This window comes from Streptomyces sp. NPDC002676 (assembly GCF_053592455.1).
The window spans coordinates 332,794-447,234 of record NZ_JBSFVT010000007.1 but is presented as its reverse complement, the minus strand read 5'-3'; the positions used below and the strand labels follow the sequence as shown (position 1 = coordinate 447,234).

At 72.2% G+C, this 114,441-nt stretch carries 96 protein-coding genes and 1 riboswitch (1 of these 97 only partly in view); of the genes, 35 read left to right on the top strand and 61 right to left on the bottom strand.

Annotated features, from left to right (window positions below; translation table 11 throughout):
* Window positions 1-68 precede the first annotated feature (68 nt).
* Window positions 69-2,429, top strand: a complete 2,361-nt coding sequence (locus ACWD3E_RS22760; RefSeq protein WP_451389353.1) for a glycoside hydrolase family 31 protein — start codon at window positions 69-71, stop codon at window positions 2,427-2,429.
* Between the two features lie 10 nt (window positions 2,430-2,439).
* Here the strand turns inward: ACWD3E_RS22760 and ACWD3E_RS22755 are convergent, their stop codons facing one another.
* Window positions 2,440-2,973, bottom strand: a complete 534-nt coding sequence (locus ACWD3E_RS22755) for an NUDIX domain-containing protein (RefSeq protein ID WP_451389352.1) — start codon at window positions 2,971-2,973, stop codon at window positions 2,440-2,442.
* A gap of 165 nt (window positions 2,974-3,138) precedes the next feature.
* Between ACWD3E_RS22755 and ACWD3E_RS22750 the strand changes: the two genes are divergently transcribed.
* The 5 genes from ACWD3E_RS22750 (at window position 3,139) to glpK (ending at window position 9,298) form a co-directional block, all read left to right on the top strand.
* Window positions 3,139-3,585: a Zn-ribbon domain-containing OB-fold protein gene (locus ACWD3E_RS22750; RefSeq protein WP_451389351.1), complete on the top strand. Its 447-nt coding sequence runs from the start codon at window positions 3,139-3,141 to the stop codon at window positions 3,583-3,585.
* Complete coding sequence (locus ACWD3E_RS22745) at window positions 3,582-4,772, top strand: lipid-transfer protein (RefSeq protein WP_451389350.1); 1,191 nt, start codon at window positions 3,582-3,584, stop codon at window positions 4,770-4,772. Before ACWD3E_RS22750 ends, ACWD3E_RS22745 begins: the two co-directional genes overlap by 4 nt.
* 132 nt (window positions 4,773-4,904) lie before the next feature.
* Complete coding sequence (locus ACWD3E_RS22740) at window positions 4,905-6,554, top strand: EAL domain-containing protein (protein WP_451389349.1); 1,650 nt, start codon at window positions 4,905-4,907, stop codon at window positions 6,552-6,554.
* A 349-nt stretch (window positions 6,555-6,903) separates the two neighbouring features.
* Window positions 6,904-7,653: an MIP/aquaporin family protein gene (locus ACWD3E_RS22735; RefSeq protein WP_451389348.1), complete on the top strand. Its 750-nt coding sequence runs from the start codon at window positions 6,904-6,906 to the stop codon at window positions 7,651-7,653.
* Window positions 7,654-7,777: 124 nt separating this feature from the next.
* Complete coding sequence (glpK, locus tag ACWD3E_RS22730) at window positions 7,778-9,298, top strand: glycerol kinase GlpK (protein ID WP_451389347.1); 1,521 nt, start codon at window positions 7,778-7,780, stop codon at window positions 9,296-9,298.
* Window positions 9,299-9,396: 98 nt separating this feature from the next.
* Here glpK and ACWD3E_RS22725 read toward each other — a convergent pair whose 3' ends face one another.
* Genes ACWD3E_RS22725 through ACWD3E_RS22705 form a run of 5 tightly spaced genes read right to left on the bottom strand, consistent with a single transcriptional unit; the run spans window position 9,397 to window position 17,280 of the window.
* Window positions 9,397-10,002, bottom strand: coding sequence for a GTP-binding protein (locus ACWD3E_RS22725; RefSeq protein WP_451389346.1), 606 nt, complete (start codon window positions 10,000-10,002; stop codon window positions 9,397-9,399).
* On the bottom strand, window positions 9,983-13,621 hold the full coding sequence (locus ACWD3E_RS22720; protein WP_451389345.1) for a hydantoinase B/oxoprolinase family protein: 3,639 nt from the start codon (window positions 13,619-13,621) through the stop codon (window positions 9,983-9,985). The genes ACWD3E_RS22725 and ACWD3E_RS22720 overlap by 20 nt, the downstream gene beginning before the upstream one ends.
* A gap of 24 nt (window positions 13,622-13,645) precedes the next feature.
* Window positions 13,646-14,041, bottom strand: a complete 396-nt coding sequence (locus ACWD3E_RS22715) for a DUF742 domain-containing protein (RefSeq protein WP_451389344.1) — start codon at window positions 14,039-14,041, stop codon at window positions 13,646-13,648.
* A 9-nt stretch (window positions 14,042-14,050) separates the two neighbouring features.
* A complete protein-coding gene (locus ACWD3E_RS22710; protein ID WP_451389343.1) occupies window positions 14,051-14,485 on the bottom strand; it encodes a roadblock/LC7 domain-containing protein in 435 nt (144 codons plus the stop codon).
* Entirely contained in the window at window positions 14,482-17,280 is a 2,799-nt protein-coding gene (locus tag ACWD3E_RS22705) for a nitrate- and nitrite sensing domain-containing protein (protein WP_451389342.1), read from the bottom strand. Before ACWD3E_RS22705 ends, ACWD3E_RS22710 begins: the two co-directional genes overlap by 4 nt.
* 420 nt (window positions 17,281-17,700) lie before the next feature.
* On the opposite strand from ACWD3E_RS22705, the gene ACWD3E_RS22700 reads away from it, so the two are divergent.
* Complete coding sequence (locus ACWD3E_RS22700; protein ID WP_451389380.1) at window positions 17,701-18,234, top strand: hypothetical protein; 534 nt, start codon at window positions 17,701-17,703, stop codon at window positions 18,232-18,234.
* 75 nt (window positions 18,235-18,309) lie between these two features.
* Here ACWD3E_RS22700 and ACWD3E_RS22695 read toward each other — a convergent pair whose 3' ends face one another.
* Both ACWD3E_RS22695 and ACWD3E_RS22690 read right to left on the bottom strand, forming a co-directional pair.
* The gene (locus ACWD3E_RS22695; protein ID WP_451389341.1) at window positions 18,310-19,494 is read right to left on the bottom strand and encodes an NAD(P)/FAD-dependent oxidoreductase; all 1,185 of its coding nucleotides are present in this window, start codon (window positions 19,492-19,494) and stop codon (window positions 18,310-18,312) included.
* Entirely contained in the window at window positions 19,491-19,814 is a 324-nt protein-coding gene (locus tag ACWD3E_RS22690) for a bifunctional 3-phenylpropionate/cinnamic acid dioxygenase ferredoxin subunit (protein WP_451389340.1), read from the bottom strand. The genes ACWD3E_RS22695 and ACWD3E_RS22690 overlap by 4 nt, the downstream gene beginning before the upstream one ends.
* 299 nt (window positions 19,815-20,113) lie before the next feature.
* On the opposite strand from ACWD3E_RS22690, the gene ACWD3E_RS22685 reads away from it, so the two are divergent.
* The 8 genes from ACWD3E_RS22685 to ACWD3E_RS22650 all read left to right on the top strand — a co-directional run bounded on the left by ACWD3E_RS22685 (window position 20,114) and on the right by ACWD3E_RS22650 (window position 31,944).
* The gene (locus tag ACWD3E_RS22685) at window positions 20,114-20,953 is read left to right on the top strand and encodes an IclR family transcriptional regulator (protein WP_451389339.1); all 840 of its coding nucleotides are present in this window, start codon (window positions 20,114-20,116) and stop codon (window positions 20,951-20,953) included.
* 300 nt (window positions 20,954-21,253) lie between these two features.
* Window positions 21,254-22,339: an S-(hydroxymethyl)mycothiol dehydrogenase gene (locus ACWD3E_RS22680; protein ID WP_451389338.1), complete on the top strand. Its 1,086-nt coding sequence runs from the start codon at window positions 21,254-21,256 to the stop codon at window positions 22,337-22,339.
* A 97-nt stretch (window positions 22,340-22,436) separates the two neighbouring features.
* Window positions 22,437-24,974, top strand: coding sequence for a GcvT family protein (locus tag ACWD3E_RS22675; protein ID WP_451389337.1), 2,538 nt, complete (start codon window positions 22,437-22,439; stop codon window positions 24,972-24,974).
* 9 nt (window positions 24,975-24,983) lie between these two features.
* Window positions 24,984-26,138 carry an N-methyl-L-tryptophan oxidase gene (gene solA / locus ACWD3E_RS22670; protein WP_451389336.1) on the top strand — a complete coding sequence of 385 codons (1,155 nt, stop codon included), beginning with the start codon at window positions 24,984-24,986 and terminating at the stop codon, window positions 26,136-26,138.
* Window positions 26,139-26,149: 11 nt separating this feature from the next.
* Window positions 26,150-27,280 (top strand): aromatic ring-hydroxylating oxygenase subunit alpha, encoded by a 1,131-nt coding sequence (locus ACWD3E_RS22665; RefSeq protein ID WP_451389335.1) that lies wholly within the window; start codon window positions 26,150-26,152, stop codon window positions 27,278-27,280.
* Window positions 27,273-28,742 (top strand): aldehyde dehydrogenase family protein, encoded by a 1,470-nt coding sequence (locus ACWD3E_RS22660; RefSeq protein ID WP_451389334.1) that lies wholly within the window; start codon window positions 27,273-27,275, stop codon window positions 28,740-28,742. Before ACWD3E_RS22665 ends, ACWD3E_RS22660 begins: the two co-directional genes overlap by 8 nt.
* 27 nt (window positions 28,743-28,769) lie before the next feature.
* A complete protein-coding gene (locus ACWD3E_RS22655) occupies window positions 28,770-30,341 on the top strand; it encodes an APC family permease (protein WP_451389333.1) in 1,572 nt (523 codons plus the stop codon).
* Window positions 30,342-30,393: 52 nt separating this feature from the next.
* Window positions 30,394-31,944: a GMC family oxidoreductase gene (locus ACWD3E_RS22650; protein ID WP_451389332.1), complete on the top strand. Its 1,551-nt coding sequence runs from the start codon at window positions 30,394-30,396 to the stop codon at window positions 31,942-31,944.
* A gap of 3 nt (window positions 31,945-31,947) precedes the next feature.
* On the opposite strand, the gene ACWD3E_RS22645 is transcribed toward ACWD3E_RS22650, so the two are convergent.
* The 4 genes from ACWD3E_RS22645 to ACWD3E_RS22630 form a co-directional block, all read right to left on the bottom strand.
* Window positions 31,948-36,594, bottom strand: coding sequence for a hypothetical protein (locus tag ACWD3E_RS22645; RefSeq protein WP_451389331.1), 4,647 nt, complete (start codon window positions 36,592-36,594; stop codon window positions 31,948-31,950).
* Window positions 36,595-36,632: 38 nt separating this feature from the next.
* Window positions 36,633-37,511 carry a hypothetical protein gene (locus ACWD3E_RS22640; protein ID WP_451389330.1) on the bottom strand — a complete coding sequence of 293 codons (879 nt, stop codon included), beginning with the start codon at window positions 37,509-37,511 and terminating at the stop codon, window positions 36,633-36,635.
* Window positions 37,512-37,553: 42 nt separating this feature from the next.
* Window positions 37,554-39,083, bottom strand: a complete 1,530-nt coding sequence (locus ACWD3E_RS22635; RefSeq protein ID WP_451389329.1) for a hypothetical protein — start codon at window positions 39,081-39,083, stop codon at window positions 37,554-37,556.
* Window positions 39,084-39,208: 125 nt separating this feature from the next.
* Entirely contained in the window at window positions 39,209-39,916 is a 708-nt protein-coding gene (locus tag ACWD3E_RS22630) for a GntR family transcriptional regulator (protein WP_451389328.1), read from the bottom strand.
* Window positions 39,917-40,074: 158 nt separating this feature from the next.
* On the opposite strand from ACWD3E_RS22630, the gene ACWD3E_RS22625 reads away from it, so the two are divergent.
* The 5 genes from ACWD3E_RS22625 to ACWD3E_RS22605 are packed head-to-tail and all read left to right on the top strand — an operon-like array spanning window position 40,075 to window position 44,498.
* Window positions 40,075-41,394, top strand: a complete 1,320-nt coding sequence (locus ACWD3E_RS22625) for an MFS transporter (RefSeq protein ID WP_451389327.1) — start codon at window positions 40,075-40,077, stop codon at window positions 41,392-41,394.
* Window positions 41,391-42,212 carry a putative hydro-lyase gene (locus ACWD3E_RS22620; protein ID WP_451389326.1) on the top strand — a complete coding sequence of 274 codons (822 nt, stop codon included), beginning with the start codon at window positions 41,391-41,393 and terminating at the stop codon, window positions 42,210-42,212. The genes ACWD3E_RS22625 and ACWD3E_RS22620 overlap by 4 nt, the downstream gene beginning before the upstream one ends.
* Before the next feature lie 21 nt (window positions 42,213-42,233).
* On the top strand, window positions 42,234-42,992 hold the full coding sequence (locus tag ACWD3E_RS22615; RefSeq protein WP_451389325.1) for a LamB/YcsF family protein: 759 nt from the start codon (window positions 42,234-42,236) through the stop codon (window positions 42,990-42,992).
* The gene (locus ACWD3E_RS22610) at window positions 42,989-43,606 is read left to right on the top strand and encodes a 5-oxoprolinase subunit B family protein (RefSeq protein ID WP_451389324.1); all 618 of its coding nucleotides are present in this window, start codon (window positions 42,989-42,991) and stop codon (window positions 43,604-43,606) included. Before ACWD3E_RS22615 ends, ACWD3E_RS22610 begins: the two co-directional genes overlap by 4 nt.
* A gap of 22 nt (window positions 43,607-43,628) precedes the next feature.
* Window positions 43,629-44,498: a 5-oxoprolinase subunit C family protein gene (locus ACWD3E_RS22605; protein ID WP_451389323.1), complete on the top strand. Its 870-nt coding sequence runs from the start codon at window positions 43,629-43,631 to the stop codon at window positions 44,496-44,498.
* A 16-nt stretch (window positions 44,499-44,514) separates the two neighbouring features.
* Here ACWD3E_RS22605 and ACWD3E_RS22600 read toward each other — a convergent pair whose 3' ends face one another.
* From ACWD3E_RS22600 to ACWD3E_RS22580, 5 genes are all read right to left on the bottom strand, one after another.
* Entirely contained in the window at window positions 44,515-45,360 is an 846-nt protein-coding gene (locus ACWD3E_RS22600; protein ID WP_451389322.1) for an SGNH/GDSL hydrolase family protein, read from the bottom strand.
* Window positions 45,357-46,595, bottom strand: a complete 1,239-nt coding sequence (locus ACWD3E_RS22595) for a glycosyltransferase (protein WP_451389321.1) — start codon at window positions 46,593-46,595, stop codon at window positions 45,357-45,359. Before ACWD3E_RS22595 ends, ACWD3E_RS22600 begins: the two co-directional genes overlap by 4 nt.
* Window positions 46,592-47,722, bottom strand: coding sequence for a glycosyltransferase family 4 protein (locus ACWD3E_RS22590; RefSeq protein ID WP_451389320.1), 1,131 nt, complete (start codon window positions 47,720-47,722; stop codon window positions 46,592-46,594). Before ACWD3E_RS22590 ends, ACWD3E_RS22595 begins: the two co-directional genes overlap by 4 nt.
* A gap of 233 nt (window positions 47,723-47,955) precedes the next feature.
* Window positions 47,956-49,374: a HEAT repeat domain-containing protein gene (locus ACWD3E_RS22585; RefSeq protein WP_451389319.1), complete on the bottom strand. Its 1,419-nt coding sequence runs from the start codon at window positions 49,372-49,374 to the stop codon at window positions 47,956-47,958.
* A 311-nt stretch (window positions 49,375-49,685) separates the two neighbouring features.
* Window positions 49,686-50,078 carry an ankyrin repeat domain-containing protein gene (locus tag ACWD3E_RS22580; protein WP_451389318.1) on the bottom strand — a complete coding sequence of 131 codons (393 nt, stop codon included), beginning with the start codon at window positions 50,076-50,078 and terminating at the stop codon, window positions 49,686-49,688.
* 329 nt (window positions 50,079-50,407) lie between these two features.
* Here ACWD3E_RS22580 and ACWD3E_RS22575 point away from each other — a divergent pair, with 329 nt between their 5' ends.
* Both ACWD3E_RS22575 and ACWD3E_RS22570 read left to right on the top strand, forming a co-directional pair.
* Window positions 50,408-50,602: a hypothetical protein gene (locus ACWD3E_RS22575; RefSeq protein WP_039656925.1), complete on the top strand. Its 195-nt coding sequence runs from the start codon at window positions 50,408-50,410 to the stop codon at window positions 50,600-50,602.
* 40 nt (window positions 50,603-50,642) lie between these two features.
* Window positions 50,643-52,265 carry a hypothetical protein gene (locus ACWD3E_RS22570; protein WP_451389317.1) on the top strand — a complete coding sequence of 541 codons (1,623 nt, stop codon included), beginning with the start codon at window positions 50,643-50,645 and terminating at the stop codon, window positions 52,263-52,265.
* A 13-nt stretch (window positions 52,266-52,278) separates the two neighbouring features.
* Here ACWD3E_RS22570 and ACWD3E_RS22565 read toward each other — a convergent pair whose 3' ends face one another.
* Window positions 52,279-53,787, bottom strand: a complete 1,509-nt coding sequence (locus ACWD3E_RS22565) for an SCO1417 family MocR-like transcription factor (protein WP_451389316.1) — start codon at window positions 53,785-53,787, stop codon at window positions 52,279-52,281.
* A gap of 102 nt (window positions 53,788-53,889) precedes the next feature.
* Here ACWD3E_RS22565 and yczE point away from each other — a divergent pair, with 102 nt between their 5' ends.
* The 4 genes from yczE (at window position 53,890) to ACWD3E_RS22545 (ending at window position 57,364) form a co-directional block, all read left to right on the top strand.
* A complete protein-coding gene (yczE, locus tag ACWD3E_RS22560; protein WP_451389315.1) occupies window positions 53,890-54,543 on the top strand; it encodes a membrane protein YczE in 654 nt (217 codons plus the stop codon).
* Window positions 54,540-55,313, top strand: a complete 774-nt coding sequence (locus tag ACWD3E_RS22555; RefSeq protein WP_451389314.1) for a glycerophosphodiester phosphodiesterase — start codon at window positions 54,540-54,542, stop codon at window positions 55,311-55,313. Before yczE ends, ACWD3E_RS22555 begins: the two co-directional genes overlap by 4 nt.
* 62 nt (window positions 55,314-55,375) lie before the next feature.
* Window positions 55,376-56,722, top strand: a complete 1,347-nt coding sequence (locus ACWD3E_RS22550) for an MFS transporter (protein WP_451389313.1) — start codon at window positions 55,376-55,378, stop codon at window positions 56,720-56,722.
* 267 nt (window positions 56,723-56,989) lie between these two features.
* On the top strand, window positions 56,990-57,364 hold the full coding sequence (locus tag ACWD3E_RS22545; protein WP_009187548.1) for an RNA polymerase-binding protein RbpA: 375 nt from the start codon (window positions 56,990-56,992) through the stop codon (window positions 57,362-57,364).
* A 96-nt stretch (window positions 57,365-57,460) separates the two neighbouring features.
* Here ACWD3E_RS22545 and fxsA read toward each other — a convergent pair whose 3' ends face one another.
* The 4 genes from fxsA to ACWD3E_RS22525 all read right to left on the bottom strand — a co-directional run bounded on the left by fxsA (window position 57,461) and on the right by ACWD3E_RS22525 (window position 61,537).
* The gene (fxsA, locus tag ACWD3E_RS22540) at window positions 57,461-58,003 is read right to left on the bottom strand and encodes an FxsA family membrane protein (protein ID WP_451389312.1); all 543 of its coding nucleotides are present in this window, start codon (window positions 58,001-58,003) and stop codon (window positions 57,461-57,463) included.
* 84 nt (window positions 58,004-58,087) lie between these two features.
* Window positions 58,088-58,882 carry a polyprenol monophosphomannose synthase gene (locus ACWD3E_RS22535; protein ID WP_451389311.1) on the bottom strand — a complete coding sequence of 265 codons (795 nt, stop codon included), beginning with the start codon at window positions 58,880-58,882 and terminating at the stop codon, window positions 58,088-58,090.
* A gap of 534 nt (window positions 58,883-59,416) precedes the next feature.
* Entirely contained in the window at window positions 59,417-61,018 is a 1,602-nt protein-coding gene (locus ACWD3E_RS22530; RefSeq protein WP_451389310.1) for an amidohydrolase, read from the bottom strand.
* 78 nt (window positions 61,019-61,096) lie between these two features.
* Entirely contained in the window at window positions 61,097-61,537 is a 441-nt protein-coding gene (locus ACWD3E_RS22525; protein ID WP_031174425.1) for an Lrp/AsnC family transcriptional regulator, read from the bottom strand.
* A gap of 243 nt (window positions 61,538-61,780) precedes the next feature.
* Between ACWD3E_RS22525 and ACWD3E_RS22520 the strand changes: the two genes are divergently transcribed.
* Window positions 61,781-62,218 carry a hypothetical protein gene (locus ACWD3E_RS22520; protein WP_451389309.1) on the top strand — a complete coding sequence of 146 codons (438 nt, stop codon included), beginning with the start codon at window positions 61,781-61,783 and terminating at the stop codon, window positions 62,216-62,218.
* Between the two features lie 64 nt (window positions 62,219-62,282).
* Here ACWD3E_RS22520 and ACWD3E_RS22515 read toward each other — a convergent pair whose 3' ends face one another.
* The 8 genes from ACWD3E_RS22515 to ACWD3E_RS22480 all read right to left on the bottom strand — a co-directional run bounded on the left by ACWD3E_RS22515 (window position 62,283) and on the right by ACWD3E_RS22480 (window position 71,405).
* The gene (locus ACWD3E_RS22515) at window positions 62,283-63,377 is read right to left on the bottom strand and encodes a phosphotransferase family protein (protein ID WP_451389308.1); all 1,095 of its coding nucleotides are present in this window, start codon (window positions 63,375-63,377) and stop codon (window positions 62,283-62,285) included.
* Window positions 63,378-63,390: 13 nt separating this feature from the next.
* Window positions 63,391-64,497: a hypothetical protein gene (locus tag ACWD3E_RS22510; RefSeq protein WP_451389307.1), complete on the bottom strand. Its 1,107-nt coding sequence runs from the start codon at window positions 64,495-64,497 to the stop codon at window positions 63,391-63,393.
* A gap of 345 nt (window positions 64,498-64,842) precedes the next feature.
* Window positions 64,843-66,015: an acyl-CoA dehydrogenase family protein gene (locus tag ACWD3E_RS22505; protein ID WP_451389306.1), complete on the bottom strand. Its 1,173-nt coding sequence runs from the start codon at window positions 66,013-66,015 to the stop codon at window positions 64,843-64,845.
* Between the two features lie 224 nt (window positions 66,016-66,239).
* Entirely contained in the window at window positions 66,240-66,899 is a 660-nt protein-coding gene (locus ACWD3E_RS22500; protein ID WP_451389305.1) for a TetR/AcrR family transcriptional regulator, read from the bottom strand.
* A 113-nt stretch (window positions 66,900-67,012) separates the two neighbouring features.
* Window positions 67,013-67,153, bottom strand: a complete 141-nt coding sequence (locus ACWD3E_RS22495; RefSeq protein WP_451389304.1) for an SCO1431 family membrane protein — start codon at window positions 67,151-67,153, stop codon at window positions 67,013-67,015.
* A gap of 100 nt (window positions 67,154-67,253) precedes the next feature.
* Complete coding sequence (locus ACWD3E_RS22490) at window positions 67,254-68,624, bottom strand: peptidase C39 family protein (RefSeq protein ID WP_451389303.1); 1,371 nt, start codon at window positions 68,622-68,624, stop codon at window positions 67,254-67,256.
* 231 nt (window positions 68,625-68,855) lie between these two features.
* A complete protein-coding gene (locus tag ACWD3E_RS22485; protein WP_451389302.1) occupies window positions 68,856-70,394 on the bottom strand; it encodes an amino acid permease in 1,539 nt (512 codons plus the stop codon).
* Window positions 70,395-70,448: 54 nt separating this feature from the next.
* On the bottom strand, window positions 70,449-71,405 hold the full coding sequence (locus tag ACWD3E_RS22480; RefSeq protein ID WP_451389301.1) for a hypothetical protein: 957 nt from the start codon (window positions 71,403-71,405) through the stop codon (window positions 70,449-70,451).
* A gap of 253 nt (window positions 71,406-71,658) precedes the next feature.
* On the opposite strand from ACWD3E_RS22480, the gene ACWD3E_RS22475 reads away from it, so the two are divergent.
* Together ACWD3E_RS22475 and ACWD3E_RS22470 are read left to right on the top strand one after the other, a co-directional pair.
* Window positions 71,659-72,279 carry a uridine kinase family protein gene (locus tag ACWD3E_RS22475; RefSeq protein ID WP_451389379.1) on the top strand — a complete coding sequence of 207 codons (621 nt, stop codon included), beginning with the start codon at window positions 71,659-71,661 and terminating at the stop codon, window positions 72,277-72,279.
* Window positions 72,280-72,729: 450 nt separating this feature from the next.
* Window positions 72,730-74,601 (top strand): AAA family ATPase, encoded by a 1,872-nt coding sequence (locus tag ACWD3E_RS22470; protein ID WP_451389378.1) that lies wholly within the window; start codon window positions 72,730-72,732, stop codon window positions 74,599-74,601.
* An 84-nt stretch (window positions 74,602-74,685) separates the two neighbouring features.
* Here ACWD3E_RS22470 and ACWD3E_RS22465 read toward each other — a convergent pair whose 3' ends face one another.
* The 10 genes from ACWD3E_RS22465 to ACWD3E_RS22420 form a co-directional block, all read right to left on the bottom strand.
* A complete protein-coding gene (locus ACWD3E_RS22465; protein WP_451389300.1) occupies window positions 74,686-75,771 on the bottom strand; it encodes a hemolysin family protein in 1,086 nt (361 codons plus the stop codon).
* Entirely contained in the window at window positions 75,768-77,102 is a 1,335-nt protein-coding gene (locus tag ACWD3E_RS22460) for a hemolysin family protein (protein ID WP_451389299.1), read from the bottom strand. Before ACWD3E_RS22460 ends, ACWD3E_RS22465 begins: the two co-directional genes overlap by 4 nt.
* 246 nt (window positions 77,103-77,348) lie before the next feature.
* Entirely contained in the window at window positions 77,349-77,801 is a 453-nt protein-coding gene (locus ACWD3E_RS22455; protein ID WP_451389298.1) for a PH domain-containing protein, read from the bottom strand.
* Window positions 77,802-77,847: 46 nt separating this feature from the next.
* Window positions 77,848-78,696 (bottom strand): ATP phosphoribosyltransferase, encoded by an 849-nt coding sequence (hisG, locus tag ACWD3E_RS22450; RefSeq protein WP_451349379.1) that lies wholly within the window; start codon window positions 78,694-78,696, stop codon window positions 77,848-77,850.
* 49 nt (window positions 78,697-78,745) lie between these two features.
* On the bottom strand, window positions 78,746-79,018 hold the full coding sequence (locus tag ACWD3E_RS22445) for a phosphoribosyl-ATP diphosphatase (protein WP_158919248.1): 273 nt from the start codon (window positions 79,016-79,018) through the stop codon (window positions 78,746-78,748).
* Between the two features lie 33 nt (window positions 79,019-79,051).
* Entirely contained in the window at window positions 79,052-79,537 is a 486-nt protein-coding gene (ribH, locus tag ACWD3E_RS22440; RefSeq protein WP_451389297.1) for a 6,7-dimethyl-8-ribityllumazine synthase, read from the bottom strand.
* Window positions 79,538-79,585: 48 nt separating this feature from the next.
* Window positions 79,586-80,878 carry a bifunctional 3,4-dihydroxy-2-butanone-4-phosphate synthase/GTP cyclohydrolase II gene (locus tag ACWD3E_RS22435; RefSeq protein WP_451389296.1) on the bottom strand — a complete coding sequence of 431 codons (1,293 nt, stop codon included), beginning with the start codon at window positions 80,876-80,878 and terminating at the stop codon, window positions 79,586-79,588.
* Window positions 80,875-81,516, bottom strand: a complete 642-nt coding sequence (locus ACWD3E_RS22430; protein ID WP_451389295.1) for a nicotinamide mononucleotide transporter family protein — start codon at window positions 81,514-81,516, stop codon at window positions 80,875-80,877. Before ACWD3E_RS22430 ends, ACWD3E_RS22435 begins: the two co-directional genes overlap by 4 nt.
* The gene (locus ACWD3E_RS22425; protein WP_451389294.1) at window positions 81,513-82,118 is read right to left on the bottom strand and encodes a riboflavin synthase; all 606 of its coding nucleotides are present in this window, start codon (window positions 82,116-82,118) and stop codon (window positions 81,513-81,515) included. Before ACWD3E_RS22425 ends, ACWD3E_RS22430 begins: the two co-directional genes overlap by 4 nt.
* Window positions 82,119-82,273: 155 nt before the next feature.
* A riboswitch (FMN riboswitch) is annotated at window positions 82,274-82,404 on the bottom strand.
* Between the two features lie 455 nt (window positions 82,405-82,859).
* Complete coding sequence (locus ACWD3E_RS22420; protein ID WP_451389293.1) at window positions 82,860-84,098, bottom strand: ROK family transcriptional regulator; 1,239 nt, start codon at window positions 84,096-84,098, stop codon at window positions 82,860-82,862.
* A gap of 121 nt (window positions 84,099-84,219) precedes the next feature.
* On the opposite strand from ACWD3E_RS22420, the gene ACWD3E_RS22415 reads away from it, so the two are divergent.
* Entirely contained in the window at window positions 84,220-85,434 is a 1,215-nt protein-coding gene (locus ACWD3E_RS22415) for an MFS transporter (RefSeq protein WP_451389292.1), read from the top strand.
* On the opposite strand, the gene ACWD3E_RS22410 is transcribed toward ACWD3E_RS22415, so the two are convergent.
* Window positions 85,394-85,852, bottom strand: a complete 459-nt coding sequence (locus ACWD3E_RS22410; RefSeq protein WP_451389291.1) for an acyl-CoA thioesterase — start codon at window positions 85,850-85,852, stop codon at window positions 85,394-85,396. The genes ACWD3E_RS22415 and ACWD3E_RS22410 overlap by 41 nt on opposite strands.
* 168 nt (window positions 85,853-86,020) lie before the next feature.
* Here ACWD3E_RS22410 and ACWD3E_RS22405 point away from each other — a divergent pair, with 168 nt between their 5' ends.
* The 3 genes from ACWD3E_RS22405 (at window position 86,021) to ACWD3E_RS22395 (ending at window position 89,238) form a co-directional block, all read left to right on the top strand.
* Window positions 86,021-87,427: a uracil-xanthine permease family protein gene (locus ACWD3E_RS22405; protein ID WP_451389377.1), complete on the top strand. Its 1,407-nt coding sequence runs from the start codon at window positions 86,021-86,023 to the stop codon at window positions 87,425-87,427.
* Window positions 87,428-87,512: 85 nt separating this feature from the next.
* The gene (locus ACWD3E_RS22400) at window positions 87,513-88,199 is read left to right on the top strand and encodes a DUF5995 family protein (protein ID WP_451389290.1); all 687 of its coding nucleotides are present in this window, start codon (window positions 87,513-87,515) and stop codon (window positions 88,197-88,199) included.
* A 109-nt stretch (window positions 88,200-88,308) separates the two neighbouring features.
* Complete coding sequence (locus ACWD3E_RS22395) at window positions 88,309-89,238, top strand: LLM class F420-dependent oxidoreductase (RefSeq protein WP_451389289.1); 930 nt, start codon at window positions 88,309-88,311, stop codon at window positions 89,236-89,238.
* Between the two features lie 47 nt (window positions 89,239-89,285).
* Here the strand turns inward: ACWD3E_RS22395 and ACWD3E_RS22390 are convergent, their stop codons facing one another.
* The 10 genes from ACWD3E_RS22390 to ACWD3E_RS22345 all read right to left on the bottom strand — a co-directional run bounded on the left by ACWD3E_RS22390 (window position 89,286) and on the right by ACWD3E_RS22345 (window position 100,931).
* Window positions 89,286-90,983, bottom strand: coding sequence for a flavin monoamine oxidase family protein (locus ACWD3E_RS22390; RefSeq protein WP_451389288.1), 1,698 nt, complete (start codon window positions 90,981-90,983; stop codon window positions 89,286-89,288).
* 53 nt (window positions 90,984-91,036) lie between these two features.
* On the bottom strand, window positions 91,037-91,825 hold the full coding sequence (locus ACWD3E_RS22385; RefSeq protein WP_451389287.1) for a carbon-nitrogen hydrolase family protein: 789 nt from the start codon (window positions 91,823-91,825) through the stop codon (window positions 91,037-91,039).
* A gap of 294 nt (window positions 91,826-92,119) precedes the next feature.
* A complete protein-coding gene (locus ACWD3E_RS22380) occupies window positions 92,120-92,500 on the bottom strand; it encodes a DUF742 domain-containing protein (RefSeq protein WP_451389286.1) in 381 nt (126 codons plus the stop codon).
* Window positions 92,501-92,507: 7 nt separating this feature from the next.
* Entirely contained in the window at window positions 92,508-92,945 is a 438-nt protein-coding gene (locus ACWD3E_RS22375) for a roadblock/LC7 domain-containing protein (RefSeq protein WP_451389285.1), read from the bottom strand.
* Window positions 92,935-95,406, bottom strand: a complete 2,472-nt coding sequence (locus tag ACWD3E_RS22370; RefSeq protein ID WP_451389284.1) for a nitrate- and nitrite sensing domain-containing protein — start codon at window positions 95,404-95,406, stop codon at window positions 92,935-92,937. Before ACWD3E_RS22370 ends, ACWD3E_RS22375 begins: the two co-directional genes overlap by 11 nt.
* 102 nt (window positions 95,407-95,508) lie before the next feature.
* Window positions 95,509-96,978, bottom strand: a complete 1,470-nt coding sequence (locus ACWD3E_RS22365; protein ID WP_451389283.1) for an HAD-IA family hydrolase — start codon at window positions 96,976-96,978, stop codon at window positions 95,509-95,511.
* A 14-nt stretch (window positions 96,979-96,992) separates the two neighbouring features.
* Window positions 96,993-98,069: an ABC transporter ATP-binding protein gene (locus tag ACWD3E_RS22360; protein WP_451389282.1), complete on the bottom strand. Its 1,077-nt coding sequence runs from the start codon at window positions 98,067-98,069 to the stop codon at window positions 96,993-96,995.
* A 5-nt stretch (window positions 98,070-98,074) separates the two neighbouring features.
* The gene (locus tag ACWD3E_RS22355; protein ID WP_451389281.1) at window positions 98,075-98,893 is read right to left on the bottom strand and encodes an ABC transporter permease; all 819 of its coding nucleotides are present in this window, start codon (window positions 98,891-98,893) and stop codon (window positions 98,075-98,077) included.
* Window positions 98,878-99,777 carry an ABC transporter permease gene (locus tag ACWD3E_RS22350; protein ID WP_451349398.1) on the bottom strand — a complete coding sequence of 300 codons (900 nt, stop codon included), beginning with the start codon at window positions 99,775-99,777 and terminating at the stop codon, window positions 98,878-98,880. Before ACWD3E_RS22350 ends, ACWD3E_RS22355 begins: the two co-directional genes overlap by 16 nt.
* Window positions 99,774-100,931 carry an ABC transporter substrate-binding protein gene (locus ACWD3E_RS22345; RefSeq protein ID WP_451389280.1) on the bottom strand — a complete coding sequence of 386 codons (1,158 nt, stop codon included), beginning with the start codon at window positions 100,929-100,931 and terminating at the stop codon, window positions 99,774-99,776. Before ACWD3E_RS22345 ends, ACWD3E_RS22350 begins: the two co-directional genes overlap by 4 nt.
* A gap of 236 nt (window positions 100,932-101,167) precedes the next feature.
* Here ACWD3E_RS22345 and ACWD3E_RS22340 point away from each other — a divergent pair, with 236 nt between their 5' ends.
* Window positions 101,168-101,908 carry a GntR family transcriptional regulator gene (locus ACWD3E_RS22340; protein ID WP_451349400.1) on the top strand — a complete coding sequence of 247 codons (741 nt, stop codon included), beginning with the start codon at window positions 101,168-101,170 and terminating at the stop codon, window positions 101,906-101,908.
* A 28-nt stretch (window positions 101,909-101,936) separates the two neighbouring features.
* Here the strand turns inward: ACWD3E_RS22340 and ACWD3E_RS22335 are convergent, their stop codons facing one another.
* From ACWD3E_RS22335 to fmt, 9 genes are all read right to left on the bottom strand, one after another.
* The gene (locus tag ACWD3E_RS22335) at window positions 101,937-102,389 is read right to left on the bottom strand and encodes an Lrp/AsnC family transcriptional regulator (RefSeq protein ID WP_067129751.1); all 453 of its coding nucleotides are present in this window, start codon (window positions 102,387-102,389) and stop codon (window positions 101,937-101,939) included.
* 27 nt (window positions 102,390-102,416) lie between these two features.
* Entirely contained in the window at window positions 102,417-103,907 is a 1,491-nt protein-coding gene (locus tag ACWD3E_RS22330) for an amino acid permease (protein ID WP_451389279.1), read from the bottom strand.
* A 309-nt stretch (window positions 103,908-104,216) separates the two neighbouring features.
* Complete coding sequence (locus ACWD3E_RS22325; RefSeq protein WP_451389278.1) at window positions 104,217-105,659, bottom strand: GuaB1 family IMP dehydrogenase-related protein; 1,443 nt, start codon at window positions 105,657-105,659, stop codon at window positions 104,217-104,219.
* Between the two features lie 131 nt (window positions 105,660-105,790).
* Window positions 105,791-106,132, bottom strand: coding sequence for a barstar family protein (locus ACWD3E_RS22320; RefSeq protein ID WP_451389277.1), 342 nt, complete (start codon window positions 106,130-106,132; stop codon window positions 105,791-105,793).
* A complete protein-coding gene (locus ACWD3E_RS22315; RefSeq protein ID WP_451389276.1) occupies window positions 106,129-106,569 on the bottom strand; it encodes a ribonuclease domain-containing protein in 441 nt (146 codons plus the stop codon). Before ACWD3E_RS22315 ends, ACWD3E_RS22320 begins: the two co-directional genes overlap by 4 nt.
* A gap of 51 nt (window positions 106,570-106,620) precedes the next feature.
* Window positions 106,621-107,664 carry a sugar-binding transcriptional regulator gene (locus tag ACWD3E_RS22310; RefSeq protein ID WP_451389275.1) on the bottom strand — a complete coding sequence of 348 codons (1,044 nt, stop codon included), beginning with the start codon at window positions 107,662-107,664 and terminating at the stop codon, window positions 106,621-106,623.
* 90 nt (window positions 107,665-107,754) lie between these two features.
* Entirely contained in the window at window positions 107,755-108,441 is a 687-nt protein-coding gene (gene rpe / locus ACWD3E_RS22305; RefSeq protein WP_451389274.1) for a ribulose-phosphate 3-epimerase, read from the bottom strand.
* A 114-nt stretch (window positions 108,442-108,555) separates the two neighbouring features.
* A complete protein-coding gene (locus ACWD3E_RS22300; RefSeq protein ID WP_451389273.1) occupies window positions 108,556-109,974 on the bottom strand; it encodes an RsmB/NOP family class I SAM-dependent RNA methyltransferase in 1,419 nt (472 codons plus the stop codon).
* A 57-nt stretch (window positions 109,975-110,031) separates the two neighbouring features.
* Window positions 110,032-110,964 carry a methionyl-tRNA formyltransferase gene (gene fmt, locus ACWD3E_RS22295; protein ID WP_451389272.1) on the bottom strand — a complete coding sequence of 311 codons (933 nt, stop codon included), beginning with the start codon at window positions 110,962-110,964 and terminating at the stop codon, window positions 110,032-110,034.
* Between the two features lie 256 nt (window positions 110,965-111,220).
* On the opposite strand from fmt, the gene ACWD3E_RS22290 reads away from it, so the two are divergent.
* Window positions 111,221-111,763, top strand: a complete 543-nt coding sequence (locus tag ACWD3E_RS22290) for a hypothetical protein (protein WP_451389271.1) — start codon at window positions 111,221-111,223, stop codon at window positions 111,761-111,763.
* Between the two features lie 584 nt (window positions 111,764-112,347).
* Here ACWD3E_RS22290 and ACWD3E_RS22285 read toward each other — a convergent pair.
* A protein-coding gene (locus tag ACWD3E_RS22285) for a primosomal protein N' (RefSeq protein ID WP_451389270.1) crosses the window boundary here: on the bottom strand, window positions 112,348-114,441 show its 3' portion. Its footprint extends 60 nt past the window's final position; the window shows 2,094 of its 2,154 coding nt (coding positions 61-2,154); the start codon falls outside the window, past its right edge — the gene reads right to left on this strand; it ends in the stop codon at window positions 112,348-112,350.

The window sequence follows — 114,441 nt, the reverse complement described above, 5'->3', positions numbered from 1 at the left end:
ACCCAGCACGGGTGAACGGCAGTTGAACGACACGCGCGCGTGGGGCGGTCAGTGGCAGGGTGAGCAGCATGGACGGTCGTGACCTGGTGCGTTCGGTGAGTGTGGTCGGTTCGGGAAAGGCGGCTGGGGGGTTGCGCACCGTAAGGGCAGCGTGGCGCAGGAGGCGTATCGACGCGGCCGGGCTGCCGCCGCGAGGGGCCGAGCGGGCGCGGGTGCCGGGGCAGGTGCGGGAGGTGGAGCCTGGGCCCGGGGGCGGTCTGATCCGCTTCGGCCGGTCGGAGCTGCGGATCACCGTGGCGGTCAACGGTGCCGTCTTCTGGGGCTGGGACGGGGCGGGTCCGGAGCCGTCGTACGCGCTCGCCGGGAGCTGTCCCGAGCCGGATCCGCGGACGGTGCTGGAGCCGGACAAGGACGGCGGCTGGCGGGTCGTCGCCGAGCGGGTGACGGTCGTCGTCTCGCGGCACGGCGCGGTGCAGGTGTGCACGCCCGGTGGGGTGACCCTGCGCCGGGACATGCCGCCGCGCTGGTGGGAGCCGGTCGGCGGGGGTGAGGCGCGGTGGATGCAGCGCTCGGAAGTGGCGGCGGACGCCCGGTTCTTCGGCCTGGGCGGGCGCGCCGGCGGGCCCCGGCTGCGGGACGGCATGTACCGGCTGTGGAACACCGATCCGGGCCGGGCGTTCGGGCCGGGCGACGATCCGCTGTATCTGACCATGCCGGTGCAGCTGGTGGTGGCCGACGCCGCCGCGCATCTGGTGTTCCACGACACCTCGTGGGACGGCACGGTGACCCTGCGCGAGGGCGAGGAGGGAGCCGGGTCCGGGCACGACCGGGCGGGGCGCTGCGAGGTGCGGATGGACGGCGGTCCGCTGCGCTGCTGGGTGGTGGTGGGCACTCCCGCGCGCGTGCTGCACACGTGGGCGTCGCTGACCGGGGCACCCGCGGTGCCGCCCGCGTGGGCGCTCGGCCATCATCACGCGCGGTGGGGTTTCGGCAGCGAGCAGGAGGTGCGCCGGATCGTTTCGGGCTACCGGGAGCGCGGTCTGCCGCTCGACGCCGTCCACCTGGACATCGACCACTACGAGGACCATCAGGTGTTCACGGTCGACCAGGAGCACTACCCGAAGCTGCCCGCGCTCGCGGAGGAGCTGCGCCGGGACGGGATCCGGCTGGTGTCCATCGTCGACCCCGCGGTGAAGGCCGAGCCCGGCAATGCGGTCTACGACAGCGGTTCGGCCGTGGACGCGTTCGCGCGGGACGCCTCGGGACGGACGGTGCGGGGTGTGGTGTGGGCCGGGGAGTCGGTGTACCCGGACTTCACGCACGCGCGGGTGCGCAAGTGGTGGGGCGGGCTCTACGAGGAGCGGCTGGGGCAGGGTTTCGCGGGCTTCTGGCATGACATGAACGAACCGGTGTCGTTCAACGCGTTCGGTGAGCCGACGTTGCCGCGTTCGACGCGGCACGCCCTGGAGGGCCGCGGCGGCGACCACCGGGAGGCGCACAACGTGTATGCGCTGTGCATGGCGAGGGCGGGCTACGAGGGGCTGCGCGAGCTGTCTCCGCACGAGCGGCCGTTCCTGTTCTCCCGCTCCGGCTGGGCGGGGATGCAGCGCTACGGAGGCACGTGGTCGGGGGACGTGGCGACGGGCTGGCCGGGGCTACGCGCGTCACTGTCGCTCGTCCTGGGGCTCGGGCTGTGCGGGGTGCCGTACTCGGGGCCGGACGTGGGCGGATTCGACGGCAGTCCGTCGCCGGAGCTGTACCTGCGGTGGTTCCAGCTGGGTGCCTATCTGCCGTTGTTCCGGACGCATGCGAGTCTGCGGGCGGGGCGCAGGGAGCCGTGGGAGTTCGGTGCCGAGGTGCTGGAGCACGCGCGCGTGGCGCTGCTCGGACGCCGGCGGCTGCTGCCGTACTTCATGACGCTGGCGCAGCTGGCCCGGCGGACCGGTGCGCCCTATGTGCGGCCCCTGTGGTGGAGGGCTCCGGAGGATCGCGCGCTGCGCGACTGCGAGGACGCTTTCCTGCTGGGTGACGGCCTTCTGGTGGCTCCGGTGCTGGATCCGGGTGCCGACCGGCGTGCCGTGCAGCTGCCGCGGGGCCGCTGGTACGACACGGTGACGGAGGAGGCGTACGAGGGTCCGGGGCAGGTGCTGCTCGACGCGCCGCTGTCCCGGATACCGGTGCTGGCGCGGGCGGGTGCCGTGGTGCCCGTGCGCGGGGCGGACGGCGGGCTGGAGCTCGAGGTGTGGGCGCCCGCGCGGGGGCGTACGGGCGGCGGGCTGGTCGTGCCGGACGCGGGCGACGGGTGGGACGAGCCGGAGATCGAGCGCTACGTCGCCCGCTGGCAGGGCCGGCGGGTGGTGGTCACGCGGGAGCGGGAGGACGGCGCGACGGAACCGTCCTACCCGGTGCGTGTGCGAGGGCTCGGCTGAGCGGTGGGGCTCAGTACCGGCCTTCGAACCATGCCTTGACGGCCACGGTGTGCAGCGGGAAGGCGAGTTCCTCGGGCCTGCGCAGCAGCTGCCAGCCCTCGGTCTCGTCGGTGGGGCCGGACGGCGGGAGGGCATCGGCCGGACGTTCAGGGAGGAGTCCGAACAGCAGCAGATGCCCGTCGGGCGAACTCATGGCGTCCACGAGCCGTACATCGCGGGGGGCGGCGTCGATGCCCGTCTCCTCCTTGAGTTCGCGGACGACGGCCTGCTTCCAGTCCTCCCGGTCGTCGATGTAACCGCCGGGCAGAGCCGTGCCCCCGCGCACGGGGGCGATGGTTCGGGTGATGACGACCAGGGCGGTGCCCTTGGTGTCGTACACGGGCTGGAGCGCGATCGCGACCGGCAGCGGGTTGCGGTAGGCGATGGTGCCGCAGGAGGGGCAGGTGCGCGGCCAGCCGGAGACGCCCTCTCCATAGGGCGCTCCGCAGCTCGAACAGTGGGAGTCGGGCGCGGAGTTGGCAGTTGAGTGCTGAGTTTCGGACACGCGCGGACTGTATCCGATCACAGGAAGGACTTCTTCCGGAAGCAAGATGACAGGGATTGACGGGTCCGGGCGCGCCCCCGTTCGGTTCGCCGGGACGGCCTGCCCTTTTCCGCTCGCCCGTGGCACACTTCTGACACATCGTCAGATCGCTTGCGGGGAGGCAATGTGTCGCGCAAACGAACGCCCGCGGTCGCCGGCTGGTTCACCGGCGACGGGGACGACTTCCGGCTCCTGGGCACCCGCTGCTCCTCCTGCGCCACGGTGTTCTTCCCGCGCGAGGACGCCCACTGCCGCAACCCGCACTGTCCGGGCGGCGCCCTGGAGGAGATCGCGCTGTCCCGCACGGGACGGATCTGGTCGTACACCGACAGCCGGTACCGCCCTCCGTCACCCTATGTGAGCGATCCGGAACTTCCGTGGGAGCCGTACGCGTTGATCGCTGTGGAGCTGGCAGCCGAGCGGATCGTGGTGCTGGGACAGGCGGCTCCCGGGGTCACCGTCGCCGAACTGACAGTGGGCAGGGAGGTGGAGGTCGTCCCCGGTGTGTTGCACGAGGACGCGGGGACGGCCTGGACGACCTGGAACTGGCGGCCGAAGGGGGTGACGGCATGACGGCGGACGTGGCGGTGCTCGGGGTGGGCATGCACCCCTGGGGCAAATGGGGGCGCGACTTCGTGGAGTACGGGGCGACGGCGGCCCGCGCGGCCCTCGCGGACGCCGGCCTCGACTGGCGGGACATCCGCTCGATCGTGGGCGCGGACACGGTGCGTGGCGGGTATCCCGGGTATGTGGCGGGGGCGACGTTCGCGAAGGCCCTGGGCTGGCAGGGCGCGCGGGTCGCCAGCGTGTACGCGGCCTGTGCGTCCGGGGCGCAGGCGATCGCCACCGCGCGGGCGCAGATCCTCGCCGGGCTCGCGGACGTGGTGCTGGTGGTGGGGGCCGACGCCGCACCCAAGGGGTTCTTCCGGCCCGCGGGCGGAGACCGTCCCGAGGATCCGGACTGGCTGCGCTTCCGGCTGCTGGGCGCAACGAATCCGGCGTACTTCGGGCTGTACGCGCGGCGACGGATGGCCGTGCACGGGGACACCCTCGAGGACTTCGCGCTGGTCAAGGTGAAGAACGCCGCCCTGGGGGCGCTCAATCCGCGTGCGCGCTACCGCAAGCGGGTGAGCGCCGAGGAGGTCGCCGCTTCCGCGGTGGTCGCCGATCCGCTGCGGCTGCTCGACATCTGCGCGACCTCCGACGGCGGTGCCGCCCTGGTGCTGTCGAGCATGGACTTCGCGCACCGGCACGGGGCGGCCCGGCCGGTGCGGATACGGGCGGTGTCGACGGTGACCCCGTGCTTCCCGAACACGGTGCTGGACCTGCCGGACATCGCCACGGATTCCGCCGTCGCGGTTCCGCCGCCGGACGAGACCTTCCGGGCGTCCATCGCCCGGGCCGCGTACGAGGAGGCGGGCATCGGCCCCGAGGAACTGTCCCTGGCGGAGGTGTACGACCTGACCACCGCCCTGGAGTTGCAGTGGTACGAGGATCTCGGTCTGTGCGGTGAGGGCGAGGGGGCCAAGCTCCTGCGGGAGGGCGCGACGGGCGTCACGGGCCGTATACCGGTGAACGCCAGTGGCGGGCTCGCCTCCTTCGGGGAGGCCGTCCCGGCTCAGGCCATCGCCCAGGTCTGCGAGGTGACCTGGCAGTTGAGGGAGGCGGCAGGCGCACGTCAGGTCGCCGGGGCCCGCGTGGGGATCACCGCCAACCAGGGACTGTTCGGGCATGGATCGGCGGTTGTCGCGTTGCGCTGACCGGAGTCGGCGAGGAGGCGTGCGGCAGGTGGGGCTCATGAGGTTTTCGACGCTGTGTGACCAGCCCGGAATCCTGCGTGAACGTCTCATGAACTGCGCCTGGGCGTACGCGGGCAGCGCAATCATGCTCCCGTGCACTCCTGGACGGATACTCTCCGCTTCGCCTTCCAACCCGTCGTCAACCTGAGGACGGGCGCGGTCGCCGCACTGGAGACACTTGCCCGCCCGGAATCCGGCGACATACTGGCCGAAGCCCGTCGGGACCCCGAACTCGACGCCAGACTGACCGTGTTGGCGCTCCGCGCGGCGACACGCAAGGAGACGCTACTGCCGCTGCACCTCAACGTGTTCGCGGCCACGCTCGCCGACCTGGGCGGACTCACCCCGCTGCACGACGCCGTACGCGCGGCGGGGCGCCTGCCCTGGGAGGTGACGCTCGACATCGTGCCGCCCTACACCCATGTGCCCCAGCGGGCGCTGCTGGAGGCGGTGGCCGCACTGCGCGACCAGGGCTTCCGGATCAGCGCGGACGGAATCGGGGAGGGGGATGTGCCCCTGAGGCTGCTCACCGACCTCTCCCCCGAGGTGGTCAAGCTCGACGCCTCGCTGCTGACGCGGCCGGCCGCGGTCCGGGCCATGCGCACGCTGTGCGAACAGCTGGGGGCGTTGGTGGCGGTGGAGGGTGTGGAGTCCGAACTGCAGTGCGCGACGGCAGTGTCGGCGGGCGCCCAGCTGGCTCAGGGCGAGCTGTTCGCGCCGCCGGCCCGGATTCCCGCCACGGACGTGTACGTTCCGCCCGGCTCCGCCGGCTCCATGGCCATGCCCCGCTCCGGGCCCTCGGTGCGGGAGTTCGTGCGCCCCGCCGCCGTCCTGCCGGTCACCGCCTCGGCCGGGCAGGTACGGGCGCTGCTGACCGGCTCGCCGGACGTCTCCGGGGTGCTGCTGGTGGACCAGTTCGGGGTGCCCGTCCGGTCGGTCCACCGCTCCCGCTTCCTGCTGTCCATGTCCGGGCGCTACGGGCACGCCCTGTACGCGGACCGCCCGGCGTTCAAACTGGGCGACGCGCCGCGCACGGTCGGCGTCGACGCGACCGCCTGGGAGGTGCTGGACGTCGTCGCGATCGGCGGCCGGGAGCGTACGTCGGACGACGTGGCGGTGGTCGACCGCCATGGCCGGTGCGTGGGCGTCGTACGGCTCGCGGACCTCGTGCGGGCGCTGGCCGAGAGCCGGGTGGAGGAGGCCGCGGGGCTCAATCCGCTGACCCGGCTGCCCGGTTCGGACGCGATCACCAACGAGGTGGACCGGCGGATCGCGGACGGCCGGCCGTTCGCGCTCAGCTGGCTGGACATCGACCACTTCAAACAGGTCAACGACGGCGCCGGGTTCGCGGCGGGCGACGAGCTGATCCGCTCGGTCGGGCGGGTGCTGCAGCAGGCCGTCCCGGAGCACGCGCGCGTGGGCCACATCGGCGGCGACGACTTCCTGGTGCTGGCCGACGAGGAAGCGCTCGACGCGCTGGTCGCAGCGGTACTCGACGCCTCCTGGTCGGCCGACGGCCGGCCGGTCACGCTGTCCCTGGCGACCGTCGTGTGCGGACCGGGCAGCGTGGCCGACCACCGCCAGGCCGCCTCCCATCTCGCCCCCCTGAAGAAGGTGGCGAAGGCACTGGACGGCGCCAGCTGGGTGTTCGGGCGCGCGGGGGTCCCGGGGCACGAGGTGCGGCGCGGTTCCGGCACGGCGCCCGCCCAGGCGGGCTACGCCGCGGCCGAGCCGGGTTGGTGAACGGGCCCTCCCGTATACGTTCGTCGTGGCGCCTCCTGGGTAACAGGGCGTCAGGTGAGTCGCTGTCACCGTTGCCGTCGACGACCTTGACGCCCCCCGGACGCCGGTGAACACTTCCCGGTGTCAGCCGACATCGCCGTACATTCTCGGCGTTATCAGGCACTACGCCATGGATCTGCCCTGCTCCACGTCCCGTTCTCCTCAGGCGATTCCGGCTGCGACGGCACGCTCGTCATCGACGCCGGGCGGGGCGCGGACCCTCCCTGCCTTCGGCTGAAGTCGCCAAGGGAACCGTTCCTGCACGCAGGGCCGGGGCCGACCGCCCCGAGCCGACGCCTAGGGAGCCGCCATGAGCAACGGAGACATATTCGTCGGCGAAGTCATCGGCACCGCGATCCTGATCCTCTTCGGTGCCGGTGTCTGCGCCGCCGTCACCCTCAGGCACTCGAAGGCGCGAGCCTCGGGCTGGATCGTGATCGCGTTCGGCTGGGGCTTCGGGGTGCTCGCGGGCGCGTACACCGCCGCTCCCCTCTCCGGCGGGCAGCTGAACCCCGCGGTCACCATCGGCATCGCCGTGGACACCGGCAAGTGGGGCAAGGTCTGGGTGTACCTGCTGGGCCAGATCATCGGCGCCATGCTCGGCGCCGTTCTCGCCTACCTGGTCTACCTCGCCCAGTTCCAGGCCAACGTCCGCACGGAGGGCACGACCGAGGGCAGCGACGACGAACCCGTGCCCACGCTCGGCATCTTCTCCACCATTCCGGAGATCCGGAACCCGGTCGCCAACCTGATCACGGAGATCATCGCGACGGTCGCGCTCGTGCTGCCGATCCTCGCCTTCGGGCTGGTCAAGGGGCTCGGCGAGTCCGGCACCACCGTACTGATCGTCTCGCTGCTCGTCACCGGCATCGGGCTCTCCCTCGGCGGGCCCACCGGCTACGCCATCAACCCTGCCCGTGACCTCGGCCCGCGCGTCGTGCACCACTTCCTGCCGATCCCGAACAAGGGCACGTCCGACTGGGGTTACGCCTGGATCCCCGTCGTCGGCCCGCTGATCGGCGCAGTGCTCGCGGGCCTCGTCTACAACGCGGCCTTCTGACAGCGCTACGCGGACGGCGCGGCTCAGACTGCGCGGCTCGGTGCGGCACGGTGCAATGCCCCCGTGGTCCGCCCGTCCCGCACCCCGACCCACAGCGACCCGACCCAGCGACCCAGGGACAGCCATGACGGACACAGCCGAGAAGTACGTCGCCGCCATCGACCAGGGCACCACGTCCAGCCGCTGCATCATCTTCGACCACGGCGGCGCGATCGTCGCCGTCGACCAGCGCGAGCACCGCCAGATCTTCCCGAAGCCGGGCTGGGTGGAGCACGACGCCACCGAGATCTGGTCCAAGGTGCAGGCCGTGGTGGCCGGTGCGCTCGCCAAGGCCCGGCTGCGCGCGGACCAGCTGAGCGCGCTCGGCATCACCAACCAGCGGGAGACGACGGTCCTGTGGGACCGCGCCACGGGCAAGCCCGTGCACAACGCCATCGTCTGGCAGGACACCCGCACCGCGGCCCTGTGCCACGAACTGGGCGGCACGGACGGCCAGGACCGCTTCCGCGAGCAGACCGGGCTGCCGCTGGCCAGTTACTTCTCCGGGCCCAAGGCGGCCTGGCTGCTGGACCACGTGCCTGGCCTCAGGGAGCGGGCCGAACGCGGCGAGATCGCCTTCGGAACCATCGACTCCTGGCTGATCTGGAACCTCACCGGCGGCACGGACGACGGCCGGCACGTCACCGACGTCACGAACGCCGGCCGCACCATGCTGATGAACCTCGAAACCCTCCAGTGGGACACCTCCATCCTCTCCGCCATGAACGTCCCCGAGGCGGTCCTGCCCGAGATCAGGTCCTCTGCCGAGGTGTACGGCACCGCCGTCGGGCAGCTCGCCGGGGTGCCCGTGGCCTCGGCGCTGGGCGACCAGCAGGCCGCTGTGTTCGGGCAGGCCTGCTACGACGTCGGCAACGCGAAGAACACCTACGGCACCGGGAGTTTCCTGCTGCTCAACACCGGCGACCGGCCGGTGCCGTCCAAGAACGGGCTGCTGACGACGATGGGCTACAAGATCGGCACCGAGGCGCCGGTGTACTGCCTGGAGGGGTCCATAGCGATAACGGGCGCGCTGGTGCAGTGGTTCCGCGACCAGCTCGGGATCATCCGCAGCGCCGACGAGATCGAGCCGCTCGCGGCGAGCGTCGAGGACAACGGCGGCGCCTACATCGTGCCCGCCTTCTCCGGTCTGTTCGCGCCCTACTGGCGCTCCGACGCGCGCGGGGTCGTCACCGGGCTGACGCGGTACGTCACGAAGGCGCATCTCGCGCGCGCGGTGCTGGAGGCGACGAGCTGGCAGACCCGGGAGGTCGTGGACGCCATGTACCAGGACTCCGGGGTCCGGATCACCACCCTGAAGGTGGACGGCGGCATGACCAGGAACAACCTGCTCATGCAGCACCAGGCGGACGTCCTCGGCGTACCTGTGATCCGCCCCCGGGTGTCCGAGACCACCTGCCTGGGCGCCGCGTACGCGGCCGGTCTGGCGACGGGCGTGTGGAACGACCTCGACGAACTGAAGTCGCACTGGCAGAAGGACGTGGAGTGGACACCGGCGATGGAGGCGTCCGTGCGCGACCGTGAGTACGGCAACTGGCGCAAGGCCGTGGAGAAGAGCTTCGGCTGGCTCGACGAGGGCGAGGCGTAGGCGCCGCGCGCCGAACGTCGCGCCCACGCGCGCGTGGGCGCCCTCACAGGACCACGGCCCGTACCCCGGTCGGCGGGGGTACGGGCCGTGCGCGCCGGTCAGCTCATGGCGGCCTGGCGGCGGTCGGCCACGTAATTCATCGCATGCTGGACGACGCCGATGAGCACTTCCTTGACGGACTCCCGGTCGCGGGCGTCGCACAGCACGACGGGCACGTCGGCGTCCAGGTCTAGGGCCTGGCGGACCGAGGCGGCCGGGTAACGGTCGGCTCCCTCGAAGCAGTTGACGCCCACGACGAAGGGTATGGAGCGCCTCTCGAAGTAGTCGACGGCGGCGAAGCAGTCCTCCAGGCGGCGCGTGTCGGCGAGCACGACGGCACCGAGCGCGCCCTCGGACAGCTCGTCCCACATGAACCAGAACCGTTGCTGCCCGGGCGTGCCGAACAGGTACAGCACCAGGTCCTCGCGCAGGGTGATGCGCCCGAAGTCCATGGCCACGGTGGTGGTGCTCTTGCCCTCCACACCGCTGGTGTCGTCGACCGGCCGCCCGGCCTCGGTGAGCGACTCCTCGGTGCGCAGCGGCCTGATCTCGCTGACCGCGCCGACGAGGGTCGTCTTGCCCACACCGAAGCCGCCGGCCACCAGGATCTTGAGGGTGACGGGCTCGACCGGAGGCGTGGCTCGCTCAGAACGCCCGCAGATCATCGATCTCTTCTCCTGCTTCATGGGGGTCGGTCGACGGTCGGCCGTAGCCGCCGCCACCTGGGGTTTCGATGACGAGTACGTCGTCGGGGCCGACGTCCGCCGAACCGCTCGCGCCGAGGTCGGTGACCGTGCCGTCGGCTCGCTCCACCCGGTTGGCGCCGAGCCCGCCGGGGCTGCCGCCCGCCATGCCGTACGGCGGGACGCGGCGGTGCTGGGAGAGGGTGGAGACGGTCATGGGTTCGAGGAAGCGGATGCGCCTGAGGGCGCCGTTCCCGCCGCGCCAGCGTCCGGTGCCGCCGCTGCCCCGCCGGACGGTGAACTCCTCCAGCCTGACGGGCAGGCGCCACTCCAGGACTTCGGGGTCGGTGAGCCGGGAGTTGGTCATGTGGGTCTGGACGACGTCGGCGCCGGGGAAACCGTCGCCTGCGCCCGATCCGGAGGCGACGGTCTCGTAGTACTGGTGGCGCTCGTTGCCGAAGCTGACATTGTTCATGGTTCCGGAGCCCTCGGCCTGGACTCCGAGCGCGGCGTACAGGGCGCCGGTGATGGCCTGGGACGTCTCGACGTTGCCGGCGACGACGGCGGCGGGAGGCTCGGGTGCGAGCATGGACCCGGGCGGCACGACGATGTCCAGGGGGCGCAGACAGCCGTCGTTGAGCGGGATGTCGTCGGCGACCAAGGTACGGAAGACGTACAGCACGGCCGCGTTGACCACCGCGAAGGGGGCGTTGAAGTTGGTGGCGAGCTGTGGGGAGGTGCCCGTGAAGTCGATGGTCGCGCGGCGCTCGGTGCGGTCGACGCGCACGCGGACGCGGATGACGGCGCCCGCGTCGGTCTCGTAGGCGTACTCCCCGTCCTCCAGCGCGTCGATGACGCGGCGGACCGCCTCCTCCGCGTTGTCCTGGACGTGCCGCATGTAGGCCTGGACGACGTCGAGGCCGAACTCCTCGATCATGCGGGCGACTTCGTCCACGCCCTTCTGGTTGGCGGCGATCTGCGCCCGCAGGTCGGCGAGGTTGGTGGGCACGTTGCGGGAGGGGTAGGGCGCCTCGGCGAGCAGGCGGCGGGTCTCCTCCTCGCGGAGCCGGCCGTTCTGCGCGAGCAGCCAGTTGTCGAAGAGGACGCCCTCCTCCTCGATGGTGCCGCTGTGGGCGGGCATGGAGCCCGGGGCGATGCCGCCGATCTCGGCGTGATGGCCGCGCGAGGCCACGTAGAAGAGGATCTTCGGCTCACTCTCCGTGCCGGTCGCGGAGTCGGCGTCGAAGACGGGGGTGATCACGGTGACGTCCGGCAGGTGCGTGCCGCCGTGGTACGGGTCGTTGACGGCGTAGGTGTCGCCGGGCCGCATCGAGGCGCCGCGGCGGCGGATGACCTCCTTGACGCTGGTGCCCATGGAGCCCAGGTGGACGGGGATGTGGGGGGCATTGGCCACCAGGTTTCCGTCCGGGTCGAACAGGGCGCAGGAGAAGTCCAGCCGTTCCTTGATGTTGACGGACTGGGCCGTGGACTCCAGCCGGGCGCCCATCTGTTCGGCGATCGACATGAAGAGGTTGTTGAAGACCTCCAGCAGAACCGGGTCGGCTCTTGTGCCGATATCGGAACTCTCCGTAATCGCCGCGCGTTCCATGACCAGATGCCCGTCGTCGGTCGCCGCGGCCCGCCAGCCGTCGTCGACGACGGTCGTCGCGCCGGCCTCCGTGATGATCGCGGGGCCGGTGACGGTCTCGCCGGGAGGAAGGGCCTCGCGGCGGTGGAGGGGTACGTCGCGCCAGGCGCCACCGGTGTGGAGACGGACGGTGCCGGGGGCGGCCGGGTGGCCCTCGTAAGGGGCGAGGGCGGAGAGATCGGGGGGTGCGGTGATGCCGGTGGCTTCGACGGAGAGGGCTTCGACGACGATCGGGCGGTCGAGGGTGAAGGAGTACGTGGCGCGATGACGTTCTTCGAAGGCGTGCCTCATGGTGCCGGGCTCGGCCAGCTCGGTGGTGAGGGTGGTGTCGGTGCCGTCGTAGCGCAGCTGAGCACGGCGGGTGACCTGGATGCGGTCCTCCGGGACGTCCTCGGCGAGGAGTTCGTCACGCGCGGCGGCCTCCAGGTCGTCGGCCGTCTCGCGGACGCCCGGCATCGAGGCGGCGTCCAGGGGTGCCTCGACGGACTGTTCGCGCATGGCGGTGGTGTCGGCGAGGCCGATGCCGAGCGCGGAGAGGACACCGGCCATCGGGGGCACGAGGACGGTGCGGATGCCGAGCGAGTCGGCGACCCTGCACGCGTGCTGGCCACCCGCCCCGCCGAAGGTGGTGAGGGCGTAGCGGGTGACGTCGTGGCCCTTCTGGACGGAGATCCGCTTCACGGCGTTGGCGATGTTGGCGACGGCGATCTGCAGGTAGCCCTCGGCCACCTGCTCCGGGGTGCGGTCGTCGCCGGTGCGCTCGCGGATCTCGCGCGCGAGGGCGCCGAAGCGGTCGCGGACCAGAGCGGAGTCGAGGGGCTGGTCGCCGTCCGGCCCGAACACCGCGGGGAAGTGCTCGGGCTGGATGCGGCCGAGCATCACGTTGGCGTCGGTGACGGTGAGCGGGCCGCCCGCGCGGTAGCAGGCGGGGCCGGGGTCGGCGCCCGCCGAGTCGGGGCCGACGCGGTAGCGGGAGCCGTCGAAGTGCAGGACGGAGCCGCCGCCGGCCGCGACGGTGTGGATGTCCAGCATGGGGGCGCGCAGCCGGACCCCCGCGATCTGGGTGGTGAAGACCCGCTCGTACTCGCCGGCGAAGTGCGAGACGTCGGTGGAGGTGCCTCCCATGTCGAAGCCGATGACGCGGCCGAAGCCCGCGCGCTGCGACATGCGGGCCATGCCGACGATGCCGCCGGCCGGCCCGGAGAGGATGGCGTCCTTTCCGCGGAACTGTCCGGCCTCCGCCAGCCCGCCGTTGGACTGCATGAACATCAGCCGCACGCCCTGGAGTTCGTCCGCGACGTGCCGCACGTAGCGGCGCAGCACGGGCGACAGGTAGGCGTCCACGACGGCGGTGTCCCCGCGCGGTACGAGTTTCATCAGCGGGCTGACCTCGCTGGAAAGCGAGATCTGTGCGAAGCCGGTGCGGGCGGCGAGGTCGCCGATGGCCCGCTCGTGGGCGGGGTACAGGTGGCTGTGCAGGCAGACGACGGCGACCGCGCGGATCCCGTCGTCGTACGCCTGCTGGAGCGGGCCCGCCAGGGCGTCCAGGTCGGGGGCGCGCAGGACCGTGCCGTCGGCGGCGACACGTTCGTCCGCCTCGACGACCCGCTCGTAGAGCAGCTCGGGCAGTTCGATACGGCGGGCGAAGATGCGGGGGCGGTTCTGGTAGGCGATGCGCAGGGCGTCGCGGAAGCCCTGGGTGATCACCAGGAGGGTGCGCTCGCCCTTCCGTTCGAGCAGCGCGTTGGTGGCGACCGTCGTGCCCATGCGGACGGCGTCGATGGGCTCCGTCGAGCCGTCGAGGAGTTCGCGTACTCCAGCGACGGCCGCGTCGGCGTAGCGTGCGGGGTTGTCGGACAGCAGCTTGTGCGTGAGCAGCCGGCCGTCAGGGCGACGCGCGACGACGTCGGTGAAGGTGCCGCCTCGATCGACCCAGAACTGCCAGCCTGTCACGTCACTACTCCGCTTCCGCGCCGGTCACAGCGCCCGGAGGCCGTTGATCACGTCGCGCAGAATACTCTCGTCCGGCAGCTCGGCCGGGGGGACCGGGCGCGAGACATGGACGAGTTCGGCGTTCACGAGGTCGCCGATGAGCACGCGGACCACGCCGATCGGCAGATCGAGTTCCGCGGCGAGTTCGGCGACCGACTGCGGGGCGGTACGGCAGAGTCCGACGATGTCCACGTGCTCCGGGGACAGCGTCTGGTCCGCCTCCGGATCACCCGCGTGGGGTTCGATGACGACCACCGCGATCACATCGAGGCGGTGCTGGGCCGCACTCGTGGTGCGGCCACGCGTCATGGCGTACGGACGGACGACCGGTCCGGCCTCGTCGTCGAACCAGTGGCTTGTTTCCTGACCGTCTCCGCTCATGTCATCCCACTACCCGCCCATGGCCACATCGGTGCGCGGAGCGGTGCTCAGGTGCACGCCGACCCGCTTGACCAGGAGCGTCATCTCGTAGGCGACCTGCCCGACGTCGGAGTCCGCGTCCGAGAGGACGGCGAGGCAGCTGCCGTCCCCGGCAGCGGTCACGAACAGGAAGGCATCGTCCAGCTCGACCACGGTCTGCCGGACGGTGCCCGCCTCGAAGTGGCGGCCCACGCCCTTGGCGAGGCTGTGGAAGCCGGATGCGACGGCCGCCAGATGCTCGCTGTCCTCCCTGGTCAGGTCCTTGGACACCCCCGTGGGCAGACCGTCGCCGGAGAGTACGACGGCCTTGCGGATGCTGGCGACCCGGTCGACAAGCTCGTCAAGGAGCCAGTTCAGCTCTCCCTTGTTCGTCTCCGTGTGGCCGGTGGCCTTCGGTGCGGTCATCGACCGTCCCCCTTAGTCGTTCCTGGTGCTGTGCCGTTCTGGGCCCCGTCGCCCGCGGCGTTGTCCTCACGGCCACGCTGCCAGCCGCGCTGGAGCGAGGCCATCCGGCTGCGGACCTCGTCGGCGTCGCGGTCGGCCACGGACCGGGGCTCGCGTTCGGCGCTCCGTTCGGTGTCCTGCTTCAGCTGCGGGGCCAGGCTGGCCTGTCGTACGCGCCGGGGAAGAGGTCGGGTGCCCGGCCCGGGTTCCGCGGCAGTGCCACCGGCCGCCGGGGCTTCCTCGCCCGGTCCTCCGGTCACGGCGGCGGCGTGCCGGGGCCGCCGGGGCAGACCCGGGGTCCCGAAGGTCTCGTCGCGGCCCGGAGCGGGCAGGCGCTCCTCGGCGCGGTCCGCGGGCCCGGGGGCGCTCGGGGAGGCGTCACCGCGTCGGCGGCTGGGAAGCGGGGCCAGTCCGCCCGCGCCCGGCTGTTCCTGCGGTTCGCTGCGGCGGGAGCGCTGCTCGGTCACCGGCCTGCCATGGGAGCTGACCAGCTTGGGCGTCTGCCGCCGGGGCAGCGGTACGAGCCCGCCGACGGCCCCGCCGTCCTGCGTGTCGTCCCTGTGCGAGGAAGCCGGCTGAGGGCGGTCGCCGGGTCGGGGGGCGGCCTGGTCGTCGGCGCGGGAGCGGGAGCGGCGGGGGCGGAACAGTCCGCCGCGCTCGCTGTCCTGGTCCGTCAGGGCGCCGGGGAAGTCGTCGAGTCCGTCCAAGTGGACGGGTGCCTCCAGCTCGACCGGTCCGTCCAGCAGGGAGGTCGGCAGGCCGGGCAGCTGCACCGGTGCCTGGGCCCGGGCGATGGCGCGGCCCGCCGCCGGTTCGGCCTCCTTCGCGGGCCGGCTGCGGTCGAGGCGGAAGCCGATGCCGTTGGTGTCCGGTACGTCATCCGTCAGCAGGGTGTCGGGGATGAAGAGGACGGCGGTGGTCCCGCCGTAGGGCGAGGGCTGGAGGGAGACCCGGACGTTCTGACGCTGGGCGAGACGGCTGACCACGAAGAGGCCGAGCCGGTCGGTGTCGGAGAGTTCGAACTCGGGGGTCTCGGCGAGCCGCAGGTTCGCGTCCAGCAGTGCCTCGGCCGTCATGCCCAGACCCCGGTCGTGGATCTCCAGGGTGAAGCCGTTGGCGACGCGCTCGCCGAGGACCTGGACGGCGGTGTGCGGGGGCGAGAAGACCGTGGCGTTCTCCAGGAGTTCGGCCACGAGGTGGGTGACGTCGGCGACGGCCGGTCCGGTGACGGCGACGCGCGGCAGGCGCCGGACCTCGATGCGCTCGTAGTCCTCGACCTCGGCGACGGCGGCCCGGACGACGTCCATCAGCTGCACGGGGCGGCGCCACTGCCGCGAGGGTGCGGCACCGGAAAGGATCACCAGGCCCTCGGCGTGCCGGCGCATGCGGGTGGTGAGGTGGTCCAGGCGGAACAGGTCGGCGAGTTCGTCGGTGTCCTCGGTCCGGCGTTCCATGGTGTCGAGCAGCGTGAGCTGCTTGTGCAGCAGCACCTGACTGCGACGGGCGAGGTTGACGAACACCTCGGAGACGCCCGCCCGCAGTTCGGCCTGCTTGACGGCGGCCTCGACGGCCGCCCGCTGCAGGGTGTTGAGGGCCTGGCCGACCTCGCCCATCTCGTTCTTGTCGTACTCCAGGCGTGGTACCTCGGTCTCCACGTCGACCTGTTCACCGGCAGACAGGCGGCGCATCACGCTGGGCAGCCGGATGCCGGACGCCTCATGGGCCTCCAGCCGCAGTTGCCGCAGATCACGGATGAGACCGCGGCCGACGCGGACGGACACGACGATGGAGAACACGACGGCGATCAGGCCGAGGAGGCCCGCGACGACCGCCTGCACGATGACGCGCATGGCCGCGGGGTGTACGCGACTCTGGAAGTGGTCGTTCGCCTGGTCGTCGAGAGCGCCGAGTCCGTCGAGGGCGTCGGCCGCCGCGGAGTCCCAGCTCTTCGCGGTGATCCCGCGGGGGGTTCCGGGAGCGCTGTTGGTGACGGTCTGTTCGGCCACCCGCAGCCCGGCGGTGGTGGCGTTCTTCCAGAAACGTTCGTAGCGTTCGCGCTCCGCGGCGGGCAGCTGCGAAAGGCTGTCGGCGTACATCGTGGTGCGCTGGGTGATGAGGGTGGTGACCTCGCGGATCTCCTGACGGGTCAGCGTGCCGACGACCAGGGAGGAGCCGAGCAGTGCGTCCTCACGGGAGAGCGCCTCGCGGGCGGCGGAGACGCGGATCAGGGCGCGAGCCTGTTCGACCAGGTTGACGTCGTCGACCTGGTCGAGAGCGAAGAGCAGGATGTAACAGGCGTCGTCGAGCCGGTTGTACAGGTTGTAGGCCTCGGTGCGAGTGACCGTGCCCTCCTCGACGCTGCGACGCAGCGAGTCGAGGCCGTGGAACGCGTCCAGCACGGTGGTGAGGCTGTCGCGCCCCTTCCTGTCCAGGCTGTCCTCGCTCTTGGCGTTCTTGCGGACCTTGGCGATCGCCCCGTCGGTGGCCGTGCGGGTGCGGTTGAGCGCCGAAACGGCGTCGGCGGCTCGCGGGTCGGCGAGGTAGAGGAGAGTCTGGCGGCGTTCCTGCTGAAGGGCTCGGATCGCGTCCTCGGTCGGATAGCCGATGTCCTGCATCTCACCGGACACATGGAACATCTTGGCGACTTCACGTCCTGTGATGACCGTCGCGAAGCCCCAGATCGCCGTCAGGGATACCAGCGGCACGAGAAGCAGCGCCACGATCTTCCGGCGGATCGACTTCCCGCGAAAGCGCATGGCCTCCCCCAGCTTGACCCCCGCCGGTCGGGGGCACACATGTCCGTCAACAAACGGCGCGAGCCTACTACCGCCCCACAGGTAACTCGAAGACATATCCGGAGTGTTAAATTCCGAACTGACGGCGAGAGATGACGAGTTGTCCGGGCATTACGGGAGATTGTCGCCGCAATTCGACCACCTGCGGCGGGACCTGCGACAGGAGCCCGGACAACTGGTTGGCTGGAAATCTTCGCCGGTGGGAATCTTCGGGCGGCGTCGTGCGTCCTTCTCTACAGGAAATGGGGGCGGAATCGGACACAGGAGCCGCATCCCGCATCCGGGCGGCGTAAAACAGCGCAAGCCGGGCAGCCACTGGGGAGTCGGAGTCTTCGGGCACCGGGGCGAGCGGTCTGCTGGCGGTGGGGAGTTGACACGGTGATGGGCACGGAGGAGCGGCGCGAGGCGCCCGAGGAGAGCGTGGCGGAGCACTCGGCGGCGCGGCGGGGCCACGAGGTGCCGGATCGCGACATTCCGGCGCGTGAGCGCACCCGGGGGTCCACCGAGAGACAACAACAGCAGCAGTACCGGCCGTTGTGGGTCGAGGAGCCCGCGCGACGGCGCCGGCTGCCCGATCCGGTGCGCACGGCCGCGGTGCGGGCGGTACTGATCACCTCGGTGACGCTGATCCAGGCGATGGTGGCGTTCCTGTGCACGATGGCCGGGTCCTGGCCGGCCTTCCCGATGGTGATCAGCAGCGTGGTGAGCACGGTGGTGGCCACCTGGGCCGTGGTCGACGTGTGGGTCACCCGCCAGGTGTGGAACCAGCGGTACGGGGTCGTCTCCGAGCCGAGCAGCACGGCACGGGCGCTGCGCCGGGAGCGGCGCGCCCGCCGGCACCAGGAGCGTTCCGCTCTGCGGGAGCAGGAGCGGATACCCGGGCGGGGCGGCACCGGGCAGCTGTCGCACTCCTGATCCGGGCGCGACACCGACCGTCACGGCGAGGTCGCGTTGTCGTGACTCAGTCGGCCGTCGCAGCCCGGTCGGGCGTCACAGCGCGACCGGCGCCACCCGGCTCTCCTCCCGCCCGAGTTCTCGCCGGACCCGCGTGAAGGGGCGGGGGCGGTCCATCGAGAACACGGCGACCGTGCGGCCGTCCCGTTCGTAGCGGGCGAGGAAGCCGCTCTCGCCGGGACCGTCGGCGGTGAGCTCGCCCTCCGTGACCCGGACGGTGTCCCCGTCGCGCCACCGGCCCGCGAACTGGAGGCGGGAGCCGTACTGGTCGGACCAGAAGTACGGCACCGTACGCAGGGTGTGGAGGGTGCGGCCGGCGAGCAGGTTGGCCACGGCGACCCGGGGCTGCTCGGTGGCGGAGGTCCAGTGCTCGGCCCGGGTGCCGCCGACGCGGGCCACGTCGCCGACCGCGACGACCTGGGGCAGGGAGGACACGCAACCGTCGTCGCACAGCACTCCGTCTTGGAGGGCGAGTGTCGAGCCCATGAGCCAGGAGGTGCTGGGCGTGGCGCCGACCCCGACGATCACGACGTCGGCGGGCAGGGTGCGGCCGTCAGTGAGTTCGACGCCGTTGACCTTGGCGGTGCCGCGCAACCCGGCGACACCGGTTCCGGTGACCAGGTCCACCCCGCCGCGGCGGTGGAGCGCGGCGCACACGGCGGCCATGTCTGCGCCGAGTTGGGGTACGAGCGGGAGCGGGGCGGCTTCGACGACCGTGACCGCGTGACCCAGCAGGGCGCAGGAGGAGGCGGTCTCGGCGCCGATGAAGCCGCCGCCGATGACGACGACACGGCACGGGCCCCGGGTGAGGTCGGCGCGCAGGGCACGGGCGTCGTCCAGGGTGCGCAGGGTGTGGACTCCGGCGCGGCTGTCGCCGGGGAGGCGGCGGGCGGCGGCGCCGGTGGCGATGACGACGCCGTCGGTGGAGACGGTGCGGCCGTCCTCCAGCAGCACGGTACGGCCGCGGGGGTCGAGTCCGCGGGCGCGGATGCCGAGCAGCCACTCGGCGTCGAGTCCGGCGATGTCGTCGGCGTCGGTGAGGGCGAGCCGGTCCTCGCCGGTACGGCCGGTGAGGAAGTCCTTGGAGAGCGGAGGTCGGTCGTACGGGCGGTGGGGTTCCTCGCCGACGATCACCAGTCGGCCGTCGAAGCCCTGGGCGCGCAGTTCACGGGCGGCGTAGAGCCCGGAGAGCGAGGCGCCGACGACGGTCACGGTCCTCATGCGGCCGTGTCCTCCTTCACGGTGAGGTGGACGTGGACGATGCCGTCCTCGACCGTGACGCGGTGGGTGCGCAGGGGGCGCCGGGCCGGGAGGCAGGTCGGCTCACCGGTGCGCAGGTCGAAGGAGGCTGCGTGCAGCGGGCATTCGACCAGACAGCCCTCCAGCCAGCCCTCGGAGAGGGACGCGTCCTGGTGGGTGCAGGTGTCGTCGATGGCGTACAGCTCGCCGTCGTCGGTGCGGAACACGGCGATGGGCGGCGAGGTCTCGACGCGGACGGACTCGCCCTCGGGGAGGTCTTCGAGGCGGCAGACGGGAATCACGGGCCCCCCTCTCGGTCCGGGACACTCGGTCCGGGACCTGCTCGATGCAGGCGGTAGGGATGCAGGCGGGCTCCGGACCTTCTTGGGTCCGGGCGGTGGCACGGCACGGGAGTGACGGACCGTCATCGGTCCAGGCGGTCCGGGACCCTTCCGGGATCCGGACGCTTCGGTAACATGGAGTTTCGTATGGCGCACAAGCGAGCGCTATGCGCAACAGAATCCGGGCGGGACGACCGTCACGTCAAGGGCTTCCCGCAGATGCGGCCCGAACCGGGCCCACAGGTGGTGAGAGTTGAGCCATGACCCGCACGCAGAAGCAGTCTGACCGCAGCGAGGGGACCACGGAGCACCCAGGGGCCCCGGAGAGGCAGAACGGCCGCGGAGCCGCCAGCGCGGTGCAGTCGGTGGACCGCGCGGTGAGCGTGCTGGAGATCCTCGCCCGGCACGGCGAGGCGGGGGTCACCGAGATCGCCGAGGAGCTGGACGTGCACAAGTCCACCGCGTTCCGGCTGCTCGGCGTCCTGGAGAACCGCGGCCTGGTGGCGCAGGCCAAGGACCGCGGCAAGTACTACCTGGGGGCCGGCGTACTGCGCCTCGCGGGGGCGGCGGCGGTGCGGCTGGACATCTCCCAGGAGGGTGTCCCGGTCTGCCGCGAGGTCGCCGACGAGCTGGGCGAGACCGTGAACATCGCCGTGCTGGACGACGACGCGGCCGTCAACATCATGCAGGCCCGCGGCACGGCGGCGGTGACCGCCCAGAACTGGCTGGGCAGACGCACCCCGCTGCACGCCACCTCCAGCGGCAAGGTGCTGCTCGCGCACATGCCGCCCACCCTGCGCGAAGGCCTGCTGGCCCGGCCGCTGCACCGGTTCACGGACCGTACGATCACCGGCGCGGCGATGCTGCGCGCCGAGCTGGAGGCCGTGGTGGAGCAGGGCTACGGCGTCACGATCGAGGAGTTGGAGCTGGGCCTGTCCGCCGTCGCCGCGCCGGTCCGGGCGCACGACGGCAAGGTGATCGCGGCGATCAGCGTCTCGGGGCCGGTGTACCGGCTGAATCCGGACCGCCTCCCGGAGGTGGCGAAGCGGACGGTGGCCGCGGGCGCGCAGCTGTCCCGCCGCATGGGCTACGGCTTCTGACGGAGGAACGAGCAGGCGTACCGACGTACCGACGTACCGACGTGCCGACTTGGCGACGGACTGACGTACCGGCTTACCGGCTTACCGGCTTACCGGCTTACCGACATCCACAGCGCACAACAGCGGCGCGGGACCAGGGCGTTACCGGTCCCGCGCCGCTGTGTGTCCGAGAGGTTTCGCCCGACGGGTTCCTTGTGCCGTGGGTTGACGCGCACCTCTTGACGGCCCCGCGACGCCGTTCCCAATATGTTCCCCATCACGCAACCCATCGTGCAATGCGCAACAGCAGAGGAGCTTGTCGTGCCACACGAGGTCCGTGCCGTAGTCGCCGCCAAGAAGGGCGCACCCGTGGAGGTGCAGACGATCTTCGTCCCCGATCCGGGCCCCGGCGAGGTGCTTGTCACCGTGCAGGCCTGCGGGGTGTGCCACACGGATCTGCACTACCGGGACGGCGCGATCACCGACGACTTCCCGTTCCTGCTGGGCCACGAGGCCGCCGGCACGATCGAGGCGGTCGGCCCGGGAGTCACCGACCTCGAGCCGGGCGACTACGTGGTGCTGGCCTGGCGGGCGCCCTGCGGCAACTGCCGTTCCTGTCGCCGGGGCCGGCCCTGGTACTGCTTCGACTCCCGCAATGCCACCCAGCCGATGACGCTGCTGGACGGCACCCCGCTCAGCAACGCCCTCGGCATCGGAGCCTTCGCGGAGAAGACGCTGGTGGCGGCCGGGCAGGCCGTGAAGATCGACCCGGCCGCGCGCCCCGAGGCGGCCGGCCTGATCGGCTGCGGGGTCATGGCCGGTTACGGCGCCGCGGTCAACACCGGCCAGGTCGGCCGCGGTGACTCGGTCGCCGTCATCGGCTGCGGCGGCGTCGGCAACGCGGCCATCGCGGGGGCCTGCCTGAACGGCGCCATGAAGGTCATCGCCGTGGACGTCGACGACAAGAAGCTGGACCAGGCGGAGCGGTTCGGCGCCACCCACACCGTCAACTCCCGTGGCACGGACCCGGTGGAGGCGGTCCGCGCGCTCACCGACGGCTTCGGCGTGGACATCGCGATCGACGCGGTGGGCCGGCCCGAGACCTTCACCCAGGCCTTCTACATGCGGGACCACGCGGGCCTGCTGGTCCAGGTCGGCGTGCCCTCCCCCGAGATGAGAGTCGAACTCCCGCTGATCGACGTCTTCTCGCGCGGCGGCGCCATCAAGTCTTCCTGGTACGGCGACTGTCTGCCGAGCCGGGACTTCCCGTTCCTCATCGACCAGTACCTGTATGGCCTGCTCGACCTCAACTCGTTCGTGTCCGAGACGATCGCCCTGGACCAGGTGGAGGAGGCGTTCGCAAAGATGCACCGCGGTGAGGTGCTGCGCTCGGTGGTGGTCTTCTGACGGACCCGGCCGTCGTCCACGGCGGCCACAGCGGCCACAACCAGGACAGCCTGAGCGACTCCCCGAAACTGCCATCCCCGCCACCACAAGGAGGGGCATGTCCAGCACACCCGAAATCCGCTCCCGCGGCCCCGAAAGCCGATCCCAGGGCCCGCGCGTCGTCGTCATCGGCGCCGGCATCGTCGGGTGCTCCCTCGCCGACGAACTGACCGCCCGCGGCTGGACCGACGTCACCGTCCTCGAACAGGGCCCTCTGCCCGCCCCGGGCGGCTCCACCTCCCACGCCCCCGGGCTCGTCTTCCAGACCAGCCCGTCCAAGACCCTCGCCGAGTTCGCCCGGTACACGGTGGAGAAGTTCCGCTCCCTCGAAGTCGACGGCGTCTCCTGCTTCCACCAGGTCGGCGGCCTGGAGCTCGCCACCACCCCCGAGCGCCTGGCCGAGTTGCACCGCCGGGCCGGTTACGCCGCCTCCTGGGGCATCCGCGGCGAGATCGTGAGCACCGCCCGCTGCAAGGAACTCTGGCCGCTGCTGGACGCCTCGGTGGTCCTCGGTGGTTTCCACACCCCCGACGACGGCCTGGCCCGCGCCCTGCTCGCGGCCCGCGCCCAGATGGACCGGGCCGGCGCGCGCGGCGCCCGCTTCCTGGACCGGCACACCGTCACCGGCATCGAGCAGGAGGATGGCCGCGTCACCGGCGTGGTCACCGACCGGGGCGCGTTCCCGGCCGACCACGTCGTCTCGGCGGCCGGGTTCTGGGGCCCGGTGATCGGCCGCATGGCCGGCATCGACGTACCCCTGCAGCCCCTCGCCCACCAGTACGCGAGGACGCGGCCGTTGCCCGAGCTGAGCGGGGCCACGGAAGAGGCGGTCAGGCCCATCCTCCGTTTCCAGGACCGCGATCTGTACTTCCGCGAGCACACCGACCGCATCGGCATCGGCTCGTACGCACACCGGCCGCTGCCGGTCGACCCGTTCGCCGTCCTCGCCTACGACGAGGCGCGCGCCCGGGACATGGAGATGCCCTCGTCGTACCCCTTCACGGCGGAGGACTGGGCGCCGAGCTGGGAGGACTGCCGGTGGCTGCTGCCCGCGCTGCGCGCGACGGAGATCGAGACGGGGTTCAACGGCGTCTTCTCGTTCACCCCTGACGGCATGCCGGTCCTCGGGGAGGCGCGGCAGTTGCGGGGATTCTGGCTGGCGGAGGCGGTCTGGGTCACGCACTCCGCGGGTGTCGCCAGGGCGGTCGCCGAGTGGATGGTCGACGGCCGGCCGTCGACCGACGTGCACGAGTGCGACCTCACGCGCTTCGAGGAGGCGCAGCGTTCACCGTCGTACGTCCGTGAACGCGGTTCACAACAGTTCGTCGAGGTGTACGACGTGCTGCACCCCCTCCAGCCGATGGAGCAGCCCCGGCCCCTGCGGGTCAGCCCCTTCCACGCCCGCCAGCAGCAGCTCGGCGCGTTCTTCCTGGAGGGCGGCGGCTGGGAACGCCCGCACTGGTACGAGGCGAACGCCCCACTCGTGGACGCCCTCGGCGACCTCCCCGCGCGCGACGCCTGGTCGGCCCGCTACTGGTCCCCCATCGCAGCCGCCGAGGCCCGGGCGACCCGCGAGAGGGTGGCCCTGTACGACATGACCCCGCTGCGCCGCCTGGAGGTCACCGGCCCCGGCGCCCTCGCCTTCCTCGACCGGATGACCAGCAACAACCTCCGCAAGAAGCCCGGCGCGGTCACCTACACCCTGCTCCTCGACGAGACCGGAGGCATCCGCTCCGACCTCACCGTCGCGCGCCTCGCCCCCGACCGCTTCCAGGTCGGCGCCAACTCCCCCGCCGACCTTGACTGGCTGCTCAGGCACGCGCCCGCGGACATCGAGATCCGGGACATCACCTCCGGTACCTGCTGCGTCGGTGTGTGGGGCCCGCTCGCCCGCGCTCTGGTCCAGCCGCTGACCCGGGACGACTTCTCCCACGAGGGCTTCGGTTACTTCCGGGCGAAGCAGACGTACCTCGGGCACGTGCCGGTGACGGCGCTGCGGCTCAGCTATGTCGGCGAGCTGGGCTGGGAGCTGTACACCACCGCCGACCTGGGCCTCAGGCTCTGGGACACGCTGTGGGAGGCCGGACGTGACCTCGGCGTCGTGGCCGCCGGGCGTTCCGCCTTCAACTCCCTGCGCCTGGAGAAGGGTTACCGGGCGTGGGGCACCGACATGACCGACGAGCACCACCCCTTCGAGGCGGGCCTCGGCTTCGCGGTCCGCATGGACAAGGAGGAGTTCGTCGGCCAGGAAGCCCTGCGCAGCCTGACCGGTCTGACCGACCTGGCCGCGCCGGCCCGCTGGCTCACCCCGCTTCTCCTCGACGACCCCTCCGCCGTCGTGCTCGGCAAGGAGCCGGTGTTCTCCCCCACTCTCGACTCCGCTCGAGCGGGAGGTGCCCCCATCGGCACCCCCGCCGGCTACGTGACCAGCGCGTCGTACGGCTACACGCTCGGCCGCTGCGTCGCCTACGCCTGGCTGCCGGCCGGCCTCGCCGCCGGCACGGGCGTGCACATCGCGTACTTCGGCGAGAAGGTGTCGGCCACCGTCGCAGAAGAGCCGCTGTTCGACCCGGAGATGACCCGCATCCGACGCTAGGAGGCGCCCGTGTCCCCGTCTTACGACGTCATCGTCATCGGGCTCGGCGGCATGGGCAGCGCCGCCGCCCACCACCTGTCCGCGCGCGGCGCCCGTGTGCTCGGGCTGGAGAAGTTCGGGCCGGTGCACAGCCGCGGTTCCAGCCACGGCGGTTCGCGGATCACCCGGCAGTCCTACTTCGAGGACCCGGCGTACGTGCCCCTGCTGCTGCGAGCCTACGAGCTGTACGAGGACCTGGCGCGGGAGACCGGCCGGGAGATCGCCGTCCTCTGCGGCGGTGTGATGGTCGGACGGCCGGATTCGCGGACCGTGTCCGGCTCGCTGCGCTCGGCGCGGCAGTGGGACCTGCCGCACGAGATGCTCGACGCGAAGGAGATCCGCCGCCGCTTCCCCACCCTCGCCCCGTGCGACGACGAAGTGGCGCTGTACGAGAAGAAGGCGGGTCTGCTCCGCCCCGAGAACACCGTCGCCGCGCACCTCCAGCTCGCCACCCGGCAGGGCGCCGAGCTGCAGTTCGAGGAGCCGATGCTGCGCTGGGAGCCGTACCGGGAGGGGGTGCGCGTCCATACGGCCGAGAACACCTACACGGCCGGGCAGTTGGTGATCTGCCCGGGCGCGTGGGCGCCGCAGCTGCTCACCGACCTCGGGGTGCCGTTCACCATCGAACGGCAGGTCATGTACTGGTTCCAGCCGCGGGGCGGCACCGAGCCGTTCCGCCCGGAGAAGCACCCGATCTACATCTGCGAGGACGCGGACGGCGTCCAGGTGTACGGCTTCCCGGCCATCGACGGCCCGGAGCTGGGCGCCAAGGTCGCCTTCTTCAGGAAGGGCCAGGTCACCACCCCGGAGACCATCGACCGGACCGTGCACGAGGACGAGATCCGGGCCATGGCGGACCACATGTCCCGCTGCATCCCCGACCTGCCCGGCACCTTCCTCAAGGCCGCCACCTGCATGTACTCCAACACCCCGGACGAGCACTTCGTGATCGCCCGGCACCCCGCCCACCCGGAGTCGGTCACCGTGGCCTGCGGGTTCTCGGGGCACGGCTTCAAGTTCGTGCCCGTCGTCGGCGAGATCCTGGCCGACCTGGCGCTGACCGGCTCCACCACGCACCCCGTCGGCCTCTTCGACCCCGCCCGGCTCACCGCCGCGCCCGCCTGAGGAGCACGCCCGTGACGACGACCCCGATCTCCCCGAGCCTCATCGCGACACTGCCCGGCCGCTACTACACCGACCCGGACGTCTTCCGGCAGGAGCAGGAGAAGCTCTTCGAGTCCATGTGGATCTGCGCGGTCCGCAGCGCCGACCTGGACAGGCCGGGTGCCTTCCGCACAGTCCAGGTGGGCCGCGAGAGCATCATCGTCACCCGCTCCCGCACCGGCGAACTGTGCGCCTTCCTCAATGTGTGCCGGCACCGCGGGGCGCGGCTGTGCACCGAGGAGTCCGGCGAGGTGCGGCGCAGCCTCCGGTGCCCGTATCACGCATGGACGTACGACCTTGACGGCAAGTTGATCGCCGCACCCAACTTGATCAAGATGCCCGATGTCGACCGCGTCGCGTACGGGTTGATCAAGGTGGCCCTGCGCGAGTGGCTCGGCTACGCCTGGGTGTGCCTCGCCGACGAACCGCCCTCCTTCGAGGACACGGTGATGTACGCGGCGGTCGAACGGCTCGGCGACGCAGCCGCCATCGAGCACTACGGCACCGCGGATCTGGCGCTCGGCAAGCGCATCATCTACGACGTGAAAGCCAACTGGAAGCTGATCGTCGAGAACTTCATGGAGTGCTACCACTGCGCGACGATCCACCCCGAACTCACGGATGTGCTTCCGGAGTTCGCGGACGGCTACGCGGCCCAGTACTACGTAGGCCACGGCGCCGAGTTCGGCGCGGAGATCAAGGGCTTCACGGTGGACGGCAGCGAGGGCTTCGCCAGGCTCCCGGAGGTCGGCGCCGACCAGGACCGCCGCTACTACGCCATCACGATCAAGCCGACGGTGTTCGTCAACCTCGTACCGGACCACGTCATCCTTCACCGTATGTTCCCGCTGGCCGAGGACCGCACGGTGGTGGAGTGCGACTGGCTGTACGCGCCGGAGGTGGTGGCCTCGGGCGCGGACGTGTCGAAGTCGGTGGAGCTGTTCCACCGGGTCAACGTCCAGGACTTCGAGGCGTGCGAGCGCACCCAGCCGGCGATGTCCTCGCGCGCGTACCGCCACGGCGGCGTACTGGTCCCCAGCGAGCACCACATCGGGATCTTCCACGAGTGGCTGCTGACCCGGCTGGGGGCTGCCCATGCCTGATCTCTACATCGACGGCGAGTGGCGCGCTGCCCTGGACGGGCGCACGCGCGAGATCCGCTGTCCCGCCGACGGCTCCCTGGTCGGGGTCGTGGACGAGGCGGGCGGCAAGGACACGGCGGAGGCGATCGCGGCGGCCCGCCGTGCCTTCGACACCGGCCGGTGGCCGACCACGGCCCCTCAGGAGCGCGGTGACCTGCTGCTGCGGGTGGCGGACCTGCTCGTCCGCGACAAGGACGCCCTCGCCCGCGCCGAGTCCCTGGACACAGGGAAGCGGCTGGTGGAGAGCGCGTACGACCTCGACGACGTCGTGAACTGCTTCCGCTACTTCGGGCGGCTGGTGGCGAGCGAGGCCGCCGGCCGGGTGGTCGACACCGGCCGGGCGGGCGTCGACAGCCGGGTGGTGCACGAGCCCGTCGGCGTCTGCGCCCTGATCACGCCCTGGAACTATCCGCTGCTGCAGACCGCGTGGAAGGTCGCCCCGGCTCTCGCGGCGGGCAACACGTTCGTCCTGAAGCCGAGCGAGCTGACCCCGCACACGGCGATCCACCTGGTCCGGCTACTGGCAGAGGCGGGGCTGCCGGCGGGCGTGGCCAACCTGGTGCTCGGCGCCGGTCCAGAGGCGGGGGCTGCGCTCGGTGACCATCCGGATGTCGACCTCGTGTCGTTCACCGGCGGTCTGCACACCGGCCGCCGGCTGATGGCCGCCGCGGCCGGCACGGTGAAGAGGGTCGCGCTCGAACTCGGCGGCAAGAACCCGAACATCGTCTTCGCGGACGCCGCTTTCGAAGCCGCGGTCGACATGGCGCTGACCGCCGTGTTCCTGCACTCCGGGCAGGTGTGCTCGGCCGGGGCCCGGCTGCTGGTCGAGGACGCGCTGCACGACCGGTTCGTCGACGAGGTCGTACGGCGGGCGGGGCGCATCCGGCTGGGCGGGCCGTTCGACGAGCGGGCGCAGACCGGGCCGCTGATCTCGGCGGCCCACCGGGCCAAGGTGGAGGCCTATGTGGCCAGGGGGCTGGCGGAGGGCGCGGTGCTGCGCTGCGGCGGCGCCCGGCCGGCGGGTCCCGGCTACGACGAGGGCTTCTACTACCTGCCGACCGTCCTGGACGAGTGCACCAGCGGCATGACCGTGGTCCAGGAGGAGTCCTTCGGGCCGGTGCTGACCGTGGAGCGGTTCAGCGGCGAGGAGGAGGCCGTCCGGCTCGCCGACGAGACCGTCTACGGGCTCGCCGGCGCCGTGTGGACGAGCGACGAGGGCAAGGCCGCCCGGGTCGCCGCACGGCTGCGGCTCGGCACGGTCTGGATCAACGACTACCACCCGTACGTGCCGCAGGCCGAATGGGGTGGTTACAAGCAGTCCGGGTTCGGCCGCGAACTCGGGCCTTCGGGGCTCGCGGAGTACCGCGAGACGAAGCACATATGGCGCACCACCGCGCCCACGCCGCAAGGCTGGTTCGACTGAAACTCCAGGCCCGCGAGGAGTCCGCTCATGACGTCCACCGAGCAGCCGCCAGGCCCACACCACCACGACGACGCCGAACTCGCCGAGTTCGGCTACAGACCCGAACTCAAGCGCACCCTCGGCAACTTCCACACCTTCGCCGCCGGGATCAGCTACATCTCGATCCTGACCGGCACCTTCCAGCTGTTCTACTTCGGCTACGGCAGCGGCGGCCCCGCCTACTGGTGGTCGTGGCCGATGGTGTTCGCCGGCCAGTTCATGGTGGCCCTGTGCTTCGCCGAACTGGCCGCCCGCTACCCGGTGGCGGGATCGGTCTACAACTGGTCGAAGAAGATCGGCAATCCGCATCTCGGCTGGCTCGCCGGATGGATGATGTTGATCGCGTCCATCGTGTCCATCTCGGCGGTCGCGCTCGCCTATCAGCTGACGCTGCCGCAGATCTCGTCCACGTTCCAGTTCGTCGGGAACGGCAGCGGCAAGTACGACGTGGCGACGAACGCGGTCATCCTGGCCGCCGTGTTGATCCTGTTCACCACGCTCGTCAATGCTTTCGGCGTCAAGCTGATGGCCACGATCAATACAGCCGGCGTATTCATCGAGTTGATCGCCACCGTTGTATTGATCATCCTGTTCGCCGTCCACATCACCCGTGGTCCTCATGTCGTCATGCAGACGAACCACACGGGCGCGGGCCACTCCACCGGTTACCTGGGGGCGTTCCTGGTCGCCTCGCTGGCCTCGGCGTACGTCATGTACGGCTTCGACACCGCCGCCTCGCTCGGCGAGGAGTCCCTGGACCCCTCCCGCAACGCCCCGCGTGCCATCATCCGCGCCATCGTCGCCTCCTTCGTCCTGGGCGGTCTCGTGCTGCTGCTGGCGCTGATGAGCGTCTCCAGTCTCAAGGGCGACAAGCTGTCCACGGACGGCCTCCAGTACGTCGTACTGGACGTGCTGGGCCCGACGGCCGGCAAGGCGATGCTGTGGTGCGTGCTGATCGCCGTCACGGTGTGCGCGCTCGCCGTGCACACGGCGGCCATCCGGCTGGCGTTCGCGATGGCGCGGGACAACAACCTGCCCGCGTCCTCGCTGCTCGCCCGGGTCAGCCCGCGCTTCCGGACCCCGGTGCTGCCGGCCGTGATCATCGGTGTGCTGGCACTGGCGATCCTCGTGGTCAACATCCGCCAGCCGCAGATCTTCACGGTCGTCACCAGCATCGGCATCGTCATGATCTACCTCGCCTATCTGGGCGTCACCGCGCCGATGCTGGTGGCGCGGCTGCGCGGGAGGTGGCAGCCGGCGGGCGAGGGCAGGTTCTCGCTGGGCCGCTGGGGACTGCTCGTCAACCTCGTCGCGGTGGTGTGGGGCGCGGCGATGACGGTCAACCTGATCTGGCCGCGGGCCTCCGTCTACAACGCGTCCGCGCCGTACCACTGGTACCTGCGCTGGGGCGCCGTGCTGTTCGTCGCGGTCATCGCGGGCGGCGGCTTCGCCTACTACTGGTTCGTCCAGCGCCACCGCACCGGCGTCCTCGCCGAGCACCGCCTGGAGGCCGCGCCCGCCGCCCCGACCGCACCCCTCGCCGCCCCGGCGGCCGAGTGAATCCGGCTGACATGAATCCGGCTGACGTGAATCCGGCTGACAGGGAGGCCATATGAGCATCGATGAGTTCGACTACGTCGTGGTGGGCGGCGGCACCGCGGGCAATGTCGTGGCGGCGCGGCTCTCCGAGGACCCGTCCGTGACGGTGTGCGTCCTGGAGGCGGGCCCGAGCGACGTCGGCGACGACGACGTCCTCCGGCTGGAGCGCTGGATGGCGCTGCTGGAGTCCGGCTACGACTGGGACTACCCGGTCGAGCCGCAGACCAGCGGCAACAGCTTTATGCGGCACGCGCGTGCGAAGGTGCTGGGCGGGTGTTCGTCGCACAACTCCTGCATCGCCTTCTGGGCGCCCGCGGAGGACCTGGACGACTGGGCCGCCCAGGGCTGCACGGGCTGGAGCGCGGCCGACCTGTTCCCGCTGTACCGGCGGCTGGAGAACAACGACGCGCCCGGCGACCACCACGGCCGCACCGGCCCGGTGAAGCTGCGCACGCTCAAGGGCGAGGACCCGTGCGGCACGGCCCTGCTGGAGGCGTGTGCGCAGGCGGGCATACCCACGGTCCCGTTCAACACCGGGAAGACGGTGGTGCGCGGGGCCAACTGGTTCCAGATCAATTCCGACGAGAACAACATCCGCCAGTCCTCGTCCGTGGCCTACCTCCACCCGGTGCTGGGCAAACGGCCCAACCTCGACGTGCGCACCGGAGTGCGGGCCAAGAGACTCGTGCTGGAGGGGCGGCGGTGCGTGGGCGCCGAGTACCTGGACCCCGACCTCGTGCACACGCGCACGGTGCGGGCCCGGCGCGAGGTCGTCGTCTCGTGCGGCTCGATCGACTCGCCCAAGCTGCTGATGCTCTCGGGCATCGGCCCGGCCGCGCACCTGCGCGAGGTCGGCGTCGAGGTCGTCGTGGACGCGCCGGGCGTCGGCGAGAACCTCCAGGACCACCCCGAGGGCGTCATCATGTGGGAGGCCAGGCAGCCCATGACCACCACGTCCAGCCAGTGGTGGGAGGCGGGAGTCTTCTACGACACCGAACCCGGCCTGGACCGCCCCGACCTGATGTTCCACTACGGCTCGGTGCCGTTCGACATGAACACCGCGCGGTGGGGCTACCCGACCTCGGAGAACGCGTTCTGCCTGACGCCCAACGTGACGAAGGCGAAGTCACGGGGCACGGTGCGGCTGCGGACGCGGGACTACCGGGACAAGCCCATGGTGGATCCGCGGTACTTCACGCACGAGCACGACGTACGGGTGATGACGTACGGCATCAGACTCGCCCGGCGCATCGCCGCGCAACCGGCGCTGAGCGGCTGGGCGGGCGCGGAACTGGCCCCCGGGCCGGACGTCCGTACCGACGACGAACTCCTCGACTACATCCACCGGACGCACAACACCGTCTACCACCCGTCCTGCACGGTGAAGATGGGCGCCGACGACGACCCCTCGGCCCCGCTCGACGCGCGGCTGCGGGTCAAGGGGGTCGAGGGGCTTCGGGTCGCGGACGGGTCGGTGATGCCCGACCTGATCGCCGTCAACCCGTGCATCACGACCATGATGATCGGCGAGAAGTGTGCGGACCTTCTGAAGGAGGACGCCTGACGGCTATGCCGGCCGCTTGAACATCCGTGTCGCCGTGATCTCGCTGTGCACCGCTTCTCCGGCCTGGGGCTGCTGCGGCAACCCGGGCCGGAGGTGTTCCTCCACGCTGATGTACTTCAGGCCCGCCCTGAGGTCGGCGTCGTTGCGCAGCCGGATGACCAACGGGAACTCCGCGAGGGCGGTCGTGTCGAACAGGCCCGTGGTGTACAGCAGCTGCACTCCCAGCGCGTCCGACACGGCCCGCTGGAGCTCCAGCAGGTACGTCGCGTTGGCGCGGCCGATCGGGTTGTCCAGGAACAGCGTGCCCGCGTGCCGGTGCTTGTCCCGCCCCCGGTCGTTCGACCGGAGCGCGGCCATCGTGCAGTACAGCGCGATGGCGGCGGTGAGCAGCTGACCGCCCGAGAACACGTCGCCCATCTGCCCGACCGGCACGCGCTCGGCGCGCAGTACGGCGTCGGGCTTGAGGATCTCGACGGCCACGCCCTTCGGCTGGAGCGCGGCGGCGACTCCGCGCAGCAGCAGGGACATGCCGTCGCGGCGCAGGTCGGAGTTCTTCTTCACGGCCGCGCGCGTGGCGTCGTCGATGACCTCGCCGAGCCGTTCGGTGAGCGTGGCCTGGTCGGGCTCCTCGAAGCGGATGCGCAGGAACTCCTGTCCGGACCACTCGCCGAGCCCTTCGGGCAGGCGGGAGAGCCGCTGGGCGGACCTGAGCGTGGCCAGCGCCGACTCCACGAGGCCGCGCAGCCGGTCCACGATCGAGTCCCGGTTGCGCTCCAGCTGCGCCAGTTCGTCGGTCAGGACGCGCAGCCGGGGTGCGAAGGCGTCCGCCCACCGCTGGGCGTGCTCGGGCAGGGCGGAGGCGGGCAGCTCGCGGATCTGCTGCCGGGCGGGGGTGCGGACCTGCTCGTAGCGCGTGGAATTGGCGTGCCGGACGAGGATGTCGCTCGCCTCGCGCACGGCCGACTCGGCGGCGGACAGGTCGGCGGCGCAGCCGCGCAGCGAGCGGCGGGCCTCGGCGGCGGAGTGCCGGGCCTCCTCCAGGCTGCCGGGGTACGGCTCCGGTTCCTCCTGCTGCTCCTCGGGGCTGTGCTCGCGCAGCAGGTCCCGGAGCATCGCGGCGATCTCGTCGAAGCCGCCGGCCGCGTCCTCGGCGGCCCGGTGGGCCTCCAGCAGCTCGGCGTGCGCCTCGCGGGCCTCCGCCAGCGCCTCGGTGCGGGCGGCGAGTTCGGCGGCGGCGGTGCGCAGCAGGGCCTGGGCGTGCTCGGCGTCGCGCGGGACGAGTTCCTCGGACAGCTCGGTGTGCGCCTCGCCGTCCTCGGGGGCGTGCCGCTCGGCCTCACCGCGCAGCCGGCCGAGTTGCTCGCTCGCGGTCGACATGCGGGTCTCCAGGAGCTGCACCAGCTCCTCCGCACGCGCGGCGGCGGCCTGCCGGGAGGGGCCGTCGGAGCCGTCGGGCGACTGCAGCAGCTGCTCGGCGCGGGTGCGGACCTTGTTGCTTAGCCGGTTCAGTTCGGCGTGGGCCGCGCTCTCGTCGCTCTCCGCGCGGGCCTGCTCGGCGCGCAGGTCGGCGCCGACGCCGACCTTCTCGTACACCTGGGAGGCGGCCCGGTAGGCCTCGCGGAGGGCGGGCAGGGGCGCCTTCGGGGCGTCGGTTCCACCGTCCGGTACGTCGTCGGGGGCGCCGGCGATCTCGGAGCGCTCGGCGCGCAGCGCACGCGTGGTGCGGCGGGCGTCGTCGGCGGCGCGCTGGGCGGCGCGGCGGTCCTCGTCGGCGGCGCGGGCGCGCTCCAGGCAGGCCTGGGCGCGGGCCTCGGACTCGGCGGCCTCGTCGGCGAGTTCGCGCAGGCGGACCTGCCAGCCGGCGCGCTCGCGCAGCCGGTAGGCGAGTCCGGCGAGGGCGTCGGCGGCGCGGCGGGCCTTCTGCGCGGCCTCCTGCCGCTCGTCGCGGACCTGCGCGGCCTCGGCGGCGCTCTCGTCGGCCTCAGCGCGGGCGGTGCGGGTCTCGGCGAGTTCGGCCTCGGCCTCCTCGGCGAACGCGCGCGCCTCCTGGGCGGCCTGGGCGAGTTCGGTGAGCCGTCCGGCCGGGCAGCCGGTGCGCCAGGAGGCGAGTCGCGCGGCCAGTTCGCGGTCCTTGCCGAGCCGGGAGGCCAGGGTGCGGATCTCCTCGTCGCGCTCGCCGGCCCGCGCGCGCAGTGCCTGCCGCTCCTCGTCGGCGGCGTGCTCGTCGTGCATGGCCGGGTTCGGCGGCACGAGGAAGACGTCGCCGGTGCCGGCGTCGTCCGCGGGGGTCGGGGCGAGCAGGGCAGCGGCCGTGCCGACGGCGACGGCCGAGCGCGGCAGCAGGGCGGCTTCGGCGAGCGCCTCGCGGGCGCGGGCGTGCGTGGCCGGGTCGGTGATGATCACGCCGTCGACCAGTTCGGGGCGGGCGGCGAGCACGCGCGCGTGGTCGGCGGGGTCGACGGCCTGGGCGAGGTAGCGCCAGCCGGGCAGCGCGGGGATGCCGTGCTCACCGAGGTACTCGACGGTGGCCAGCACGTCCGGGCCTGGCGGCAGCAGTCCGCCGTCGCCGAGGGCGCCGAGGATACGGGCGTCGTCGGCGGCGGCGGTGCGCAGTTCGAACAGGTGGCGTTCGGCGGTGGACACGGCGCCGTCGAGGAGTTCGCGCAACTCGTCGGCGAAGCCGTCGAGTTGTTGGGCGGAGAGCGGGCCCTCGCCGACGGGACGGGGGCTGCCGTCGGGGTCCTGGATGCCGTCGGCTGCTTCCGTCCTCGGTGCGGGCACACCCGCGCGTGCCGGTGCGGTCGCGCCCGGCAGGCTCAGCAGTTCGGCGAGCCGTTCCTCGGCCGCCAGCGTCTCGGCGAGCCTGCGCTCGGCCTCGTACGACCGCTCCGCGGCCGTCGCCGCGTCGGCCGCGCGGGCCGCGGTCAGTTCCGCGCGGGACTCGGCGGAGGCCGCCTCGCGCGCGTGCACGGTGGCCTTGCGGGCGGCCTCACGGGCGGTGTCCCAGGCGGCCACGGCGGTCTTCTCGGCGTCGCTGGCGGCGAGCGCTGCACGGGCCGGGTCGGCGTCCGGGGCGCTGTCGTCGAGCCAGCCCGCGCGGACGGCCTCGGCGGTCTCCTGCTCGACCTCGGCCAGGCGCTGGCGCAGGTGCCCGGCCTCGCTGCGGGCGCGCTGCGCCTCGGTGGCGGCGGACGTGTTGTCGCGGTAGGCGGCGTCGCTGACCTCCTGGAGGGCGGCGGAACGCTCCTCCTCCTCGTTGGCGAGGCTCTCGGCGCTCCCGGCCGCCGCGTGCAGGGCCCGTACGAGGTCCACGGCGGCCTTGGCGCGCGCGGCGAGCGCGGGGGCCGCGTCCCGCTCGGCCTCCTGGATGGCGGCGGACACGCGCGCGACGCGGTCGGCGGCGGCACGGTGGCGCAGCACGGCCTCGGCAGCCTGCCACGCGGAGTGCAGCGTGCGGGCGTCGGCCAGCTCGCGCTTCTGCGCGGCGGCGGACTTCTCGGCGGCGGCGAGCGCCAGGGAGGCGTGCCGGTAGGCGAGTTCGGCGGCGATCAGAGCGCTGCGCTCGCGGGCGCCCTCGGAGTGCGTGACGGCGTAGGCGGCAGCCGTGACCCGCTGGGCGAGGTCGGCGGCCCGCACCCGCTCCTGCACGGCCCGCGCGGTCAGCCGCCGGGCCAGCGTCCGGGTACGACGCTCGGCCCCGGCGTGGATGTCACGCGCGCGTGAACGCGCCTCGGCCGCCTCCACGATCCGTCCGAGCAGGTCCACGGAACCGGCGGTGAAGTCCCGCTCGGCGATCAGCTCGGCGCGCCGGCCCAGCTTGTTGCCGAAGCCGCTGACCAGGTCGGCGAGGCCGTCGGTGTCACGGGTGTCGGTGACCGCGCGCAGCAGCAGGTCGGTGAAGTCGGAGTCCTTCTTGACCGCGAAGAGGCCGGCCGCCTCGCCCTCGTCGGCGTTCATCTCCCGCTGGTAGCGGAAGAGTTCGGGGTCGAGGCCGAGGTCGCCGAGGTGTTCGGTCCAGCGTTCGTGGATCTCCTCCCAGTGCACCTCCAGGTGCGGGTAGGCCTTGCCCGCCTCGGTGAGGGCGTCCCGGAAGCCCTTCATGGTGCGGCGGCGGCCCTGGGCGCCGGAGGAGCCCTCCACAGGAGGCCGTACGGCGGTGGACTCGGCGACGGGCAGGTTGTCCAGGCTGAGGCCCGGCCCGGGCCGGAAGGAGTACCAGGCCTCGGCGAACTTGCGCGGGTCGTTGGACACCTGGCGTCCGCGCCACTCGCTGACCTTGCCGACGACCACGCACTCGCCGGTCTGCACGTGCTGCCACTCCAGCGCCACGTGTCCGCAGTCGTCGGCGAGCAGGAACTTGCGCAGCACGCCGGAGCTGGCGCCGCCGAGGGTGTTGCGGTGGCCCGGCAGCATCACCGAGAAGATCAGCTTGAGCAGCACGGACTTGCCGCCGCCGTTCTCCAGGAACAGCACGCCCGCGGGCGCGGGCCGGCGCGGCGGGCCGGCCGGCTCCTCCTCGAAGAACTCCGCCTGCATGGGCGCCGGGTCGGGCACGGGCGCGCCCACGCCCCGCAGGTCAAGCACGGTGTCGGCGTAGCGTGCACCGGCGGGCCCGATGGAGTAGAGGCGGACCCGGGACAGCTCGTACATGGCGGACTCTCGTCAGTCTTCTGGCAGATCGGGGAAGTTCAGGAGTGGAAGGGCAGCCCGGCGTCGGCGACCAGGTCCAGGTCGTCGAGGTCCTCGGCGGGCAGCAGGCTGGCGGTGCCGTCGGTGACGGGGACGACGCCCAGCTCCAGCAGCTCGGCCATGGCGGCGCTGCCGGCCAGGTCGCGGACCTGGAGCTGGTAGCGGGCCGTGGTGCGGTAGGTGCCGCCGTTCTCGTCACCGGTGCGCTGCAGGAAGCCCGAGTCGGTGAGGAAGGCCGCGGCCTTGGCCACGATGCCCGTGGTGGAGGCGGCCGGCCGGCGCGCGTCCTTGGTGGCGCCGGTCGCGCTGCGTCTGGCCCAGATCCGCCAGGCGGCCTCCAGGCCGGGCGCGTCGGTGGCCGGGTCGGTGTTCTCGCCCTGTTCCTCGGCGCGCTCCTCCAGGCGGCGGCAGGCCTGCCGGACGAAGGCGTCGACGCCGTTGACGGTGACCCGGCCGATGTAGGAGTCGTCGGACAGGTCCTCGGGGCGCGGGAACGCCAGCGCGGCGGCGGCGAGATGGGCGAGGCCGTGCAGGAAGCGGTCGCCGGAGTCGGCGGCGGTGCGGCGCGCGTAGTCGCCCATGCGGACGGCGAACACCGAGTCCTCGGCGGCCGTCACGGCCATCCCCGCGCGCGGGGACACCTCCAGCACGACGAGGCCCAGGCCGGCGGCGACGGCGTCCGCGAGGCGCGCGAAGGCGGGGTCCTCGCGGTAGCGGCGCAGCAGCTCCGTGTACTCCTGGTCGCGGGCGGGCTGCAGCTTGGGCTGGAGCCCGAAGGCGACGAGCCGCGCCGCGTCGGCGGCGTCGGCTGGGGTGACGGCGGCGGACGCCGACGGGGCCGGGGCCTCCGTGTCACTCCACTCGACGTGCTCAGTCACGGCTCGGGCTCCTTGTCACGCTGGTGTCTCGCTGGTCTTCACTCATGCTGCTTCCGTCCGGTCCGCGGCCATGCCCGCCGCGTCCAGCAGGGCGGTTCCCACGATCAGGTCGGCCCCGCCGAACTCGGGATCGTCCAGCTCGGTGCCGTCGTCCACGGCGAACAGCAGCTTCTGCTCGCCCTGCCGGTAGGCGGTGCCGACCGCGGGGCTGGCCGCGTGGACCGCCAACAGGGCGACCAGGTAAGCCAGATCGGGGTCGCCGGTGCGCCGGGCCTGCGCGAGCAGTCCGGACAGTCTGCGCGGCGCGTCCGCGGGCAGGTCGAGCAACTCCATGGCCGCGGCCAGCTGTTCGTCGCTGAACCGGCTGTCGTCGGGCGTGGCGATCAGGTCGGGCTCGGGCATCTCCGCGCCCAGGTGCTCACGCTCGACGGGCGGCGTCAGCAGTATGTCGACCAGGTCACCGACGCGTACGGACACGGGGGTGCGCAGTCCGGTGCCGTGGGTGAAGAAGGCGTCCGTGACCCGGATCGCCTGCTCCCGGGGCAGCGGCAGCAGCGGTGCGAGCAGGTGGCCGTACAGGTCCGTCCCGGAGGTCGCGGCCGGGGCGGCGAAGGCCTGCCGGTCCTGTTCGGCGCGGAAGAGGGGACCGGCCTCCAGCAGGCGCGACTGGAGCTGGGTGTGCCGCCGGATGCAGTCCTTGACGATGTCGACGAGTTCGGCGGCCCGGCGCTTGTGCTCGGGTTCCTCGGTCTCGTCGCGGGCCTTGCGGATGTTGGTGAGGATCGCGTTCTCGTGGCGGTAGCGGTCGGCCACGTGGTCGAGGGCCTCGGCGATCATGTCCGGTACGGCGCCCAGCCAGTCGACCGCGCGGACGTTGCGCCGGGTGGCCTCCAGAGCGCGGCGCAGGGTCTCCGAATACTGCACGGTGCGGTAGCGGGCCTGCTCGGCGGCGAGCTGGGCGTCGGCGAGCCGGCCGCGGCTGATCAGCACCTCCAGCTTGACCTCGGCGGCGATCTGGGCGCTGGTGACATCGGTGTCCAGGGCGCCGACGAGGACGTTGACCGCTTCGTCCGTCGTGCGGAGGTAGACCGTGCCGCCGGGGCCGGGGACCTCCTCGATCAGCTTGAAGTCGTAGTCACGGCGGACGTAGCTGCCGTCCGGCGCGAAGGTGCCGTACACCGCGCGGAAGCCGCGGTCCACGCTGCCGACGTTGATCAGGTTCTCCAGGACCCAGCGGGCCACGCGCTCGTGCTCCTCGGCGGGCCGCTGCGGGGCCTGTGCGCAGATGCGCGGGGCGAGCCGGGCCACGATCTGCTCGTGGTCGGCGCCCGTGTCGAAGTCCATGTTCAGGGTGACGAGGTCGATGGCGGCGAGGGCCACCTCGGCCATTCCGTACACCGAGTACTCGCCGGCCAGGTTGGCCTTGCGTGCATCGAGGTCGTGCAGCGGCGCGGTGCAGGCGAGCGCGCGCAGCCGCCGCGCCAGCCCCTCGTCGGCGGCCGGCCCCGGCGCGGGGCGCGGCCCCGCGCTGAGCTGGGGCGGAACACGGTCCGTCGATGCAGGCGAAGTCACGGTGCACAGACTAGGTCCTCGGTCTGACAACGACCCAAACGGTCGCAGAAGCGACGCCCGTCACAGCAGCACCACACGGGCCGCGACAGCGGCGCCCCACGGGCCGTCACGGCGGCGCCGCACGGTCAGAGGCCGCCCTGGACGTCCTCGCCGACCCGCCGCCGGTACACCTCGACGATCCGCTCCAGGGAGTCCACCAGGTACCGCTCCAGCAGCCCCTCCGCCCCCGACCGGTCCCCGTCCCGAAGGGCCTGCAGAATGTCGCGGTTGCGGGCGAGATAGGGCTCGTGCAGGCGGCGCGGGTCGTCGACGACGTGGAAGGCGAGGCGCAACTCGGCGAAGACGCTGCGCATCAGCTCGTCGGTGCGTTCGCTGCCGGCGAGGGCGACCAGTTCCCGGTGGAAGTGGATGTTGGCCGTCCCCATCGCTTTCCAGTCATTCTCCTCAACGGCCCGCAGCCCCTCGGCGACGGCCTCGGCGAGCCCGTCCAGCGCGTACGGCGGCTCGCCCAGGCCGCGCACGACGGCGCACTCCACGAGGGTCCGGGTGCGGTAGATGTCCTCGACGTCCTCCACGGTCAGGACGCGGACGAAGACGCCGCGGTTGAGTTCGTGGACGAGCAGGCGCTCGTGCGTGAGCAGCCGGAACGCCTCGCGCAGGGTGTTGCGGGAGACCCCGAGTGCGCCGCCGATGGCGTCCTCCGACAGTCGCGTGCCCGGCGGGAAATAGCCGTCGGCGATCCGGCTTCTGAGGATGTCGGAGACCCGTTCGGCGGTGCTGGTGCGCCCCAGGAGCGCGCGGTCGTCGGCCAATCCCGTCAGCTGCTCTGCCATGCCCGGAATTCAATCGCAGACACGGGGACGAAACAACGCGGCTATTGAAGGATCGTTGAACGATCCTCTACGGTACTCCGCATCGATTCTCCGCACGACACGGCTTCCGCACGGCACGGCTCTTCCCAGCACCCTCCATCCCTTTCTGCGAGGTGCCCATGAGCACAACCCCTCCACCGCGGACCCTGACCCCTGACGCCCTCCCCGGCGAGGGCGAACCCGCCGCCCCTGACGGCGCGTTCGGCTGGCTGCACGCCCTCGGTCCGCGCGGCCGGCGCGCGTTCGCCGGAGCTTTCGGCGGATATGCCCTGGATTCCTACGACTACTTCACGCTGCCGCTGAGCATGGTGGCGCTCGCGGCGTACTTCGGCCTGGACAGCGGCCAGACCGGCCTGTTCACGACCGTCACCCTGGTGGTCTCCGCGATCGGCGGCGCCGCGGCGGGTGTGGTCGCGGACCGGGTGGGCCGGGTCCGGGCACTGATGATCACGGTGACCGCCTACGCCGTCTTCACCGTGGCCTGCGGCTTCGCGCCCACCTACGAGACCCTGCTGGTCTTCCGCGCCCTTCAGGGCCTCGGTTTCGGCGGCGAGTGGGCGGTCGGCGCGATCCTGGTCGCCGAGTACGCGAGCGCGCGCCACCGGGGCCGTACCCTCGGCGCGATCCAGAGTTCCTGGGCGGTCGGCTGGGCACTGGCGGCGGTCGTCTACACGCTGGTCTTCTCGTTCGTGGGCGAGGACTGGGCCTGGCGCGTGATGTTCTGGACCGGCGCCCTGCCCGCGCTGCTCGTGGTGTGGCTGCGCCGCCGGGTGCACGACGCGCCCAAGGCCGTCGCGGCCCGCGAACAGAGCCCGCGGCACGGCTCGTTCACGGCGATCTTCCGGCCGGGCTCCGGCGACGACCCGGGCCTGCTGCGTACGACGCTCTGCGCGGTGCTGCTGTCCACGGGCGTGCAGGGCGGCTACTACACGCTGGCGACCTGGGTGCCGACGTACCTGAAGACCGAGCGCGGCCTGTCGGTCGTCGGCACCGGCGGGTACCTCACATTCCTGATCTCCGGCGCCTTCCTCGGCTATCTGACCGGCGGACACCTCACCGACCGGCTCGGCCGGCGCCGCAACATCTGGCTCTTCGCGCTGCTGTCCGCGCTCTGCGTCCTGGCGTACGCGCACATCCCGCACGGCGCGAACACCGTGCTGCTGGTGCTGGGCTTCCCGCTCGGCTTCTGCATGTCGGCGATCTTCAGCGGCTTCGGCGCGTACCTCAGCGAGCTGTACCCGACGGCGGTGCGCGGCACCGGCCAGGGCTTCACGTACAACGCGGGCCGCGCGGTGGGCGCGGTCTTCCCCACCCTGGTGGGCTTCATGGCCGACAGCTGGGGCGTGGGCGGCGCGCTCGTCTTCGGCGCGGTCGGCTACGGCCTCGCGGCGCTGGCGCTGCTCGGGCTGCCCGAAACGCGCGGGAAGGAGCTGGCATGAGCCGCACGGAGGACCAACCCCTGACCGTCGTCGACGAGCACGCGCGCGCGTGGAGCCCGAAAGCCGCGCGGGAGCGCTTCCGGGAGGGCCTCGCGGGCCCCACGGCGGGTGTCGCGGCAGGACATACGCAGACCAATCTCATCTCGGTGCCGGCCGACTGGGCGTACGACATGCTGCTGTTCTGCCAGCGCAACCCGAAGCCCTGTCCCGTGCTCGACGTCACGGACGCCGGCTCCTGGAGCACCGTCCTCGCCGAGGGCGCGGACCTGCGCACCGACCTGCCGCGCTACCGGGTGTGGGAGCACGGCGAGTTGGTCGACGAGCCCACGGACGTGCGGGAGTACTGGCGAGACGACCTGGTGTCGTTCCTGCTCGGGTGCAGCTTCACCTTCGAGTGGGCGCTGGCCGGGGCAGGCGTGCCGATCCGGCACGTGGAGCAGGGCCGGAACGTGCCCATGTACACGACCAGCCGCCAGTGCCGTCCGGCGGGACGGCTGCACGGCCCCCTGGTGGTGTCCATGCGCCCGGTGCCGCCCCAGCACCTGTCCGCCGCGATCCGGGAGAGCAGCCTGCTGCCGGCGGTGCACGGCAGCCCCGTGCACTGCGGCGACCCGGCGGGGCTGGGCATCGGCGACCTCGCCCGCCCCGACTTCGGCGACCCGGTGGACGCCGAGCCGGACGACATCCCGGTGTTCTGGGCCTGCGGGGTGACCCCGCAGGCGGCGGTGATGGCCTCCCGGCCGCCGTTCGCCCTCACCCATGCACCGGGCCAGATGTTCCTGACCGACGCCCGCGACGAGCAGTACCGCGTGGCCTGAACCGGAAGCACGAAGGAATCCATGACCCCCATCGATCTGAATGCCGACCTCGGCGAGGGCTTCGGCCGCTGGCGGCTCACCGACGACGAACAGCTGCTGTCCGTCGTCACCAGCGCGAATGTGGCCTGCGGTTTCCACGCCGGGGACGCGGCCACCATGCGCCGGGTGTGCGAGCTGGCCGCCGCGCGCGGGGTGACGATCGGCGCGCAGGTCTCCTACCGGGACCTGGCGGGGTTCGGGCGGCGCGCGATGGACGTGCCGCCCGCCGAACTGGCGGCCGAGGTGGCCTATCAGATCGGCGCCCTGGAGGTCTTCGCGCGGGCCGCGGGCGCGCGCGTCGGGTACGTCAAGCCGCACGGCGCGCTCTACAACCGGGTCGTGCACGACGAGGAGCAGGCCGCCGCGGTCGTGGACGGTGTGCTCCTGGCGGACGCGTCGCTGCCGGTCCTGGGGCTGCCCGGGTCGCGGCTGCTGGAGCTGGCCGCGAAGGCGGGCCTGCCGGCCGTCCCGGAGGCGTTCGCGGACCGCGCGTACACCGACGAGGGCACCCTGGTGCCGCGCGGCCGGGAGGACGCCGTGGTGACCGACCCGGACGCGGTCGTGGAGCGCTCGGTCCGTCTCGCGCGCTCCGGCGAGGTGACCGCGCACTCCGGCGCGCGCGTCCGGGTGCGCGCCCGCTCGCTGTGCCTGCACGGCGACACGCCCGGCGCGGTGGAACTGGCCCGCCGGGTGCGCGAGCGGCTGGCGGCGGCCGGCGTGACGGTGGAGGCGTTCGCGTGAGGGCGCTGCCCGTCGGCGAGGACGCGCTGCTCCTGGAGGGCGCGTCCGGCGAGGAGGCGCGCGCCCTGCATGCGGAGCTGCTGCGGCGCCGCGCGGAGGGCACGCTGACCGTCCGCGAGATCGTCCCGGCCGCCCGCACCGTCCTGCTCGACGGCCTGGACGACCCGGTCCGTTGGGCAACCGAACTGACCTCCTTCGAAGTGCCGCCGATTCCGGCACGCGCGCGTGAGCTGGTCGAGCTGCCCGTGCGCTACGACGGCCCCGACCTCGCGCAGGTCGCCGCGCACTGGGGGGTGCCCGAGCACGAGGTGGCCCGCATCCACGCGGGCACCGACTTCACGGTGGCCTTCTGCGGGTTCGCGCCCGGCTTCGGCTACCTCACCGGGCTCCCCGCCGGCTACGACGTGCCGCGCCGGGCCACCCCGCGCACGGCCGTCCCCGCCGGTGCCGTGGCGCTGGCCGGCCCGTACACGGGCGTGTACCCGCGCTCGTCACCGGGCGGCTGGCAGCTGATCGGTACGACGGACGCCGTGCTGTGGGACCACGCGCGCGTACCGGCCGCGCTGCTCTCGCCGGGCACGCGCGTGCGCTTCGTCCCCGTGGAGGGCTCATGACCGCCGTACCGGTGGAGGCGTCATGACCGACCGTGCGCTCGTCGTCGTGCGGTCCGGGGCGCTGACCACCGTGCAGGACCGCGGACGGCCCGGGTACGCGCACCTGGGCGTGCCCCGCTCGGGCGTGCTCGACCCACCCGCGGCAGCGCTCGTCAACCGGCTCGTCGGCAATCCGCCCGACGCGGCCGTCCTGGAGACCACGCTGAACGGCTGTGCGGTGCGCCCCCGGTCCGCGCTGACGGTGGCGGTCGGCGGCGCGCCCTGCCCGGTCACGGTGGGCGGACGCCCGGCGTCCTGGGGCACCCCGGTCGTCGTCCCCGCCGGTGAACTGCTGGAGGTGGGCGCCGCCGTGGCCGGTGTGCGCAGCTATGTGGCCGTCGCGGGCGGCGTCGCCGTGGAGCCGGTCCTCGGCAGCCGTGCCACGGACCTGCTGTCCGGGCTCGGCCCGGCGCCGCTCACGCAGGGCACGGTGCTGCCGCTCGGCGCCCCGGCGGGCCCTCCCGCGCGCGTGGACGGCGCCCCTCAGCCGTGCCCACCTGCCGAACTCGTGCTCCGGGTGACGCCGGGCCCGCGCGACGACTGGTTCACGGCGCGGGCGGTGCGCGATCTCACCACACGCGCGTACCGGGTGTCGTCGGCGAGCAACCGCATCGGCCTGCGCACCGAGGGACCCGCCCTGGAGCGAGCCCGGCCGGGTGAGCTGCCCAGCGAGGGGATGGTGCGCGGGGCGGTCCAGGTCCCGCCGGACGGCCGCCCGGTGGTCTTCCTTGCCGACCATCCGACCACCGGGGGCTACCCGGTGATCGCGGTGGTCCGCGCCGCCGACCTCCCCGCCGCGGCCCAGGCGGTCCCGGGCACCCCGGTGCGGTTCGTGGCCGTACGCCGCCGCTGATCCGCCCGGCCCGGCCTCAGGCGCCCTCCGGCCGTTCCGCCGGCGCGAGGGCGGCCAGTGCCGCGGACACCGCGGCTGCGGTGCCCAGGTCGAGGCGGGTGCTCGTGCCCCGGGCCCGGTGCCGCAGCTCGTCGGCTGCCAGGCGCAGCAGTTGCGGCAGCAGGTCGGTGCAGCGCCGGGCCACCCAGGCGGTGCCGGCGGTGGCCAGCCACCGCAGGCTCGCCGTCCGGGTCGGTGCGGCGAACTCCGGTTCGGGCGAGGGCGGGGCCCCCGTCGCGCGGCCCGCCTCGGCGAGCAGTTCGTGGAAGCGGACGGCGAGCTGCCGGTGTCCGCGTTCGCCCGGGTGCAGCCGGTCCGCGCTCCACAGGGCCCGGTCGGTGATCCAGCAGCCCTCGGCGGCGTGCAGATGGACGGCCCCGTAGCGGTCGGACAGCGCGTGCACGACCGTGTTGACCGCGCGCTGCCGGCGGGCCAGCGGGCGGGCCAGGGAGCCCGGGAGGCCGAGCATCGCCCCGGGATCGGGCAGGCAGGCGGTGAGCAGGGTGGCGCCCCGGCCGGTGAAGGACGCGTAGACCCGGTCGAGGCGGGCGGCCACCGCGCGGATGTCGAAGGTGCGGCGCAGGGTGTCGTTGACGCCGATGACCACGGACACCAGGTCGGGGCCGAGTTCGAGACCTGCCGGAGTCTGCTTCTCCAGCACGTCCCGGGTCTGCGCCCCGCTGACCGCGAGGTTGGTGAACTCCACGTCCGCGGCGAGCGAGGGCGCGAGCAGCGCGGCCCAGCCCCGCCACGCCTCACCGGCGCGGTCGCCCACGCCCTCGGTCAGCGAGTCCCCGAGGGCGACGAAGCGGACGGGTCTCATGCCACGCCCTCCGGCACGGTGGCCACACCCTCCGGCACGGCGGGGCGGGAGGCAGTCACGGCACCGGCGGGACGGGACATGGCCGTCGCCGTGTCGGCGCGCCACAGCACCTCCGCGTCGTGCGCCGCGAGGAACGCCTCCACGGCCGTTCCCCACCCGAAACACTCGGCACGCGCGCGTGCCGTCTCGCGCCGCTCGGACTCGCCGCGCTCCAGAAGGAGTTCGACAGCGTCCGCGAACGCCTCTCCGTTGTCCGCCGCCGTCGCACCGGCCGACCCGATCACCTCGGGCAGCGCGGACGACGCGCTCGCCACGACGGGCGTCCCGCACGCCATGGCCTCCAGGGCCGCGAGCCCGAAGGTCTCGGCGGGCCCGGGTGCCAGGCAGACGTCGGCGGACGCCTGGAGCGCGCCGAGGGCGGCGCGGTCGGCGACGTGCCCCAGGAACGTCACCGGCAGCCCGCGCTCCCGCGCGCGCTGCTCCAGCCGGGCCCGCAGCGGCCCGTCACCGGCGACCACCAGCACCGCCCGGCGCCCGCGCCGCCGCAGCGCCTCCAGGGCGTCCAGGGCGGTGCCGGGCCGCTTCTCCACCGACAGCCGGGTGCAGGTCACCAGCAGCGCCTCGTCCGCGCGCGCGTGGAGCGCACGCAGCCCGGGGTCGCGCAGCGCGGGGTGGCGCTCCATCAGGTCGACGCCCAGGGGGGCGCGTACGACGTTGCGCGCGCCGATCCGTACGAACTCGCGCTCGGCGAACTCCGTGGTGCACACGATGCGCGAGTAGACGTACGCGGTGCGGGTGTTGAGGGCATCGGCGGCCCGCCGGGACATGTGCTCGGAGAGCCCCCAGGTACGCAGCACGCCGTCGGCGGTTTCGTGGGAGACCATCACGGCGGGCACGCGTGCCCGCCGGGCCCAGCGGCCGGTCCAGCGCAGGGTCGTCCGGTCGGAGACCTCCAGACGGTCCGGGGCCAGCTCCTCCAGGAGCCTGGCCACGCGCCGCTTGTCGGTCAGCACACGGTAGCCGCCGGTGCCCGGCAGCACCGGGCCGGGCAGGGTGACGACCCGGCCCTGCTCGGTGTCGTGGTCGGTGTACCGCTCACCCGGCACGATCAGCACCGGGTCGTGGCCCGCCGCGCGGAAGCCCTTGCCGAGTTCGCGCAGGGCGGTGCGCAGGCCGCCGGAGGCGGGAGCGACGAAGTTGGCGAGCCGGACGATGCGCAGGGACTCGCCGGTCATGCCGCCACCGCCGTCTTCCGTACCGCGAGCACGTCCTCGTAGTGCGCGATCAGTTGGTCGCCGACGGCGGCCCAGGTGCGGCCCTCGACCGTCGCACGCGCGGCGGCGCCGTACTCGGCCCGCAGTTGCGGATCACCGGCCAGGACGGCGACGGCCTCTTGTACGGCGCGGGCGTCGCGCGGCGGGACGAGCAGCCCGGTGCGGCCGTGGTCGACGAGGTCGAGCGGGCCGCCGGCCGCGGGCGCGACCACGGGGAGGCCGCTGGCCATGGCCTCCTGGACGGTCTGGCAGAAGGTCTCGAAGGGCCCGGTGTGCACGAACAGGTCCAGCGAGGCGAAGATCCGGGCCAGGTCGCCGCCGGTGCGGCGGCCCAGGAAGACGGCGCCGGGCAGGGCCTCGGTGAGGTGCGCCTGGCTGGGACCGTCGCCGACCACCACGACCTTCACGCCGTCCAGGCCGCAGACGCCGGCGAGCAGTTCGACGTGCTTCTCAGGGGCGAGCCGGCCGACGTAGCCGACGATCAGCTCGCCGTTCGGGGCGAGTTCGCGGCGCCGCGCCTCGTCGCGGTGTTCTGGCCGGAAACGAACGGTGTCCACGCCGCGCGGCCACAGCCGTACCCGGGGTACGCCGTGTGCCTCCAGGTCGTGCTGGGCGGCGCTGGACGGGGCCAGGGTGCGGTCGGCGGCGGAGTGCACGGAGCGGATCCGCCGCCAGGCAGCCGCCTCGCCCGCGCCCATGTAGGTGCGGGCGTAGCCGGCCAGGTCGGTCTGGTAGACGGCGACGGTGGGGATGCCGAGCCGGGCCGCGGCGGCCATGCCGCGGACACCGAGGACGAAGGGACTGGCCAGGTGGACCATGTCGGCGCGGTGCTCGGTGAGCGCCGCGGCGAGGCGCCGGCTGGGGAGGGCGACGCGGACCTGGGGGTAGCCGGGGAGGGGGAGGGAGGGGACACGGACGACAGGGCACGGCGCCTCCAGGGCGTCGGCCTTGGTGCCGGGCGCGGTGGCCGGCGCGACGACGAGCGGGTGGTGGCCGCGATCCACGAGGTGCCGGGCGGTCTGGAGCGCGCAGTGGGCCACGCCGTTCACATCGGGGGGAAAGGATTCGGTCACTATGACGACACGCATACGGGTGTTGTCGCCGCGCTGGACGTGGCCGCATCAACGTGGATCTTTCCGGCCGAGGAACGTCCCGTGAGCGTTGATGTGCACACCCATGCAGGTCAGACGGTGTCCATGCCCACCTGACCTGCGGGTCACCACGTGTTCACACAGCGGGCGGAAGTCCGCCCGGGCCCGTATCCGTACATCGTGTCAACCGGTCCGTCAGTCGCTGTCCCAGCCGGTGTGTCGACCGGCTGTCAGCCCGTGGGGGCGTCCGGTCCGAAGCGGCTGCGCACCGCGGTCTGTACCTCGTCCTCCTCCGCCGGGTCGGCGGCGAGGCGGCGGAGTCGTTCGACGACCCGGGTGTCACCGGTCTCGGCGTGCCGGGCGGCGAGTTCGCGGGTGGTCTCCTCGCAGTCCCACAGGCATTCGACGGCGAAGCCGGCGGCGAAGGAGGGGTCGGTGGCGGCCAGGGCGCGGGCGGCGCGGCCGCGCAGGTGGGAGGAGGCCGTCTCGCGGTAGATGTGGCGCAGGACGGGGGCGGCGCAGGCGATGCCGAGGCGTCCGGTGCCGTCGACGAGGGTCCACAGCGTCGGGGCATCGGGGCCCTCACCGCGCACCGCCTCGCGCAGGGCACCGAGGACGAGGTCCTTGTCCTGGGCTCCGCCGCGGCAGGCGAGCATGCGTCCGGCGGCGGCGCCGAGGGCGTCGGGGCGCTGGGCCCAGCCGCGCGCGCGGTCGACGGCGGCGAAGCTGCGCATCCGTTCGAAGGCGTCGACGGCGGCCTCCACCACGACGGTCGTGCCGTCGGTCACGGCGGCCTCGATCAGGCCGAGGGCGTCCGGGTCGTTGCTGTCGGCGAGGTAGCGCAGCGCGGTGCAGCGGGCGCCGTCCGTGCCGCTCCTGGCGGCCTGCAGGATCTCGGGCCGGTCGTCCGGACCGGCCACGGCGGTCAGACAGCGGGCGGCGGGCACATGGAGGGCGGCGCCGCGCTCCATGCCCTGCTGGGCCCACTCGAAGACGGCGCGCACGCTCCAGCCGGGGCGGGGTCCGGTGGGCCGCATCTGGCGCTGCCAGCGGTCGAAACAGCCGGTTTCATGGGCTGCACGCACGCGCGCGGCGATCCATTCGCGGGGGTCCTCGGCCCACAGCCGCCAGGGCCGGGGCTCGAAGGCGTCGCGGACGGCGGCGGCCAGCTCGGCCTCGCCCTCGGGGTCGGCGGAGAAGCGGGCGAGGACGGGCGCGGCGAGGGCGCGCAGGCTGGCGTCGTCGTCCCTAAGGGCCAGCTCGTCCAGGGCCCACGCCCAGTTGGAGCCGTGGGCGGCGTACCGGCGCAGCAGCTCCAGCGCGTCCCGCCTGCCGTAGGAGGCGAGGTGGCCGAGGACGGCCAGCGCGAGGCCGGTGCGGGACTCGCAGGTGTCGAGGACGTCCTCGGGGTCGAAGAGGTGCGCCTCGATGGCGTCCAGCTCGCCGTTCAGGTCGAGGTAGAGGCGGGCGTAGTAGAGGGAGCGGTTCTCCACCTGCCAGTCGTGGCGGGGGTCGCGCAGCACACAGTGGTTCAGGGCCGCGAGCGCTTCCGCGCGCGGGGCGGTGAGCGCGTGCAGCGTGCCGTCGCCGCGGCCCCGCTGGAGCAGGCCGAGCAGCGTACCGCTGGGCGCTATGACCGGATCGAACATGGGAAACAGCCTCACATCAAGCGTCGACGCAACCGGGGAACACGCACTACCTGGCCGCGTGACACAACGTCGGAGCGCCCGCCGTCTCTTGCTTGCTGTAGACCATTTCTCTCTGCCTCTCGTCGGTGGCCCATGCGGACCGCATCACGGTCCGCGCGGTGCGGCAACACCTGCCCAGCCATCGCGTCCGTGAATCACGTCGTCATGATGACCCGCGGTCTGTGCTGCCGCGACCGTATTTCCGGCGGCCTATTACCGCCTCCCCCGTTTTGTGTGTCGTGCCTGGTCAATACCTGATCAGGACGTTCGGCTCAGTGTGCGCCGAACAGTTCCAGCAATTCCGTCTTGCCGAACATGCGCGCCGTGTCGACGGCCGAGGGGGTTCCCGCGGCCGGGTCGGCGCCGCCCTCCAGGAGGGCCTTGATCACTTCCGTCTCACCCTTGAAGACGGCTCCCGCGAGCGGGGTCTGGCCCCGGTCGTTGATCCGGTCCACGTCCGCGCCACGGTCGAGCAGCGCGCGCACCGCGTCGGCATGCCCGTGGTAGGCGGCGAGCATCACCAGGGAGTCTCCACGGTCGTTGGTGAGGTTGGCCGGAACACCCGCGTCGACGTACGCCACGAGCGCCTCGGTCTGCCCCTGCCGGGCCAGATCGAAGATCTTGGACGCCAGCTCCACGACCTCGGGGTCGGGGGCTTCACTCATGACCGGACCGCCTCTCCTTGCTCACTTCAAGAACTCCGGGGACTGAGGGAGCGTACGGCAGCGAGCGGAACACGGCCGTACGAGTGAATCGTCAGCGTACTGGCTCGCAGGGCACATGACCCGATCTGCCCGAGGTAAAGATCAGCAACACACCCCACCGAAGGCGACAGACCTGCTCAACCGGGCCGGGACCGCTCGCCGGAACCGCTCAGCCGAACGAGGGAAATCTGCCCAATTTCACCCAGTTGCACCTTTTATCCTATAGATACATCCTGTGATCCTGGAAGTACTCATGGTGACTGTCCCCCCTCGACACCAGGAGGCCTCAAATGATCCTCTCCATGTCCGGCGTCGTCCTGCTCGGCATCATCGTCTTCCTCTTCTTCCGGAAGGACGGGCTGAAGGGCTCACACGCCGCGGTCTCGGCCCTGTTCGGCTTCTACCTCGCGAGCACGGCCATCGCCCCGAGCATCAAGGCCGGTGGCGAGAGCCTGGCGAGCCTCCTGGGCGGCATCAAGTTCTGATCCGCCCCGTCCCGCCCGTACGCACCACCAGGAGACAGCAGTGGCCCGGCGCCCTCTCCCCCGCATTCTGAGCAATGGCAGCGCGGAGTACGCCCGCTCGCAGATCGCCCGGAGCCGGGAGCTGGCCCGGACCGCGGCCGACAGCGCCACCGACGTCCTCCACCCGCTGATCACCGTCTCGCGCGGGCTGCGCCGGCTGGCCGCGGCCGGGCTGCGCAAGTGGGCGGACACGCCCAAGGACAAGCGGGGGCCGCTGCTGTTCCTCACGGCCTCCGTGATCCTGGTCGTGGCACTGATGCCCTACGGCCCCCTGCTCGCCGCCATCACCCTGATGGCGGCGGCGGCCTGGCAGGGCCGTGACCGCACCCCGCCGGAACCCAAAGGGCCCGACGAGTCGCAGATCGAGCGGCTCCAGTCCCTGTACGAGGCCCTGATGCCGTACTTCTCCGACCCGGAGGACCCGGCACCGCTGTACGGGCACGGCGGGGAGTGGGAAAAGGCCTTCGTCACGCACGAGTTCGACGGCGCGGGCCGCCTCGCCCACCTCGTGATCCGCTACCCCGCGTACTTCCCGGACGGCGAACCCGAGGCACGCGCACGGATCGAGCACCTGCTCACCGCGAAGGCCGGGCGGGGCCGCGAGTACCACTTCGCCTGGGACGAGGAGGGCAACCGGCTCGACGTCACCGTCCTCGCACCGCTGCCCACCGACACCTCCGCCCAGCGCTTCGTCACCGCGCCCGGCGAGACGGTCCTGGGCCTCACCGATCCCACCGAGGTCCAGCGCACCCTCCCCCTCTCCTACGGAGAGGAACAGCGCGATGTGCCGCCGGTCGTCTGGCGCACCGGCATCCGCTCCACCGAGCCGCACCTGCTGGCCATGGGCCACCCCGGCAGCGGCACCTCGACGCTGCTGCGCTCGATCGCCCTCCAGGCGCTCCAGTACGGCGACGTCCTGATCCTCGACGGCGGCGGCACCGGCGAGTACGCCTGCCTGACCGGCCGGGACGGCGTCCTGGCCGTGGAGTGCGCCCTCGCGGGGGCGCTGGCGAGCCTGGAGTGGGCTGCGAACGAGACCGAGCGCCGGCTCATCGCGATCAACCGGGCCCGGCAGGCGGGCGACCCGCCGCCCGAGGACTGCAGGCGGCCGTTGTGGATCCTCCTGGACCGCCCGACCGTCTTCGCCCACCTCTCCGAGGCCGAAGCCCGCAAGGACCCCCAGACGCTGCTCCAGGTGCCCCTGCGGCACGGCCGGGCGGCGAACGTGACCGTCGTGGTGGCCGAACAGTTCGACAGCGCCGAGCTGCTCAGCGAGGCGGTACGGCAGCACACGCGCGCGCGGGTCGTCCTCGGAGCCGCCGCACCACAGCTGGTCGAGGCGGTGCTGGGGGCGGCGCCGCACAGCACGCCACCGGCTCAGGTGCCACCGGGCCGCGGGTACGCCCGGCTGGGGTCCGGCCCGGTGCACCGCCTTCAGGTGCCGTCCACGCCCGACCCGTACGACGACGCCACGAGCGAGGCGGACCGTCAGGCGGTACTGGCGCTGCTGCCGGCACGGACCACTCCCGTGGAAGCGGCCGTGGAGGTGGCTGAGCCGTTGGAAACGGTCGAGAAGACACCGTTCTACGGTGCGATCGCGACCGACGGGGCTGCAGCTTCCTAGACAACCCGTCGGCTCATGCCACGAACGTGCGGGGTGCCTCCGTTCCCGCCGTCGCGCCCGTCTCCACCAGCTTCGCCGCCGCCGCCAGGCGCACCGCCGCCTCCTCCGCCACCGCTCCCCCGACGGTGAACGGGAGGCGTACGTAGCCCTCGAAGGCGCCGTCGACGCCGAACCGGGGTCCGGAGGGGACGCGGACGCCCACGCGTTCGCCCGCCTCCGCGAGGCGGGAGCCGGACAGGCCGCCCGCGCGGACCCACAGGGTCAGACCGCCGCCCGGGACCTCGAACTCCCAGGTGGGCAGTTCCCGGCGGATCGCGGCCACCAGGGCGTCCCGGTTCTCGCGGGCCTGCGCGCGGCGCAGCTCCACCGCCTCCTCCCAGCCCCCGGTGCTGAACAGCCAGTTCACGGCGAGCTGTTCGAGGACGGGCGTGCCCAGGTCGGCGTACGCGCGGGCGGCGACCAGGCTGCGGATCACGTCCGGGGCCGCGCGCACCCAGCCGATGCGCATGCCCGCCCAGAAGGCCTTGCTGGCCGAGCCCACGGTGATCACGGTCGAGCCGGCCGGGTCGAAGCTGCAGACCGGGCGGGGCATCGCGTCGCCGCCGAAGTCCTCGTCGAGCCACAGCTCACTCATGGTCTCGTCCGCGACGAGGACGGTGCCGGCCGCGCGGGCCGCGTCCACCAGCCGGCGCCGCTGGTCGTCGTCGGCGAGCGCGCCGGTGGGGTTGTGGAAGTCGGCCACCACGTAGGCGATGCGCGGCGCGGCCTCGCGCAGGACCTGGCGCCAGCGGTCCAGGTCCCAGCCGCTCAGGCCCTCGGCCATGGCGACGGGGACGAGGCGGGCGCCCGCCTCGCGCATGAGCTGGAGGATGTTGGCGTAGGACGGGGACTCCACGGCGACGCGTTCGCCGCGGCCGGCGAAGAGGTGGCAGATGGCGTCGATCGCGCCCATCGCACCGGTCGTCACCATGATCTGCTCGGGCATGGTCGAAATACCCCGCGCGGTGTAGCGCTCGGCGATCATCGCGCGCAGCGCGGGCAGCCCCGCCGGGAAGTCGCCGTGCGTGTGGGCGTACGGCGGCAGCTCCTCCAGGGCGCCCTGCACCGCGCGGGTCAGCCACGGTTCGGGGGCCGGCAGGGCCGCGCAGCCCAGGTCGATGATCGAGCCGAGGGCCTCGGGGGGCAGCGGTTCCAGGCCGCGCGCGGGCAGCGGGTTGCCCGCCGGTACGGCGGTCCAGCTGCCGGCCCCGCGCCGGGACTCCAGGAAACCCTCGGTGCGCAGTGCCTCGTAGGCGGCGGCCACGGTGGTGCGGCTGACGGAGAGGGCGAGGGCCAGCTCGCGTTCGGCGGGCAGCCGGGCGGCCACCGGGACGCGCCCTTCGAGCACGAGCAGCCGGATGCCGTCGGCTAGGGCGCGGTAGGCGGGCGGGCGGCGTGTGCCGGGGCCGGCCGGGCGGTCCTGCTGGGAGTTGAGCAGCCGGGCGAGTTGCGCGGCACCCACCGCCGAAGTCCAGTGCGCCATGGCAATCAGTCCACCTTCCCCGAATTGGCCATGGATGGCGTTCCATCCCAAGCCACAGAGTGTCATGCATCAGGCCACTGTCACCACTCAGGGGGGTCATTCATGCCCATACCAGGCCGTCTCGGACGACGGCTGATCCAGCTGTACGCCGGACTCGCGCTCTACGGGGCCAGTTCGGCGCTCCTCGTCCAGGCGGACCTGGGCCTCGAACCCTGGAACGTGCTGCACCAGGGGCTGGCGGAACTCACCGGGCTGACCATCGGAGTGGTGTCGATCATCGTGGGGGCGGCGGTGCTGCTCCTGTGGATACCGCTGCGCCAGCGCCCCGGGCTCGGCACGGTCTCCAACGTCTTCGTCGTCGGGCTCGCCATGGACGGCACCCTCGCCCTCCTCCCGGACGTGCACTCGCTCGTCGTCCGGGTACCGCTGCTGCTGGCCGGGGTCGTGCTGAACGGTGTGGCGACCGGCCTGTACATCACGGCGAGCTTCGGGCCGGGGCCTCGCGACGGTCTGATGACCGGTCTGCACCGGCGCACCGGCCGCTCGATCCGGCTGATGCGGACGGTGATCGAGGTGACCGCGGTGGCCACCGGATTCGCCCTCGGCGGCACCATCGGCATCGGCACCCTGCTGTACGCGGTGGCCATCGGACCACTGGCCCAGCTGTTCCTGCGGATGTTCGCCGCTCCGGCGGCATCGGACGGCAGCGCGATCGTTGCCGAGCCGATACCAGGAAGAGCGATACTGCGTCGGTGAGCACACCGATACGTACCCGCCACCCCTACCTCGACCACCCCGGGCCCATCCCCTTCGCCCATCGCGGCGGGGCCGCCGACGGGCTGGAGAACACCGCCGCGCAGTTCCGGCGGGCGGTCGAGCTGGGCTACCGGTACATCGAGACCGATGTGCACGCCACGGCGGACGGCAGGCTCGTCGCCTTCCACGACTCGACCCTGGACCGGGTCACCGACGGGGCGGGCCGCATCGCGGACCTGCCCTGGGCGGACGTGCGGCAGGCACGCGTGGGCGGCCGGGAACCCGTCCCGCTCTTCGAGGAGCTGCTGGAGACCTTCCCCGAGGTCCGCTGGAACGTCGACATCAAGGCGGAGCCCGCCCTGCGGCCGCTGCTGGACCTGATCGAGCGCACGGACGCGTGGGACCGCGTGTGCGTGGGCTCCTTCTCCGAGGCCCGGGTGCTGCGCGCGCAGCGGCTGGCCGGGCCGCGGCTCGCCACCTCGTTCGGCACGCGCGGGGTGCTCAGCCTGCGGCTGCGCTCCTGGGGGCTGCCGGCCTCGGTGCGCCGCTCCGCGGTCGCCGCGCAGGTGCCGGAGGCCCAGTCGGGCGTCCCGGTGGTCGACCACCGCTTCGTCCGTGCCGCCCACGCGCTCGGGCTGCAGGTGCACGTGTGGACGATCAACGAGCCGGAGCGGATGCACCGGCTCCTGGATCTCGGAGTCGATGGCATCATGACCGATCACATCGACACGTTGCGCAAGGTCATGGAGGACCGCGGCGTCTGGGCCTGACCGCCCGGAGAGCCGGAACCGCACCTTCGCACGGCACGACAGCGCAGAAGCGAGGGGTGCGTATGGGCATCGACACCGTACAGGCGGCGACCGACGACGACAGAGCCGCACGGCGGCGCGAGCAGCGCGGCTGGTACGCCTACGACTGGGCCTGCTCGGTCTACTCGACGAGCGTCCTCACCGTGTTTCTCGGCCCGTATCTCACCTCGGTCGCCGAGTCGGCGGCGGACGCCGACGGCTATGTGCACCCGCTGGGCATCCCGGTCCGGGCGGGCTCCTTCTTCGCCTACTCGGTGTCGCTGTCGGTGATCGTGGCGGTCGTGCTGATGCCGCTCGCGGGCGCGGCAGCGGACCGCTCGGGCCGCAAGAAGCCGCTGCTGGGGGCGGCGGCGTACACGGGCGCCGCCGCGACCACGGGCATGTTCTTCCTGGACGGCCACCGCTATCTGCTGGGCGGGGTGCTGCTCATCGTCGCCAACGCGGCGCAGTCCGTGGCGGCGATGGTCTACAACTCCTATCTGCCGCAGATCGCCCCGCCCGAGGAGCGGGACGCGGTCTCCTCGCGCGGCTGGGCCTCCGGCTACGCGGCGGGCTCCCTGGTGCTCGTCGCGAACCTCGTCCTGTACTCCGCGCACGACTCCTTCGGCCTGTCGGAGACGGCGGCGGTCCGCGTCTGCCTGGCCTCGGCCGGTCTGTGGTGGGGCGCCTTCACCCTGATACCGCTGCGCCGGCTGCGCGACCGGCACGCGCGCGTGGAGCACGCCGCCGCGCCCGGGCTGCGGCAGCTCGCGGCCACCGTCCGGGACATGCGCCGGCACCCGCTGACGCTGGCGTTCCTGCTGGCGTACCTCGTCTACAACGACGGCATCCAGACGGTGATCTCCCAGGCCTCGGTCTACGGCTCCCAGGAGCTGGGGCTCGGGCAGTCGACGCTCATCGGGGCCGTGCTGCTGGTGCAGGTGCTGGCCGTGGCGGGCGCCCTGGCGATGGGGCGGCTGGCCCGGACGTACGGCGCGCAGCGGACGATCCTCGGCTCGCTGGTGGCCTGGACGCTCACGCTGGCGGCCGGCTACTTCCTGCCCGCCGGGGCGCCGGTGTGGTTCTTCGTGCTGGCCTCAGGGATCGGGCTGGTCCTCGGCGGCAGCCAGGCGCTGTCCCGCTCGCTCTTCTCCCATCTGGTGCCGCCCGGCAAGGAGGCGGAATACTTCTCGGCGTACGAGATGAGCGACCGCGGCATGAGCTGGCTCGGGCCGCTGCTGTTCGGCGTGACCTACCAGCTGACCGGAAGCTACCGCTCCGCGATCATCTCGCTGGTGGCCTTCTTCGTCATCGGATTCGCCCTGCTCGCACGGGTCCCGGTGCGCCGGGCGATCCAGGCGGCGGGCAACCCCGTCCCGGAGAGGATTTAGCATCGATTTAGCACTCGGCGCGAAAGGGCTGTAGTGTACGCGTTTGGCCTGCCAGGCGTACCGTTACTGCGCGTCAAAGATGCCGAAACGCTGGGTGACATCTGCTAGCAGATGTGACAAACCGGGCGCCTGTGGGTAGAACAAGGGGCGGCTACGACGGCGACGCATGAACCCGGAACGGGAATCTTTACCGCCGACCGGACGTTGACCGGATGACGACGACAGCGACACCTGTCCTGTGGGCGACAAGCCCGGGAGGCACGATTCATGAGTGAGCGAGCTCTTCGCGGTACGCGCCTCGTAGTGACCAGCTACGAGACGGACCGCGGCATCGACCTGGCCCCGCGCCAGGCCGTGGAGTACGCATGTGAGAAGGGGCACCGCTTCGAGATGCCCTTCTCGGTCGAGGCGGAGATCCCGCCGGAGTGGGAGTGCAAGGTCTGCGGGGCCCCGGCACTCCTGGTGGACGGCGACGGCCCTGAGGAGAAGAAGGCCAAGCCTGCGCGTACCCATTGGGACATGCTGATGGAGCGCCGCACGCGCGAGGAACTCGAAGAGGTTCTCGAGGAGCGCCTGGCGGTTCTTCGCTCCGGGGCGATGAACATCGCGGTTCACCCGAGGGACAGCCGCAAGTCCGCGTAGTCCCTGCGGGGCTGGGCCGGACACAGCGCACATAATTGATACCGCGGGCGCCGTACGTGAGACGTACGGCGCCCGCGGTTTGCTGTTCGCGTGCGGCTACCGGGTCAGCGGGGGCCACTGCTCCCCCGGCTCGGGGCGGTCCTCCCGGATCACCTCACCCTGCACCACCTTGCCGTCCGGCCGGTGCATACGGGCCTGCTGGAAGGCGTTGCCCAGGGTTCCGGGAGCGGACTGGCGGAGCTTGCGCTCGGCGTAGCGGCTCACGCCCTTCTGCACCGCGGGTATCAGCAGGAGGAGGCCCAACGCGTCGGAGATCAGGCCGGGGACGATGAGCAGCAGGCCGCCGAGCATCGTCAGGCCGTTGCCGCCGCCGCGCTTTGGTGAACCGCCTTGCTGGAAGGCCTCGTTGAGGTTCTGGAAGGCACGGCGGCCGGCCCGCTTGATGACCACGGAGCCGGCGACGACACCCGCAACCAGCAGCAGGAACACGGTCAGGCCGCCGGCCGCGCCCGCGACCTGGGTCAGCAGCCAGATCTCCAGCACGAGCCAGGCGGCGATGCCCAGCGGCAGATATCTGCGCAGCGGGGAGCGCCGGGGCCGGGTGGTGGTGGTCGCAGAGGTCGGGGCGCCAGTCGTCATGCTCCCAGTGTGCCTGGGCGCGGCTCAGTACGGGATAAGCGGGATGCGGGACAAGAGGATGGTCGGCCGGGGCCGGCACCCGTCCTACGCCTTCTTGGCCTTGCCGGTGAGCTTGCCGACGCGGTCCCCGACGCCCCAGGCGGTGACCCGCCACAGCGCCTCGACGAGGATGTCCTTGCTCATCTTGGAGTCGCCGAGTTCGCGCTCCACGAAGGTGATGGGGACCTCGACCACGTGGTAGCCGGCCTTGACGGCACGGCGGGCGAGGTCGACCTGGAAGCAGTAGCCCTGCGAGGCGACCTCGTCCAGGCCCAGGCCCTCCAGGGTCTCGCGGCGGAAGGCGCGGTAGCCGCCGGTGATGTCGCGCAGCGGCAGGTCGAGCGCGAGGCGGGAGTACAGGCTGCCGCCGCGGGAGATGAACTCGCGGGACTTGGGCCAGTTGACCACCCGGCCGCCGGGCACCCAGCGGGAGCCGAGCACCAGGTCGGCGGTCTTGAGGGCGGTGAGCAGGCGCGGCAGTTCCTCGGGCTGGTGCGAGCCGTCGGCGTCCATCTCGATCAGCACGCCGTAGCCGTGCTCCATGCCCCAGCGGAAGCCCGCGAGGTAGGCGGCGCCCAGGCCTTCCTTGCCCTTGCGGTGCAGCACCTGGACGTGGTCGTCCTCGGCGGCCAGCTCGTCCGCCAACTTGCCCGTGCCGTCGGGGCTGTTGTCGTCCGCCACCAGTACGTGGGCCTCGGGGACGGCCTTGCGCACCCGGCCGACGATGAGCTTGATGTTCTCCGCCTCGTTGTAGGTCGGGATGATCACCAAGGCCGTTCCGAGCGGGCCGTACTGCCTTCCCTGGGCCTTGGCCGCGAGGGTCCCGTCGCCGTCGTTCACTGCTGCCCCTTCTGGTCGTACGCAGGGGTCCACCATAGTGGTCGCGGCCTGCCCTGACCTCCCGGCACGTTCTTATGGTGGTGTCTATTCCACAAGAGTGGGGTAAGAGTGCACTTTTGGGTATCCGCAAGCCGCGGCGGATGGGGGCCCGGCGCCCTTCGGGCCGACCTGGGACCCGCTGGCTGCGGATCGACCGAAAGCCGTTGTCTACTGAGCGCCCGGACCCCACCCGGGTCACACCTTGCCGACCGGCCGGAACGTTCTTTCGTCGGCGCGGGCACTGAGCCTGGCTGCCAGCGACGGTGCCCCGGTGCGGGACACCGTCCCTGACCCAGCGGCGCTGCGACGAGTGCGCGAACACTCCCCGGTCGGGCGTCCGGTGGTGGACTCGGACGAACCTACCCGTCCCCGGCCGTCGACTGTCAATAGGCCTTTGGCCTGCGCAAACGATCTACGGTTCGCGGGGAGCGCGGAGGATGCGCAGGTGGGGCGACGGGCGGCGGCGGACGATCACCGCCGCGCCACCCCGGGAGATCACTCGCCCGGCCGTACGAACACCGTCCGCCCGCCGACCACGGTCCGCAGGCAGACCGGGAGGTCGCGGCCAGGGGTCAGATCGGGCAGGCCGGGGGTGCCGGAGCGCGGGTCGGTGGACCAGCGGGCCACCCGGTCGTCGGGGGCCTGGACGACCAGTTCGTCGGTGCGCCACACGGCGTAGTCGGCGGGCGCCCCGGGCACCAGGACGCCCGCGTCGTCGCGCCCGACGGCCCGCCAGCCGCCGCGCGTGTGCGCGGTGAACGCGGCGCGTACGGAGACCCGGTGCTCGGGCGTGCGGTGGAAGGCGGCGGCACGGACCGTGCCCCACGGGTCGAGCGGGGTGACCGGGCTGTCGGAGCCGAAGGCGAGCGGCACACCGGCGCGCAGGAGGGCTGCGTACGGGTTGAGGGTGCGGGCCCGCTCGACGCCGAGCCGCTCGGCGTACATGCCGTCCTCGCCGCCCCACAGCGCGTCGAAGGCGGGCTGGACGGAGGCGAACAGGCCCAGCTCGGCGAAGGCGGCGATGGTCTGCGGGGTGAGCATCTCGGCGTGCTCCACGCGGTGCCGGGCGGCGCGCACGCGGGCCAGGCCGACCTTCTCGGCGGCGGCCCGCACACCCTCCACGACGGCGGTCACGGCGGCGTCGCCGATGGCGTGGAAGCCCGCCTGGAGGCCGGTCTCGGTGCAGGCGACGACGTGGGCCGCGACGGCGTCGGCGTCCAGGTAGGCGGTGCCGGTGTGGCCGGCGTCGGCGTACGGCTCGTGCAGGCAGGCGGTGTGCGAGCCGAGGGCGCCGTCCACGAAGAGGTCGCCGGCGGCGCCGTGCGCGCCCAGTTCGCGGGCCTTGTCGACGTCCTGCTCGGCCCAGTAGCCGACCACGCGCGGTCCGGGCGCGTCGGCGGCGAGCTTCAGCAGGTCCGTGAAGTCGTCCTCGGAGGAGATCTTCGGGCCGCCGCACTCGTGCACGGTTCCGATGCCGAGGGAGGCGGCGTGTGCGAGGGCGGTGCGCTGGGCCTCGGCGCGCTGGGCGGGGGTGACGGCGGCGAACGCGGCGCGGCGCACGGTGTGGTGGGCGTCGGCGGTCAGCGGGCCGTCGACCGGGCCGAGGCCGGGCACGAGGTCGAGCAGCGCCGAGGTCACGACCGCCGAGTGGACGTCGATGCGGGAGAGGTAGAGCGGGCGCCCGCCGGTCGCCGCGTCGAGTTCCGCGCGGGTCGGCGGACGGCCTCCGGGCCAGCGGGCGGCGTCCCAGCCGTGGCCCAGCAGGACGCGGTCGTCCGGGCGGGCGGCGGCGAAGTCGCGGACCCGGTCGAGGGCCGCCTCCAGGGAGGGCGCGTCGGACAGGTCGAGGCCGGTCAGTGCGAGGCCGGTGGAGGTCGTGTGCACATGTGCGTCGGTGAACGCCGGGGTGACCAGGGCGCCGGCGAGGTCGATCACCTCGTCCATGCCGTCGGCGAAGGCGTCCGCGGCGCCCTCGGAGCCGACCCAGGCGACTTGTCCGGCCTCGACGACCATCGCTGTCGCGAAGGGGTCGGCGGGGCTGTGCACCTCGCCGCGGCGCAGGAGGACGGTCTGGGTATCGGCGGTGCGCTCACTCATGACCCACAGTCTCTCGTGCCGGCCGGCCTGAGCTGCACCTGGGGCGTGTCGAGACCGCGCCCGGCACGGCGACAGCGGTCAGACCCGCGGTGGGCGCGCCTCGTACGGCGTGGACAGCACCACGGTCGTCCGCGTGGACACGCCCGCCAGGCTGCGCAGGCGGGCCAGCAGTTCCTCCAGTTCGTGCGGGGTCGCCACGCGGACCTTGAGGATGTAGTTCTCGTCGCCGGCAACGCTGTGGCAGGCCTCGATCTCGGGGACGCCGGCCAGGCGGTCCGCGATGTCGTCGGGGGCGCTGGGGTCGAACGGTTTCACCGAGATGAACGCGGTGAGCGGCAGCCCGACGGCCTCGGGGTCGACCACCGCGGCATAGCCGCGGATGACGCCTCGCTGTTCGAGCCGGCGCACCCGCTGGTGCACGGCCGACGTGGACAGGCCCGTGGCCTTGCCCAGATCGGTGTAACTCATCCGCCCGTCCTTGACGAGCAGCTGCACGATTTGACGGTCCAGCTCCTCCATGGCGCAAAAACCTACAGTGCGCTTGATCTCCGCGGATACTCGGCGCCGCAGGTCATGCCCGGTTCGTGATGTGCCCGAGACAAATGCGCCACACCGGGCACCCCCGCCTGGCATGTGACGAACGCCACATGCCCTGAGCAGGCTCCGTAATGTTCTCGTGATTACCGCCGAGGCCGGACGGGAAGTGCTTGCTGTGGTCGAGGTCGCAGCGCCTTTTCGGCCCAGCCTTAGGGGGAGAATCCCATGCAGAGTGTCAATCGCGCAGGCCGTTCCGCGTCCAGGCGGCAGTCGCAGGTCATCGAGCCCGATCCGGAGGGCGTCGAACCCGACCTCTCGGAGGTCGAGGAGCTGGACCTCTACGACACCTTTGAGATGTACCGCGTCATCTGCCCGGACTGCGCGCAGCCTATCGCTCTGCTGGCGGACGAGGAGGTGCTTCCGGAGCACGCGCTGTGCGCCTCGCCGTGGAACCCGTTCGGGCTCACGGTCTGTGCGGGCACGGGCCGTTCGGCGACCGACGCCCGCCCCGCGGACGAGTCCTTCGAGCCGCAGGAGCAGGACACCGCGCTGCTGCTCACGCTCCCCCAGGGTCTGGACTGGCGGACGCAGCCCTTCTCGCACGTCGGCGGCCCGGGCTCGCGCCCGATGCGCGTGCCGGAGCTGCGCCGCCAGGCCGCCTGAGCCCTTCCGCTCGGCTCTCCGGCCCCGGCCCTCTCGGCCCGCCCGGCACAGTCCCGGTACCGGCTCAATCCCAGTAGCTGCCCTGCACCATGGCGCGCAGACTGTCGTGGTGCAGGATCAGTGTGTCCGGGTCCGCCGGGACGGCGACTTCCCCGAAGTACGCCTGCCGGTAGGCGATGCGCAGCATCACGATGGCGTGCCGCAGGGCGGCGTAGAGGGTGTGGAACTCCATGTCCCGCGGGGTGTGGCCGGTCAGGCGTGCGTAGCGGGCCTCGACGCGGTCGCGGCGCAGGAAGCCGGGCAGTCCGCGCTGTCCGGAGGCGGTCGTGAGGTCGTGGAAGAAGCGGTGCAGGTAGATGGTCCAGCCGAGGTCGACCTCGCGCGGGGCGAGTGCTGCCATCTCCCAGTCCAGGACGGCGACGGGGTCGAAGTCGTCGTAGACGACGTTTCCGATGCGCGCGTCGCCCCAGTTCAGGACGGGTTCGCCGGGCTCGATCGGCCACAGCTGCTCCAGCCGGTCGAACGCGGCCTCGATGAGGGGTGAGCGGGCGAGGCCGTCGACAACCCAGGCGTAGTAGTCCCGTTGGGCCGTGACGTGCCGGCGCAGGGCGTCCCCCTCGCCGGGCGGGGCGAGGAAGTCCGCTTCCCCCACCGGGACTTGGTCGTGCAGCCGAGCCAGCAGCCCGATCGTGGCCGCCTCCAGATGCTCGCGTTCGGCGTCGCTCGCCGCGTGCAGCCAACTGCCCTCGTAGGTGTACGGCATGACGTCCGGCGGCACGCGTCCGGCCACCCGCTCCATGACGAAGAACGGCGCCCCGAGCGGGCCCGGGTCCTCCTCCAGCCACAGCACCCGGGGCACCGAAAGGTCGGTGTGGTCGGCCACCAGGCGCAGGGTGCGGTACTGGCGCGCCATGTCGTACTCGGGGAAGACGGTGTACGCGGCGGAGTCGGCCGCCAGCCGCAACGCACAGGACCGTACGGGCGGTTCGGGGTGCTCGATGTCGAAGAGCAGGGTCTCGCTGGACATGCCGTTGGAGGCCGGTACGGTGACGCCGACGGCCTCGGCGCCGGGCAGCCGGGTGCCGAGCCAGGCGGTCAGGCGCCGGGTCAGCTTCTCGATGTCCCGGGTGGTGGTGCGCGGTCGTGGTGCCGTGGCCATGTCGTCGAACCCCCTACGGCGCAACGGAGTCGAAGCCGGTGAAGCCGCTCGGGTCATGGCGGCCGAACGAGCCGTGCTCGAAGATGCCGTACCCGGCCTGACCGTCCAGCCGGAAGCGGGCGGAGTGGTCGGTCACCCCGTAGGCGGCCGGCGGCTGCGCCGAGGGGTCGGAGAGATCGTACGTACGGCGGTCGGTCCAGCCGGGGCCGTGCCAGGTGCCGTGCTGCCAGTCGTCGGCGGGCGGGTAACCGGCGCCGACCGCGAGCGGGGAGGAGGCCAGGATCTCCACGTCCAGTTCCTGCGGCTTGCGCAAGTCGCCGAGGTGGATGACGGCACGCTCGGGGTGGCGGGTGCCCCGGCGGTAGGTGATGTCGGCCTGGGGCCAGCCCAGTTGGCGGTCACGGTGGCCGGGGCGGACCAGGGTGGCGTCGTTCAGGGAGCGGTGGCCGTCGGCGTCCTCCTGGACGATGACCATCAGAAAGCGGTCCTCGAAGCGGACCGGGCACCAGATCCAGTGGAATCCCTCGGTCGGGTGATCCCCGGCGAGCCGCCCACCGTCCTCTCCGGGTATCGGCCGCACGCCCCAGCTGCGGTCCCGGGTGCCGGTCCAGTCCTCCGCGGAGACCTCGAACCGTTCACCGCCCGCCCGGATCACGCCCTGCACGCTCCCCGCCTGGACGAACCGGCGCCCCTCCAGGGTGAGCCGGCCGCCCCGGCGCTGGAGGTGGTGGGGCTCCCACAGGGCCGGGAAGGCGGCGGTCCAGGTGAGGTCGTACGACAGCTCGTCGTCCTCGCAGACCAGGCGGAGCCGGTGGAGGGGTTCGGGGACCTCGATGCGCAGCGGGCCGACGGCGAGCCGCATGCGGTCCTCGCCGAGCGCGTCCGAGGCGCGGACGGCGTGCAGGGTCTCCCCCGTGCGGAGCGTGGCGTAGGCGTCGATCACGCCGAGGTTGGGGTAGACCCCGAGGCCGAGGATGAGCAGGGCGCGGCCCGCGTGGTCGAAGACGTGGAAGATGCAGCGGTCGTAGGCGTTCCGGTCCCCGGTCGCCACGTGCTTCATGGACAGCGGCACCTGGTGCACGGGGTACTCGTCGAGCGGTACGGGACGGTCGTCGGCCACGGACACCCCCTGGAGGACGGTCCGCTGACGGTACGTCAGATGCCCGGAGGAGGCCAGAGCGGGAACCGGACGGCTGTGAACTCACGCTCGAATGCGCACGGCGGTGACCTGTCCGGCAACCTCCGCGTTGCCCAGGCATGACCCTCATGTATCCGGCAACCGGGCGTCAGCGCCGGGTCTTCGTCCCCCGCCCCGCAGAATCGGTTCCGCCGCCGCCTTCGCAGGCGGACCCGCCCATCTACCGTGATCTGCTGCGCACCTGGGCGGACCGGGGCCGCACCCTGCCGGGCCGCCACGACCCGGAGTGGGTCAGGCTGGCGGCCCCGACGGTCCTCAGGGGGCAGTTCAGCGACTCTCAGGTCCCGCCACGTGACGGGCGATGACCACGCGCTGGATCTGGTTGGTGCCCTCGACGATCTGGAGCACCTTGGCCTCGCGCATGTAGCGCTCGACCGGGAAGTCGGCGGTGTAGCCGTAGCCGCCGAGGATCTGCACGGCGTCCGTGGTGACCTTCATGGCCGTGTCGGTGCAGTGCAGCTTGGCCATGGCGGCCTGCTTGGAGAAGGGCTTGCCCGCGTCGCGCAGCCGGGCCGCCGCGAGGTACAGCGCCCGGCCGGCCTCGATCTGGGTGGCCATGTCGGCCAGCATGAAGCGCAGGCCCTGGAAGTCGGCGATGGCCCGACCGAACTGCCGGCGCCCGGTGGCATAGGCGACCGCCTGGTCCAGCGCGGCCTGGGCGACACCTATCGCGCAGGCCGCGATGCCGAGCCGCCCGGAGTCGAGGGCCGACAGGGCGATCGAGAAGCCCTGGCCCTCCTCGCCTATGCGCCGGTCGTCGCCGACCCGGACCCCGTCGAAGTGGACCTGGGCGGTGGGCGAGCCCTTCATGCCCATCTTCTTCTCGGGGGCCGCGGCGCTCAGGCCCTCGGCGTCGCCGGGCACCAGGAAGGCGGTGATCCCGCGAGGGCCCGCCTCGCCGGTGCGGGCCATGACGGTGTAGAAGTCGGCGATGCCGCCGTGCGTGATCCAGGCCTTGGTGCCGTTGATCACCCACTGGTCGCCGTCCCGGACGGCCTTGGTGCGCAGCGAGGCCGCGTCCGAGCCGGAGGACGGCTCGGAGAGGCAGTAGGCGCCGAGCAGGCCGCCGCCGAGCATGGCCGGAAGGTGCTCGACCTGCTGCTGCTTGAAGCCGTAGGTGGCGAGCCCGTAGGCGGCGAGGGTGTGCACGCTGACACCGAGGCCGACGGTGAGGCGGGCCATGGCCAGCTCCTCCAGAACCTGGAGGTAGACCTCGTAGGGCTGCTCGCCGCCGCCGTACTCGGAGTCGTACGGCAGACCGAGCAGGCCCGATTCCGACAACAGGGTGAAGATCTCGCGCGGGAAGCGCGCGGCGTCCTCCTCCTCGGCCGCCTTCGGCGCGATCTCACGCTGGGCGATCTCACGGACGAGCGAGATCAGGTCCCGCGCTTCCTCCGTGGGCAGCTGACGCTCCACCGGCTGCGGGTCACGGTCGGACATGGCGTCGGTCTCCTCCCTGTTCGGGCACCGGCGGTCTGACCCGCTGGGTGGGGGCGCTCCGCCTGATCGTTCCGGTTCTGCCGAAGGCGCCGCCTCCGGGTCTCGGAGGCCGCTGACCAGCGGCTGCGCTGTGAGTATGCCCGATCAACGACCGCACGTCACCAGTTAACGACCGCTTACTTCAGGAATCGGACAGTGGCGTTCCGCACCCCTGAAACCGGCCGTCAGTCGTCGCGGCGGGCCGGCGGCGGGGCCGGATAGGAGGGGTCCAGCTCCTCGATGGCGCGCAGGGCCCCGCCGAGCGTCTTCACCAGCAGCTCTCGCAGGACGTCACGGGACAGGCCGGGCCGGTCGATCCAGTCCAGGGCGGCGCCCTCGACGCTGCACACCCAGGAGAGCAGCCCCATGCGGGCCAGTGCGGAGATTTCACGGCGGCCGTAGGCGCCCTCGGCGATGGTGGCGACGATCGCCTCGCGCACGCCGTCCCGGATGGCGTGAACCTCGGCGTCGAAGCCGACCCCGCCGCTGACGATCGCGCGGTAGGCGGCCTGGTGGTGCTCGGCATAGCGGAGGTAGCTGTCGATGGTGCGGTGGACGCGCTCCACGGCCGGCAGTTCGAGACCGCTCCCGGCGACGCTGACCAGGCCGGCGACGGAGTCCTGGATGATGGCCAGGTAGTAACCGCGCTTGGACTGGAAGTAGTAGTAGATCAGCCCCTTGGCGACCTGCGCGTGGCGGGCGATGTCGTCCATGGACAGCGCGTCGTAGGACGTGTCGGCGAACAGCCTCCGCCCGATGGCGATCAGTTCGGCGCGCCGCGCCTGCGAACGCTCGGTGCCGCGCGCCCGGGGAGCGGCGGCGGCACGCTGTTGACGCATATTCAACTTCGGCCCTGGTCTAGGCAATCGGCGGGACAGCCGCAGTATGTCAGAACAAGGGTCGCACAGTTGACCGATCAGAGCAGTCGGAGCCGGGGTCGGATCGCTCCGGACCGGTTTCAGATCAGTCCGAGCTGGGTCACGAACATCGCGACCACCGCGACCAGGACCCAGCCCATGACGTGCTCAAGGATCTTCGGTCCGTCTTCCTGGGGGCCGCCGGTGCGGGCGCGGGTGGCGGCGGCCGGGTGTGCGGTCATGGTTTCTCACAGACGTCGGGACGTACGGGCTGAAACCCCCCGCCATCCATCCACTTTGCCACCCGCTGCACCGTTTGCGGCGGAGACGTTGCTCACAGGGTCAGCGCACGCCCACCGCCTCCAGCGCCTTGCGCTGGCGCGGGCTCGGCTGGGCCGGGAAGTACAGGTAGCAGACGCCGCCGGTGCCGGAGACGACCTTGCCGGAGGCGTTGTACCGCTTGGTCCGCAACCAGATGTTCTCAAACTCCCTCCGGAGGTAGACACGGCGCACCGCCTGGTCGTTCGGCGAGGCCGGGTCGTTGGCGATCACGTCGCCCTCCGCGGTGAATCCGATCACCGTCATCAGGTGGCCGGAGGTGCCGTAGCCGGCGCCGGTCAGCTCGGTCTTCAGGAAGGACTGGGACGTTATGGCCGGGATGCCGGCCGCGATCAGGGTCTCCAGGTCGGTCAGCGAGGCGAGCCGGGTGACAACGCCCTGAAGGTCCGGGAAGCCGGCCGCGTAGGCGGCGTTGAACGGCCAGTTGCCGCAGCCCTGGTACTGGTAGTCGTAGGTGAAACGGGCCGCGTGGTCGACCTGGGGGTCGGCGTAGGACGGGTCCACCCACGACAGCTGCTCGGGGGTGAGCCGGCCTCCCCAGTACTCGACGATCATCTGCGAGCTGGTGGGGCTGCACCAGGCCTCGCCGCCGTTGTCGTACTGGGGGTACTGGCCCTTGTGGATCTCCTGCGAGTAGCGCGGGACGGCCAGTTCCTGGGCGAGGCCCGGGGCGGAGGCCGGGACGGTGAAGCGGTCGGGGATGTCGGAGCCCATGGCGCCGAGCCGCCACACGGTCGGGGTCAGGTGTGTGCCCGGGGTGCGGTAGAGGGTGAGCCGCAGGCGGTAGGAGGCGAGGCGCAGGCCGGTGCTCGCGTCGTCGATGGCGAAGGTGTCGGTCCAGACGGTGCTCTTGCCGTCGCTCTGGCCGTCCACCGAGGTCCGCTTGATGTCCTGGTCCCCGGCCGCCCAGCGGCCCATCACGTACCAGGGGGTGTCGGTGCCGTCGGTGTACGTGCCGCGCAGCTCGACCTGGAGCCAGGTGCCGGCCGGGGTGTGCGCGTTCCAGGAGGCGATGGCCTCCGTCGCGGGGACGGTGAGCTGCTGGACCGGGGAGGTCCAGGTGGCGTACTCCCAGGTGGCGGTGGTGCCGGTGTGCGGGTCGGTGTAGTCGGTGCGGCCCGCGGCGGTGCCGATCTCGACGGCGGGGCGGAGGCCGGAGACGGCCCGGACGCCCTGGGCGGTGCCGCACCGCCAGTCGCGGTACGTGGTCCAGGCGCAGTAGTCGACGGTGCGGGCCGGTGCCTGGCCGGAGTCGCCGCCTTCGCCGCCGGAGGTCTGCGGGTTCGCGGCGGCGGGGGCCGCTCCCCCGGCCACCGCGGCGGCCACGGCGACGGCGAGGACGGTTCTGCGGGACGGCTGTTGGGCTCTGCTCATGGGCGCGATTACCCCCAGGTGTCCGATTCGGGATGATCCGGTGCACGGTTGTGGGCCAACTATGGAGCAGGCGGCATGCCCCTGCCAGCACTTCGGCTCATGCCACGCCATGAATATTGGTCCCGTCCACTGAAGGGGGCTGACCGGTGGAGGGCCGGCCCGGGCGTGGCCCGGACAGGGCACGGCCCCGACGTGGGCGAGTGCCGTGCGCCGGGGCCGAGGAAACCGAGGTCAGACGAGGTCCATCGCGGCGACCTCGTCGGGGCGGCCGTAGCTGACCGGGCCCTGGAAGCGGCGGCGGGCGGTGGCGAACCACCACACCGTCGCCACGAGCAGCACGACGGCCAGGGCGATCGACGCGTAGTTGAAGGAGTCGGCGGTGATCGGCGAGGCTTGCGGCAGCATGAACAGGACGCTGCTGAGCACGATCCAGATCACCGCCACCCAGCCGATCGGCCGGCCCCAGCGGCCCAGGTGCCAGGGACCCGGCTGGAACTCGGCGCCGAGCCGCAGCCGCAGGAAGATCGGCACGGCGTAGGCGAGGAAGAGCCCGACCACGTTGACGCTGACGATGGCGGTGAACGCTGTGTGCGACCACCAGCCCGGCACGACCAGGGCGAGCGAGCAGACCACCGCGAGCCACACCGCCTTGACGGGCGTACGGGTGCGCGGCGAGACCGAGTGCCACCAGCGCGAGCCGGGCATGGCGCCGTCCCGGGAGAAGGCGAAGATCTGCCGGGTGTTGCTGGTGAGGTTGGCGAGCCCGCAGAAGAGCATCGCGCCGATCACGATCAGCAGCATCAGCTTGGCGGTACGCAGGCCCAGGCCGTCGATGAGGATCTGGACCGGCGGCGCGGCCGAGCCGGCGACTTTGTCGTAGTCGCCAATGCTGTAGACCAGTGCCAGCATCAGGATCAGGCCGGTGATCGCCGAATAGCCGATGGACCGGGTGATCCCCCTGGGCGCGTTGACCGTCGCGTGGACCGTTTCCTCGGACATGTGGAAGCTGCCGTCGAAGCCCGTGAAGGTCCAGCTCGTGACCAGCAGGCCGAGCATGCCGCCGTAAAGTCCGTTGGTGAAGCCGGTGTTGTTCTCGAAATGGGTCACGAAGGACGCCGACTGATGATGGTCGGGCATCACTATGAGTGTGCTCACGATCACCACGAGTCCAATCAGCAGCCACCACACGGAAATGCGGTTCAGTACGGCGACGAGCTGGACGGTGTAGGTGTTGGCGAGGCCCTGGAGCACGATGATCAAGCCAGTGATCAGGACTGTCTGGTGCACCGTCGGCCGGTACGAGGTCCACTGCAGGGCGATGAAGGCCTGAATGAAGGTGGCCGCCGCGTAGCCCGTGGCGGCGGTGCCGCCGATCTGCCCCACGAAATTCAGCCAGCCCGTGTACCAGGACCAAGCACCTTTGTGCCGCTTGGCGAGTTTACCGGCGGAAAAATACAGCGCGCCGCTCGTCGGATAGGCCGAGGCGACTTCCGCCATTGCGGCACCGATGAACAGCACCATGACGGACACGCCGATCCAGCCGAATACAAGAATGCGCGGCCCGCCCGCGTTCATGCCGTATCCGAAGGACGAGAAAATACCGGAAAGGATATTGATGATGGTGAAGGAGATCGCGAAATTGTCGAACGCCTGGAAACGCCGGGTGAGTTTCCGCGGATAGCCCATCGCATGCAGGGTGGCGTCATCGTCGAGCACGACCGGGGCCGCGTCGCGGACCGTCGCCCGTGACGCCGGAGTCCGTTCCGACACAGATCGACCTTTCTCTCGGGGGAGGAGCAGGCAGGAGCAGGGGAACGTGCGGGGTCAGAGGGGTCCGGGGACGGGCAGGCCGCAGGCGCGCCGGGCCCGGGAGAGCTGCTCGGCGGGGTCACCGAAGGCGCTCCAGGGCATGCGCGAGGCGTACGGACCCATCGCCGTGAACACCGCCCGGGCCTCGAACTCGCGCTCCCCCATGATCAGCGCGTGCGCGAGGTAGGCCAGGTCGAGCACCGGGGTGAAGCGGTAACCGGCCACCGTGGGCAGCCAGTTGCGGTAGATCGCCAGCGCGGTGGAGCGCCACTGCGGCTGTTCCCAGACCCGGCCGGCCAGCAGCTGGGTGGGGTTGTAGCTCTCCACCAGGGCGACCAGGGGCAGCAGCCGCAGGGCGGAGTTGACGGGCGCCCGCTGACTGAGGAAGGCGGCCACGTCCCAGGCGGCGTTGACCGAGCCGCCGTGGCGGGCGAAGAAGAACGACAGGAACCGGTGGTGGGCCTCGCGGTGCCACGGGTCGAAGGACAACACGTGCGCGAACAGCCGCCAAGGGCCCGGCGGGGCGGTGAGCAGCCCGTTCGGGGCGGGGTCGCGCAGCCGGTGCAGGCGGGTCATGGCCAGCTTGGCGACCCAGGGGGTGGGATCGTCGGGGGCGACGGCGGCGGCCCGGTCACAGGCGGCCAGCGCGATCCGCTCCAGCGCCTCGGCGCGCTCGTCGTGGGCGTCGGCGGCCCGCATCGCCCGCTGCACCGCCACGCGGGCCCACATCAGCGCCGCCTCGGGCGACGGCTCCTCGGCCAGCCAGCGCTCGACCAGGTCGGTGCCGGCCGCCTCGGACGCCAGCACCAGCGAGCGGTGCGCCCGCAGCCCGAAGTCGGAACGCGTCTCGGCGAGGGCTTCGTGCGCGCTCCGATAACGCCCGGCGCGCACGTCGACGCATACGCTCGCCAGGACACGGTCGTCAGCCGCCGGATGCCATACATAGTGCCCTTCGAATAACCCCGCGGCCATGCTCCCCTGTCCGTCCCCGTTCGACACATCGCAGTTGCGCGCTGGAGGCACCATACTCAGCGGCGGGCACACTCGGAACGCCGAATTCGACATATCGGTCAGCGGATTCGGGATGTTTATCGAGGGGATTGACTGGCCGCCAGCCGATGGTTCAAGAAGTGACGATTTCCCACCCGCCGGTCCCGTCGGTACGCGGCACCACTAGACTGTTTCCGGAAAACCCCCGACACCGCACCACACCACGGGAATCGCCATTCACGACCTCGCCGCCCGGCTGCGCGGGCTCCCCCCGTCTCTCGGGCCGGTCCGGCTGATCGGCGTCGACGGGCACGCAGGCTCCGGAAAGTCCACCTTCGCGGGCCGGCTGGCCGCCGCGCTGGGCGGGGCCCCGGTGCTGCACCTCGACGACATCGCGAGCCACGAACAGCTGTTCGACTGGACCGGACGGCTGCTGGCCCAGGTGATCGAGCCGCTCGCCCACGGCGAGAGCGCGCACTACACCCCCTACGACTGGCGCACCCGCGCGTTCACAGCGCCGCGCCCCCTGCCGCCCGCGCCGGTGGTCCTGATCGAGGGCGTCGGCGCCGGCCGCCGGGCGTTGCGCCCGCATCTGGCGCGACTGCTGTGGATGGAGCTGCCCCACGAGGACTCCTGGGCGCGCGGGCGGCTGCGGGACGGGGCGGAGCAGCGGGAGTTCTGGGACAGGTGGGTCACGGCGGAGCACGAGCACTTCACCGCCGACCCTTCACGCCCCCATGCCGATCTTCTGGTCATGCAGACACCCGAGGGGTACACGGTGCTGCCGGGACCGGGGTCGCCTCGTGTGACAGGCCAGGAGGTCACTCACCGTGACGGACCATCCGCGATGTGCTGAAGTTGTGAAGATCGCGATTCGAGAACTTCTTCAAGTGCCCCAACTGCGCTTGACCGGGGGGCCGTACAGGTCTTACGTTCTCAATGTGCGGCCTTTGGAGCCGCCCACAAACGCGAAGCCCCCGGTTGTTCCCCCGTGATCGGGGGCTTCGTTCTGCCCGCGTGCCGTTTTCCGGACGCCCCGCGCGCCTCCGCGCTCACCCTCGGTCACCGTACGGCCCGCTCCCCCTCTGCCGTCCGCATGCTCCCGTCCGCTCCCACCTCGTCGAACGGGCCCCTGCGCCACCCTTCGGCGCACGGTCGTGCCGCGGGTACGATGCCCTCGGTGCGACCTTCGAGCAGTGCCTTGCGCACCTGCAACTCCGGTCCGCAGCACAGCGGTTCGAGCGCGGCGGCCGTCGGGCGACTGCCCGGTGGTGAACCACGGGGGCACGGTCTGTGGGGGGACGTGATGGACTTCGGCACGCAGGGCCCCGCGGCCCCGGCCGACCTCGCCTGGCTGCGAGGTGTGGACGCCTACACGATGGGGGCCTATCCGCAGGCCGAGGAGGAGTTCCGGGCCGCGGTCCGGATGGACTCCGGCATGGCGGACGCCTGGCTCGGGCTGCACGCCTTACGGGTGGACACGACGACCGCGCTGCTCAGGATGTTCCGGCACCGGGACCGCTTCGGGGAGCAGCGTGCCCGGCACCGCAGATCGCTCAACTCCTGGTACTGGCTGGGCTGGTGGGTGCAGCCGGTGCTGGAGAGCCCGCGCGACCTGCTGCTCGCGCACGCCTCGCACTGGCTGGACGGCCGGCACGTGCCGGAGCTGGACCGGGCGCTCGCGGGGCTTCCGCCGGTGGACACCGATCCTCAGGTCCGCTTCCTGCACGCCTGCCGCACCTATCTGGTCAAGGACTGGGACCAGTTGGTACGGCACACCGACCCGCTGCTCGACGACCCCCTCCTCGGCATAGAGGCGGGCCTGTTCGGCGGCATGGCCCGGGTGCGCCTGGAGATGTACGGGCAGGCCGAGCCGCTGCTGTCGGCGGCGCTGATGCGCTGCCGCAGCGAACAGCCGCAGCGCAAGGAGCTGCGCTACTGGCTGGCCCGCGCCCACGAGGGCACCGGCCGCTCGGCCGCCGCCCTGCCCCTGTACCGGGCGGTGCACCGGGTCGACCCCGCGTTCATGGACACCGCGGCCCGCCTCGCCGCGATCGCCGAGGGCGACGGATACGAGGACGGGGTCGACGCGGTCGACCTCGCCGCGATCACCCTCACCGGGGCCGGGCAGGACGCGGTGGACGGACCGGACGGCTTCGATCCGCTCTTCGGTACCGAGGGGCGCGATCTGCGGCTGACCGACCCCGAACCGCCGGCCGGTCCCCTGCCGTCGGTGGGGGATCCGGCGGTGCGGATGAAGACCGGCGTGCCCTCGTCACCGATCCCGGCCGGGCCGACCGACCCGGCGCTGCTCGCGGAGGCGCTCGCCGAGCTGGAGCGCATGGTGGGCCTGGAGCCGGTCAAGCGCCAGGTCAAGGCGTTGTCGGCGCAGCTGAACATGGCACGGCTGCGGGCCGGGCAGGGGCTGCCGGTGCAGCCGCCCAAGCGGCACTTCGTCTTCTCCGGGCCGTCGGGCACGGGCAAGACCACGGTCGCCCGGATCCTGGGCCGGGTCTTCTACGCGCTCGGGCTGCTCGGCGGCGACCATCTGGTGGAGGCCCAGCGGGCCGATCTGGTCGGCGAGTACCTCGGCCAGACGGCCGTGAAGGCCAACGAACTGATCGACTCCGCGATCGGCGGGGTGCTGTTCGTGGACGAGGCGTACTCTCTGTCCAACTCCGGCTATGGCAAGGGCGACGCGTACGGCGACGAGGCGCTGCAGGTGCTGCTGAAGCGGGCCGAGGACAACCGCGACCACCTGGTGGTGATCCTGGCCGGCTACCCGGAGGGCATGGACCGGCTCCTCGCCGCCAACCCCGGACTGTCCTCCCGCTTCACCACGCGCGTCGACTTCCCCTCCTACCGGCCCCTGGAACTCACCGAGATCGGCAAGGTGCTGGCCGCGGAGAACGGCGACCTGTGGGACGAGGAGGCGCTGGAGGAGCTGCGGTCCATCGCCGGGCACGTGGTCGACCAGGGGTGGATCGACGAGCTGGGCAACGGGCGGTTCCTGCGGACGCTGTACGAGAAGAGCTGCGCGTACCGGGATCTGCGGCTGTCGGTGTATCCGGGGGCGCTGTCACGGGAGGACCTGGCGACGCTGCGGCTGCCGGATCTCATGCAGGCCTACGGGGAGGTGCTGTCGGGGCGGGGGCCGCAGGATCCGGCGGGCATGTAGGTACGCCCGGAGCAAACACCCCAGGGGCGCGGGGCTGCGCCGACATGCGGCTCCGCTCCCCGCGCACCCTCGGGCGACGACGGTCTACGTGGCGAACGCCTGCTCCGGCTCCCCGCTCACCCTCGGCTCCGTCAGCTTCACCTCCGTGGTCTTCCGGTGGGCCGGGTCCCGTACCTCGCCCACCAGGAGTTCCAGTACGTCCTCCAGGGCGACCAGGCCCAGGGCCCTGCCGTGTGCGTCCGCCACCTGGGCCAGGTGGGTGGCCGCCCGGCGCATCACCGTCAGGGCGTCGTCCAGGGGGAGTTCCGCGCGGAGGGTCGCCATCGGGCGCCAGACGTGCTGCGGCACCGCCCGGTCGGAGTCCTCCAGGTCCAGGACGTCCTTGACGTGCACATAGCCCATGAAGGCGCCCGTCTCGGCCGCCACCGGGAAGCGTGAGTAGCCGGTGCGGGCGGTCAGGGCGACGATCTCTCCCGGGGTGACCGACGGGGCCACCGTGACCAGCGACTCGCGCTTGAGGAGGACGTCGGTGACCGGGCGGGAGCCCAGTTCCAGGGCGTCCTCCAGCCGCTCCCGCTCCTCCGGGCCGAGCAGGCCCGCCTGGCCGGAGTCCTCCAGCAGGCGGTTGAGCTGCTCGCTGGTGACCACGGCCTCGACCTCGTCCTTGGGCTCGACGCGGAAGAGCCGCAGGATGCCCTGGGCGCAGGCGCCGAGGGCGACGGTGATCGGCTTGCAGAGGCGGGCGAAGTAGACCAGGCCGGGGCTGAGCCACAGCGCGGCCTTCTCCGGTGCGGCCATGGCGAGGTTCTTCGGGACCATCTCGCCGATGACGAGGTGGAAGAAGACGACGCCGGCCAGGGCGATGACATAGCCCAGCGGGTGGATCATGCCGTCGGGCAGCCGGATCGCCTCGAACGCCGGCTCCAGCAGGTGGGCCACCGTCGGCTCGGCGACCGCGCCGAGCGTCAGGGAGCACACGGTGATGCCGAACTGCGCGGCGGCCATCATCTGCGGCAGCCGCTCCAGGCCGTACAGCACCTGGCGGGCCCGCGCGGTGCCGAGCGGTTCGATCTGGCTGCGGCGCACGGAGACGAGCGCGAACTCGGCGCCGACGAAGAAGCCGTTGGCGAGCACGAGCAGCGCGGCGAAGACGAGTTGGAGGACGCTCATCGGGCGGCCTCCATGACACCCGGCGCCGGGACCGTCCTGACCAGGCGGACCCGCTCGGCGCGGTAGTGGCCGACCTGGCGGACCGAGAGCCGCCAGCCGGGCAGTTCGGCCCGGTCGCCGGGGGCCGGGATGCGGCCGAGCAGGTCGGCGACGAGTCCGGCGACGGTCTCGTACGGCCCCTCGGGCACGTCGAGGCCTATGCGCTGGAGGATGTCGACGCGGCAGCTGCCGTCCACGTCCCAGGCGGGCTTGCCGTCCTCGGGCGGGGCGGCGGCCAGCTCGGGCACGTCCTGGCGGTCGTGCTCGTCGCGGACCTCGCCGACGAGTTCCTCCACGATGTCCTCCAGGGTGACCACGCCCGCCGTGCCGCCGTACTCGTCCACGACGACCGCGATGGGCTGCTCGCTGCGCAGCCGGGCGAGGAGGGGCTGGACGGGCAAGGTCTCGGGGACCAGCAGCGCGCGGCGGGCGATACGGCTCACCGGGGTGCGCAGCCGGTCGTGGACGGGGACGGCGAGGGCGTCCTTGAGGTGGGCCATGCCGACGATCTCGTCGATCTTCTCCCGGTAGACCGGGAAGCGGGACAGGCCCGTGGCGCGGGTGAGGTTCACGACGTCCTCGGCGCTGGCCGAGTCCTGGAGCGCGCTGACCTTCACGCGCGGGGTCATCACGTGCTGCGCGGTCAGCTCGCCCAGCGACAGGGTGCGCACGAACAGGTCGGCCGTGTCCTGCTCCAGGGCGCCGGCCTGCGCGGAGTGCCGGGCCAGGGAGACCAGCTCGCCCGGGGTGCGGGCGGAGGCCAGCTCCTCGGCGGGCTCGACGCCGAGCGCGCGCACCAGCCGGTTGGCGACGGTGTTGAGCGCGGCGATCACCGGCCGGAACAGGCGGGCGAAGTGGTGCTGGGGCCCGGCCACGAACCTCGCGACCTGGAGCGGCTTGGACACCGCCCAGTTCTTGGGCACGAGCTCACCGACCACCATCTGGAGCGCGGAGGCGAACAGCATGCCGACGACCACGGCGAGGCCGGAGGCGGCGCCGTCGGGGACGCCGATCGCGGCGAACGGGCCGCGCAGCAGATCGGCGAGGGCCGGCTCGGCGAGCATACCGACGACGAGGGAGGTGATGGTGATGCCGAGCTGGGTGCCGGAGAGCTGGAAGGACAGCTCCTTGAGCGACTCGACGACCGTGTGGGCGCGCTTGTCACCCTCGGCGGCGGCCTTCTCGGCGTCCGGGCGCTCGACCGTCACCAGACCGAACTCGGCCGCCACGAAGAAGCCGTTGGCGAGAATCAACAGGAAAGCCGCTCCGAGGAGCAGCAGCGGGATGGTCATGATGCCGCCGCCTCCGCGTACACGCGGAGCTGGTCCGCGGTATGTCGGGAGGGGACGGCGCGGGTACTACAGGACGATCCGTCCATCGCCGGAGGGAGTCACTCCTCGGGTTGCAGGAACCCCTGTGCACCGGGCGGTGCCACAGGGGCGGAGGCGTGATGTTTCGCCTCCGCCACCAGATTAATCAAGACCGGGCCTTGAGCGGCAGGGCAGACGCCCCCGAGTGGGCCCGGAGTGAGCCCCGACTCAGCCCTGAGGCCCCTCGGGGTCGTGGGCGGACCGCTGCTCCACGAGGGCGCGCAGGGCCCGGGCGTCGGCGATGGCGCGGTCCCTGGCGATGCCCGGCTGGATGCCGAGCGCGGGCAGGCTGGTGCCGTCGCTGAGGTTGAGGAACACCCAGGGGTCGCCCGGGCGGAGGTTCACCTGGAGGATCTCCGCCCAGGCCAGACGCCGCCGGCCGGCGATGTTGACGACCGTGACCCCGGACTCCTCGGCGACGACCTTCACCCGGGCGAGCCGGGTCAGCACCCAGCAGATCAGCGCGCCGGTGACGACGAAGCTGACCCGCTCCCCCGGGCCGATGTCCAGCAGCATCGCGACTCCGGAGATGACCAGGAGGATCACCACGCCCGCGGTGAGCAGGATGGCCCGGGTCAGGTTCGGCCGGAAGGTCACGGGGAGGGTGGGCACGTCGGACATCTCGTTCTCGGGTGCTGACGGGTTCTCGGAGGCGGCAGGTCGCCCCTCAGAGGCGGCAGGCGTGGATGGCCGTGGTCAGAATGGCGCGGGCGCCGATGGCGTACAGGTCGTCCATGATCCGCTGGGCCTCCTTGGCGGGGACCATGGCGCGGACGGCGACCCAGCCCTCGTTGTGCAGCGGGGAGACGGTCGGGGACTCCAGGCCGGGCGTCAGGGCGACGGCCTTCTCCAGCTGCTCGACGCGGCAGTCGTAGTCCATCATCACGTAGGTCCGCGCGACCAGGACGCCCTGGAGGCGGCGCAGGAACTGCTGGACCTTCGGCTCCTCGCCGTCGGCGCCGGTGCGGCGGATGACGACGGCCTCGGACTTCATGATCGGCTCGCCGAAGACCTCCAGGCCCGCGTTGCGCAGCGAGGTGCCGGTCTCCACCACGTCGGCGATGACCTCGGCGACGCCCAGTTCGATGGCGGTCTCGACGGCGCCGTCCAGGTGGACGACGGAGGCGTCGATGCCGTGGTCGGCGAGGTGCCCCGCGACGATGCCCTCGTAGGAGGTGGCGACCGTCTTGCCCTTGAGGTCCTGGACGCCGTCGGCGGTGCCCGGCTTGGCGGCGAAGCGGAAGGTGGAGCGGGCGAAGCCCAGCGGCAGGATCTCCTCGGCGTCGGCGCCGGAGTCGATCAGCAGGTCGCGGCCGGTGATGCCGATGTCGAGGCGGCCGGAGGAGACGTAGATCGCGATGTCGCGGGGGCGGAGGTAGAAGAACTCGACCTCGTTCTCCGGGTCGACGATCCGCAGCTCTTTGCTCTCCCGGCGCTGCTGGTAGCCGGCCTCATGCAGCATCTCCGCCGCAGGGCCGGACAGTGAACCCTTGTTGGGGACGGCGATGCGCAGCATGAGGTCGGCTTCCTTCGCGTGGTGGGATGTGGTTCTGAGCTGGTGGTGCTTAAAGGTGGGCGTAGACGTCGTCGAGGGAGATCCCGCGCGCGACCATCATCACCTGGACGTGGTACAGCAGCTGGGAGATCTCCTCGGCAGCCGCCTCCTTGCCCTCGTACTCGGCGGCCATCCAGACCTCGGCGGCCTCTTCGACGACCTTCTTGCCGATGGCATGGACGCCCTTGCCGACCAGCTCTGCGGTACGGGAGGTGGCGGGATCGCCGTTGGCGGCCTTGTGCTGCAGCTCGGTGAAGAGCTGCTCGAACGTCTTCTTGGACATGGTGGTCCCACCCTACGCGGTGTCCAGGACCTTTCAGTGCCAGGGTTCGGATACTGAGCGGAGCGTCGCGGCGGTCGCGACCGCCGCGGTCACCGCCTCGTGGCCCTTGTCCTCGTTCGAGCCCTCGATGCCGGCCCGGTCCAGGGCCTGCTCCTCGGTGTCACAGGTGAGCACGCCGAAGCCGACGGGGACGCCGGTGTCGACGGAGACCTGGGTGAGGCCCTGGGTGACGCCCTGGCACACGTAGTCGAAGTGGGGGGTGCCACCGCGGATGACGACGCCGAGGGCGACGACCGCGTCGTAGCCGCGGCCGGCGAGGACCTTCGCGGCGACCGGCAGCTCGAAGGTGCCGGGGACCCGGATCAGGGTCGGCTCGTCGATCCCCAGCTCGTGCAGGGCGCGCAGGGCGCCGTTGACCAGACCGTCCATCACCTTCTCGTGCCACTGCGCCGCGATGACGGCGACCCTGAGGTCGCTCGCGTTGCGTACGGACAGTTCCGGTGCACCCTTGCCGCTCACGTCTCTCCTAAGGCGTTTCTTCTTACTGGTCTTGCTTACTGGTCTTGCTCACTGGCCGGCCGCGGAGGCCGCCGCGACCGGCGTGTCGAGCCAGGGCAGTTCGTGCCCCATCCGGTCCCGCTTGGTGCGCAGGTACCGGAGGTTGTGCTCGCCCGCCTGTACGGGCATCGGCTCGCGGCCGGCGACCCTCAGGCCGTGGCGCTGCAGCGCGTCGGTCTTCTCGGGATTGTTGGTCATCAGGCGGACACTGCGCACCCCGAGGTCGGCGAGGATCTGCGCGCCGGCGCCGTAGTCGCGGGCGTCGGCGGGCAGGCCGAGTTCGAGGTTGGCGTCCAGGGTGTCCCGGCCGCGTTCCTGGAGTTCGTAGGCGCGCAGCTTGGACACCAGGCCGATGCCGCGTCCCTCGTGTCCGCGCAGGTAGACGACGATGCCCCGGCCCTCGGCGTGGATGCGTTCCAGGGCGGCGTCCAGCTGGGGGCCGCAGTCGCAGCGCAGGGAGCGGAAGACGTCGCCGGTGAGGCACTCGGAGTGGACCCTGACCAGGACGTCCTCGCCGTCGCCGATCTCGCCGTGGACGAGGGCGACGTGCTCGACGCCGTCGAGGGTGGACCGGTAGCCGTAGGCGGTGAAGGTGCCGTGCGCGGTGGGCAGGTGGACCTCGGCCTCGCGGCGGACGGTGGGGTCGTTGCTGCGGCGGTAGGCGATCAGATCCTCGATGGAGATGATCGTCAGGCCGTGCTTGCGGGCGAACGGGATCAGCTCGGGCAGGCGCAGCATGCGGCCGTCCTCGCCGGCGATCTCCACGATGGCGCCGACCGGCTTGAGGCCCGCGAGGCGGGCGAGGTCGACGGCGGCCTCGGTGTGACCGTTGCGGACGAGGACGCCGCCGGGCCGGGCGCGCAGCGGGAAGATGTGGCCGGGGCGGACGAAGTCGCTCGGCTCCGCCGTGCCGCTCGCGAGCAGCTGGAGCGTCGTCGCCCGGTCGGAGCCCGAGATGCCGGTGGTCACACCGTGCGCGGCGCCGGCGTCCACGGAGACGGTGAACGCGGTCTTCATCGACTCGGTGTTGTCCTCGACCATCTGCGGCAGCTGCAGCCGGTCGAGTTCCTCGCCCTCCATGGGAGCGCAGATCAGGCCGCGGCACTCGCTCATCATGAAGGCGACGATCTCGGGGGTCGCCTTCTCGGCGGCGATGACGAGGTCTCCCTCGTTCTCGCGGTCCTCGTCGTCCACGACGACGACCGGGCGGCCGAGGGCGATATCGGCGATGGCCTGCTCGACCGGGTCGAGCGTGAAGTCCTCGATGTCGTCGGTGCCGTACAGCACGGGGGCCGAGGTCATGCCGGTGCTCCTTCCAGGACGGGCTGCGGGCTCGTGCGGGAGCGCAGCCACCAGTCGCGCATGCCCCACAGGACGAGCGCGCCGTAGATGACGTAGACGAAGCCGGAGAAGGCGTAGCCGTTGGCGAAGTTGAGGGGCACGCCGACGAGGTCGACGAGCAGCCAGGCGATCCAGAACTCGACCATGCCCTTGGCCTGGGCGTACATCGCGACGATGGTGCCGACGAAGATGTAGGCGTCCGGCCAGGGGTCCCAGGACAGGCTCGGGTAGGCCTTGAAGAGCAGGGCGACCGCGACCGTGCCGACGGCCGCCGCGACGGCCATGGCCGCGCGCTCGGTCCAGCTCGCGAAGCGGGGGGTGATGTGCCCGTCCGCGGACCGGCCCTTGGTGCGCTGCCACTGCCACCAGCCGTACAGTGCGACGGCCATGACGACAACCTGCTTGCCGGCGCTGCCGGTCAGGTGGCCGTAGAAGGCGGCGAAGAGGACGAGGCCGGAGAGGAACTGCACGGGCCAGGTCCACAGGGAGCGGCGCCAGCCGAGGGCCAGGGTGATGAGGCCCAGGGTGTTGCCGACCATGTCGGACCAGATGATGGGCTGTCCGAACAGCGTGAAGGCGTGGGAGTTGAGCCAGTTCACCGCCCGTCCCCCTGACCGGAGGCGAGCAGCCGCTCGACGTACTTGGCGATGACGTCTACTTCGAGGTTGACCGGGTCGCCGGGCTGCTTCACGCCGAGCGTGGTCAGGTCGAGGGTGGTCGGGATGAGGCTGACGGTGAAGTAGTCCGGGCCGGCCTCGACGACCGTGAGGCTGATGCCGTCGACGGTGATGGAGCCCTTCTCCACGACGTACCGGGCGAGGTCCGCGGGGAGCGAGATCTTCACGATCTCCCAGTTCTCGGAGGGCGTGCGCGCCAGCACCTCGCCGGTGCCGTCGACGTGGCCCTGCACGATGTGCCCGCCGAGGCGTGCGCCGACGGCGGTGGGGCGCTCCAGGTTGACACGGGAGCCGACGGTGAGCGCGCCCAGGCTGGAGCGGGTCAGCGTCTCGGCCATGACGTCGGCGGTGAACTCGTCGCCCTCGTGTTCGACGACGGTGAGACAGACCCCGTTCACGGCGATGGAGTCGCCGTGCTGCGCGCCCTGGGTCACGACGGGGCCGCGGAGCCGGAAGCGGGAGGAGTCGCCGAGGTTCTCGACGGCGGTGATCTCACCCAGCTCTTCGACGATTCCAGTGAACACTTCCCGGGTCCTCCAGCCTCATTGGGCACGGACTCCGGGGCCTGTCGATGACGACAGCGTGTACGGGTGAACACGCCGAGGGCGACGCCGAGATGGATCCGTCCGCGTACGGACGAACCCAGATACGGCGGCGCGCACATGTGCATGCTCGCCCGCCGCGCACTGCCTCCCATCCGGACTTTAACCGTCGGTCCAGGAATTTCACCTGGTCAACCGGCCGCTGGAAGCGACCGGGTCGCGGACTGTAACCGCCGGTTCGGACTTTCACCGACCCCGGAGTGCGCTGCTTCTGGTACATGGCCAGTTTGCCACGCCCGATGCTCACTCATACAGGCGATCGGTGTGGGGTCGCTCACAGCATGCGCCCCGGACTTGCGCGGAGCGGCCCCCTCCCCCCAACAGCCGTACGACCCCGAGGGGTTGACCCGTCCGGGTGACCAGCGCCAAACCCATTGACCATATTGGTCTAGTCCTTTTATGGTTCGGGCGCGCCCGGTGGCGGTGACGACGGCCCTTGCCCGCCGCCGGGCTGCTGCGGCTCGGAGCGGCTGCGGTGCTGCGCGCGACCCGGTTCCACGACCTGGTCCCCGCCGGGCCGGCCGACCAGCCGGTCGAGGTGGCCGAAGCGGCGGACCGTCTCGCCGAGTTGGCGCTCACGGCACCCGCCGGGCGGGGGGCGGACCCGGACGGTCCGGAGATCCGCTCACTGGACGCCGACAAGATCCAGAAGACGCCCCCAGGTCAGCGCTCGGGCGGTGCGAACAGTTCCTCCTGGGCCCGTTCCCGTGCCGTCAGCAGGGCTCCGCGCAGGACTGCGGTTCCGCCGAGGGTGCTCGGTCGCACCTCGGTGACCAGGGGGGACATCCGGCGGAGGCGGTCTGCCACGCGGGCGGCCAGCGGCGGGCCACCGGCCTGGCCGATCTCGCCGCCCAGGACCACGCAGCCGGGGTCCAGGATCGCGGCGACGGAGGCGGCACCGACGGCGACGCGGTCCGCCAGGGTGTCGAGGAAGCGGCCGGCGTTTCCGTGCGGCGACTGAACCGCCTCGGTCACCGCCGCGAGGACGAGCTCCGCCGCCCCCGGCCCGTCCATCGGCGCGTCCGGCACGGGCAGGCCGTACTCCGCGGCCAGCGTGCCGATCGCCGCCGCCCCGGCCAGAGAGTGGAAGCCGCCGTCGCAGTCGGTCGCCGACGGGAGGGACGTCGTTCCGGGGACCGGCAGGAAGCCGATCTCGCCGGTGCCGCCGGAGGCGCCGCGGCGCAGGGTGCCGTCGAGGACGACGGCGGCGCCGACGCCGTGGCCCAGCCACAGCAGGACGAAGGTGTCCCGGTCGCGGGCGGCGCCCTCGCGCTGCTCGGCCACCGCGGCCAGGTTGGTCTCGTTCTCCACGATGACCCGGACCTCGGGCAGCCGTTCCTGCAGGGCCGCGGCCAGCCGGCGGTGCCAGGCGGGCAGGCCGCCAAAGTCGCGGAGGTCGCCGGTGGCCGGGTCGACGAGGCCCGGTGCTCCGATGCCGATGGTGTGCAGCCTCCCCCACGCTCGAACGCCCTCGCGAGGGGGCACCCCCATCGCGCCGGCCTCCTTCGCGGTGCGCTCCACCGCGGCCACGGCCTCCTCCACGGCGGGCCCGGTCCCGGTGTCCTTGCCGATCGGCACGGACGTCTCGGCGAGCACCCGCCCGACGAGGTCGGAGACCAGCACGAAGACGCCCCCGGTGCGCACATCGAGGGCGACGAGGTGGGCGCGGTCGGCAACGATGCCGTACAGCCGGGCGTTCGGCCCGCGGCGCACCTCGCCGGACTCGCCCACCACCGTGATCAGTCCGGAGGCGGTGAGCCGCTCGACGAGGTCCGCGACAGTGGGCCGGGACAGTCCGGTCAGCTGCTTCAACCGCCCTGCCGTCAGCGGGCCTTCCTGCTGCAACAGCCGCAGGGCCAGCCGGTCGTTGATGGCCCGGGCGGTGCTGGGTGATGCGGGCATGACGGAAATCCTCCCAGAAACCGGCGGCCGTAATACTCCCCTATCTATCAGGCAGGGTCCCTGATAGTTTGCGGCGGCGTCGCGAGAGCGCGGCGGGAAACTCCTGGGGAGGGGCTGGAACATGAGTGACGTGGGCTACGCGCACGACGAGGTGAGGCGCGCCCGGTACGCCGTGGCGGCCGTGTTCGCCGTGCACGGTGCCGTGACGGGCTCCTTCGCGACCCGCGTGCCGTGGATCCAGGAGCACGCCTCGCTGAGCGCGGGCCAGTTGGGCCTCTCCCTGGCGTTCACGGCGTTCGGCGCCTCGTGCTCGATGCCGCTCGCGGGCCGGATCAGCCACCGCTTCGGCAGCCGCAGAGCCCTGCGCGGGCTGATCGCGCTGTGGACGCTGTCCCTGGTCCTGCCGTCCTTCGCGCCGAACATGTCCACGCTCTGCCTGGCGATGTTCTGCTACGGCGCGAGCGCGGGCATGGCCGACGTGGCCATGAACGCGCTGGGTGTCGAGGTCGAGCGGCTGCTCGGGAAGTCGGTCATGTCGGGGCTGCACGGCATGTGGAGCGCGGGCGCGCTGACGGGCTCGGCGGCGGGCACGCTCGCCGCGCACCTCGGCGCGGACGCGCGGGTGCACTTCGCGCTCGCGGCGGCCGCCCTCACCGTGCTCGGTGTGCTCGCCTGCCGCTGGGTGCCGGACGTGCAGCCCGCCGAGGACGAGGAGCCGCCCCCGCGGTTCGCGCTGCCGCCGCGCTCGGCGCTGCTGATCGGTGCGGTCGGCTTCTGCGCAGTATTCGCGGAGGGCGCGAGCCTGGACTGGTCGGCGGTGTTCCTGCGGGACCGGCTGGACAGTTCGGCCGGGCTGGCGGCGGCCTCGACCACGGGGTTCATGCTGACGATGGCGGTGGCCCGGATCGCCGGGGACGCCGTGGTGAACCGCTTCGGCGCGGTCCGCACCGTCCGTGCCGGCGGGGTCCTGGCCGTGCTCGGCGGCCTGCTGGTCGTCGTCGCGGGACATCCGGCGGTGGCTATGGCCGGGTTCGCACTGATGGGGCTCGGCATCGCCGTGGTCGTACCGCTCTGCTTCGCGGCGGCCGGACACGCCGGGCCCAACCCCAGCCAGGCCATCGCGGGCGTGGCGACGATCACCTACACCTCGGGGCTGATCGCGCCGAGCCTGATCGGGACGGTGGCCCAGGCGAGCAGCCTGGTGGTCTCGTTCTGCCTGGTGACGGCGCTGGCGTGCGGGCTCGCCGGGTTCGCGGGTGTGCTGCGCACGGCCGGGCGCGGCGCCCGCGGCGAGCTCACTGCGAAGGCCGTAGCAGTTCCCTGCCCACGACCCTGAAGGCGTCGGTCCACGGGGTGGGGCGCAGGGTCGTGGCGTCCAGCCGGACCAGGACCCGGGTGCCGTGGGCGTAGGTCTGCGTCCCGTCGGCCGAGCAGAAGCGGAAGCCGTAGGTCAGGCCGGTGGTGCCGAGCCGCTCCAGCCAGAGGTGAACCGCGTAGACCCCGGGGCGGGTCACCGGGGCTTCGTAGGTGACGCGCAGTTCGCGCACGGCGTTGCAGGCGTCCCCCGCCGCCACCCAGTCGCCGTCGAAGCGGACGCCGTGCCCGTTCCACAGCTCGGTCCAGGCGCGCTCGGCCAGCAGCGGGTAGCGGGCGTTGTGCAGGAGTCCGAGTGCGTCGAGGTCGTCGAAGTGGACGGTGACGGGGATCAGCCTGCCGTAGGCGACGGCGGGGGCGGTCGGGGCTTCGGCGGTCACGGCGGGGGCTCCTGGGCGTCGCTGAGGGGTGCTGGGGTTGTCTGTTGATGCTGCGGGGTGCTGCGGTCACCACATACTAAGCGACCGCTCAGAATCCCCCTCCGCACCCCGATCGCGATCACAATGGTCCGGACCACCTTCATGCACAGAGAAAGCGAAACCCCCACCATGGATCTCGGCGTGCGCTGGAAACTGCACGGTGACGGGCGCACGCCCGCGCCCGGAGCGGTGGTACGCCCCGACGAGCGGCTCTCCTGGCCCCGCACGGTGGGCCTCGGCGCCCAGCACGTGGTCGCCATGTTCGGCGCGTCCTTCGTCGCCCCGGTACTGATGGGCCTCGACCCCAACCTCGCGATCATGATGTCCGGCGTCGCGACCGTGATCTTCCTGCTCGCGACCCGCGGCCGGGTTCCCAGCTACCTGGGCTGCTCACTGTCGTTCGTGGGCGTGGCCGCCGTCATCCGGGCCCAGGGCGGCACCAGCGCGACCGTGACCGGCGCGGTCTTCGTCGTCGGTATCGCGCTGTTCCTGGTGGGGCTCGCCGTCCAGCGCTTCGGGGCGCGGATCATCCACGCGGCCATGCCTCCGGTCGTCACCGGCGCGGTGGTCATGCTGATCGGCTTCAACCTGGCCCCGGTGACCGCCGCCACCTACTGGCCGCAGGACCAGTGGACGGCCCTGCTGGTCATGCTGTTCACCGGGCTCGCGGTCGTCTGCCTGCGCGGCTTCTGGTCCCGCATCGCGATCTTCCTGGGCCTGATCTTCGGGTACGGGATCTCCTGGTTCTTCGACCAGGTCTTCGGCAGGATCCACTCGAACGACGGCAGCGGCAAGGTTGTCGATCACTGGCGGCTCAACCTCTCCGGTGTCGGCAAGGCCGACTGGATCGGGCTGCCCCACTTCCACGGACCGTCCTTCCAGTGGTCGGCGATCCTCGTCGCGCTGCCGGTCGTGATCGCCCTGGTCGCGGAGAACGCGGGCCACGTCAAGGCGGTCGGCGAGATGACCGGCACCCACCTGGACGACAAGCTCGGCACGGCGATCTCGGCGGACGGCGTCGGCTCCATGCTCTCGACCGCGGTGGGCGGCCCGCCGAACACCACCTACTCCGAGAACATCGGCGTGATGGCCGCGACCCGCGTCTACTCCACGGCCGCGTACTGGGCCGCCGCCGGCTTCGCGCTGCTCTTCGGCATCTGCCCCAAGTTCGGCGCGGTCGTCGCCGCGATCCCGGGCGGCGTCCTCGGCGGCATCACCGTCATCCTCTACGGCATGATCGGCCTGCTCGGCGCGCAGATCTGGCTGCACGCCGGCGTGGACCTGCGCAACCCGCTGAACCTGGTGCCGACCGCCGCGGGCATCATCATCGGCGTCGGCAACGTCACCATGAAGTTCACCGAGAACTTCTCCCTCAGCGGCATTGCGCTCGGCACCCTGGTCGTCATCACCGGCTACCACACCCTGCGCGCCTTCGCCCCGGCGCATCTGAAGCCGCAGGAGCCGCTGTTGGACGAGGGCACGTCGTCGTACGACGACGAGGCGGAAGGGCAAGACGCCCGGCGCGCCGAGTCGTAGGTGTGGGGCGGGCGCGTTCCCCCGTTCCGGCGAAGCGCCGGGCCGGTCGGCGCGCGCGTCGGCCCGGGGCTGGGACCCTTCCCCCATGGCGCAGTTGGAACACTTCCCCCCGTCCGTCGACGCCGTCGTCTCCCGGATGCGCGCACTCGACGCGGCCCTGCCCGAGCGGGACGGGGTCGCCGTGTTCAACCGTGTCTATCTCGCCGTCACCGAGGAGGTCGACAGGCGCCTGGCCACCGGGGAGTTCGCGGATCCACGGGCGGCGAGCGCGCTGGACGTGCGGTTCGCCGAGCGGTATCTGGCGGCCGTCGACGCGGTGGCCGCCGACCGCCGGCCACCCGCCTGCTGGCGCCCGCTGTTCCAGCTCCGCCGCCATCCCGGCGTACGGCCGCTGCAGTTCGCTCTGGCGGGCATCAACGCGCACATCGGCCACGACCTGGCGCTCGCGGTGGTGGACGCCTGCCGCACGCTCGGCTGTGAACCGGCCGATCTGGAGGACGAGTTCGACCGCGTGGGCGAACTGCTCGTCTCGCTGGAGGAGCGCATCCGCGAGGATCTGATGCCGGGCCCCGACCTGTTGCAGCTCGCCGATCCGCTGACCCATCTGCTGGGCTCGTGGAGCCTGGAGCGGGCTCGGGAGGCGACCTGGGCGGCGGCCCGCGCGCTGTGGGCGCTGCGCCGCTGCGGGGACGTCGCCGAGGAGTTCACCGAGCGGCTGGACTCGGCGGTGGGCTTCGCCGGACGGATGCTGCTGACCCCGCTCCCCGACTGACGCGGCCGTTGCCGGCCTGGCCTGATCTTTTCGCCGCGCGCCGCCTCCGGAACTGTCCCGTGATCAACCAACGTTGATCGACGTATACCGATCGCAGAGGAGCAGTGAGATGGCGACCAGGCTCGGCCTCAGTCTTCCCCAGATGCGGCAGTTCAGCCTCGGCAGGGACGTGCCCGACGTGGCACGCGCCGCCGAGGAGATCGGCTACGAAAGCCTGTGGGTCTTCGAGCGGGCGTTGTTCCCGGAACCCGCCACCCAGGGCCTGTACGGCATCGAGGGCGTGCCGTGGCCCGACCAGTACCGGGGCGTGGCGGACCCGCTGGTCACGCTGACGCTGGCGGCGGCTGCCACGCAGCGGGCCCGGCTCGGCTCCAGCGTCCTGGTCGCGCCGCTGCACGTGCCGTTCCAGCTCGCCAAGGCCCTGGCCACGCTGGACGCGGCGAGCGGCGGCCGGGTGATCGCGGGCTTCGGCACAGGCTGGTCCCTGGACGAGTACGCGGCGTCGGCCGTCCGGCCGTTCGAGGAGCGCGGTGCCGTTCTGGACGAGCTGATCGAGGTGTGCCGGAAGGTCTGGGGTCCGGATCCGGTCAGCTACGACGGCCGCATCACCAAGATCGCATCCGCGGTGGTCGGGCCCAAGCCGGCCCGGCCGATACCGATCCTGCTGGCCGCGGGCAACAAGCGGGCCAAGCGGCGTCTCGTGGACCACGCCGACGGCTGGATGCCGGTCGCCATCGCACCCGGGCAGGTCGCCGCCGAATGGCGCGAGCTGCAGGAACTGGCCGAGGAGCGGGGCCGCAAGGAGCCGATCCAGGCGGTCCTGCGGGTGAACACCAACTGGATGCCCAAGCCGTTCGAGGGCGCCGGCCGGCTGCCGTTCCAGGGGAGCATCGACCAGATCGTCGAGGACCTGGCGGAGCACGCGGAGATCGGCCTGGACGAGATCATGATCGAGCTCCAGGGCTTCGCTCGGGACGCCGAGGAACTCAAGGACCGCGCCGCGGAGGTGTTTGAGAAGGCGCGGGCGGCCGGAGTCTGAGTCCGGCCGCCCGCGCCTTGGTCGGGGGTGTGTCCGCCGGCTCCCGGTCAGTCCTCGGGCAGTTCCACCGGAGCGATCTCGTCGTAGCGGTCGCCCGGGCCCGGGTTGGTCGGGTCGGTGGCGCCGCCGAAGTGGTGCATGACGCCCCAGACCGCGTTCAGCGCGGTCTGGATCGCGCCCTCGGCCCAGCCGGCCGTCCAGGAGATGTCGTCACCGGCGAGGAAGATGCCCCGCTTGTCCTCGGGCAGCCGGTCCTGCATGAAGTGCGTGAACAGGCGGCGCTGGTAGCGGTAGTGGCCCGGCAGGTTGGCCTTGAACGCGCCCATGAAGTAGGGCTCGTTCTCCCAGGAGACCGTCACCGGGTTGCCGATGATGTGCTTCCGGATGTCGACCTTCGGGTAGATCTCGCCGAGCGACTTCAGCATGACCTCCATCCGCTCGTTCGCGGACAGCGGCAGCCACTTCAGGCTGTCGTCGCACCAGGTGTAGGACAGGCAGATCACGGCGGGCTTGTCCGGACCGTCGTCGAGGAGGTAAGTCCCGCGCGTCATGCGGTCGGTGAGCGTCATCGACATGACGTCCCGGCCGGTCTCCTCGTCCTTGTCCAGCCAGAACGGCCGGTCCACGGGCACGAAGAGCTTCGAGGACTCCATGTAGTGGGTGCGCTCGATCGCGGTCCAGTGGTCGATCGGGAACAGCGCGTCGTCGCATGCGATCTTGGACAGCAGCATCCAGGACTGGGCGGTGAAGATGGCCGCCTTGTAGGTGCGGATGTCGCCGTTCGCGTCCGTCACGGTGATCTGGTTGCCCGCGGTGCGGTGCAGCCGGGTCACGGCCGGCTTCGGCTCGCCGTCCACGTGCAGGGACTTCAGCGAGGTGCCGTACGGCCAGTGGACGATCTTCTCCGGCTCGCGCTCCCACAGGCGCAGCGGCAGCTGCTGGGAGCCGCCGACGATGCCGCGGTGGTGGTCGTCGGCCTCGGTGTAGACGACCCGCAGGATCTCCAGGATGGAGTTCGGGAAGTCGGTGTCCCAGCCGCCGGTGCCGAAGCCGACCTGGCCGAAGATCTCGCGGTGCCGGAAGGACTTGAAGGCCTCGGAGTCGCAGAGGAAGCCGTAGAAGGTCTGGTTGTCGAGCTTCTCGACCAGCTTCGCCCAGATCTCGCGGATGCGCGGGACGTCCCGCTCGCGCATGGCGCGGTTCATGTCGGAGAAGTCGGCGCCCTCGTCGAGGCACTTGTTCCAGGCCTCGGCGACGTCCCGGTAGACCTGGGGCAGGTCGTCGATGGTCTCGGCGTAGTGCGACTCGCCCTTGAGGTCGACCACGGTCGAGGGGGTGGCCTCGGCCAGCGGGTTCGGGAACGGCCTGGTCTCCAGGCCCACCATGTCGATGTAGTGCTGGAGGGCGGTGGAGGACGGCGGGAAGCGCATCGCGCCCATCTCGGCGGTCAGCGACTCGTCGCAGCCCTCGAAGCCGACGGTGCGCAGCCGGCCGCCGATCTGGTCGGCCTCGTAGACGACGGGCTTGAGGCCCATCTTCATCAGCTCGTAGGCGGCCACGATGCCGGACAGACCGCCACCGATGACGGCGACCTCGGTGCCGTGCTCGGTGGCCGGCACCTGGCCGAGGCCCGCCGGGTGGGCGAGGAAGTCGTCGTAGGCGTAGGGGAAGTCCGGGCCGAACATGGTGATCGGCGGCTGCTGCTCGTCGGCGTGCTCGACGGCGTTGGGCACCGTGGACGTCATGGGGTACGGACTCCTTGCGCGAGGTGAAACAGGGGGAAGCGTGTGGGGGGCGCTCAGACCAGGGCGCCGTACAGGCCGGGGCGGCGGTCCTTCAGGTACGGGTTGGCCTCACGGGACGCGGCCAGGAAGGCGGGGTCGGCGTCGGCGACCACCAGCTGCTCGGTGCGGCCGGCGCGGGTGCGGGCGATGCCGTCGGGGCCGGCGAGGGTGGAGAGGCCGACGAACTCGAACTCCCCTTCCTGTCCGACCCGGTTGACGTACGCGACGTACATCTGGTTCTCGAAGGCGCGCACCGGGATCATCGACTCGGGGACGAACTGGAAGGGGTGCATCTGCGCGGTCGGGACGACGAGGAGGTCGGTGCCGGCCAGCGCGTGGGCGCGGACGTTCTCCGGGAACTCGACGTCGTAGCAGATCATCAGGCCGACGGTCAGGCCGTTCAGCTCGGCCTGGACGACATGCTTCGCGCCCGGCGTGAAGTGGTCCCGCTCGAAGCAGCCGAAGAGGTGGGTCTTGCGGTAGTTCGCGAGCCGGGTGCCGTCGGCGGAGATCAGCTGGGCGCAGTTGTAGACGGTCTCGCCGTCGCGCTCCGGGTAGCCGTACACGATCGCCAGACCGTGCCGCGTGGCGATCTCCGCGATCGCGTCGGCCGAGTCACCGTCGGCGGGCTCGGCGAGCCGGGCGATGTCGTCCCCGATCGCGTACCCGGTCAGGAACATCTCCGGCGTGGCCAGCAGCGCGGCGCCCGCAGCGGCGGCGCGGCCCGCGGCCTCGTCGAGGACCTTGAGGTTCTCGGCGATCGAGCCGGGGCGGCCGGAGCTCTGGAGCAGGGCGGTGCGCATGCGTGATCCTCACCGGTACGGGGGGTTTGGGGGCCAGTTAGAAGGTACGGTCGGCGCGCTCGGCCGGACAAGAAGGAGCCGTTGCGCGCCGGTGCGCGGATCGTTGCGTGCGGCGGGGGTCGGACGGCGATTCGTTGCGCGCCCTCCGATGGAGTTCCCGAGCTGGACGGGAGACGTTCCCGGACTGGACGGGAGACGTTCCCGGACTGGACGGGAGACGTTCCCGGACTGGACGGCCGGGGTTCCTGGGCTGGACCGCCTGGAATCCCGGGCTGGACCGCCTGAAATCCCGGCCTAGAGCTCCTTCAGCCGCTCCACGATCTCCCTGAGCAGCCCCGGGTCGGCGGCCGGGCCGCCGGGCAGCACGCGGCGGGGCGGGCCGATGCGGATCATGCCGGCCTCGGCGAGGTCGCCGAGCAGGACGCGGACGACGGTCAGGGGCAGGTCGGCGTCCGCGGCCAGCTCGGCCACGGGGCGCGGGCCGCGCCGGACGAGGTCGAGGAGCGCGGCGCGGGAGTGGTCGATGCCGGGCCCTGCCACCACGTTCTCCACCGCGGTGACCTGGGACATCAGGTCGATGGCATGGCGGCCCGCGGGTCGGGTGCGGCCCCCGGTCACCGTGTAGGGGCGCACCATCGACCCGGTCTCGTCCTCGTACCAGTGCTCGTCGTTCACCGCGGGATCATGAGGTCGAGCGGGCGGCGGCGTCCAGGTGGCTGCCGAGCCTGCGGACGAGCAGGGCCATCTCGTGGGCGAGCTGACCGACGTCGGTGCCGGCCTCGCTGAGCACGGCGAGCCGGCTGCCCTGCCCGGCCGGGGTGATGAACAGGTAGGCGTCCTCCAGCATCACCATGGTCTGCCGCACCTCGCCGGCATCGAACCGGTCCCCCGCCGAGCGGGCCAGGCTGTGGAAGCCCGAGCAGACGGCGGCCAGGTGCTCGATGTCCCGCCGGCGCATGCCCTCCGAGCTGCTGAGCGGGAGGCCGTCGGCGGTGAGCAGGACGGCCTGGCGGACGTGCTCGGTGCGCGCCACGAGGTCGTCCAGCAGCCAGCCGAGATCCGTACCGGGCGCTTCGGCGGGCGCGGCGGGCCGCTCGGGGGTCTGGTCGTCACCGTGCATGATCGGTGTCCGTCCCTTCGTGGGCGTCGGTGGACGACGCGCCATCCGCGTCGCCGGTCGCGGGCAGCCCCTTACGGCCACGGTCCAGACCGCGCTGGAACGCCCCGAAGATGGCACGCATCGCCTCGGCATCGACCTCCGGCGCGGCCACCGGTTCCCGGGACGCCGGGTCGTCCCGCAGCTCGGGGGCGAGGGAGGCCTGCCGGGTGCGGGTGGGGAGGGCAGGGGCGGCGGGGGGCTCGGGCTCCGGGTCGGGGGCCGCAGCCTCCGAGGCAGAAGCGACAGCCGGGGCCTCCTGGCCCGTGGCACCGCCCCTGCTGTCCGGGCCCAAGGCGGTGGCCTGCGGTTGCGGGGCCGGTGTCGGCCTGGGCCGTTTCCGGGTGGGCAGCTCGGGTACCGGTGCGGGCTCGGGCAGGGGCCGGTGTTCCGTCGGCAGCTCCGCGACCGTGGTCGTCGGCTCGGTGGACCCCTGCGCGGAACGCGCCGGCAGCCGTCGTACCTCGGCCCCGACCCCCGCCGGCTCCAGCTCCTGCCGCGCTCCCGGCGCCGGGGTTCCCTCCGCCAGCACTCCCACCGGCAGCAGTACCACCGCCGTCGTCCCCCCGTACGGCGAATCCCCGAGGCTCACCCCGATGCCGTGGCGGGCGGCGAGGCGGCTGACGACGTAGAGGCCGAGGCGGTCGTGGCGGGTGGGGTCGAAGGCGTCGGGGTCGGTGAGGGTGCGCCGGGCGTGCTCGCGCTGCTCGTCGTCCAGGCCGAGCCCGCGGTCGTCGATCTGCAGGACGAAGCCGGCACCGGCCCGGCCGGGGCGCAGCGTGACCTCGGTGTGCGGTGGCGAGAACACCGTGGCGTTCTCCAGGAGTTCGGCGATCAGGTGGACGACGTCGGCGACCGCGTCCGCCGCGACGCCGACCTCCGGCATCGGAGGTACCACCACGCGCGCGTAGTCCTCGATCTCGCTGACGGCCGAGGCGACGACGTCGGCGAGGGGCACGGGACTGCGCCAGCGGCGGCCGGGGGCGGAGCCCGAGAGGATGATCAGGCTCTCCGCGTGCCGGCGCATGCGCGTGGTGAGGTGGTCGATGCGGAACAGCTCGCGCAGGATGTCCGGGTCCTCGGTGCGCCGCTCCAGCTTGTCCACGAGCTTCAACTGGCGGTGCACCAGCGCCTGGTTGCGCCGCGCGATGTTGAGCAGCACCGCGAACAGGCCCCGCCGCAGTGTGGCTTGCTTCACGGCGGCCTCGACGGCGGCCAGGCGCGCGGTGTTGAAGGACCGGCCGACCTGGCCGATCTCGTCGGCGCGTACCTCGTCCGCGGCGAGCGGCGGCGCCTCGGCGACCGCGTCCACCTCCTCCCCCGCGCTCAACCTGCGCATGACGTCCGGAAGTTGCTGTGTCGTGAGGACATCGGCCGCGTCCCGCAGGGTCTCCAGGCGGCGCGAGATGCGCCGGGCACCGCGCACCGCGAACCACAGGGACAGCGCGACGGCGGCCAGCCCGACCACGCCGACGACGGCCGCCTTGGCCAGCTCGTGGTAGGCGAACGCCCGCCCACGCGCGGCGGAGTTCTCGGCGGCGCGGGTGCACAGCTGCATGTACCGCTTGACGGCCCGGTCGGTGGTCGTGCGCCAGGCGTCGGCCGCGACGGCCCGTCCCGCCCCGCCGGCCCCGGCGCGCAGCAGCGCGTCCTCGCCCCGCACCAGGGAGCGGTGCAGCGCCCCGCGCTGGAACTCGCCGAACAGGCCGCGCGAGTCGGCCGGCAGGTCCGGCACGTACGTCCGCTCGAAGACGCGCCGGTCCTCGATGGTCGCGGTCAGGGTGTCGTACTGCCGGTCGGTCAGGCTGCCGGCCGCGCGGGCCCCGGCGACCAGGGCGTCCTCCCGGGAGACGAACTCCCGTACCCGGACCAGCTCGATGACGACCTGTGCCTCCCGGGCGAGCTGCCCGGCCTGCAGCGCGGTGAGCGTGGACTGGACGTCGAAGCCGGGTTCGACGAGCGCGCTGTACCCGTCGACCGCCTTGTCCCAGGAGATCCGCCGGGCGAGCACGGCGGAGCGCAGCTGCTCCAGCTTGCCGGTGGCCGCGACCATGGCGTCCAGGGCCTGGCGCTGCCGCTGGCTGAGCCGGCCGCGGTCCCCGCCCTGGATCGCCTCCCGCATGGCGTCCACCGCCCGGTCGGTGCGGCGCTGCTGCCCGAGCAGGTCGCCCGCCGTGGCCGGGTCGAGGCCGGCGCCCAGGTAGGCCGCGGACATCCGGCGCTCGATCTGGATCTGCCCGATCGCGGTGTCCACGGGGGTGCCGTAGTCCTCGTACACCCCCTGGAGCCGGATCAGTGCCCGCAGTTCGCCGGTGACGGACACCATGGCGAAGCTCCACAGGGCCATCAGCGCGACGGCCGGGGCGAGGGCGAGGGCCACGATCCGCGTGCGGACGGTGGAGGGACGGCCGACGGGCCAGCGCATGGAATACCTGCCCGGTGTTACCAGTCAGTAGCAATTGGAAAGTTCGGCACAACCTACGGGATCAAGCCACTGCCCGCAATGGTGACCTCAGGTAACCCCGGGTCAGATCCGATCCACGGCGAACGTGGTGACCACGGCCGCGTGGTCCGAGGGCCAGTCGTTCCCGGCGACCTCGGGCCAGGAGCTCGGGGTGCCGGTGACCAGGGTCCGCGCGTCCCGCACGGTCAGGCCGCCGCGGTGCAGGACGTAGTCGATCCGGTCCTGCGGCTCAGGTCTCCCGCTGCCGTCCTCGTGCACGGGGTGGATCGGCGACCAGGTGTGGCCGGGCTCGGCGGCCGGGTCGGGGTGGGCCTCGCGGAAGGAGTCGGCGAAGCCCGCGTCCTCGGCCGCCTTCGTCACGGGCCAGGCCACGCCCGGCCAGTCCAGGTGCGAGGGGCAGTTGAAGTCGCCGACGAGGACGACCGGGACGCCGTCACGCGAGGACTCGGCGATCCGGCGCAGGGTGTCCCGCATCTGCGCGAGCCGCACGTCCTCGTGGGCGATCAGCTCGGCGGCCGGCAGGCCGTCGAAGACGGACTCGTAGGGGCCGTACGGCGTGTAGTGGAGATGCGAGGTCCACACGTCGACCTCACGGCCCGGCGCGACCTCGATCCGGACGCCGGCGGCTCCGTAGAAGCCGACGTCGGGATCTCCGAACCGGGCGGTGATGCGGTGGCGGCTGACGATGCCGAGGTTCTCGCCCGCCGCGTGGTGGTGCCAGCCGAGGAGCCCGGCGAGCTCCTGTGCGGAGGTGTGGGCCGTCTCCTGGAGGCCGACGACGTCGGCGCCGCTGTCCAGGATGGCCTTGACCTGCTTGGCCCGGTGGTCGTCGACCGCGCTGCCGCCGAGCCACAGGTTCCAGCTCATGACCCGGAGTTCCGTCGCGATCATGTGCTCCAACTCCTCCGTGGTGACGCCGACCAGGCTGTCCCGCACGGTACGCCCGGGCGCGCCGCCGATCGGCGCGAGCGAGGGCACGGCGAGCACGGCGCACCCGGCGGCCTCGGCGGAGGCCACGCCGGTCTCGGTGTCCTCGACGGCCACGCAGGCCGCCGGGTCGACGCCGAGGGCGCGGCAGGCGGCGAGGTAGGGGTCGGGGGCGGGCTTGGTGCGGGGCGTGTCGTCGGCGGTGACGGAGGCCGCGAAGCGGTGGGCACCGAGGGCCTCGAGGACGACCTCGGCGACCGCGCGCGGGGACGCGGTGACCAGGGCGGTGGGGACGCCGTCGCGGGCCAGCTCGTCCAGCAGTTCGCGGGCGCCGGGGCGGGGCACGATGCCGGTGCGGACGCGTTCGGCGAACTCGCGGTGCAGGTCGGCGGCGAGGTCCGCGTCCGCCCGGCCGGAGGACGCGGCGAGCCAGGCCGCCGTGTGCTCGACGGGGCGGCCCAGCACGTCCGGCTGGTCGGCCTCGGTCAGCGGGCGGCCTGCGACCTGCTCGACCGCCTCCCACCACAGGCGCTCGGTGTCGACGAGCGTGCCGTCCATGTCGAACAGGACGGCCTGAAGCGGGCGCCCGGGGGTGTGGGGGGTCACGGTTCTGTCTTTCCTCACTTCTGGATACGTTCGGCCACCAGCACCGGCCGCTCGGGCAGCGACACGTTCACGGCGCTCCCCGCGCCGAGCCCGGCGGCGTCGTGGGCGGGCAGGTCGGCCTTGGCCTCGGTGCCGTCGGCGAGCCGTACGGTGACCCGGACGACCGCGCCCAGGAAGGCGGTGGCGACGACCCGGGCGCTGCCCTGCTCGTCGGCCTGCACGTGGACGGCCTCGGGCCGCACCAGCACGTCCACGGCGCCGTCCGCGACCTCGCCGTCGGCCGGCAGCCGCTGTCCGAGGACCTCGGCCGTGCCGTCCTTCAACTCGCCCGGGATGCGGCTCATCGTGCCGACGAACTCGGCGACGAAGGCGGTGGCGGGGCGGCCGTACAACTCTGCGGGCTCGGCGCACTGTTCGAGCCGTCCGGCGCGCATCACGGCGACCCGGTCGGCGATGGACAGCGCCTCTTCCTGGTCGTGCGTGACGAACAGGGTGGTGATGCCGAGCTCCTGCTGAAGCCGGCGGATCTCCTCGCGCAGGCTGAGTCGCACCTTGGCGTCGAGCGCGGACAGCGGTTCGTCCAGCAGGAGGACGCGGGGGCGCAGGGCGAGCGCACGGGCCAGCGCGATGCGCTGCTGCTGCCCTCCGGAGAGCTGGTGCGGGTACCGCTCCCCCTTGTCGCCGAGGCCGACCAGTTCCAGCAACTCGGCGGCACGGGCGCGCCGTTCGGCCGTACGGACCTTGCGCATGCGCAGTCCGAAGGCGACGTTGTCGACGGCGTTCAGGTGCGGGAAGAGGCTGTACGACTGGAAGACCATCCCGGCGTCGCGGCGGTGGGCCGGGACATGGGTGACGTCCTCGCCGTCCACCAGCACCGCGCCGGCGTCGGGGTGTTCGAACCCGGCGAGCATGCGCAGCGCGGTGGTCTTGCCGCAGCCGGAGGGGCCGAGCAGGGCCAGGAACTCCCCGGGGCGGACGGTCAGGTCGAGTCCGTCCAGGGCGACGGTGGTGCCGAACTCCCTGCGGAGTCCGCGGAATTCGACGGTGGCGGCCTTCTGGCCGGCGGCCTTCTCAAGCGTGGTGGCGGTCATGGTGTTCATCCCCGGGAGGAAGCGGTTCGGGTACGGCCGCCGGCACCGGCGAGCGCGAGGAGCAGGGCCCAGGTGACGAGCAGGCTGAGCACGGAGACGGCGACGGACATCTGGGCCTGCGATTCGCCGATGTTGTAGATCCACACGGCGAAGGGGGTGTAGCCGAGCAGATGGGCCACGGTGAACTCGCCGAGGACCAGGGCCAGCGTCAGGAAGCCGGAGTTCAGCAGCGCCCCGCGCAGATTCGGCAGGACGGCCCGGACGAGGGCCTGCGGCCAGGAGGCGCCGCAGCTGCGGGCCGCCTCGACGAGGGTCCGTACGTCGATCGCGCGCAGGCCCGCGTCGAGGGCCCGGTAGACGAACGGCAGTGCCATCACGACGTAGGCGAGGACCAGCACTACAGGGAAGTTCTCGTTCTGGATCGCCACGAACGTCTGGAACAGCGGGGTGCGGGACAGATGGTCCGGCCCCCACTTCAGCACGGTCACGATCCCGGCGGAGAACGCGATCGGCGGCACCACCAGCGGCAGCGAGCACACCAGCTCCACCACCGGCCGCAGCCGGGGCGCGCCGAGCCTGAGCGCGACCACGGCGGGCACCATCAGCAGCAGCACGACGGCGATGGTGGCGGCGGCCAGTTCCAGCGAGAGCAGCAGGCTGGAGACGAAGCCGTCGGCGGACAGGATCTTGGTGTAGGCGTCGAAGGTCACGCCCTGGCCGGGCACGTCGATGCTGAAGACCACGGACGCGCCGAGCGGCACCAGGAAGTACAGGGCGGCCAGGCCGAGGACGGCCCAGCGCCAGGGGGTCAGGCGTCGAGCCATCGGGCGCTCCGTCGTTGCAGGGGCAGGTACACGGCCATCACCAGGCCGGCCACCAGGACCATGTCGAGGCTGAGGGCGAGGGCCACGTTCTCCTGGCCGACCAGCACGTTGCCGGACAGGGCGTCGGCGATCTGCAGGGTGACCAGCGGGACCGCGCTGCCGACCATGGCGGCGGCGGTGGCGTAGGCGGCGAAGGCACTGCCGAACAGCAGCACGAAGCCGCCGAGCAGGGAGGGCGCGAGCACGGGCAGGGCCACGTGCCGCCAGTACTGCACGCCGGTCGCGCCGTTGTTCAGCGCGGCCTCCCGCCACTGGGCCCGCAGGCCGTCCAGGGCCGGGGTGATGGTGAGGACCATCAGCGGGATCAGGAAGTACAGATAGACGAGGACGAGGCCCCAGAAGCTGTACAGGTTCCAGCCGCTGTCCCTCAGGCCCAGGTGCACCGTCAGCACGCCCGCGTTGCCGAGGGTGGCGACGAAGGCGAAGGCCAGCGGGACACCGCCGAAGTTGGCGAGCACGCCGGAGGCGGTCAGCACGGCCTCGCGCAGCGCGCGGGAGCGGGAGCTGACCACGGCCTGGGCGAGCGGCAGCCCGAGCAGAGCGCCGAGTCCGGCGGAGATCGCCGACAACTTGACGCTGCCGACCAGGGCGGTGAGGTACGGGCCCTGCAGCGAGTTCGTCAGGTTCTCGCCGGTGTACGACGTGGCGCCGCTCGTCGGGTCCTTGACCGTGAAGGCGCCGTTCAGCATGGCCAGGGCGGGCAGGCCGAAGGCGATGGCCGTGAACACCAGCAGCGGCACCACGGCGAGCCAGCCGGGGGCGCGGCGCCGCCGCTTCGCCGAAGCGACGGGCGCCACGTCCGCACGCGTGAGAGCGGCGGTCATCCGGAGACGGCCTTCCCCCAGCCCTGCGCGAGGACCGTCTTGGCCTTGCTCTGCTGGTCCTCGGTCGGGAAGGAGGGGGTGCCGGTGACCTGCGGGAGGCCGGCGGCGGCGGTCTTGTCGAGGGTGCCGGCCTTCTCCATGGCGGGCATCAGGGCCGGGCGGGCGAAGCCCTGGAGCCACAGGTTCTGGCCCTCGGCGCTGTACAGGTACTCCTGCCACAGGCGCGCGGCGGCCGGGTGCGGGGCGTCCTTGGTGACGGCCTGGGAGTAGTACTGGGCGTACTGACCGTCGCTCGGGACGGAGACCTTCCAGTCGAGGCCCTTGGACTTGAACTCCTTGGCGTAGCCGGCGTTCAGGTAGTCCCAGTCGATGCTGATGGGCGTCTCGCCCTTCTCGACGGTGGCCGGGGTGGACTCGACCGGCGTGTAGTTGCCGTTCTTCTTCAGCTTGGCGAAGAAGTCCAGGCCGGGCTGGATGTTGTCGAAGGAGCCGCCGCCCGCGAGGGCCGCGGCGTAGACGCCGCCGAAGGCCGAGCCGGACTTGGTGGGGTTGCCGTTGAGGGCGACCTGGCCCTTGTACTGGGGCTTGAGGAGGTCCTTGAAGGTGGTGGGGCACTCCTTGACGCGCTTGGCGTCGCAGCCGATGGAGATGTAGCCGCCGTAGTCGTTGAACCAGCGGGCCTGCGGGTCCTTCTGGCCGGCCGGGATGTCGCCGTAGGAGGCCACCTTGTAGGGCGCGAGCAGGCCCTGCTGGGCGGCGCTCAGCGCGAAGGAGCTGCCCAGGTCGAGGACGTCGGGGACGCGGTCCTGGCCCTTGCGGGAGGTGACGGCGTTGATCTCGTCCTGGCTGGTGCCGTCGGGGCTCTCGTCGTCGATCTTGATGCCGTACTTCTTCTGGAAGCCGTCGATGACGGCGCCGTAGTTGGCCCAGTCGCGGGGCACCGCGATGATGTGCAGCGAGCCCTCCTTCTTGGCCGCCTTGACCAGGGCGTCCATGCCGCCGAAGTCGGCCGCGGAGGTGGCGGTGGCGGCGTTCTTGCCGTCCTTGGTGGTCGACGCCTTGTCGGGGGCGGCGCCGCAGGCGCTCAGCGCGAGCGCGGCGACGACGGCGAGGGAGCCGCCGAGGACGGCGTTTCGCGGCAGGGACACGGTCACGGTCTCTCCAGGGGTGCGCACGGGGGTGAGGCGGTGCGATGGGCTTGTTGCCGAGAACTTGTCGAGAACTTGTCTGAACAAGTTGACCCAAGTACGCCCGCACCCGGTGTCCTGTCGGTGAACGCAGAAGAAACCCTGTCCCCTGATTCGCTGCACAGTTACGGTTGACACGGATCACCTGAATCCGTCGATTAGGCTGGTCACGCTGTGCACAGTCGCCTACGCAGAGGGGAAGCATGACGGCGCGACACGAGGAGATCGCCGACGAACTGCGGCGAGCCATCGACCGTGAGGAGTACACGGTCGGCAGCCGGCTGCCCTCGGAGTCGGAGCTGGCCGGGCACTACGGCGTGTCCCGCGGCACGGTCCGCCAGGCCGTCGCCGCCCTCACCTCCGAGGGCCTGATCGGCTCCCGGCAGGGCGCCCGCCGCGTGGTGCTGGCCAGCCGTCGCAGCCAGAGCTTCGAGGAGCTGCGCAGCTTCGCGCAGTGGGCGCGGGCGATGGGCCGCGAGGCCACGGGCCATGTCGCGGCCCAGGAGTACCGCCCGGCCACGCACGAGGACGCGGTGCGGCTCCAACTCGCCGTCGGCACGCCGGTGTTGCACGTGCTACGGGTGCGCGGCCTGGACGGCGAGCCGGTGCTGCTGGAGCGGACGGTGTACGCCGACTGGATCTCCCCGGCAGTCGAGGCCATCGAACCCGACTGCCCCTCGGTCACCCAGCGCCTCTACGACGACACGGGCCTGGTCTTCGCGTACGGGGAGCATGTGATCGACGCGGTCGCGGCGGGCGCGCAGGACGCCGAGCTGCTGGGGGTCCGCCGCACGAGCCCGCTGCTGCGGGTGCAGCGCGTCACCACGACACGCGAAGGGCGCCCGGTGGAGTGGTCGGACGACCGCTACCGCTCGGACGCCGTGAGCTTCAGCGTGCACAACTCGATCGGGAACAACGCGCTGGCGCGGAAGACGGCGGAGTAGAGCTCCCCGCCCGCGCACCTGGGGATTTTCAGCCCGGCGCGCCTGAAGAGAACCGCCGGAGCAGCGGCGAGAGCACCAGCACCGACTTGGTCCGCTCGACGAACGGCTCCCCGGCGATCCGCTCCAGCACCCGCTCGAAGTGGCGCATGTCGGAGGCGAACACCTGGGCGATCGCGTCCGCGTCGCCGGTGACGGTCGACGCGGCCACGACCTCCTGGTAGCGCTCCAGCCCCCGCTGGATGGTCTCCGGCGACGTGTTGCGCCGGCAGTGGATCTCGATGTAGCCCTCGGTCTCCCAGCCGAGCGCCGCCGGGTCCACCCGGACGGTGAACCCGGTGATGGCTCCGGTGGCGCGCAGCCTGTCCACGCGCCGCTTGACGGCGGGCGCGGACAGGCCGACGAGCTGCCCGATGTCCGCGTAGGAGCGGCGGGCGTCCTCGGCGAGGGCGTGCACGATGCGTTCGTCGAGATCGTTCAGCACTGAGGGTGGTTCACTTCTTCGGTTCGGTCACTTCTCTGCCGGCACCGCAACGTCCTGCTCGGTCGCGAGACGGGAACGGCGATAGCCGTATACGAAGTAGAACACGAGCCCGACCGCCATCCAGACACCGAACACGATCCAGGTGACGCTGGACAGGCTGCCCATCATCCAGACACAGAACGCGAAGCCAAGCGCGGGGAGCACCGGCGACAGCGGCACGCGGAAGGTGCGGTTCATGTTCGGGCGGGTGCGGCGCAGCACCACCACGGCGATGTTGACCAGGGCGAAGGCGAACAGCGTGCCGATGCTGGTGGCGTCGGCGAGCTGGCCGAGCGGGATCGCGGCGGCGAGGACACCGCAGAACACCGACACGATGATCGTGTTGGCGCGCGGCGCACCGGTCTTCGGGTGGACCTTGGCGAACACCTTGGGCACCAGGCCGTCGCGGGACATCGCGAAGAGGATGCGGGTCTGGCCGTAGAGCACGGTCAGGACGACGCTCGCAATGGCGATGACGGCGCAGAACGCCAGCAGGGTGCCCCAGAAGCTCTGGCCGGTGACGTCCTTCATGATCTGGGCGAGCGCGGCCTCGGAGTCGTTGAACTGCCGCCACGGCTTGGCACCGACGGCGACGGCCGCGACCAGCACGTACAGGGCGGTCACGATGACGAGGGACAGCATGATCGCGCGGGGCAGGTCGCGCTGGGCGTTCTTCGCCTCCTCACCGGCGGTGGAGGCGGCGTCGAAGCCGATGTAGGAGAAGAACAGCGTGGCACCGGCCGCGCTGACGCCCGCCATGCCGAGCGGCATGAAGTGCGAGTAGTTGCCGGACTTGAAGCCCATGAAGCCGATCGCGCAGAACAGCACGAGCGCGGCGATCTTCACGCACACCATGATCGTGTTGGCCCGCGCCGACTCCTTGGCACCGCCGAGCAGGAACACCATGGCGAGCATCACGACGATCAGGGCGGGCAGGTTGAAGATGCCGCCGTCGACGCCGGGCGGGTTGGCCAGGGCGTCCGGGATGGTCACGCCGATGGTTCCGTCGAGCAGCTCGTTCAGGTACTCGCCCCAGCCGACGGCCACGGCGGCGACCGAGACGCCGTACTCCAGGAGCAGGCACCAGCCGCAGACCCAGGCGATCAGTTCGCCCATGGTTGCGTATGCGTACGAGTACGAGGAGCCGGCGACCGGGATGGTGCCCGCCAGCTCGGCGTAGGACAGGGCCGAGAACAGCGCGGTGAGACCGGCGATCACGAAGGAGAGGGTGACGGCCGGACCCGCCTTGGGCACGGCCTCGCCGAGGACGACGAAGATGCCGGTGCCGAGGGTGGCGCCGATGCTGATCATGGTCAGCTGCCACAGTCCGAGGGAGCGCCGCAGCGAGCCTCCCTCACCGTGGCCGCCCTCCGCGACCAGGCGTTCCACTGGCTTGCGACGCATCAGCCGCGCGGCGACGCCCGGGGATGCAGGGGCGGCCGTTCGTTGGTTCTGCGGGGGTGCGCCTTGGTCGAGCACGCGCTGGCTCCTTATCGCTGACGTTCAGATGGAGCGGGGACGGGCGGGGGCCTGCGAGGGCAGGAACCCGCCGAGCGGAGTCCCCGCCACGCTACGTACAGCGCAGCACCCTATGAGGCCGGGCTTCACGTGCGTAATGCAGCAACCTTGCGCATCCCCGGATGATCATTGCGTTCATCCCACCGGTATGACAAATCGTTGCGCGTGGGCTACCGAACGTTGTGCAAGGGACTTTTCGGGCGCGGAAACAGCGACGGCCCCCGCTTTCCCGTCAAGGAGAAAGCGGGGGCCGTGCTCGATCGGCTCGGATCAGTTCCAGCTGGCGTGCAGCGGCTTGCCCTCGGCGTAGCCGGCCGCGCTCTGGATGCCGACGATGGCCTTCTCGGCGAACTCCTCCAGGGAGGAGGCACCGGCGTAGGTGCAGGAGGAGCGGACGCCCGCGATGATCGAGTCGATCAGGTCCTCGACGCCCGGACGACCCGGGTCGAGGTACATGCGGGAGGTGGAGATGCCCTCCTCGAACAGCGCCTTGCGGGCCCGGTCGTACGCCGACTCCTCCGACGTGCGGTTGGCCACCGCACGCGCGGACGCCATGCCGAAGGACTCCTTGTAGGCGCGCCCGTTGGGGTCGTGCTGGAGGTCGCCCGGCGACTCGTACGTACCGGCGAACCAGGAGCCGACCATCACGTTGGACGCACCGGCCGCGAGGGCCATGGCCACGTCGCGCGGGTGGCGGACACCGCCGTCGGCCCACACGTGCTTGCCGTACTTCTTCGCCTCGGCGGCGCACTCCAGGACCGCGGAGAACTGCGGCCGGCCCACGCCGGTCATCATGCGCGTGGTGCACATGGCGCCGGGGCCGACGCCGACCTTGATGATGTCCGCACCGGCGTCGATCAGGTCCTTGACGCCCTCGGCGGAGACGATGTTGCCCGCGACGATCGGCACCTGCGGGTCGAGCGCGCGCACCACCTTGATGGCGCTGATCATCGACTCCTGGTGGCCGTGCGCGGTGTCGATGACGAGCGTGTCCACGCCGGCGTCGAGCAGCTGCTTGGCCTTGCCCGCCACGTCGCCGTTGATGCCGACGGCCGCCGCGATGCGCAGCTTGCCGTCCTGGTCGACGGCCGGCGTGTACAGCGTGGCGCGCAGGGCGCCCTTGCGGGTGAGGATGCCGGCGAGCTTGCCGTCCTTGTCGACGGCCGGGGCGTAGCGGCGGTTGTGCTGGTCGAGGGTGTTGAAGGCCTCGCGCGGGTCGATGTCCGCGTCCAGCAGGAGCAGGTCCTTGGACATGACCACTTCGAGCTGGGTGAAGCGGTCGACGCCGGACAGGTCCGCGTCGGTGACGACGCCGACGGGCCGGTGGTCCTCGTCGACGACCACACCGGCGTTGTGCGCCCGCTTGGGCAGCAGCGCGAGCGCGTCGGCGACGGTCTGGTGCGGGGCCAGCACGATCGGGGTGTCCAGCACCAGGTGGCGGCTCTTCACCCAGGAGACGACGTCGGTGACGACATCGATCGGGATGTCCTGCGGGATGACCACCAGGCCGCCGCGGCGGGCCATCGTCTCGGCCATGCGGCGGCCGGCGATGGCGGTCATGTTGGCGACGACGAGCGGGATGGTGGTGCCCGTGCCGTCCGGCGAGCTGAGGTCCACGCCCTGACGCGAGCCCACCGCGGAGCGGCTCGGCACCATGAACACGTCGTCGTACGTCAGGTCGTACGCGGGCTGGATGTCATTGAGGAAACGCACGTGCTGCACATCCCAGTCGATCAGAGGTGACCCCCCGACGGGTGCGCCGGGGGGAAAGAGCACGTACTTCATTGTCCCATGTGGGGGCCCTGTCATGCCTCCACAGAACATCCAGGCTGCCCGGAGGGGCCTTAGGAGGATCCTCCAAGGGCCAGGACGACGGCGAGCGCGGGCGTGCGGTCCACCGCCTCGGCGAACACGTCCTGCGCGGTCCGCCACTCGTCCGCAGCCGCCTCGGCGTACGGCCGCCAGCCCCGCACGACGAGCAGCAGCCCCTGCTCGACGGCCGCCTCGGGCCAGACGGTGTGGTCGGAGAGGGAGTCGACCAGCGCGTCCCAGTTCCGCCCGAACCAGTCGGGCAGCGCCAGCGCACCGGCGACCCGGTCCATGAGGCCCGCCTTGTCCGTGACCCCGTCGAGGTCCAGGGTGACGACGAGCCGCCCCGTCAGGTCTTCTGTCGGCTCAACGCTCATCTCAGCACCGCCCGGAACGACTTGTAGTGATCATCGGTGTAGTAGATCTCCGCGTGCTCTCCGGTGACGATGCGCCGGGCGCCGCGGTCGCGCGAGCCGGGTGTCCGCACCGTGTACTCGTGGTAGTAGCCGCGCTCGTGGCTGGGCAGCCGTCCCTCGAAGTTCCCGAAGACGACCCCGTCCCGGGCGTACGGAAAGGGTCCGCCCTGGTCGATGAGGGCCAGGGTCTGCCGGGCCTCGGCGGGCAGCTCGGACGCCTCGACGGTGCGCATGCCCCGGACCCAGGCAGGGGTCGGGACCGCTGTGCCCGTCGAAGCATGCGTGGTGGAGGAGCCCGAGGAGCAGCCGGTGAGCAGGACGGCGAGGACGACCAGAAGCCCCGCGAGCGCACGGGGCACGCATCGCCCGAGCGCCTGAGGGACGAACCGCAGCAGCATGCCGACGATGCTGCCACGGCCGTCCCGCTACGACGACGCCACGACCCGCCGTCAGGACCCGTCGGGATCCGCGCGGTTGAGCGCGGGCTTCGGCGTCGGCCCCGCCGTCATCAGGTAGTCCGCGGCCGAGGTGTCCGTGACCAGGCTGGTGACCAGCCCGGAGCGGAGCACCGCGTCGATCGCGGACGCCTTGCGCTGCCCGCCCGCGATCGCCACGACCTCCGGGATACGGCGCAGCTGGTCGGCCGTGACCGTGATGCACCGCTCCCCCAGGTCCCGCCCGATCCGGCGCCCCTCGGCGTCGAAGAGGTGCGCGGACATCTCGGCGGCGACACCGAGGGAGGCGTAGTGCGCGCGCTCCTCGTCGCTCAACATGTCGTGCACCGTCGAGATGCCCGGCTCCCAGGAGCCGATGGAGACGCAGGCGACCGTGACCTTGTCGAAGTACTCGTAGGCCCGGGCGATCCCGGTCTGGTTGCGCAGCGCCGTCGCCGTGGCCGCGTCCGGCAGCAGCATCGGGGCGTAGATGGGGTGCGCGTCGCCGCCGGAGACCTGCGCGGCCCGGCGCACCGCCTCCACGGAGCCGCGCTCGGCGGTTCCGGCGTCGTACACGCCCGTCAGCTGGACCACCGTGCACGGCGGCAGCCGGTCGAGCGCCGCCGCCATGTGGATGGTGGACCGGCCCCAGGCCAGGCCCAGTACGTCCCCCTCGTTGACGAGCTCGCCGAGCAGGTCGGCGGCCACCTCGCCGAGGTTCTCGGGGTCGGGGGTCTCCTCGGCCTCAGCCGGGGACTCGACCACGACGGCGTGCCTCAGGCCGTAGCGAGCGCGGAGCGCGTCGGAGCGCTCGGCGTCCAGCTCGGCCGGCACACGGATCTCGATGCGCACGAGATCCCGTTCGAGGGCGGTTTCCAGGACCCGGGCCACCTTGAAGCGGCTGACGCCGAACTCCTCCGCGATCTGGATCTTGGACTTGCCCTCGAGGTAGAAGCGGCGGGCCATGGCCGCCGCCTGCACCAGCTCAGCGGGTCCCATCCGCATGGCTGACCGGCCCGCCGACATACCCGACACGGCGATCTCCTCACTGCTGTTCACACTCTGGACTCGCCGTTCATCCTTGCAGATTCGGCGCAACTGATCCGCCCTGATGGGCGCCGTTCACTTAAGCGTTCACGTTTGGACGGCTCAGTGGCCGCATGACCAGGACGCCTTCGCGGTGGCCGCCTCCGCCTGGGCGCGCAGCGCACGCACGGCCTCCGCCGGATCCCCGGCGCCGTACACCGCGGAACCGGCGACGAAGACGTCCGCGCCCGCGTCCGCGCACCGCTCGATCGTCGAGGCCGAGACACCGCCGTCGACCTGCAGCCAGAGCTGGAGACCGTGCTTGTCGATCAGCTCTCTGGTACGGCGGATCTTCGGCAGCATGATGTCCAGGAAGGCCTGGCCGCCGAAGCCCGGCTCGACCGTCATGATCAGCAGCATGTCGAGTTCCGGCAGCAGGTCCTCGAAGGGCTCGATCGGCGTCGCGGGCTTGAGCGCCATCGAGGCGCGCGCACCCTTGGCGCGGATCTCGCGGGCCAGCCGCACGGGGGCGGCGGCGGCCTCCACGTGGAAGGTGACGGACGAGGCGCCCGCCTCGACGTACTGGGGCGCCCAGCGGTCGGGGTCCTCGATCATCAGGTGGCAGTCCAGCGGGGTGTCCGTCGCACGGGCCAGGGACTCCACGACCGGCACGCCGAGCGTGAGGTTCGGGACGAAGTGGTTGTCCATGACGTCGACGTGAAGCCAGTCGGCGCCTTGGACCGCCTTGGCCTCCTCCGCGAGTCTCGCGAAGTCGGCGGACAGGATGCTGGGATTGATCTGCGCGGCCATGACCCAAGACTGCCATGCCCGGAGCACTGATGTTCGCCTCGGTCCACAGGCGAGGCCGTTCGTCCTACTTGTCCGACGGTATGACGACGCCTGTGGAGAGAGCGAGCACGCGGGTCAGCCGGTGCGGCGGATCAGCGCCAGGTACATCGCGTCCGTGCCGTGCAGATGCGGCCACAGCTGCACATCCGGCCCCTCGCCGAGCGCGGGGACGCCGGGCAGCATCGGACGGGCGTCGATGAGGTCGGTCTCCGGGCGCTGCTTGAGCACGTCGGCGACGACCGCGCGGGTCTCGGCGAGGTGCGGCGAGCAGGTCGCGTAGCCCACGACCCCGCCGACGCGCACGGAGTCGAGCGCGGTGAGCAGCAGGGCGCGCTGGAGCGGCGCGAAGTTGTCCAGGTCCTCGGGGCGCCGCCTCCATCGCGCCTCGGGCCGCCGGCGCAGCGCGCCGAGCCCGGTGCACGGTACGTCCATCAACACGCGGTCGAAGGTGCCGGGCCGCCACGGCGGCCGGGTCCCGTCGGCGGCGATCACCTGATAGGGCCCGGGGTTCCCGGCCAGCGCCTTGGCGACCAGACCGGCCCGGTGCGGCTGCTTCTCGGAGGCGAGCAGCGCGGCTCCCCGCTCGGCGGCCAGGGCGGCGAGCAGCGCGGCCTTGCCGCCGGGCCCCGCGCACCCGTCGAGCCACTTCTCGTCGCGCCCCTCCAGCGGCGCGTTGGCCAGGGCAAGGGCCACCAGCTGGCTGCCCTCGTCCTGCACCCCGGCCCGCCCCTCACGCACGGCCTCGACGGCACCCGGCTCGCCGCCCTCGGTGAGCCGCACGGCATACGGAGACCAGCGCCCCGGCACGGCCGCGTCCTCGCGCAGCAGCTCCTCGGCGGTGGCCCGCCCCGGCCGCGCGACGAGGGTCACCTCGGGCCGCTCGTTGTCGGCCTCCAGCAGGTCCTCGATACCGGCCCGGCCGCCCCCGAGCGAGTCCCACAGCGCGGAGACGACCCACCGGGGGTGGGAGTGCACGACCGCGAGATGGTCCTCGGGATCCTCGTCATAGGGCGGCGCGACCTTCTCCAGCCAGCCGTCCAGGTCGTCCTGGGCCACCTTGCGCAGCACGGCGTTGACGAACTTCGCCCGCCCGTCGCCGAGCACGACCCGCGCCAGCTCGACGGAGGCGGAGACGGCCGCGTGCGTGGGGATCCGCGTCCCGAGCAGCTGGTGCGCGCCGAGGCTCAGCACGTCGAGCACCGGCGGGTCGACCTCGCGCAGCGGCCGGTCGACACACGCGGCGATGACGGCGTCGTACGTGCCCTGCCGACGCAGCGTCCCGTACACCAGCTCGGTGGCGAGCGCGGCGTCGCGCGCGTCGAAGTCGCCCTTCTCCCGTGCCTTCCGCAGCAGCGGCGGCAGCACGAGGTTGGCGTACGCGTCCCGCTCGTCCACCGCGCGCAGCGCCTCGAAGGCGATCATGCGGACGGGGTCCTTCTGGGGACGGCGGTAGGGCTTGGCGGGCTTACGGGGCCGCCGGGACTGCTCAGTCACGAAAAAGGTGCTCCGGATATGGATGGACGTGCGAATCCCAGCCTACGCCGGGGGACCTCAGCCGCCGAGGGTCTCGCCCTCGGCGATGCGCACACCCCGGGCCCAGTCGGCCGCGCGCATCGGCTTCTTGCCCTGCGCCTGCACCCACAGCAGCTCGACGGCGTAGGAACCGGTGCCGACGTGCACGCTGTTCTTGCCGACGGCCAGCTGCCCCGGGGCGAGGTCGGTCCGCTCGGGCACGGGCGTGACCTGGATGAGCTTGAGCCGCTCGCCGCGGAAGCTCGTCCAGGCGCCGGGCGCCGGGGTGCAGCCGCGCACCACGCGGTCCACCCGGAGCGCGGGCGCGGCCCAGTCGACCTGCGCGTCCTCGACGGTGATCTTCGGTGCGAGGGTGATGCCCTCGGCGGGCTGCGGTACGGCCTTCAGGGTGCCGTCCTCGATGCCGTCCATGGTCGCGGCGAGCAGTCCGGCACCGGCGAAGGCGAGCCGGGTGAGCAGGTCACCGCTGGTGTCGGTCGGCCGGACCACCTCGGTGACGGTCCCGTACACCGGCCCCGAGTCGAGCCCCTCCTCGATGAGGAAGGTGGACGCCCCGGTGATCTCGTCCCCGGCCATGATGGAGTGCTGCACCGGCGCGGCTCCGCGCCAGGCGGGCAGCAGCGAGAAGTGCAGGTTGACCCAGCCGTGCGCCGGGATGTCCAGGGCGGCCCTGGGCAGCAGGGCGCCGTAGGCGACGACGGGGCAGCAGTCGGGCGCGATCTCCTTGAGCCGCTCCAGGAACTCGGGGTCGCGTGGCCGGACCGGCTTCAGCACCTCGATCCCGGCCTCCTCCGCCCGCTCGGCCACGGGCGACGCGACCAGCCTGCGCCCCCGCCCGGCCGGCGCGTCGGGCCGCGTGACGACGGCGGCCACCTCGTGCCGCCCGGAGGCGATCAGAGCGTCCAGAGCGGGAACGGCGACCTCGGGGGTACCGGCGAAGACGAGCTTCATGGGCAGGATCGGGCCTCTCGGGCAGGGTTGGACGGGCAGCGCACCAGTCTATGACCAGCTCCCCCTTCACCGCCCCGCAGGTTTCCCGGCGGACGGGCACAGGTGGTGCGCGGGTGGGCGACAGGCGTACGCATATGCCCGTACGCCCCCACCCCGTGACCAGCGGAGCGGAAACGCGTTGGTCAAGAGAGAGTTGACCACATCGGGCCCCTTTCACGGCCCAATTCCTTTCAACGCCGGTTCGAGAGGCTTGTTCATGGCCGACCACGCAACCCACGACGCCCAGGCCCGGGCCAGCCTGCACTTGCTGGTGCGGGACATCGAGCGGGTCCGCCGCCAGGTGGAAGCCCTGCGCACGCTCACGGCCCAGTTGGGCAACGTCTACCGCCCGCGCCGCTCCGGCCCGTCCACGGGCTTCGTCGTCTACGGACGCGCCCCCGCCCCGACGGTCCGCCTCGCCCAGGAACTCCGGGACAGTGTCGAAACCCTGGTCACGGCCGCCGTGGACTTCGACCGCTCGCTCGGCTTCTCCTGGGATGCGGTGGGCTCGGCGCTCGGGGTCACCAAGCAGGCGGTGCACCGCCGTTACGGCGCCCGCCGCGCCGCGACCCAGACAGCCGCCGAGGCCGAGGGGACGCCGGAGCCGTCCGGCACCCGCACGCTCAACGTGAACTCCGGCCTGCCCGTGGTCCCTACGGTCCCCGCAGCCCGCTCCATGCCGACCCAGCCCACCGCCGGCAGCCCGACGCTCCGCGACGACGCCCGCCCGACAGCCTTCCCGGGGCCACGCAACGGCTGACACCACCTCACCCTGCCCTCCCGGAGAACGGCCGGGAGGGCAGACACGTGCAGGTATGCGCGCGAGCGCAGCCATACGGCGAACCCAGACACGTCGGCTCCCCGCCGAGCCGACGCCGTGCAGTCCGCAGGCACCGCCACCCGATGCACCGCCGCCCCGAGGCTCACCCCACGCGTCCACGCCACGCCCAGGCCACGCAGCCCCAGTTCGGCCCGACGCCGCACCCCTCGCCTCCGCCAGGCAGTCAGGACGCCAGGCAGCCTCGCAGTCCCCGACCGACCGAGCCAGCAGCCCTCGGGGCCACGCCCCCGCGATCAAGGACCCCCCTCAGCCCCGAAACCGCACGCCCCGGCAGCCCCTCACCCCCACACATCCCCGCCACACCCAGGCCACACAGCCCCAAAACGGCCCGACACCGCACCCCTCGCCGCCGCCAGGAGGCCAGGAGGCCAGGCAGCCAGGCGGCCAGGCAGCCTCGCAGTCCTCAGGCCGAGCGAGCCGGCGGCCCCGCCAACCCGAAGCCACGCGCCCCACGCCCTGACGGCCCCGCAGCCCGCAGCCCGCAGGGCATCGCTCCCGCGGGGTCACCCGATATCCGGCGGGTCGATGCGCACCCGCACCCGTGCCGCCTCCCCGCTCCCCCGTGCCATCCGGGCTGCCATCGCGTTCTTCAGGGCGGCGGCCAGTGTCGCCCCGCTGCCCGGTGGCACGCGGACGAGGGCGCGTTCCCAGTGTTCTCCGGGCGGCGGGGCACCGGGGCGGCGTGGCCGGCCGGGGAGGGTGGGCGGTAGCGGAACCGGTCCCAACACCTCCGCGTCCGGCGGCAGTTCGGTCGCGCTCAGGAACTCGGCCACGGCCTCCGTCGTACCGGACACGGCCGCCATCCGCGACACCGGCGGGAAGCCCAGTTCGGCCCGCTCGGCCAGCTCGCGGACCGCGTGCCCGACGGGGTCCCAGCGCACCAGGGCCTGCACGGGACGCAGGGTCGGCTCGGCGACGACGACCACGGTCCCCCGCTCACCCTGCGGCCGTACGAGGGCCCCGGCCGCGATCCAGCGGCGCAGCGCGTCCTCCCCGGCCCGCAGGTCGGGGCGGCCGAGCATGGCCCAGCCGTCCAGCAGCAGGGCCGCCGCGTAGCCGCCCTCGGCGACCGGCTCGGCGCCCGGTGTGCTCACGACCAGCGCGGGCGTGCCCGGCACCGTGTCCAGTACGTGCTCCCGTCCGGAAGTCCGCACCGGTACGGCGGGAAAGGCCCGCCCCAGTTCCTCGGCGGTCCGGCGGGCACCCACGACCTGGGCCCGGAGCCGGAAGCCGCCGCACTCGGGGCAGTGCCAGGCGCCCTCCTCGCGCCCGCACCAGTCGCAGCGCAGCACGCCCGCGTCCTGGCCCTGGAGCGGCCCGGAGCAGTGGCTGCAGCGGGCGGCGGCGCGGCACTGGGCACAGGCCAGGCGCGGCACATAGCCGCGCCGGGGCACCTGCACCAGGACGGGCCCGTGCCGCAGCCCTTCCCGGACGACCTGCCAGGCGACGGTGGGCAGCCTGGCGGCGCGGGCGGCCTCGTCTCGCGCGAGGTCGTCGTCGCCGACGGTCCGGACGAGGGGCGCGGTCCGTCGCGTCTGTTCCCGCCCGGCGACCAGGGGCCGCGCCCAGCCGCTCTCCACGAGCTGCGCGGCCTCCACCGTGCAGCTGAAGCCGCCCAGCAGGAAGGCACATTTGTCCAGCGCGGCACGCAGCAGCAGGACGTCCCGGGCGTGCGGCTGCGGGGCGTGCGGCTCGCTGTGGCTGTCGTCGCCGTCGTCCCAGATGGCGACGAGTCCCAGGTCCCGCACAGGGGCGAACATGGCCGCCCGGGTCCCTACGACGGCCCGTACGGCCCCCCGCCGCACGGCGAGCCACTGCTCGTACCGCTTCTCGGGTCCGGCGTCGGCGGTGAGCAGCGCGTGGCGGCCCTCGCCGAGCACGGCGGTCAGCGCGGCATCGACGCGCGCGGCGGCACGCCCGTCCGGTACGACGACGAGCGCACCGCGTCCCGAGGCGAGCGTGGCGGCGACGGCACGGGCCAGCTCCTCGCTCCACAGCGGCCCCGGCAGGGCGTTCCACACCGCCCTCGGGGCTCCCCCGGAGGCCAGCGACTCGACGAAGGCTCCCCCGTGCTCGTAGCGCGCCCAGGACCCGGCGTCGGGCGCGGCGGGCGCCGGCAGAGGCTCGGGCGACGGCCGTCGCTCGGCTCGCGCGCTGCGGGGCGGCACGGCCAGCTGCAGCACATCGGCGAGGCTCCCGGCGTACCGGTCGGCGACGGCCCGCGCGAGCCCCAGCAGTTCCTCGCCCAGCACGGGCTCGGGCGACACGACCTGGGCGAGCGCGGCCAGCGGTCCGGAGTACTCGGACTCGGCCAGGCGCTCGACGAGGAACCCGTCGATGAGGCCCCCGCCCTCCCGGCGCCCTTCCCGCACCCGGTGCCGCCCGGCCCCGAACCGCACCCGCACCCGCACCCCGGGCTGCGCGTCGGCGTCCAGCTCCTCGGGTACGGCGTAGTCGAAATACCGGTCGAGATGCAGGACACCCTTGTCGACCAGCACGCGCGCGACGGGCAGCTCCTTGGCCAGCGCCGCCCCCCGCCACGTCCGCGGCTTGGCCCGCGGCACCTTGGCCCCGCGCACACTCTCCCGAATGAGCGC

What these genes read in the sequence shown, in the direction of transcription:
- ACWD3E_RS22290 (WP_451389271.1), top strand. Translation starts at nt 111,221, where the DNA reads ATGGCCGACCACGCAACCCACGACGCCCAGGCCCGGGCCAGCCTGCAC.
- ACWD3E_RS22315 (WP_451389276.1), bottom strand. Translation starts at nt 106,569, where the DNA reads ATGCTGCTGCGGTTCGTCCCTCAGGCGCTCGGGCGATGCGTGCCCCGT.
- ACWD3E_RS22470 (WP_451389378.1), top strand. Translation starts at nt 72,730, where the DNA reads ATGGACTTCGGCACGCAGGGCCCCGCGGCCCCGGCCGACCTCGCCTGG.
- ACWD3E_RS22675 (WP_451389337.1), top strand. Translation starts at nt 22,437, where the DNA reads ATGTCCAGCACACCCGAAATCCGCTCCCGCGGCCCCGAAAGCCGATCC.
- ACWD3E_RS22420 (WP_451389293.1), bottom strand. Translation starts at nt 84,098, where the DNA reads ATGCCCGCATCACCCAGCACCGCCCGGGCCATCAACGACCGGCTGGCC.
- ACWD3E_RS22565 (WP_451389316.1), bottom strand. Translation starts at nt 53,787, where the DNA reads ATGGCGCACTGGACTTCGGCGGTGGGTGCCGCGCAACTCGCCCGGCTG.
- ACWD3E_RS22370 (WP_451389284.1), bottom strand. Translation starts at nt 95,406, where the DNA reads ATGCGCTGGCCCGTCGGCCGTCCCTCCACCGTCCGCACGCGGATCGTG.
- ACWD3E_RS22455 (WP_451389298.1), bottom strand. Translation starts at nt 77,801, where the DNA reads ATGTCCGACGTGCCCACCCTCCCCGTGACCTTCCGGCCGAACCTGACC.
- ACWD3E_RS22395 (WP_451389289.1), top strand. Translation starts at nt 88,309, where the DNA reads ATGGCGACCAGGCTCGGCCTCAGTCTTCCCCAGATGCGGCAGTTCAGC.
- fxsA (WP_451389312.1), bottom strand. Translation starts at nt 58,003, where the DNA reads ATGACGACTGGCGCCCCGACCTCTGCGACCACCACCACCCGGCCCCGG.
- glpK (WP_451389347.1), top strand. Translation starts at nt 7,778, where the DNA reads ATGACGGACACAGCCGAGAAGTACGTCGCCGCCATCGACCAGGGCACC.
- ACWD3E_RS22340 (WP_451349400.1), top strand. Translation starts at nt 101,168, where the DNA reads ATGACGGCGCGACACGAGGAGATCGCCGACGAACTGCGGCGAGCCATC.
- ACWD3E_RS22745 (WP_451389350.1), top strand. Translation starts at nt 3,582, where the DNA reads ATGACGGCGGACGTGGCGGTGCTCGGGGTGGGCATGCACCCCTGGGGC.
- ACWD3E_RS22355 (WP_451389281.1), bottom strand. Translation starts at nt 98,893, where the DNA reads ATGGCTCGACGCCTGACCCCCTGGCGCTGGGCCGTCCTCGGCCTGGCC.
- ACWD3E_RS22525 (WP_031174425.1), bottom strand. Translation starts at nt 61,537, where the DNA reads ATGGAGGAGCTGGACCGTCAAATCGTGCAGCTGCTCGTCAAGGACGGG.
- ACWD3E_RS22490 (WP_451389303.1), bottom strand. Translation starts at nt 68,624, where the DNA reads ATGAGCAGAGCCCAACAGCCGTCCCGCAGAACCGTCCTCGCCGTCGCC.
- ACWD3E_RS22515 (WP_451389308.1), bottom strand. Translation starts at nt 63,377, where the DNA reads ATGGCCACGGCACCACGACCGCGCACCACCACCCGGGACATCGAGAAG.
- ACWD3E_RS22580 (WP_451389318.1), bottom strand. Translation starts at nt 50,078, where the DNA reads ATGAGTGAAGCCCCCGACCCCGAGGTCGTGGAGCTGGCGTCCAAGATC.
- ACWD3E_RS22350 (WP_451349398.1), bottom strand. Translation starts at nt 99,777, where the DNA reads ATGACCGCCGCTCTCACGCGTGCGGACGTGGCGCCCGTCGCTTCGGCG.
- ACWD3E_RS22585 (WP_451389319.1), bottom strand. Translation starts at nt 49,374, where the DNA reads ATGTTCGATCCGGTCATAGCGCCCAGCGGTACGCTGCTCGGCCTGCTC.
- ACWD3E_RS22660 (WP_451389334.1), top strand. Translation starts at nt 27,273, where the DNA reads ATGCCTGATCTCTACATCGACGGCGAGTGGCGCGCTGCCCTGGACGGG.
- ACWD3E_RS22685 (WP_451389339.1), top strand. Translation starts at nt 20,114, where the DNA reads ATGACCCGCACGCAGAAGCAGTCTGACCGCAGCGAGGGGACCACGGAG.
- ACWD3E_RS22575 (WP_039656925.1), top strand. Translation starts at nt 50,408, where the DNA reads ATGATCCTCTCCATGTCCGGCGTCGTCCTGCTCGGCATCATCGTCTTC.
- ACWD3E_RS22710 (WP_451389343.1), bottom strand. Translation starts at nt 14,485, where the DNA reads ATGACCGCACCGAAGGCCACCGGCCACACGGAGACGAACAAGGGAGAG.
- ACWD3E_RS22435 (WP_451389296.1), bottom strand. Translation starts at nt 80,878, where the DNA reads ATGACCTCGGCCCCCGTGCTGTACGGCACCGACGACATCGAGGACTTC.
- ACWD3E_RS22320 (WP_451389277.1), bottom strand. Translation starts at nt 106,132, where the DNA reads ATGAGCGTTGAGCCGACAGAAGACCTGACGGGGCGGCTCGTCGTCACC.
- ACWD3E_RS22655 (WP_451389333.1), top strand. Translation starts at nt 28,770, where the DNA reads ATGACGTCCACCGAGCAGCCGCCAGGCCCACACCACCACGACGACGCC.
- yczE (WP_451389315.1), top strand. Translation starts at nt 53,890, where the DNA reads ATGCCCATACCAGGCCGTCTCGGACGACGGCTGATCCAGCTGTACGCC.
- hisG (WP_451349379.1), bottom strand. Translation starts at nt 78,696, where the DNA reads ATGCTGCGCATCGCCGTCCCCAACAAGGGTTCACTGTCCGGCCCTGCG.
- ACWD3E_RS22715 (WP_451389344.1), bottom strand. Translation starts at nt 14,041, where the DNA reads ATGAGCGGAGACGGTCAGGAAACAAGCCACTGGTTCGACGACGAGGCC.
- ACWD3E_RS22705 (WP_451389342.1), bottom strand. Translation starts at nt 17,280, where the DNA reads ATGCGCTTTCGCGGGAAGTCGATCCGCCGGAAGATCGTGGCGCTGCTT.
- ACWD3E_RS22735 (WP_451389348.1), top strand. Translation starts at nt 6,904, where the DNA reads ATGAGCAACGGAGACATATTCGTCGGCGAAGTCATCGGCACCGCGATC.
- ACWD3E_RS22495 (WP_451389304.1), bottom strand. Translation starts at nt 67,153, where the DNA reads ATGACCGCACACCCGGCCGCCGCCACCCGCGCCCGCACCGGCGGCCCC.
- ACWD3E_RS22595 (WP_451389321.1), bottom strand. Translation starts at nt 46,595, where the DNA reads ATGACCGGCGAGTCCCTGCGCATCGTCCGGCTCGCCAACTTCGTCGCT.
- fmt (WP_451389272.1), bottom strand. Translation starts at nt 110,964, where the DNA reads ATGAAGCTCGTCTTCGCCGGTACCCCCGAGGTCGCCGTTCCCGCTCTG.
- ACWD3E_RS22400 (WP_451389290.1), top strand. Translation starts at nt 87,513, where the DNA reads ATGGCGCAGTTGGAACACTTCCCCCCGTCCGTCGACGCCGTCGTCTCC.
- ACWD3E_RS22550 (WP_451389313.1), top strand. Translation starts at nt 55,376, where the DNA reads ATGGGCATCGACACCGTACAGGCGGCGACCGACGACGACAGAGCCGCA.
- ACWD3E_RS22620 (WP_451389326.1), top strand. Translation starts at nt 41,391, where the DNA reads ATGAGCCGCACGGAGGACCAACCCCTGACCGTCGTCGACGAGCACGCG.
- ACWD3E_RS22650 (WP_451389332.1), top strand. Translation starts at nt 30,394, where the DNA reads ATGAGCATCGATGAGTTCGACTACGTCGTGGTGGGCGGCGGCACCGCG.
- ACWD3E_RS22520 (WP_451389309.1), top strand. Translation starts at nt 61,781, where the DNA reads ATGCAGAGTGTCAATCGCGCAGGCCGTTCCGCGTCCAGGCGGCAGTCG.
- ACWD3E_RS22600 (WP_451389322.1), bottom strand. Translation starts at nt 45,360, where the DNA reads ATGAGACCCGTCCGCTTCGTCGCCCTCGGGGACTCGCTGACCGAGGGC.
- rpe (WP_451389274.1), bottom strand. Translation starts at nt 108,441, where the DNA reads ATGGCCGCGCAGATCAATCCCAGCATCCTGTCCGCCGACTTCGCGAGA.
- ACWD3E_RS22375 (WP_451389285.1), bottom strand. Translation starts at nt 92,945, where the DNA reads ATGCACGGTGACGACCAGACCCCCGAGCGGCCCGCCGCGCCCGCCGAA.
- ACWD3E_RS22695 (WP_451389341.1), bottom strand. Translation starts at nt 19,494, where the DNA reads ATGAGGACCGTGACCGTCGTCGGCGCCTCGCTCTCCGGGCTCTACGCC.
- ACWD3E_RS22625 (WP_451389327.1), top strand. Translation starts at nt 40,075, where the DNA reads ATGAGCACAACCCCTCCACCGCGGACCCTGACCCCTGACGCCCTCCCC.
- ACWD3E_RS22760 (WP_451389353.1), top strand. Translation starts at nt 69, where the DNA reads ATGGACGGTCGTGACCTGGTGCGTTCGGTGAGTGTGGTCGGTTCGGGA.
- ACWD3E_RS22390 (WP_451389288.1), bottom strand. Translation starts at nt 90,983, where the DNA reads ATGACGTCCACGGTGCCCAACGCCGTCGAGCACGCCGACGAGCAGCAG.
- ACWD3E_RS22460 (WP_451389299.1), bottom strand. Translation starts at nt 77,102, where the DNA reads ATGACCATCCCGCTGCTGCTCCTCGGAGCGGCTTTCCTGTTGATTCTC.
- ACWD3E_RS22360 (WP_451389282.1), bottom strand. Translation starts at nt 98,069, where the DNA reads ATGACCGCCACCACGCTTGAGAAGGCCGCCGGCCAGAAGGCCGCCACC.
- ACWD3E_RS22405 (WP_451389377.1), top strand. Translation starts at nt 86,021, where the DNA reads ATGGATCTCGGCGTGCGCTGGAAACTGCACGGTGACGGGCGCACGCCC.
- ACWD3E_RS22505 (WP_451389306.1), bottom strand. Translation starts at nt 66,015, where the DNA reads ATGTCCGACCGTGACCCGCAGCCGGTGGAGCGTCAGCTGCCCACGGAG.
- ACWD3E_RS22385 (WP_451389287.1), bottom strand. Translation starts at nt 91,825, where the DNA reads ATGCGCACCGCCCTGCTCCAGAGCTCCGGCCGCCCCGGCTCGATCGCC.
- ACWD3E_RS22725 (WP_451389346.1), bottom strand. Translation starts at nt 10,002, where the DNA reads ATGATCTGCGGGCGTTCTGAGCGAGCCACGCCTCCGGTCGAGCCCGTC.
- ACWD3E_RS22590 (WP_451389320.1), bottom strand. Translation starts at nt 47,722, where the DNA reads ATGCGTGTCGTCATAGTGACCGAATCCTTTCCCCCCGATGTGAACGGC.
- ACWD3E_RS22545 (WP_009187548.1), top strand. Translation starts at nt 56,990, where the DNA reads ATGAGTGAGCGAGCTCTTCGCGGTACGCGCCTCGTAGTGACCAGCTAC.
- ACWD3E_RS22415 (WP_451389292.1), top strand. Translation starts at nt 84,220, where the DNA reads ATGAGTGACGTGGGCTACGCGCACGACGAGGTGAGGCGCGCCCGGTAC.
- ACWD3E_RS22630 (WP_451389328.1), bottom strand. Translation starts at nt 39,916, where the DNA reads ATGGCAGAGCAGCTGACGGGATTGGCCGACGACCGCGCGCTCCTGGGG.
- ACWD3E_RS22445 (WP_158919248.1), bottom strand. Translation starts at nt 79,018, where the DNA reads ATGTCCAAGAAGACGTTCGAGCAGCTCTTCACCGAGCTGCAGCACAAG.
- ACWD3E_RS22645 (WP_451389331.1), bottom strand. Translation starts at nt 36,594, where the DNA reads ATGTACGAGCTGTCCCGGGTCCGCCTCTACTCCATCGGGCCCGCCGGT.
- ACWD3E_RS22605 (WP_451389323.1), top strand. Translation starts at nt 43,629, where the DNA reads ATGACCGACCGTGCGCTCGTCGTCGTGCGGTCCGGGGCGCTGACCACC.
- ACWD3E_RS22480 (WP_451389301.1), bottom strand. Translation starts at nt 71,405, where the DNA reads ATGGCCGCGGGGTTATTCGAAGGGCACTATGTATGGCATCCGGCGGCT.
- ACWD3E_RS22700 (WP_451389380.1), top strand. Translation starts at nt 17,701, where the DNA reads ATGGGCACGGAGGAGCGGCGCGAGGCGCCCGAGGAGAGCGTGGCGGAG.
- ACWD3E_RS22530 (WP_451389310.1), bottom strand. Translation starts at nt 61,018, where the DNA reads ATGAGTGAGCGCACCGCCGATACCCAGACCGTCCTCCTGCGCCGCGGC.
- ACWD3E_RS22615 (WP_451389325.1), top strand. Translation starts at nt 42,234, where the DNA reads ATGACCCCCATCGATCTGAATGCCGACCTCGGCGAGGGCTTCGGCCGC.
- ACWD3E_RS22465 (WP_451389300.1), bottom strand. Translation starts at nt 75,771, where the DNA reads ATGAGCGTCCTCCAACTCGTCTTCGCCGCGCTGCTCGTGCTCGCCAAC.